Origin of the sequence: Wohlfahrtiimonas sp. G9077, from assembly GCF_002252155.1 — a bacterium.
Lineage (GTDB): Bacteria > Pseudomonadota > Gammaproteobacteria > Cardiobacteriales > Wohlfahrtiimonadaceae > Wohlfahrtiimonas.
The window spans coordinates 1-115,343 of sequence record NZ_NEFD01000001.1 but is presented as its reverse complement, the minus strand read 5'-3'; the positions used below and the strand labels follow the sequence as shown (position 1 = coordinate 115,343).

The window sequence follows — 115,343 nt, the reverse complement described above, 5'->3', positions numbered from 1 at the left end:
GCTCAATGGCATGACGAATCCACCACACTGCATAGGTAGAAAAGCGGTAATTCATCTCAGGGTCAAACTTCTCCACCGCCTGCATCAATCCCATATTGCCTTCAGCAATGAGATCGCTCAATGGAATGTCACGATTGGCATAGCGTTTTGCAATTGCGATCACAAGACGCAGATTACTTTCGATCATCTCTTGACGCGCCGCTTGATCCCCAGCTTTAATGCGATGGGCCAATGCTTTTTCTTCATCAGCCGTTAATAATGTACGACTTGAGAGATCACTGAAATACATGCTTAAGGAATCAGAAATATCAATATTACTGTGTTTATCATGATTTGTGACAATATTTGTAAACTCATCTTTATCGCGGATGAGGTCAGAACCTTCTACGGATTCTTGATCCCACTCACCGAGTAAACCTTCCTTATTCATTGACAACCCTTATTGATTGATATTTCTTTACTAAAATAGTTTGTGTAACTCATTAATTTGTCTGTATGATTTGACGCCGACAATCATATAGACAATGGCATGATTGATAAAATAAAAAACCCTTATCATCATCTTTTAAAAAGATTATAATGAAACGTTCTATCTGTATGCCTTCATTACCAATGCGATCAATTATATATTTTTGTTAGGAAATATCAACAAAATAAATGATTTTGACTGTTTTACTGACAGCTCTAATGGGTAAAATTCACTATTTATCAATGAGATTGATAAAAATTATCACCACCATTGTTAAAATAAGTAAATTTAGTCCTATATGAGAAATGTAAAGATTGCGAATGATTCACATCTAAAATTCAGTGATTTTGCGCAATATTTATTCAATACTTGGGTGAATGTAAATGGCAAAACCATCTTCATCCAACGAATGACAACGCCGCCAAGTCGGCGCATATGTTTGAATGTACTGCGCTGCTTTGTGATCCGGCGCTGTTTCATACCGCACTTTTGCTCTGCACTCAAGCTGCCAATTGACGGAAGGCGTCACGGAAATGGCACCTTCTTGCGCCACTTGATGACTCAAATACTCAGCAATGATTGTTGGCAATTCATCGGTAGATAACGTCACCACCGCATGTTCGCCACTGCCGGGGAATTTGCCTGCATAAGCGCGATATTGATTGGTGATGAGGAAAAACTCATCATTATCTTTGATCGGTGCACCCTGATGCGTCAAGTCCACAATGCGCTGCGCGGCATCATTCACCAAGCGACATTCTCCATTGTATCGACGAGGCTGCTGCACATCGACGGTGTATTCAATGCCTTTGATCACATCGCGATTGTATCCACGGTGCTTTGACCAGTTGATCAGCGGCTGCGCGGTGCCATGCAGTTGATCATCAATGGCAAAATAGATGCTGTTTGCGCATTCGAGCCATTCACGCAGATCACGCCCATTGATGCGCAAAATGGCCAGCTGATTGTTAAAAGGATATAAATCCGCCACATTTTTAAAAGTTAAAATGCCAGGCTCAATCCATGTGAAATCATGTGGGGCATTTTTACGTCCGCCCACTTTAAATGCCGGCACAGCACTCAATAAAGGGCGCGGTTCGACATCAAGCGATGCCAACAATTTTTCCCCGTACCAAAATTGCGCGCGGGCAACCAGCTCTATGCACGCATCATCTTTAACCAAGCTCATTGCACTTGAAAATTGCGTCACATTATGGCCAATCGGATCATTCATGCGCGCCAGCGTTAATTTGTGTTCACGTGCCACCAATGGAAAGAGCGAATGAGTCTCATCCCCTTGCCCATCATTATCTATCATATCAGGTGCAATATGATCCACATGCCAACCACTCTCATCATGAGAAAGCGCCACATTAAAACATCCCAAATATTGCCCAAAAGCCCCTGGCATCACCACAGGCACTGCACGGCTGCCAATTGTTTCAGCCATCACGCCATGAGCATGCCCTGCCACAATGGCATCCACGCCCTCAATCTCTGCAATGTAAGCGGCACTGTTTTCTGCCCCCGTTTGATAAGGACGTTCACTGATGCCAGAATGGGACAATGCAATGATCAAATCTGCGCCTTTGGCTTTCATCTCTGTCACATAATGGGCAATGGCAGCTGTGATGTCTTTGACCACTAAACGCTCATGCGGATCTTCTGACAAGACTTTATGATTCCACAGCATCACTTGAGGCGGCAGAGCACCAATGACACCAATGGTGATCGGTTGCGACTCACCATTGTCTAGGATGATTGATCGATTTAATAATAAATAGGGTGCAAGCCAAGGCGTGCCCGCTGCTGTTTCAATGTTCGCACTCGTGACAGGATGGTGCCAATCTTCAATCGCTTTATGAAGATACGCCAAACCAAAATCGAATTCGTGATTGCCAAGGGTGGCGCCATCATATTGAAGGGCGTTCATCAACGTGACCATCGGATGCTGATGCGCCATGGCATCATCGCGAAGATAATTACCAATGGGATTGCCCTGCAGGCAATCCCCATTGTCTAATAACAGTGTATTTGGCTCTGTGCGGCGGATTTCGCCGATCACATCCGCAAGCCCCATCAACCCAACATCAAGAAGCGACTGATCACGATAATAATCATAATTCGTGACATGTGCATGTAAATCCGTGGTGGCTAAAATGCAAAGTTTCGCTCGCTGAAGGGTCATGTCACTGTCGTTATCCTTGCTCACTCAATGAAGAGAGCATGTCCGCTTGATGCTCTTGAATGAGTGGATTGATCACTTGATCTAAATCGCCGCCCATGATGTCCTCTAATTTATAAAGGGTCAAGTTAATGCGATGATCGGTAATGCGACCTTGCGGATAGTTATATGTGCGAATGCGCTCTGAGCGATCACCTGAACCCACAAGACTTCTGCGATTTTCACTCATGGCTTTTTGCTCTTTCTCACGCTCTGCTTCCAATAAACGTGAGGCCAATAAGCTCATGGCACGCGCACGGTTTTTGTGCTGAGAACGCTCATCTTGACACTCCACAACAGTACCTGTCGGTAAATGCGTAATACGGATGGCAGAATCCGTTTTATTCACGTGCTGACCACCGGCGCCCGATGCACGGAACGTATCCACTTTTAAATCAGCAGGATTGATGTTCACCACTTCTGTTTCTGGCACTTCTGGCAAAATGGCCACAGTGGCCGCCGATGTATGCACGCGACCTTGTGATTCTGTCTCTGGCACACGTTGTACACGGTGCGCACCGGATTCAAACTTCAAGCGCGAATACGCGCCATGACCAATCACACGCGCAATGATCTCTTTAAAGCCACCATGTTCACCGCGGTTTTCAGAGACAATTTCCACCTGCCAGCGCAATGTTTCTGCATAACGTGCATACATATTGAATAAGTCACCGGCAAAAATCGCCGCTTCATCGCCGCCCGTTCCGGCACGAATCTCTAAGAAGATGTTGCTGTCATCGTTTGGATCTTTCGGTAAGAGCAGAATTTGTAATTTCTTTTCTAACGCTGCTTGCTGCTCTTGCAAAATGGGCAATTCTTCTTTTGCCATCTCTTTGAGCTCGGCATCATTGCTCTCTAGCATCTCTTTCGCTTCAGTGAGGTTAAACTCATTGGTTTTCCATGCAGTGAATTCTTCCACAACAGGCGTCAATTGAGCATACTCTTGCGAGAGCTCACGGAATTTATTTTGATCGGTGATGATTTCAGGTTCAGAGAGTAAGACACCCACTTCTTGATGACGCTCAATCAACTGATCTAACTTACGGATAATCGATGGATTCATAAAATTTTACTATATTCTTCTAGAAGAGATAAAATAGCCATTATCGCAGAATATTTACAATTCGTGTACCCGATAGGACAAAATTTATGAAATGGCTTCACGCTCTCATCGCCTTTTTGGCAGGCTTGGTTTTTTATTTAAGTTACAATTTGTGGTTTCAAGAGGATCAAGGTTATGCCTCGCTAGAAAAACTGGCCGCACAGATCGAAACCGTCAATCAACAAAATAAACTGCTTGAAGCGCGCAACACAGCCCTTGAAGTCAAGATCAAAAGCCTAAAAACAGATGTCCAAGCCCAAGAAGAGCTCGCTCGCCATAAACTTGGCCTCATTCAAGAGGATGAAACTTTCTATCAAATCCTGCCAAGTGAAGAGGAGCATCGCCATTATGACTAAACTCAATCAATCGATCATTGTGGGCATTGCCTGCTGCTTTGTGGTGGCTGTGGGCGCTCATATTTTGGGCGTCCGATTCCCACTCATTGGCGGGGCGGTGTTTGGGATTACCCTTGGCATCATTCTCAATGCATTATTTGCCAAAACCTCTGAAAAAATCAGCAAAGGCAGCAGCTTTGCCGGCAAAAAAATGCTCCATTACGCGATCATTCTCTTGGGCTTTGAGATGAGCATTCAAGAAGTCTTGAATGTGGGATTAAATTCATTGTGGATCATGCTCTTTACCTTAGCGGCCACCTTCATCACCGCCATCATTGTAGCCAAAATGCTGAAAATTGATTTTGTCACCGGCACATTAATTGGCGTTGGCACCAGCATTTGTGGTGGATCTGCCATTGCGGCCACAGCGCCTGTGGTGCGCGCAGATAGCCAACAGATCGCCTATGCCATTGCCACCATCTTTTTATTCAACATCGCCGCTGTTTTTATCTTCCCTGCCCTCGGCCATCTTTTTCATATGAATGATGAAGCCTTTGGTTTATGGGCCGGCACTGCCATCAATGATACATCCTCTGTCTTAGCCGCCGCTTATTCCTACAGTGATGCATCCGGCAGCCTTGCCACCATTGTTAAACTAACGCGCACATTAATGATCGTTCCCATCACATTTTTTCTCTCTTTATATATGGCCAAAGCAAAAAGTGCCGGCGATGATTATGAATTTAAACTCACCAAAGCGGTGCCTTACTTCATCACAGGCTTTATCATCACCACCTTGATCAATTCTCTGAACATCATCCCGCATGAGATCACCCATGGTTTGGCACAATTTGGTAAATTTTTAATCATTGTGGCGCTTGTGGGCATTGGGCTCAACACAGATTTAATGAAATTGCTGAAAAATGGGCTTCGTCCCATTATAATGGGCGCCATTTGTTGGGCGGTGCTCTCTGTCACGGCACTCATCGTACTCTACAGCATGGGGCATTTAGCCTAACCCGACGCAGCAATAAAGGACACAATTAACATTATGGCGACTCAGCTCAAGCGCGGATTGACGCCGCGCCACGTTTTATTCATTGGCTTAGGTTCTGCCGTGGGCACCGGTCTATTTTATGGTTCAGCAAATGCCATTGAATTGGCAGGACCTGCCGTTCTCATCGCCTATTTTTTATCTGGCATCGCCGTCTTTATGGTGATGCGCGCTTTAGGCGAGATGATCATGCATCATCCAATGCCGGGCGCTTTTGGGGCATATGCCACCAAATATTTAGGCCCCCTTGCAGGCTTCATCACAGGTTGGACCTATGTGTTTGAAATGGCGCTTGTGTGCATCGCAGATGTCACCGCCTTTGCCATCTACATGGGTTTATGGTATCCCGATGTGGCGCCATGGATTTGGGCATTGGCCATCACTTTAATTTTATGTGGCATTAACCTATGCGCGGTTAAAATGTTTGGCGAGCTTGGTTTTTGGCTCTCTTTGATCAAAGTCATCTCCATCATCGCCATGATCATTGCAGGTGGTTACATCCTCATGAGCCACATGCACTTAAATGTGCCCCTTGAATTCACCCCAAGCCTCAGCAATCTTTGGAGCCACGATGGCTTTGCCCCTTTTGGTATTACAGGCATCATCATTTCACTCTCAGTGGTGGTGTTCTCCTTTGGTGGCGTTGAAACGTTGGGGCTGACAGCATTAGAAGCAGAAAACCCTGAAAAAACCATTCCGATGTCCATCAATGTAGTGCCAGTGCAAATTTTACTCTTTTACTTTTTAGCCCTCCTTGTGCTCATGGCGCTTTTCCCGTGGAATCACATTGGCTTAGGTGCCAGCCCATTTGTCACCATTTTTAAAAGCCTTGGCATTGATTATGCTGCAAATTTACTCAATATTGTGGTGATCACGGCGGCGATCTCTGCCATCAACAGTGACATCTTTGGTGCCGGCCGCATGATGCACGGGCTCAGTGAGCAAGGTCAAGCCCCCAAAGCATTGAGCACACTCTCTAAAAGTGGCGTCCCCATTGTGGCGATCGCCATCATGTTTATGGTGATGATCATCGGCGTTGTGCTCAACTACTTTTTCCATGATGGGCTCTTTTTGGTGATTGCCGCAATGGCCACCTTTGCCACCGTTTGGGTGTGGCTGACTGTCCTCATCTCCCAAGTGGGCATGCGTCGACAATTGAGTAAAACCCAAATTGCCAACCTTAAATTCCCTGTGCCCTTTTGGCCGATTGGGCCTGCCCTTGCCATTGCCTTTATGCTCTTTGTGGTGGGTGTGCTGGGTTATTATGCCCCCGTTCGCAATGCCTTATATGCCGGCATCATTTGGCTTGTGGTGTTAACTGTTTGTTACTATGTATGGATCAAGCCCAATGCAAAAAATCGCCTTTAATGACCTTCAGGAACAGCCTTGGAAAAATGGCCTTGGAACCACTCGCGAGGTGATGATTCATCCACCACATGCATCTATGGACGACTTCATATGGCGCTTGAGTATGGCATCGGTTGAACACACAGGGCCTTTTTCTCATTTCCCGCATCGCCAGCGCAGTTTAGCGTTGGTGACCGGTCAATCGATCGAGCTCTCTATTAATGGCGCATTGCACACGTTAACGCCCACGGGGCAACCCATCACATTTAGTGGTGACAGCAACACCATCATGACCCATTGCACAATGCCCGCTTTAGATTGTGGCATCATTACCGATACACGCTTGGCCGCGCATTCCATGGTGCGCATGGATTTTACTGATCAAGAATATCAGCGATCTTCTTTGACCACTTGCATCATTGCACTGGCGGCCTGCTCAATCAATGGACAAGTGCTTGAACCCTTGGATACACTATTTTTCTCAGATCATGATGCCATGCACTTAATATTTAAGGCTCAATTTTCAATGGCTTCCTGCCTGATTGTCGAGATTGACCTCAAATAGCCCTTGACACTTTTTATCTGAAATGGTTTGATACTTTTCAGTTCAACAATGTTACTAAAGTAAACTTAAACATGACCCACCCATCCGCGTTAATGATGATGCTTTAGAGAGTTACTCACTTGAGTGGCTCTCGAACCTTACTGTAGAGTCACTCTAACGCTCATCTTTACCCGAAAATTGATCAACCAGAGTGACGACACTCTGGTTTTTTTATGGATGAAATAAAAGGAGAACAACCATGCCCGTGATTATTCCGGAAAATTTACCCGCTTCACAAATTCTCAAAGATCATGGCATCTTTGTGATGAATCCAGAACGCGCCAATACGCAGGACATTCGCCCTGTGCGCATCTGTATTTTGAACTTAATGCCTGACAAAATCACTGCAGAAACTCAATTGCTGAGTAAACTCAGTAACGGTATTTTACAAGTGGACATCACACTGCTTGCCATCGAAAACCACACTTCAAAAAACACCAAGCAAGTGCATTTAGATGAGTTTTACCGATTTTTCAGCGACATTGAAGATGAATATTTCGATGGCATGATCATCACAGGCGCTCCCATTGAGCTCTTAGATTTTAAAGAAGTGACGTATTGGGATGAATTGACCAAGATCTTTGAATGGAGTAAAACCCATGTCTTTGCTTCCCTCTTTATCTGTTGGGGCAGCCAAGCGGCTTTGAAGTATTTTTATGACATTGAGAAAAACATCTTTAAAGAAAAATTAACGGGTGTCTTTGAACACATCAAAGAAAAGCCGGACTCAAAACTGCTCATCGGCATCGATGATCTATTTTATGTGCCTCAATCACGCAATACAGAGAGCGACCCGATTGCCACGCGCAATCATCCTGAATTGGAAGTGATTGCCAGCTCTGAAGTCTCTGGCATTCATTTAGTGGCCTCAAAAAATGGGCGCCAAGTCTTTATGAGTGGTCATCCTGAATATGGTAAAGAGACGCTCTTAAAAGAGTATCAACGTGACTCTGCCCTAGGCATGATGACCATTCCGAGCAACTACTTTAAAAACGATGATCCGAATGAGGCCATTCAAACCCGTTGGATGAGTGCATCAAGCATTTTCTTCCAAAATTGGCTCAATTATTTTGTCTATCAAGAGACAGATTATGACTTTACGTCAAAAAAATCGTAAATCATCCTGATTAAATGTATAAATTATGGATCAGAAATCATTTTCTGATCTATAATCATTCATCCCTTTTGAGACAATGCAGAATGAATGATTATGAATAAGATTTTTTCGGTTGCCCTGGTATCCCTTTTAACGGTGGGTTGCGCAAGTACACAGACACAAAAAAGCGCCCCAATTGTTGCTCAAGCAAGCGTTGCCACAAGCGCTCAACCTAAAGCAAAACCTGTCGCGAGAACAAATGTGACGGTCAGCGCCGCACCCGCAGCCTTAAGAGACAGCCACGTTGTCACCACGGCACTGCAAAATCAATTAAAACAATGGAAAGGCACGCCCTATAAATTAGGCGGTAACTCTTTAAATGGCATCGATTGCTCTGCCTTTGTGCAGCGCACCTTTACAGATAAATTTGCCATCGCCATTCCACGCACCACAGTGGCACAAAAAAATGTTGGCATCCAGATTGCTAAAGAGGATTTAAAACCGGGCGATTTGATTTTCTTTAAAACCAATTGGGGACAAAATCGCACAGGATTGCATGTGGGCATCTACAACGGCAACAATCAATTCATCCATGCATCGACGTCAAAAGGCGTGATGACTTCTTCGTTGAATGACAAATATTGGAAGCAGCGCTTTTATCAAGCCCGCCGCGTGCAACAAAGCAAAAGCACGCAAGTGGCACTCAATACATAGTCACAATAAAAAAGCAGCAAACGCTGCTTTTTTTAATGCTTAAAAACTGATGTGCTCTTCAATGTGCACATTAATGAGCTGATAATCATAATCAAAACTCAAAATGGCACGATTGCGCCATAAAAGCTCTAAATCGTCGGTATAGAGCTCAATTTTATCTGAATGCATCACAATTGCATCGAGGGAGACAAAGTCAAAAAACTCCTCGAGCGTGTATTCTGCTTCCCCTTCGCTGAGCCAATCGCGATTTTTTAAGGTCAATAATGCCTCTAAACCTTCAATAAATGCATCTTCAAAGGCATCACTTTCTAAAAATGCCAATAAGCGATCGCCCAAAGCTTCTACGGCTAACGCATCGCCCACTAAATTGATTTTAAGGGGCATGTCTGACAATTCAATGCTGCCGGCATAACCTTGTAAAGCCGCTTCATAAGTCAATTCACCCAATACAGGATGTATCAATGTTGTTTGTTCCATCATTATCTTTCTCTTTCAGGGTGATGACCCCAGTTTAATTTTGCACGTAAAATTTCAAAATAGTTGTAGTTTTCAGGATGCACCAAAGTGATTTTTGAGGCATTGCTGATGAGTTCAAGCTCATCGCCTTTATCAAAATCAAACACCACTTGCCCATCGCAACTGACGCTCACCGCATGACGCACGCTCTCTTTGAGTGCCACTTTAATTTTTAAATTCGTGGGCAATACAATCGGGCGATGACTAAAAGTATGTGGGGAGATCGGCACCACAAGCACCGCAGACAAAGATGGATAGACCAAAGGACCGCCTGATGACAACGCATATGCCGTTGAGCCTGTGGGCGTTGCAAAAATCACACCATCGGCCCAATAGCTGGTTAAATATTTATCATCCACAAACACATCTAGTTCAATCATGCGTGAGATGCTGCGCTGATGAATCACCACATCATTTAAGGCAAACGAGTCAAATTTCCCGGGGATTTTCACGCGAATGAGCTCACGATCCTCCGTTTTATATTCACCTTTTAAGATGTGAATGAGGCTCTCTTCCAATTCTGTTTCACGGATATCCGTCAAAAAGCCCAAGCGCCCCAAGTTAATGCCTAAAAATGGAATGTCTAAATGACAAGCCTTGCGGGCAATGCCTAAAAATGTGCCATCGCCGCCAAAGATGATGATCAAATCACAATCTTTGACGCTCTCTTCTAGCAATTGCTTAGATTCAGCGCTATCATTCGGGGGCAAGGCCAAAGTGACCGTTGCACAACCATTGCGCTCAAAGATGGCTTCAGCCGTTTTCATCACTTTAGCAAACGATGGATTGCTCACGTTGTTTCGGCTCACCAAAGCAATTTTGTTAAAATTGTTCATATCGGCTTCGTATATCGGTGGTTAAAGTGCTAAACTTTAACCTATTCTTATGGGATTGAAAAGGTAATGTCTGAGATAAAATTAACACAGTATAGCCACGGCGCCGGATGAGGCTGTAAATTAGATCCCAAGGTTCTTGGGGAGATATTGACAGGCAGTGGCATACAAACCTCTGATCCGAATTTATGGGTGGGCAACCAGTCACGCGATGATGCTGCGGTTTATGGCATCGATGCAACGACGGGGATTATCTCAACCACGGACTTTTTCATGCCCATTGTGGACGATCCCTTTGATTTTGGGCGCATTGCCGCCACCAATGCCATCAGCGATGTGTATGCCATGGGTGGTAAACCCATCATGGCGATTGCGATTTTAGGCTGGCCTTCTCAAAAACTCCCACCAGAAGTGGCTCGTACGGTGATAGCAGGCGGCCGCGCCACATGTGAAGCAGCGGGCATCATTTTAGCTGGCGGCCATTCGATTGATGCGCCTGAGCCCATTTTTGGCTTAGCCGTCACTGGCATTGTGGATAAAGCCCATTTACAACGCAATGACACCGCACAAGTGGGCGATGCCATCTTCTTAACCAAACCCATTGGCATTGGCATCTTAACCACCGCAGAAAAACGTGGTTTACTGCGCAGTGAAGATCAATTCACTGCCCGTGACATTATGGTACAACTCAATCAAGCCGGTGCACGCTTTGCCCTTGAGCCGTATGTGCATGCCATGACGGATGTCACAGGTTTTGGATTGATTGGCCATCTCTCTGAAATGACAGAAGGTAGCAATGTCAGCATTGAGCTCAATTGTGCAAACATTCCGCTCATTGATTCTGTGCGCCATTATGAGGCTTTAGGATCAATGCCAGGCGGTACCTTTAAAAACTTGGCAAGTTACGAACATTTAGTGACACACAATGAGCAATTTGATGCCTATAAACATCTTCTGGGTGATCCGCAAACAAGTGGCGGTTTATTAGTGTCTGTGGGCAAGGATCATATTGATGATTTCACATCATTGTGCAAAGAGGAAGGACTTGGCCATTTAGAGCCCATTGGCCACATCATTGCCCCACAAGCCCATAAAATCATCCTAAAATAATGGTGGTGCCATAGTCTCTGATAAAGCGATGGCTTATACTACATGCCTAAACAAAAAAGATAACAAGGCACACCATGACAAAGGATAGGATACATTTAGTATTGCATCGCATCATCATTTATCTCACGCTCATTTGGCTCTTTGGTTCGTTTGCAGGGATCGATCTCAATCCTTGGATTGATGATTATTACAATGAATGGCGCATGGGTGAGATCATTTTATTACTGTTCAGTGCCGTCGGGCTCATCCTGTTACCGAGTACTGAACTGCGTCACCATCGCCATGCCCTAAAAATCGCCGCGCTGATCAATGGTTGTTATGTGCTGTTGCTGATCTTTGGCATTCATAATGTGACGGCATATTTAACCTTAAGCCTCAATATTCTATTGGTGATGGCGTTTCTCTACTTTGCAATGGCATTCAAAAAAGATCAAGTTTGGTTCAATCATGCCCTTGCAGTCATTGCATTCACGCCCATTCCCAGCATTGTCTATCTCATCACTAGCGTTATGATTCAAATCACAGATCCAAATTATACAAGCGTTGGGCACAATACCTTTGGCAACATTCGTTATTTTAATGATGCACTGTTGCCGTTACTCATGATTTTATGGTTGCGCCCGGGCTTTCTCGCCAATCAACGCTTCACACCATGGATTTTTATTTTAAGCACCTTATACCTCTTCGTGTTTTTCTATGATGGTGCTCGCGCCGTTTTACTGTCCCTCACCATCGGAATACTCCTCATTATGGTCTTAGGACAAAATAAACGCGCTACGTTAACATTGCCCTTAATGACAGTCATTTGCGCATTCACTTTATATGTGGTCTTTAATGTTTTGATGCTGCAAAATGCACAAATGCATGGTTTAGCCCGCACAAGCTCATCGGGTCGGATGGATTTATATCTTTTCTCCTTACAAACCTTCATGGACAATGTGTACATTGGCATGGGTGCAGGTCATTTCATCTTCGAAGATGGCAATCAATTGGCTCACCCCCATAGTTTCATGCTCTATTGGCTGGCTGAGATGGGCTTAATGGGGCTGATGCTCAATTTATTGTGCCTCTATTTATTGGTGCGCTTGCTGTCATATGCTGATCAACTGCCGGCCTGGCTTTGGGTCAGTGTCTTTGTATTGATGAGCAATGGTGCATTGTCTGGCTCCTTAATTTACCCCATCAGTCAATGGCTGACTTTAATGTTGATGGCATATGCTTATGCGGCACTGCCGAGCACATCAACCACTCAGCCTCTTGCCCCTATTATTTATGTTTATGGCCATAAAGGCTTGGCCGTCATTGCCAGTATTCTCATCATGCTCAGCACATATAATGCATGGCCATACATCCGCCATGAAATGCTCTCACGAGAAACTGATGCCACAGATCAAGACACACTGCTTATTGATCGAGCTTATGGTCCGTCGATTTGGCAGCATAATCCCATCATTGATTGGCCAAGTGCATCAAAATAGCACATAAAAAAGCCGATACAATTGTATCGGCTTTTTTATTTTTTGTTACACTACTCTTGCTCTGCTTGATTTTTCTCCTCTTCAAGCATTTTAACTTTGGCTTTTTTCTCATTGAGCGCTGGCCTTGGTTGCTGAGTAAAATAAGCAGCAATGTCTAATGCTTCTTGATCCGTTAAAATGTGTCCTTGCCCCCAAGCCCCTTCTTTACGTGCTGCAATTGGCATATTGTATTTAATAAAACTGGAAGCTTTACTGATATGATGCATTCCTGCGCCAGCATTGAAAGAATTAGGCCCCCATAATGGTGGGAAAATGATATCGCCCCGAGCATCTTTCATACCTTGACCATCATCACCATGACACGTTGCACAATGTAAACCAAATAGCACTTTTCCATTGATAGGATCAGGTATCAAGCTTGTGTCTAATGGCTGCAAATTAACCACTTGCACGATGGCATCTTTTGGCTGACCTTTTGCTAAAAAGGTCATATATGCCACCATTGCACGCATGGGCTCTGAATCTGGATCAAGCGGCACACCATTCATAGATCGTTCGAAACAACCATTAATACGCTCTTCGATATCTATGACTTTTTTCGCGCGCTTAGAATACTCAGGAAATTCATGAATAATCGCAATATAAGGCGAGCTAAATTGTACTTTCCCCTCTGCAATGTGACAACTACTACAATTCATTTCAGCCCCTACATGATCTGGTAAAAGGCGCTTAGTATCATTGAGGATCAATTTACCACGCATGATCTCTTTCGCATTAGGCTCTTTTAAGATTTCCGCATCTGAAGGCACCGTATAACGCCCAATATAATCACCCTCTTTATTGAGCATCGGAAAACTCATTGGATTCTGACTCTGTAATATTTGTCCTTGAGCAAACGCAACACTCAATAACATTATTGATGTCCACAACAACTTTTTCATATGGCTCTCCTTAATTTGCCATCACATTCGGACTTCTAGACTGAATGTGCTCCCGCATTTTCTTAACATCTGACTGATCAATCAATTTCCCCTGATTATTCCAGCTATTGCGCACAAAATTAATGATTTCAGCGATATGCTCATCACTTAAATAACTAAACGCTGGCATTGTAAATGTCATTCGATCATAAGATGTTAAAGGCGTTGTTCCACCAGATAATACGAGTTGGATCACAGACTCTGCATTATCACCTGTCACTGCATTATTTAAATTCAAAGATGGGAAAATACGCGGCACCCCCTCACCATCTCGACGATGACAAATCGTACAATGCTCTACATATAAAACAGCTCCGAGATCATCATAATCCCCTGCCAGCAAACGATCCGTGGTTGTGTCCACTTTTTCAGGCAGCGTTAATGCTTGTTCTTTCACTGGGGATAATGTTTTTAGATAGGCCGCTACCGCATTAACATCTTCCTGTGTCCAATATTGCGAGCTATTTTGCACTTCATCCGCCATCGGGCCATAAGCGGCTGAATGATTGGTGCGTCCTGTTTTTAAAAAGAGTGCCACATCAGCGGCAGACCATGTTTTTAAACCGCCAAGCTCACCACGTAAACTCTTTGCATGCCAGCCATCAATCATGCCACCTGATAAATAGCGGTCAGAATCATCCTTCATGGCTTCTTCTTGGTATGCAAAACCGCGTGGCGTATGACATGCACCGCAATGCCCCGGACCTTCAATAATATAAGCGCCGCGATTCTCTTGTGCTGTCAAAGATGATGAGGGTTCAAATGTACGAACAGGCGAAAATAACCATTGCCAATAGGCCACTGGCCAACGCATGCTCATGAACCATGGAAACGTCGTGGGCTGATTATGCTGCACAACCGGTTCAATGCTCATAAAGTATGCATACAATGCCGTCATATCTTCATCATTGATGATGGTAAATGAAGGATATGGCATCGCGGGATACAATGCAGAATTGTCTTGGCGGATGCCGCGCTGAACCGCATTTTTAAAATCACTCAGTGAATAGTTCCCTATGCCTGTTGTCACATCCGGTGTAATATTCATGGAGTAAATCGTACCAAATGGAGAATCAATCGCTAAGCCACCAGCATAATTTTGTCCTCCAGGCACGGTGTGGCAAGCTGCACAATCTGCCAGTTTTGCAATATATTCCCCGCGTTCAATCAATGCTTTTGTATCGTGAATTTGCGTACTCGTCGGTGCTTCCTTACGCGATTGAATGATCCCATAGCCAATGCCATATGCAATGACAAAACCTAAGATCACAACCGCAATCAGCCATGTTAATATTTTTTTCATATAACACTCCCAAGATTTTGATCAATTTTTATATTTTTTATTCAATTACTTATCACTCAGTAATTATGATTAATCTAGCATGTTTATTATTTTATTAATAAATATTATTTTTAATATTAAAAATATCGCCCTATAAAAAAGCCGATACAATTGTATCGGCTTGATCACATATTAACATTAACCCTTAAAGCGATGGCCAATGTCTGTGCGATAGAATGTACCCTCAGTTTCGATGGTTTTCATCAAAGCATATGCATGTGCTTTGGCCTCGGCAAATGTTGCACCTAACCCTGTGGCCACTAAAATTCGGCCACCATTTGACACCAATTGCCCTGCTTTTTCCGCAACGCCGGCATTAAAAATCATACTAATGGATTCATCCACTGCCGCAGTTTTCAATGGATAACCTGTTTCAGGCTGCTCAGGATAACCTTTTGAGGCAAGCACAACGCCCACACAATAACCGGATTTCCATTGCACATTTGGCATTTGATCATCTTTTAACATCGTTAGGATCACATCCACCAAATCACTGTCTAAGAGCGGTAAAATCACTTCTGCTTCAGGATCGCCAAAGCGCGCATTGAACTCGATGGTTTTAAAGCCCTCTTTCGTTAAAATCAAGCCGCCATACAAAAATCCTGTAAATGGCATGCCTTCCTTCACTAAGCCATCGGCCACCGGCTGCATGATGGTTTTGACAGCAATCGTGGTCTCTTCGCTCTCTGCTGTAAAGCATGGCGCATACGCCCCCATTCCACCTGTGTTCGGACCTTCATCATTGTCATATGCACGTTTGTGATCTTGCGCCATCATCATTGGCACCACTTTATTGCCATGCACAAAGCACATGAGGGAATATTCATTGCCCTCTAAGAACTCTTCAATCACGATGCGCGCGCCGGCGTCCCCAAAGCGATTGTCTTCTAACATGTCAATAACGCACGCTTTGGCCTCATCCATCGTTTGTGGTAATACAACGCCTTTACCAGCGGCTAAACCATCGGCTTTGATCACAATGGGCACGCCCACTTTTTCAAGGTACGAAAGCGCCTCATCCACTTGTGTGAAGGTTTGATGCGCCGCCGTTGGCACGCCATAACGATTCATGATCACTTTGGCAAAATCTTTACTGCCTTCAATTTGTGCGGCTGCCTGCGTTGGCCCCCAGACTTTGATGCCACGGGCTTGCATTTGATCGGCCACACCCGCCACTAAACTCGATTCAGGACCAATGATCACCAAATCAATCGCATTCGCTTCTGCCCAGTTTGCAAGCTCATCGCTTGCTGTTTCATTGATGTTCACAAGGTGCGCCACATTTTTCATACCCACATTGCCAGGCGCCACATACACTTCTGATACTTGAGCGCTTTGTTTCACTTTCCATGCCAATGCGTGCTCACGCCCGCCTTTACCCACGATTAAAATTTTCATCATTCACTACTCACTGTCAAAAAAGTCAATATCAATTGTTTTTACTACGTATGCTTGCTGATCGCTGACACCTATGTTGTACTCAATCATCAATTTCGTTAAAAGTTCCCCATCTACAAGCACCACTTTTGCACCATTTTTTGGGAAGAACTTTTGCGCATTTTTAGAAAACTTACCGGTGGTGATGAACACACCTTTATTTGCACCGTGATAGCCTGTCAATGCACCCACAAAATCACGAATGGCCGGTTCACCCACTGTGCCTTGCCAACGTTTGGCTTGCACATAAATATTATCAAGCCCCAAACGATCGGCTTTGATGATGCCATCAATCCCACCATCGCCCGTTTGACCAATCACTTCCCCAGCATCCTCCATCGAACCGCCGTAACCCATGGCCAATAGCAGCTCAATCATCAGTTTTTCAAAAAATGCAGGCGATGCGGAAAGAATCTTCTCTTTTAAGCTTAAAGCCAATTGCGTATTGATTTCATGATGCGCGGCCTCTAAGCGCTCTAAACTTGTACGATCCACCTCTTTTTCTTTTGGAATTTGTGGCGCACGTGACGCTTGCATAAAGGCGGCAAAGGATGGAAATTGCATCAAAAACTGGTTATTGATGGCATCGATGTCTGAATTTTTCACAATGCGTTGCCCCGCTTTGGTGATACTCAACATGCCACGGACTTTGGATTCTAATAAGCCACTTTTTCTTAAATAAATCGATGCCCAGCTGATGCGATTGGTGAGGACAAGTTGCCCATTTTTTAATTTTTGTTGACGGGCTTTTTCAGGAATATTCAGTTGTTCGACAAGTACATCGCTGAGCGCGCGCGTACTGATGGATGTGTGCTGAGCGACGCATTGCAAGATTGGTAACATTAAATCTTGATAACTCGGCAGCATGCCTTAAATGCCCCCATTCATCACAGGGTCATCGAATACAAGAGAATTCGGCGGTTGCGGCATATTCATCCTATTGACAACAATCAGGTTCATCAAAGGTGAACATCATACCATTTATTTGATGAATAATTACGTGATGACGTAAAAAAAGGCAACCTCATCAGAGATTGCCTATCTTAATCGCTTGAAGGATTAGTTCAAGTCGTTATATTGATAATCTTTCACACGCATTGGTGTGACATCTTTCGCTGTGATGCCTTTATCGATGCCGTTGAAGTTTGAACGTACATAGTTCACAACGTTTGCGATTTGTTCATCATCTAAAATGCCACCTAATGCTGGCATGCCATGCAAGCCGTACAATACAACAATGCTTGGGTAAGCAGGTTGTTGTAATTTAGGGTTGTTCACAAGGCTTGGGTAGAAACCTGCGCCGACTGCACCTTTACCATCTGGCATGTGGCAACCTGCACAAGAAACAGCATAGATTTCTGCGCCATCGCGTTTTGTGATCACAGTTTTATCGTTCACACCGCCTGCACCATCAGCAAATACAAGACTGCTCATTAAGCTGAATAAAGCCGTGCCTAAAAGAAGTTTTTTCATTTCATCGTCCTCAGATTATTTTGATGCTCTTGCGTGTAATTGGCCAATGGCTTCAAGTGCAGATAAAATCGCACCTTCTTGCCATGCAGGGATGTAAGAAACATGCTCACCTGCCAATACTACGCGGTTGTCCATCGTGGAGACATTTTTGAAATGCTTAGCACGTGTATCTTCTGTCCATAAACCATAACAACCTAATGTTGATGGCTGACGATGCCATGCCACAGAAATACCATTGTCAAACTCTTTAACCGCTTGAGGATGGATTTTTTGGAAGTTTTCCATCACTTTTTTCATGCGCTCTTCAGGTGTTTTTGCAGAGAATTCAAAAGAGTTGATGCCGAACAAGTAAGAACCTAACACCACACCTTTACCTTTTGAGAGGTAATCTGTGCTTGGGTAAGAGATCTGACCAATCGGTAAATCAGTGAATGTCACGCCACCATAGATTTGCTCATCTTCTTCCCAGAAGCGACGCTTAAATTGGATACCCGCTTTAAAGCTTGTGGCATAATGCACCGCTGCAATACCGCTTTTCACTGGCGCGCTTAAGTTGTTTGGAATCTGCGCTAAAATTGAGAATGGAATGGTACACACACAGTAATCTGCTGTTTCCACCATCTCTTTATCACCATTGGCACGATCTAAGTACGTAACAGTTACGCCTTTATCGTCTTGGATCAATTTAGTCACTTTAGAGTTCAAACGAATGTTGGACATCAAACCTTTAGCAATCGCTTTAGGTAATTGATCCATACCGCCTTTTGGTTGGAAGATTGTGGATGCATATTCATAATCGAAATGCATGTTCAATGCTGACCATAAACGTGAAGACAATACGTCATTGAAATCTAATGGTGTGGATGGAATGTTGTCATGTGTTGCGTTCGCATCTTGTGCCCAACCACGGAATGGTGAACCGCTTGGTCCTGTGTAGCGATAGTTTTTATCTAAACCGCCCCACTCTTTAATGGACTCTAACAACATCTCTTTGTTTTCTTTAGTGACCACTTCATCCAATTGATTTTGGTTGATGGATTTGGCCAATAATTCATTGGTGTAACCACGGAAATCAGAGAAGATTTCACGGTATCTTTGTGGTTTACCACCGAAGGCTTGAGAGTTGTGTAAGTATGCATTTTGGTTCACTTGTTGGAACGGTTGCATTTCTACGCCAAACTCACGTGCATAATGTAAATAACCTTGGTGATGGTAAGGAACGCGCCAAGGACCAGGATTTAAGTATAAACCTTCGTCAAATTCACATTTTTGTGTATGACCACCTAACTCAGTGTAAACGTCGCCACCACGTAAAGACCATGCACGACCACCGACTCGGTCATTAAAGTCTAAGATCTTAACATTGTAACCCGCTTTTTTAAGCTCATAAGCAGACACTAAACCTGCAAGGCCTGCCCCTAATACGAGGACAGTTGCGCCTTTAGGTGCATTGCTTAAATCTGGTGTGCCTTTGAAATCACTGTTGTTCATGAATCCAAACGCCATCATGGAATTGTAAAGTGCAAATCCACCGGCCGTCGCACCGATCATTTTTAAAAGGTCGCGACGCTTCATTTCTGTAGCCTGTTCAGCCATAATTTTCCTCACTACTCTGACATTTGCTTGACATTTATCACTAAAAACAGTTCATTTTCATGACAAGCATCAAAACAATAAATTCTAACTGTGCCACCAAGAGCACAGGCAGCGGATCATAGCACAGTGATTTTGAAAGACCTGCTAAATTTTTATGCGCATTTTATCATTACTTTTCAAATACTTAAAAACTTGACTTTAAAATAGTTGATAAAAAACAGTAGTTTTTTGACTTATATCATTGACTAAATCTAAATTCTTCAGATCAAAAAAATCTTTAATTAAACAAAGAATAATTGTCATATTTCTAGCATTTTTTTATTAAACAGCAATCATTATTGTTTGATAATTAGTCAGCAAAATCGCACATAAAGCGCACAAAATTTATAAAAAATCATTATTTTTCAATTAACTATCTTGTAACAACAATGTAATAAAGAACTTTTACCCATGGCTTTTAATGTTTCAATAATTGATTGATTCCATAAAATACTGAATGCATCAATAAATTGGCCATTGCCCCATAAAAATGGCAGTCTGTATAGATTTTAACCACATTTTCGCTATATATATCTTTATATGACAAGGATTTGGCGCGAATAACAAGCGCAATAAAGCTTGTCTATGAGCCTCATAAAGAGAAATGATCATATAAAAATAGTGGAAGATGATGCTAAAGAGGGATGATACAATCGGCGTTCGGCAGCATTGCACTGCCAACCGAGGATGATGGCGCCTTTGCTTGAGGGAATTGCCATCATCCTCGGTGACCGTTTTAACTCATATTAGTGTTTAAAGTGACGCTTTTTCGTAAAGACCATGGCAATGCCGTATTGATTGGCCACATCAATCGAATCTTGATCCTTAATGGAACCGCCCGGTTGAATGATGGCTTTAATGCCTGCTTTGGCCGCGATCTCTAATGTGTCTGCCATTGGGAAGAAGGCATCCGATGCCAATACATTGCCTTCGGCTTCACTGCCTGCTTGCTCTAAAGCGATTTTAGCAGCGCCCACACGATTCATTTGACCGGCGCCAATGCCCAAGGTTTGCCCCGCTTTAGCGACGACAATGGCGTTTGATTTCACATGTTTCACCACTTTCCAAGCAAAGAGCAAAGCTTCTTTCTCTTCATTCGTTGGCACACGTTCTGTGACAATTTCAAAGTCATCAAAGTTAATGGCGCCACGATCTTTCGTTTGCACCAATAAACCGCCATTGACCGCCGTTGTGGTGTATTCACCATCCAGCTCAGAGACCATCGCAGGATTTTCCAATAAACGAATGTTTTTCTTCGCTTCTAAAATCTCACGCGCTTCGGATGTGAATGCAGGCGCAATGATGATTTCTAAGAAAATCTTGCTCATTTCTGTCGCTGTTTGTGCATCAATCACCTGATTCGTGGCAATGATGCCACCGAAAATGGAGGTAGAATCGGCTTCAAAAGCTTTTGTCCATGCTTCAAACAAAGTTGACCCCGTGCCAACACCGCATGGATTCATGTGTTTGACAGCAACCACCACAGGCTCTTTATATTCAAGCATGATGTTCACAGCCGCATTGCCATCTTGGATGTTGTTATAAGAGAGCTCTTTACCATGCAATTGTTTGGCATATGCAAGGGCATTGCTTTCTGCTAAGGGCGTGCGATAAAACGCCGCAGCTTGATGTGGGTTTTCCCCATAACGAAGCGCTTGCTGTTTTTCAAACGTCAATGTCAATTTTTCAGGGAATGCATCGCCTAATGTGCGCGCAAAGTAATCGGCAATCAAGGCATCATATGCTGCTGTGGTTTGAAACACTTTGAGGGCTAAACGCTGACGGGTTTCAAAAGTGGTGTCACCGCTTGCTTTGATCTCTTCGATCACCACTGCATAATCGGCAGGATCTGTCACCACTGTCACAAATGCATGGTTTTTAGCCGCAGAGCGCAACATAGAAGGGCCGCCAATGTCGATGTTTTCAATCGCGTCTTGATACGTCACGCCCGGTTTAGAAATGGTCTCTTTAAAAGGATACAAATTCACACACACCAAATCGATGTACTCAATGCCATTGTCTGCCATCGCTTTTGTATGGTCTGCATTGCCGCGAATGGACAATAAACCACCGTGCACTTTTGGGTGTAAGGTTTTCACACGGCCATCCATCATTTCAGGGAATTCTGTGATCTCTGAAATGTCTTTGACGGCAATGCCTGCATCAAAAATGGCTTTTTTTGTCCCACCTGTTGAGATGAGTTCATAGCCCAAATTCGCCAACGATTGAGCAAATTCAACAATACCAGCTTTATCACTGACGCTTAATAATGCACGCTTTATAGACACAACGACTTCTCCTTTGTAAACAACATTTCTAAAGTGGCGGGATACAATCCATGCTCGACGGCATGGATCATGTACGCCACTTCCTCAAGTGACTCATTTCCTGTTAATTCAATGGCTTTTTGGGCAATGATTTCGCCGGTGTCCATGCCTTCATCCACATAATGAATGGTGACACCGATCTTTGTTTCCTTTGCACGGTACGCTTGACCAATGGCATCTTTGCCTTTATAGGCTGGCAATAATGAAGGATGGATATTGATGATATGGTGTGGATAAGCATTTAATAAAGTCTCCCCCACCAAACGCATAAAACCTGCAAGCACCACCCATTGAACGCCAAGCAAGCGCATTTTTTCAACCAATACAGCTTCATATTCAGCTTTAGAGGCATAATCTTTTGCGCTAAAAACAAAAGTTTCTAACCCTTCACGTTCAGCTTTTTCAATGATGCCCGCACCTTTTTGATCACACACCACCAAAACAACTTCAGCTTGTAATTTGCCATTGTTGATCCATTTCATAATGGCATCAAAGTTGGTTCCGCTGCCTGAACCAAACACTGCAATTTTCGTCATGATTCATCCATTTAAATGAAAACCCCAAATACAGAGGATTTGGGGTGATTGAATTATTGGAAGGTGATTTGCCCGGAATCTGTCACTTTACCGATGATTTTCGCATCTGCATTGTGGGCAAGAATGCGTTCCGCATCCTCTTTTGCCACCATTAACATAAAGCCCACACCCATGTTAAAGACGCTGTACATCTCTTCTTCAGGGATGTTGGCTGTCTCTTGTAAAAATGGGAAAATGGCTGGCATGTCCCATGAGCCTTTGACAAACTCAGCACCCATGCCTTCAGGCAATGCACGCGGTACGTTTTCATAAAAACCACCACCGGTGATGTGCACCATTGCGTGGACTTTAGCTGCTTTCAATAACTCTAAAACAGGACGCACATACAACATCGTTGGGGTCAATAACACTTCCCCAAGTGGTCGATCAAAGCCTGGATACGTTTCATGCAAAGATAAACCATGATTTTTAATGATGTGGCGCACCAATGAGAAGCCATTGCTGTGCACGCCGCTTGATGGCAAGCCAATGATCACATCACCCAGTTTTACGTTCTCTTTTGTGATGCGCTCATCTTTTTCAACCGCGCCCACTGCAAAGCCTGCAATGTCATATTCGCCATCTTGGTAAAAACCTGGCATCTCTGCAGTTTCACCGCCCAGCAATGTGGCATTTGATTGTCGGCAACCTTCTGCCACGCCAGCAACAATCGCTTCAATTTGTGCCGGATTGTTTGCGCCGCACGCAATGTAATCTAAAAAGAATAGAGGCTCCGCGCCTTGCGTTAAGATGTCATTCACACACATTGCAACAGCATCAATGCCGATGGTGTCATGAATGTTCATCTCAAAGGCCAATTTTAATTTGGTGCCAACCCCATCGGTGCCTGAGACTAATACTGGCTTTTGATATCCCAATTCAGATAAGTCAAACGCCCCACCAAAATCGCCAAAGAGATTCATCGCGCCAAAACGCATGGTGCTCATCACATGTTTTTTGATGCGCTCAACAGACTCATAGCCTGCTTCTAAGTTTACGCCTGCTTCTTTATATGCTTGACTCATTTATGCCTCATTAAACTGAATATTCGTGGGATAATGGTTGGTGAAACAACCCATGCACAAACCGCAATTTTCACCGCGATCCGCAGAGTGCCCTGTGGCTTTGATTAAACCTTCAGGACTTAAAAATGCCAAGGAATCCACATCAATGTAACGGCGCATATCTTCCACCGTTTTTTGATGCTGCGCCAATAACTCACGCGGATTTGTGGCATCAACGCCGTAATAACATGGATATTTAAAAATCGGAGAAGACACACGCATGTGAATCTCTTTTGCGCCCGCCGTGCGAAGTAAAGATGCGATGCGTTTACTTGTCGTACCACGCACAATTGAGTCATCGATCAAAATGACGCGCTTATCCTTCACAATGCTGCTGATGGCAGAGATCTTCATGCGAACGCCGCGCTCACGCAACTCTTGGGTTGGCTGAATGAAGGTGCGCCCAATGTAACGATTCTTAATGAGCCCCATTTCATTGGGTAAGCCAGAAGCTTCTGCATAGCCGATGGCAGCAGAGATGCTTGAATCCGGCACACCAATGACAATGTCTGCATCAATGTGCGCCTCTTTAAAGAGCTCAATGCCACTGCGTTTACGCACAGCGTGCACATTTTTACCCTCTAAATCACTGTCAGGACGAGAGAAATAGACATATTCCATCATGCAAAGAGCATGTGTGCGCTCTGTTTCTAAAAAGCTTGAGATCACTTTTCCATCTTCAATGGTGATCACTTCACCGGGCTCAACATCACGCACAAACGCTGCGCCGACAATGTCAAACGCACAGGTTTCTGAGGCAAACACATAACCACCGCTTGGCATTTTCCCCATTGATAAGGGACGAATGCCGTGTGGATCACGCGCCACATATAAGCCGCTGTCATGCAATACGGTGTAGCTATACGCGCCTTCGATCTGCAATAAGCTCTGCTTTAAACGCTCTAAAAATGTGCCCGTACAACGGCGCAACAAATGGCCTAAGAGCTCTGTTTCACCGGAGGAATGGAACACGCTGCCCTCTTTTTCTAAACGCACTTTTAACTCATCTGAGTTCGTCAATGCGCCATTAAAGGCAATGGCGATGGTTTCATCTGTGGTGCTCAACACAATCGGATGCGCATTGATCACACCGCGTGAGCTGTTTGTTGGGTAACGCACGTGCCCAATGGATGTTGAACCCACCAAACTTTGTAATTTTTTTGGATCTGCAAAGACTTCAGTTAATAAACCTTCACCTTTGACACAGATGATTTTGCCATCATCTGTCAATGTTGCGATCCCTGCACTCTCTTGCCCGCGATGCTGCAATGCGTGCAAGCCATAATATGTCAGCGTTGCCGCTTCAGGATTGCCTGAAACTGCAAAAACGCCGCACTCTTCATTCAGTTGTTTCATGCTCATTCGGAGCGTTCCTCTAAACGACGATGGATTTCTTGATACGCTTCGATCACGCCGCCCATATCTTGGCGGAAACGATCTTTATCCAATTTCTCATGGGTTTTGCTGTCCCATAAGCGACAAGTATCTGGGCTGATCTCATCGGCCAAGACGATGGTGCCATCCTTCATGCGGCCAAATTCGATTTTAAAGTCCACCAAATCAATGCCCACTTCTAACCACAATGCTTTTAAAAACTCATTGATTTTGAGCATTTCGCTGCGCATGTGATCAAGTTCTGCTTTCGTGGCCAAACCAAGCGCAATGGCGTGATCATCGTTAATCAATGGATCATTGAATGCATCATTTTTATAACAGAACTCTAAAATAGGGGGATTGAGCTTTTCGCCTTCCGTCAAGCCAATACGTTTAACAAGAGAACCTGCCGCAATGTTACGCACAATCGCTTCCAATAAAATGATGTCCACTTTATGGCACAACTGCTCACGCTCATTGACGGCTTTGATGAGATGCGTTTTGATGCCATCTTTCATCAATTGAGCAAAAATCATGCGAGAAATCTCAGAATTCAAGCGTCCTTTATCCTCAAACTGCGCCTTTTTCGCGCCATTGCCCGCGGTGGCATCATCTTTATAATAGATGATCACTTCATCTGGGTTGTTCGTTGAATAGATTTGTTTTGCTTTTCCTTCGTACAACAATGCGTTTTTCATTACTCCTCCTGATGAGTAAAAACAGCGTGAGAAAATTCCTGCGTCTGTTGATCGCACGTAAAGGTCACATGACCAACTTTGCGATTAAATTTGTTCTCTTTTTTACCGTACAAATGGACGTGACCATGGCGCGATAAATGGGGTAAATAGGTCATCAAGGGTTCGATATGCTGGCCAAGCAAGTTATACATGATCGTGGTTTGACGAAGTGTGGTGCAGCCTAAAGGTAAGCCACACACAGCACGGATTGCTTGCTCAAACTGGCTTGTCGTGCAGCCTTCAATGGTGTAATGCCCTGAGTTGTGTGGACGCGGTGCGAGCTCATTGACGTAAATTTCATCGCCCTTGACGAACACTTCCATCGCTAAAATGCCCACCACATTGTATTTTTCCATGAGGTTTTTAAGCATTGTGTGTAAGCGTTCGGTTAAATCAGGGGATTCATCCATTGAGGCGATTGAACAATGTAAGATGTTATTGATGTGTTCATTGCGCGCCACAGGGAATGTGACAAACTCGCCATCTTGCCCGCGCACACCGATGATGGAAGCCTCAAAATCATAATCCACAAAGGCTTCAGCAATTACGGATGAATCCATCAAGGCAAAAAGTTTATTGGGTAGATCTTCTCTAGATCGCACCACTGCTTGCCCTTTGCCATCATAACCGCCTTCTGAGGTTTTGACCACAAACGGGAAGCCTAACTTCTCGGGCAGCCCAAGCCATTCATCACCTAAACTATCCACCATTACAATCGGTGGCACCGGTAAACCTGCATTGACGATGTGCTCTTTTTCACGCATGCGATTTTGCGTCATCCAGAGGGGAAAATGCCCCTGGGGAATGTTGTTGTATTGTTCATTAAGGCGTTTGACGAGGTCGGCATTGATGTTTTCAAACTCGTACGTCACCACATCGCACTTAGCCACAAACTGACTCAAGGCTTCATAGTCATCAAAATGGCCAATGGTGTATTGATGGGCGATGGAAAACGCTGGTGCATGCAATGATGGATCATAAACAGCCGTGAGGTAACCCATTCGGTTAGCTGCTGCTGCAAGCATCTTACCTAACTGACCGCCTCCTATAATGCCGATTGTTTGATTAGGTAAAATGCATCTCATCATCTATTCTCCAATATTAATTTTTTGTTGGAGTACAGAATCACGCTGATCATTTCTGTACTTCTGTAAACGATCTCGCAATGTCGGATCAGCGATCGCTAACATTTGTGCGGCCAATAAGCCCGCGTTTTTAGCGCCTGCCGTGCCAATGGCTACGGTCGCCACAGGTACGCCGCCAGGCATTTGTACGATGGATAATAAGGAGTCCATCCCTTTGAGGGCTTTACTCTCAACTGGGACACCAATCACAGGTAGTGTTGTCAATGCCGCCACCATGCCCGGTAAATGTGCAGCACCGCCCGCGCCCGCAATGATCACAGAAAAACCTCGATCAACCGCAGAGGTGGCAAATTCAAACATTAACTCAGGGGTACGATGTGCGGATACTACTTGCACGTGGTGAGGGATATCAAACTCGACTAATATGTCGATCGCAAACTGCATGGTTGGCAAGTCGCTTTGACTGCCCATAATTACTGCAACTTTTGGATTTTTCATCTCACAAACTTTAAATAATGCAAGTCTATCGGAAGCGCTAGATTATAGGGGTTCGACTGAAAAATGTAAATACAAATTTGTCTTTATTTGTAAAATAAAATAATTTAATTATCTTTACAGACAGCTACTCAAAAGCCCATTTCACTGACGATAAAATGGGCATTTGATCATTTTATGATAACAATTTCAGTCACATAATAACTCAATGGCAAGCCTGTGGCGTGCTGGGGATAAGCACGGGCTAAGGTTTGCAGCTGTGCTTTACCCATCAAACCTTTATGTGTGCGGTCAATGGCGGTCGCGCCAATGCCTTGTAAACTTTTTAAGAGCGGAAAAATGCCAGAAAATGTCAAAATTTCACAATAATGATGACATCGGACAGCGCGGCCTAAACCCTCTGCTGCCGATTCAATATTGGCTACGGGCAAAAAATCCACCACATGCTGCGCATCATCCACCGCTTGCCATGCTTGTTTCAGTTCATGCAATGTCGGATCTGCCAATGTTGCCACATACAATCGGCCGCCCGGCTTTAACACACGCACCAACTCAGAGAGCGCACGTGGTAAATCATGGCACCACTGCACTGCTAAACTGCTGATGACCGCATCAAATGCATCACTTGGCAAAGGGAGAGATTCAATGTCCCCTTGCACATAGTCGTGAGCAGATGCTTTGAGCATCGCTTGCGTGAGCATGGCATCAGACAGATCAAGCGCCGTCACATGTGCTGCGCCCCGATTTTTCAAGGCATGACTGATGTAACCGGTGCCGCAGCCAGCATCTAACACACACGCTTGATCAAGCGGCACTTGCGCAGTTAATTGTGCCATTAAGGCATCCGCCACGGTTTTTTGTACAGTTGCCGCCGTGTCATAAGAGTGTGCAGCGCGCCCAAATGCGGTGGCCACTTGGGATTTATCGGCTAAGCGCATGGTGCATGGCCTCAATGAGTTGATCGACTTGTTCAAAGCTGTGCGCAGCATTTAAAGTAATGCGAATGCGGGCGCTGTTTGGCGGTACAGTGGGCGGACGAATGGCCGTTGCCCAAATGTTGCGACTTTTCAAGGCATCTGATACACGCAAACTTGCCTCGTTGCTGCCAATGATCACCGGCTGAATGGGGCTGTTGGACGCATTTTCAATGCCAAGCGCTGCCATCTCTTTTTTAAAGTGGGCAATCAAGGCTTGTAAATGGGCGCGTTCTGCATCCATTTTACGGATCAAATCCACCGCTTTGGATAACGCATGCGCATGCGCCGGTGAAATGGCGGTGCTATAAATCAATGGACGAGACACTTGCGTAAAATACTCCGCCATTGCATCTGAGCACAACAATGCTGCACCGTTTAAACCAAACGCTTTCCCAAAGGTTACGATCAATAGATCAGGTTTCACGCCTTGAGCATCACACGTGCCGCGCCCTTCTCGTCCATTGACGCCAATGCCGTGAGCATCATCCACCATCCATAAACAATCTGGCGTCACTTCAGCCACAGTTGCCATATCTTTAAGCGGCGCCTCATCGCCATCCATACTAAAGACACCTTCAGTCACCACAAGACTGACCGCTTCGTGCTCATGGGCTTTATCCAAATGTTGAACCAAAGCGGTAATATCATTGTGGGCAAAACGTTTTAAGGTGCCTTTTGCAAGCATGGCCGCTTCCAATAAAGAAGCATGACTCAATTTATCTGCAATGATCCAATCTTCTTTATCAATCAGTGCTTTGATCACAGCCTGATTGACGGAAAATCCAGAAGGATAAACAATCGCGCGCGCATAACCCAGCCAATCGGCAAGCTTTGCTTCCAATGCCTCAAGCGGCGCTTGATAACCGGTCACTAAACCTGAACCGCCGCTGCCCACGCCATAAAGCGCCGCACCTTCTTGCCAAGCCGTGATCAATGGCAATGAATGACTCAAGCCTAAGTAATCATTTGAGGCAAAATTCAAGTAGCGACGCCCATCCACCACCACTTGATTATTTGGCAAGCTCTGCATACTGCGGCGACGACGATATGCATCGGCTGCCGCACGCTCCGCAAGAGTTTGCTCAATTCGTGTTGACCATCTGTTCATAAAATTGCTTTTCAAGGCTCAAAGAACGGCTATCATAGGTCAATTGGCATTGTGATGTAAACCCATATATAATTTTCAAGTTCACAAAAAGAGAGTTGATTATGCATTTAACAGACTGTGATTCACCCATTTTATTGCTCCATGGCATTTTAGGCGATGGCCGCACCTTTGCCCCACTGCAAGATGCTCATCCGCAATTGCCATTGATTCCCTATACGTTGTCAGGTTCGGGGGCAGATGGCGAAAGCATTGCAGCACAAGCATTCAATACCGAGATCCACAGTGATCAACTGATTGCCCACTGCACGCAACATTACGCAACGCCTGTGTCGCTTGTGGCATGGTCTTACAGCTGCCATGTTGCACTCCTTGCCGCCTTTAAAGCGCCACATTTATTCAATGCACTCTATTTATATGATTGCATCGTGCCAAGTTATGGCTTAGAAGAAGATCCCGCTGCCCTCAAAGCATTCAGCCGCGATCTTCATCAAATGATGTCGCCGGTGATTAAGGCCCTTAGAAATGGCTCGCCCGATGTGGCCGTCGATGCATTTGTCAGAGCATGCAGCGCCAAAAACATAGGATTAATGGATCAATCGCCCCGCATTCAAGCCATTAAATTAGACAATGCCCACACTGTATCACGTTTATTGACACAAAAAGAGCCTGAACCTTTAACCAAATCAGCCTTAAATGCATATCCTGTGCCAGTTCGCATCTGTTGGGGAGAAGATTCTCGACTCATTTTCCAATTGGCCTCAAAAGCATTATTAGAGCATTTACCCAAAGATCGTCGCTTAGCAGGTTCTGGCCCATTGCCGAACTGTGATCATCTATTGCCTGAGGAAGATCCTGAGCGGTTTATGCAATATATTTTGCAAGGAGCATAAAAAATTGCCCATAAATAGGTTAAAATAGAGGCGTACTAAGTTTAAAGTATAATAGTCTAAACAAAGGATAAAATATGGCTTATGATATCGGTAAATGTAATGAAATGATCAAAGCGAGCTTTCCAGACCGCCGCTTACACATCAGCATTGGTCGTTCAGTACGCTTTTATAGCTTGGTCTGTTTAGTGGCCTTGATGCTTGGCATCATCGGCATTTTCATGTTCAGCGGTGCCATTGCGGTGCGCTTTGTGGCGCTCTCTGTGTTGGCCGTGGCATTTTTAATTGTCTTTGCGCTGTTTAACCTTAAAAAACTCAAATATCTTTACTCCATTAAAGATAAAAAAGTCGTGCCTGTTTTGGTGCCCATTGAAAACATCTACTCAGGCAAAAGCTTACGTGGCAGCGTGATGACGAAAGTCAGTTATCGTTGGCCGGTTGGCACAACGCAAGTGATCAATGCAGAATTCCCGGGTGAAACAGGTCCCCTCATCGTTAAAACTGATGATCCAACGCGTCAATACGCACTGGCTTTATGTGTGGATAAAAAAGACAAAGGTCCACTCAAACCTTATTTGATGGACAAACGCTTATCGCGCTGTTTACTCTCTAAACCAGAGCGCTTAGCGATTTTACGCACCATTCGCGCCATCAACAAGGCGGCGCAATAACTCAAGAGGCTTGAAGATGATCGCACTATCCTTAACAACCTTGTTCAGTTTAGTCGCCATCATCTTCTTCCCCTTCAGCTTCACAGCACTGCTCATTACTCTTCTTTGCATCACTATTGTTTTAGCCATCCTTGCTGTATTTCTTGCCAAATATCGCCTCACGTTAGGATTCATCATCATTGGCTTACTCCTTGCAAGTGGCCTTGCCATTCCTAAACTTCTGCATTATCAATCGGCCTTTAACACGCTCCCCCATCAAGATACCTATCAGTTTGAAGTCACAGCATACTATCCACAAAGCCATGCCTTAGAAGCGCGCATCATTGCACCCGCCGCCTTTAAAAATCTCTCATTTCGTTTATACAATGTGCCAACCGCACAACCCATTGCGCTGTCCGCCATTTATGAAGCTCAACTGACGCTTCAGCCCAATCGCGCCAAAGCTACATTTCACACAATGCCGCAGCGCCTGCAACATTTAGCAAAACAGCGCATTGCCACAGCAACTTTACCCCACAATGCTCAACTGATAGAAATTCAGCCCAGCGATGCCATCACTGAGCTTCGCACACAGATTTTTGATCGCCTCACACAACCTGATCGTCAAAATGGCGATTTGATGGCGGCCCTCAGCGTTGGGATGACACAAAAAATACCACAAGAGACGTGGTCACTCCTTCGGCAAACAGGCACCATTCATTTGGTATCCATTTCAGGCTTACATCTGACTTTTGTGGCGCTTTGGTGTTTTGTGATGTTAAGAACCTCCTTTGGGTTTTGCATGATCACGCGCCCCGCGCCTTATCAAATCGCCGCAGCCTTAAGCATTGTGATTGCCCTCAGTTATGCGCTGTTAGCCGGCATGAGTTTACCGACAGAACGCGCACTCATTATGTTCACGATCTTTATGCTCACGCTGCTTTGGCGCTATCCGATCTTTAACCTCTCAAGTTTGGCAACGGCACTACTGATTGTATTAATCATTGCACCCTTTTCAGTGCTGACAGTGGGGCTTTGGCTCTCATTTACCGCCGTTTTAATTTTAATGCTGCTCAACCGTTTTCAATGGCCATTCATTGTGATGTTGTGTGTGACACAATTAATCATTAGCTTACTGGCGATGCCGATTGTGGCAAGCTTTTTTAATGAGGTTTCCCTCATCAGCCCCATTACCAATTTATTGGCAATTCCATGGACAACGCTGTGTATTTTGCCCCCCTTATTGATTGGCATTGTGCTCTTACCCATTTTTCCAAGCGTTGCCAACTTTTTCTTACATTTGAGCGATTGGGGGCTGACCCATTTATTGCAATTTTTAAAAGTGATGAATGCGCTACCATATAGTCACATTACAGTACCACACATTCCCATCGTGTTAGCCATATTGATGACCGTGTGCGCCTTAATGCTGCTCACCCGTTATGGATGGCCCATCAAACTCATGGCCAGCATACTCGCATTGAGTGTTTTCAGCATTCTTGGCATGCCCACACATCACAATCGGCTCTATATTTTTCCAGTGGGCGAAGGCTTATCCGTGTTATTAGAGAGTGATGAACAAACCCTCCTTTATGATACAGGTCCTTATTTTAGGGGTTTTGAAGCCGCAAAAAGCACGATTTTGCCAACACTCAATGCCCTTGGTATCGAGCATTTAAATGGCATCATTTTAAGCCAACACAATCAGCAGCACATTGGCGGCACCAAAACCATTCGTCGGCAATTTCCCGATGCCCCCATCATTGCCCATCAAAGTTTAATGCCACTGATCAATGAGGCCACAGCCTGTCAGGATTATCATTATAACGGTCAAAACCTCACCATTGCGCCTTTGCCTGTTCACACAAGTTGTGCCTTTGAAGTCACTCTCGATGATCAGCGCATTTGGCTGTTAGCCAACATCACGCCGCGCGAATGGCAAGCCTTAACAAAACTGCCCGCGCCGGATATTTTATTGATGCCCAATAAGGGACGCTCCGGTCAATTGCGCATCCCCAAAGATTGGCAAACAACGCTGATTGCCTCCACAAAAACCGTGCACCCGAATCATTCACATTTCAATATCCACAATGCCTATGATGGCGCAATCATGATCAACATTAAAAAAGGCCGCCATCATGTCAAGACGGCAGCCTCCAATCATTATTGGTGGATGACTAAATCACAGCCTTAGCGCGCTCAATGGCCGCCTTCACTTGATTTGGTGCCGTGCCACCAAAGTGATTGCGCGCATTGACAGAGCCTTCAAGGGTTAAGCACTCAAACACATCCGCATCGATTAAGTCAGAAAAACCACGCAACTCATCTAAACTCATTTCAGAGAGATCACGCGCCGTATCGACGCCTAATTTAACGGCTTTACCCACCACTTCATGCGCATCTCTAAAGGGCATGCCTTTACGCACTAAATAGTCGGCCAAATCGGTTGCGGTTGAAAAACCGAGTTTTGTACGCAAATACATGTTCTCTTTTTTCGCGATGATGGCAGGCACCATGTCCGCAAATGCACGCACAGAGCCAAGCACTGTATCGGCAATGTCAAAAATCGGCTCTTTATCCTCTTGATTGTCTTTGTTGTACGCAAGTGGCTGACTTTTCATCAATGTGAGCAAACCCATCAAATGGCCAAAGACGCGGCCAGATTTACCACGCACCAATTCTGGCACATCCGGGTTTTTCTTTTGCGGCATGATTGATGAACCTGTGCAGAAGCGATCCGGTAAATCAATGAAATCAAAGGCCGGCGTTGACCAAAGCACCAACTCTTCAGAAAAACGGGATAAATGCATCATCATGATGCTCGCACTGCTCGCAAACTCAATGGCAAAGTCACGATCAGACACAGAATCCAATGAGTTTTCTGTCGGTGCAGCAAAACCCAATAATTCGGCTGAAATGTGGCGATCAATCGGATATGTCGTGCCTGCCAATGCCGCAGCGCCAAGCGGTGAATAGTTCATGCGTGCACGGCAATCGGCAAAGCGCGAACGGTCACGCTTGATCATTTCAAACCACGCCATCAAATGATGACCAAAAGTGATTGGTTGCGCCACTTGTAAATGGGTAAAGCCTGGCATGATGGTGTCATATTCACGTGCGGCTAAATCCACAATGCCAAGCTGCAAACGCTTTAACTCAGCATCGATTAAATCTAATGTGTTACGAAGCCATAAACGAATGTCTGTGGCCACCTGATCATTGCGCGAACGCCCTGTATGTAAACGTTTACCAGCAATGCCAATTTTACTCGTCAATGCTGATTCAATGTTCATGTGCACATCTTCAAGGGCAACTGACCATTCAAATGTACCTGCTTCAATCGCAGCTTGCACTTCATTTAGGCCTTTGATGATCAGATCAAAATCCTCTTTTGATAAAATGCTTTGGCGATGCAACATCTCTGCATGGGCTTTTGAGCCGGCAATGTCTTCTTTATACATGCGTTGATCAAATTGTACCGATGCCGTAAATGCTTGCACAAATGCATCTGTGCTTTCTGAAAAACGACCGCCCCACTGTTGATTGACTTTTTGTTCAGACATCCTAAATCCTTTTTGACTATTTCACTATTTTCGGCAGCTGAATCACAACTTCAGCCCCCATCATTTTACCTTCTGAATAGATGGCGATCTTACCATGATGCTCTTCAATGATCTTTTTGACAATGGCAAGCCCCAATCCTGTTCCTTTTGATTTTGTGGTGACATATGGCTCAAAAATCTTCGCCATCTGATCCTGATCAAAACCAATGCCGGTATCTTTAATTTTCAGCACCACCCAATCATCATCACTCGTTAAGGAGACATCAATCTCCCCCGTTTGATCCGGGCAGGCTTCAATGGCATTTTTCACTAAGTTATGCAATAACTGACGCAAACGCAAGCTGTCGCCAAGAATATAGGCAGGTGTATCTGCCAGCATCGTGCGGATCTCAAGCGCCGCCGGATAATCTTGATAAAGATACATCACCTCTTTGACGAGCTTTTTCAGATCCAATTCCACCAATTGCTGCTGCGAGCTTTTTGCATATTGACTGAAATCATCCACCATGGTTTTGAGCGCTTTTACTTGCGCGATGATGGTTTCAGTGGATTTATCAATGATCTCTTTATCTTTATCCACCATTTTTTCAGAAAAACGCAGTTTCATGCGTTCGGCGGAAAGCTGAATGGGCGTCAATGGATTTTTAATCTCATGGGCTAAGCGGCGCGCCACTTCGCTCCATGCCGATTCACGCTCACCGCTGATGAGTTGAGTGATGTCATCAAACACCACAATTTTCCCACCTTTTAAACCAATCTGATCATTCTCTTCTGAGCCGCGCACCGATAAAATCTGCTGCGAACCATTGTGATAGCGACTGATCTCTGTGCGCCACTCTTTTTCTGTGGTGTTTTTTAAATGGTCAAATAATGGCGCAATGAAGCTTCTTAATGCTTCTGGCGCATCTTTTAATGATGCCAGCGTTAAGTGATCTAAATCATCTTCTGTCACGCCCAAAATGGTCAATGCGGCATTGTTAAAAACGCGTACTTTACCAAGCTCATCAATCACCAAAACGCCGCTGGAGAGTTTTTCTAACAAAGATGCCAAATGTGCCCGCTCAGCCTCTAATAAACCTTGGGATTTTTGAGCCACTTCATGGGCATGTTTAAGTTTTTGCGTCATCTCGTTAAAAGACGAGGTTAAAAAGCCAATTTCATCACGGGATTTGACTTTGATTTTGCGCTCTAAATCCCCTTCGGCCACCGCTTTTGTGGCAATGGAGAGATCACGAATCGGATTAACCAAACGACGAGAGGCAAAGAAAGAGCCACCAAGTGCCAATAATATGGACAAAAGTGCCACAAGCCCCAAAATCACCAACAGATTCATTTTCAAAGGTGCCCTTAAGGATTTAAACTGTTTATAGTACTCCACGGAGTTTTTCGTAGAGTTTGCAAGCTCTGTGTATTTATCAGGGATTTCATAAAAGGCTTGCAAAATATAGGGTAAATTTTCAGCAATTTTGGTCACCACGCGCACACGCAATTGCGAGTCAGAAACCTGCTCAAGCACCACATATTCCATGCCTTGGGCCACACTCATGAGAATCACATCATTCGGTCGCTCTGGCATCACTTTATCAAAGTCACTGGAAGCAAAGGCTACAACATTGCCATGACCATCAAAGACAGACAACTCCATCGCGTTGATGTTTTCGCGCACATTTTCAATGTAAAAACTCAAATCCGTAAATGGCAATGTCATTAAGCGCTCACCGGTGGATTGCGTCAAATTTAAAGCATCCACGCGGCGAATGTCTAACGAAGAGCGGGACAACGCCAAAGCATCCTCAAAGCCCTTGTCTAAAGAGGCATCAAACCAGCTGTCAATGCCCTTATACACCATCGTAATGGAGAAATAGAGCAAAATCGCCAAGGGCAACAACGAAATCCCAGAAAAAAACAGCATCATGCGCACATTTAAGCGCGAACCGATGTAACCTTTGCGATAAATGCGCACAAGTTTCACCAAATAGTGCCCCACAAAGAAAATGAGCAGCAAAAAGCAGATGCCGCCCGCGGCCAATAGCCAAATAAAGTTATCTGAGTACTTTGACACAGATTCTAACGATTGGCTCATCATCCCTAAGATGATCACCAACAACATCGATAAGATGAATAGAGGGATGATGCTCTCTTTTTTTGTTCTTCTTACCATTTAGCAAACTCCCAATACTTCCAACCTGTATCTAAATTCCAATCACTCGACAAATATGCCGGGATGCGTAGCGGCGTTGGCAACTCATCAATGTTGAGTTTTAAGCGCACGCCACCACGATAAATCTTGTCTGCCTTTCGATGGGCAATTTTAATGCGAAAATTTTTGGGCTCAGCAATGTATGCGAGCGCTAATGTTAATGTGGGGAAATTCTCATATTTTTTACTCTGCTCTGCATGCACCACATATTGCCGCGTTAAGGCATTATATGCGATGACAAAGCTGTAATTTTTTGGCGGATTGTCCCCTTCTAACCAAACCAGCCCCACTTTTTCCTCCACCACAAATGTGTAGGTAAAGGTGAGGGGAATGCCATTTTCCAGCATCTGTATTTGATCTTTACTCATTTCGATGGTGGCATCGATGGCGATTTTATAACTGTTCTCCTCGCGCCCATTTTTCACGAACACAGAAGAAATCATAAACTCATTGGCAAAGCTCATGGAAAACCATGAGCTTAACAATACAATCAACCATCCAATGCGTTTAACCATCAATCTTTTCGATTAAACAGTAATAGAAGCCATCCATTTTTTCCGCTTGCTCAGAGAACACAGGCAAAATTTGGTGGCCATACGCTTGACGCTCTGCAAATTCTAATGGCAACTCACACTCTTTTGCATCGCTGTGGGCAGCAAAAAAGGCTTGCATCTGCCCTTCGTTCTCTTCTTTTAAAATCGAACAGGTGGAATACAATAAACGGCCGCCCACTTTGAGCATCGACCAAGCATGTGCCAATAAATCCGCTTGTGTTTGCGCAAGCACGGCAATGTCAGTGGGTTGACGAAGGCGTTTAATGTCCGGATGGCGGTGAATGATGCCCGTTGCTGAACATGGCACATCCAATAAAATGGCATCCACGGCTTCCTCAGCTGTGAAGTTTTCAAAATGGTTCGCGGATAAAATCACTTTATCTGCCAACTCATTCTGAAAGACACGCGTCACGTTCTCTTGCACACGTTTTAAACGGTTGCTCACGCTGTCAATGGCGTAAATTTTCATCAACTGAGGATTGCGCTCAAGCATCGCCACGGTTTTACCACCAGGCGCCGCACACGCATCGACAATCACATCCTCATTTTGTGGATTAATCAATACCGCAGCCAATTGTGCACTCGCATCTTGCACAGAGCTCATGCCTTCATCAAAATGTGGCAAAACGGAGACCGGCACCGCTTCTGTCAATACAATGGCAGAATCAGAATGGGCATGCATTTGATGGTCAACGCCTGCATCATTTAACAAAGCTGAATAGGCATCTCGCGTTGTTTGCAGCGGATTGACACGAATGGTCATAGGCGGATGCTGCATGAATTGTTCTGCAATCGCACAGGCTTTCTCAACACCCCAATGGCTGATCAATTTTTCCGACAACCATTTTGGCAACGAAACTTTTGCGGTGTTCTTCGGCAATGGCTGCAAACCTTCACGCAACACTTTACGCAAAATGCCATTGGTTAAGCCCACTGCCCACTCTTTGTTCATGGCACGAATCAATGCCACCCAATTGTTCACCGCAGCATATTCAGCGGTATTCATCTCAGTGATTTCATACATCGCCAGCAATAATGCTAAATACACTTGGCGCTCTGTGGATTTAATGGGCTTTTGTAAATAATGGGTCAATTGAAAGCTCAACACATCAAAATGGCGCAAAGCACCATACACCAAATGCTGAACAAAACGTTGATTACTGTCATTGAGCTCACGCATTTCTGTGGCAAGCAATTCAGACAATGACTGCCCTTTTTCCACTTTGTGCAAAATATCAATGGCACAATAACGTGGATCTTTGAGCAAATGGCTCATTGGGCTGTAATTTTTATCAGGCGTTGCCGTTTGCGTGCGCGATTTATGCGTGCGTGATGGACGCGAAGGCTTAGATTGCCCCTTGCCATAATGCACACGTTTTTGGCCATCGCGAGAAAAATCACGGCTCTTTTTCGGTTCAGCTTTTTTCTCTGATTTTGGCTTGTAGCTAACTTTTACGCCATTTAGAGTGGTATCGGTTGTCATTTAAATTAGTTCCTCTAAATGAAGTGACGTGCCTTTAATAAAGTCACGTGCAAGCATTGCTTTTTTGCCCGCAAGTTGTAGTTCAATGATTTCTAGTTGTGTGCTGCCGGTGTGAACAAATAAGTCGCCATGGCGCTCTTCTAATGTTCCAGGTGCACGGGTGCTCGGTTGATCCGTGATGCGCGTTTGCCAAATTTTTAACAACTGACCTTGCCATGATGTATGGGCAGAAGGCACAGGATTGAAGGCACGCACTTTGCGGTCAATGATTTCAGAAGGCTCTGACCAAATGATTTTCGCCTCCTCTTTAGTGAGTTTTTCTGCATATGTGATGCCCACATCACTTTGCGCCACAGGCTGTGATTCACCGGCCAAAATTGTCGGCAACGTTTCAATCAAAAGATTCGCCCCCACAGTTTTTAACGCATCGTGCAATTGGCCTGCAGTCATGGTTTGTGTGATGGCAACTTTGGCTTCACGCCAAACGGCGCCGGTATCTAAACCTTTATCCATTTGCATGATGGCAATGCCGGTTTCAGAATCTCCAGCTTCAATACAGCGCTGAATGGGCGCAGCACCACGCCATCTTGGCAATAACGAAGCATGAATGTTGATGCAGCCTTTCTTAGGCGCCCTCAATACAGCTTCAGGCAAGATCAAACCATACGCCACCACGATCATCACATCGGCATTTAGGGCAGCAAGTTCAGCTTGCGCCGCTTCTTGACGAAGGCTCAACGGTTGATACACAGGAATATGATGACTTTCTGCCAATTCTTTCACTGGGCTTTTGGCCAACTTTTTCCCACGACCTTTGGGGCGATCTGGCTGTGTGTATACAGCAACCACATCGTAACCTGCCTCAATCAAAGCCTCTAATGTGCCTGTTGAAAATTCAGGCGTGCCCGCAAAGATCACTCTTGTTGCGTTCGGTGCTGTCATGATCACTTTTTCCCCATCTCTTTGAGATATTTTTCCAATTTTTTCAAAGCGCGTTCACGTTTTAAGCGAGATAAATAGTCAATGAATAAGATGCCATTTAAGTGATCTAATTCATGCTGCATGCAGCGAGCCAATAAGTCTTCTGCTTCACGCTCAAAGTAATCGCCATGAATGTCTTGTGCACGGATTTTTACAGCAAATGGGCGCTCAATCGGGCCACTGTAAATGCTTGGCAAAGATAAACAGCCCTCTTCTGATTCTGCCACATCCTCAGATTCCCAAATGATCTCAGGATTGATGTAGATCATAGGATCGTTCTTTTCTTCTGTACAGTCAGTGACAAAAATGCGACGCAGATCGTTGACCTGATTGGCCGCTAAGCCGATGCCATTATTCTCATACATGGTTTCTAACATTCCGTTAGCTAACTCATATAAATCCTTATCAAAAGTGGTAACAACGCTTGCTGTTTGACGAAGCGTCTCATGTGGCACATAAATTACATCAAGTTTAGACATTGATTAAAAACTACCCATTCATATCAAAAAATAAAAAAACCGCTGATTTGAAGCGCTCAACGCACGCCTTAAATTTGGTCAGGTGGCTTGCTAAACGCTCAAAAAATTCAGATAATCTTATCAAATTTTTGTTTGCATTAATATTAATAAGGATAATTTATGAATATAAAGCGCCTGCTCATTGCAACTGGCTTGTTGTGCGCATCCCTTTCTATGGCGGCAACGCTCAAACCAGATGCGCCTCAACACTATGTGGTGCAGCCTGGGGATTCCTTATGGAGCATTGCGAAAAAGTACACGGATGATCCGTGGGAATGGCGTCAATTGTGGAAAAGCAATCCACAAGTGAAGAACCCAAACCGCATTTATCCTGGCGATGAATTGAGCATCAAAAATGGCAAGATTGTCTATAAACGCAACTTCAAAGGCGGCAATGCCAAACAGCAAGGCGGCCTTAAAACTGTTAAGCTCTCCCCTGAAATGCGCGAAGTACCAATTGACTTAGGTTTACCGGTGATCTCTTATGATTATCTTCGTGGTAAGTTTGTGGACATGGAAATTGTCGATGCCAATCAACTCAAATCCTTACCGTATGTGGTGGCATTTGAAGACAATCGTTTAACTGGTCATGTGAATCTGAAAGCCTTCATTAAAGGTGATTTACAACCCGGACAAACCTACAATGTTTATGAGCGCGGCATCACACATAAAGGCTTAAAGCTCGATGACATCAGCAAAGGTAAAAAGAAAAAAGATGTGGACATCGGAACTGAGTTGATCAAAACTGGTGAGATTGTGGTTGAAAATGTCAAAGATGGTATTTCAACGGTCTACATTAAAAATACCGTCAACCGCGGCATTTCGCCGGGGCAATATGTGGTGCCAAAACCGCAAACGAGCAACATCGGCAACCTTTATTTTGAACCCAAATCTGCCCCACAAAAAACCGAAGCACAAGTGGTCAATACCCCAGGCATGCTCAAAAGCGTTGCGGCAGGTGGGAATGTGGTGTTAGACAAAGGATTAGATGCAGGTTTATCCCCAGGTGATTTACTTTTGGTGCAACAACCTGACATTTATAAAAATGATCCCATTGATCCAAGTAAGCGTTTACGCATTCCAGGACAAGCGGCCGGCATGGTGATGGTGTATAAAGTGTTTGATCGCATGAGCTTAGCGATTGTCATTGAAGCGGCCAAACCCATTCAGCAAGACATGATGGCCGTTACGCCTTATTCAGATTACAACAGCCAGTAATCACTGATGCTTAACTCCAAAGCCCCAATTCAATTGGGGCTTTTTTATAGTTATAAAAAAAGATCCCACAAAGTGGGATCAATCTAGGTACGACTCAATGAAACAACTTACAATTGACCAATGGAAAGGTATTTGGTTTCTAAATAAGGCTCAATGCCTTCAATGCCACCTTCTCGGCCAAGCCCGCTCTCTTTAAAGCCACCAAAAGGCACTTGAGCTGCACTTGGCAAACCATCATTCCAACCCACAATGCCAAAATCCAATTGATCTTGTAGATAAATGCCGCGCTTATAATTGTCCGTAAAGAAATAGGCCGCTAAACCAAATGGCGTGCCATTGGCAATGGCGATCGCATCTTCTAAGTTCTCATAAGCAATGATGGGCGCAACAGGGCCAAATGTCTCTTCACTCATGATGTTCATCTCAAGCGTCACATTGCCAAGAACCGTTGGTTCTACAAAATACGTGCCCTTTTCGTGATCCGCAAAGCTATTGCCGCCCGCTAAAACTGTGGCGCCTTTGGCTTTGGCATCTTCAATTTGAAAAACCACTTTATCAAAGCCTTTTTGATTGATGAGCGGACCAATGTCTGTAGCTTCATCCATCCCATTACCCATTTTAAGGGCGCGGGCAGCTTTAGCAAACTTCTCACTGAACTCTGCAAGCACGGATTGATGCACGATAAAACGGTTCGCACAGACGCACGTTTGCCCTGCATTTCTGAACTTTGAAGCCATCGCTTGCTCAACCACATAATCAATATCCGCATCTTCACAGATGATGAACGGCGCATGTCCACCTAATTCCATCGACATGTGCTTAACAGTCGCCGCACTTTCGCTGATGAGGCGTTTGCCCACTGGCGTTGAGCCCGTGAAAGTGATTTTGCGCACATATGAGCTTGCGGTCAATACGGGACCCACCTCATGACCATAACCAATCACGCATTGCAACACATCTTTCGGGATGCCTGCTTCGTGCGCCAATTCCACTAAGCGAATCATGGTCAATGGCGTATCTTCTGCAGGTTTGACGATAAACGTACAGCCAGCTGCCAATGCAGGCCCTGCTTTACGCGTCATCATCGCTGCCGGAAAGTTCCAAGGCGTAATCGCTGCCACTAAACCCAAACCTTGACGCGTGACAATGAGGCGTTTATTCGTTGAGCTTGCCGGAATGGTGCGGCCATAAATACGTTTGGCTTCCTCTGCATACCACGTTAAGTAACTCACAGCGTAATCCACTTCACCGAGGGATTCTTTCAATGGCTTACCGTTCTCTTCCGTCATGATTTTTGCAATCTCAGCTTTATTGGCCACAATGAGCGCTGCCCACTTGGTCAATAAGGCTGAGCGCTCATAGGCTGAAGTTTTGCGCCACGCCGTTAAGGCATCATGCCCTGCTTTGAGTTTTGTTTCAATCAGCTCCGTGCTGTCCATTGTCAATTGCGCCAATAGATCGCCCGTTGCGGGATTGTAAACCTTTAATTCATTCATTGAAATTTGTCCTTCTACTGTTTGCTCGCTTCCACAAATGCATCTTTGAGAATCGCTAAACCCTTAGCCAATTCTTCATCAGTGATGGTCAAAGGTGACAAGAAGCGAATGACATTGCCGTGTAAGCCCGCTGATAATAACAATAATCCATTGTCGTTCGCATATTTTGTGATGATGCCGGTTCGTTTTGAGTCGGCCAAACCTGTGGCAGGATCTGTTAATTCTGCAGCAACCATCGCACCTAAGCGGCGAATGTCTCCAATGAATGGATAATCTTTTTGCATCTCTACCAAGAAGGCTTCAAGTTTTGCCCCTAAGGCTTCTGATTTTTCATTCAATGACTCTTCTTGCACAATGTCCATCACCGCAAGGGCAGCGGCACAGGCAATTGGGTTGCCGGCAAAGGTGCCGCCTAATTGACCCGCTGTCGGTTCATTGATGATTTCAGCGCGCCCAACCACAGCACTCAATGGCATGCCGGCAGCTAACGATTTTGATGTGGTCATTAAATCAGGCACAATGCCAAAATGTTCCATGGCAAAGAGTTTACCTGTGCGGCAAAAACCGGCTTGAATTTCATCGGCCACAAATACAATGCCGTGCTCTTGACAGAAGTGATACACAAATTCCACAAAGCGTTTAGGTGGAATGATAAAGCCGCCTTCGCCTTGAACCGGCTCCATCACAACGCAGGCAATCATGCTTGGGCAAACAGTGCCTTTAAAGAACTCTTTAAAGCGCGCGATCACTTCATCCACATATTCATCTTCTGTCATGCTGCTTGGGCGTTCATACACAAATGGGAACGGCGCTTGGAAAACATCTGAGTTAAATGGGCCAAAGCCTTCTTTATAGGGTTTCACTTTACTCGTCATACCCATCGTTAAGTTTGTGCGGCCATGGAATGCACGATTAAACACCACAACGCCACTTCTACCGGTGTATTTACGGGAGATTTTAACGGCATTTTCAACCGCTTCAGCGCCTGAGTTCAATAACAATGCTTTTTTCTTGTGATCCCCTGCTGTGATTTCACACAAACGGCGGCACACTTCCACATAACCTTCATACATGATCACGTTAAAACCAGGATGCGTAAAATGCTCCACTTGTGCTTTGATCGCTTCGATCACTTTAGGATGGCTGTGACCCACATTCATCACGCCAATGGCGCCGGCAAAATCGATGAAGGTTTTGCCATCTTGTGTGATGATGGTTGAATTTTTGGCGCTTTTGGCCACGTTTAAGTTACCAGTGCTGACACCGCGAGCCACATATTCTTCGCGCAATTCAGGTAAAGTACTCATTTGAAACTCCTTAGATTTAAATCAATTCAATAAAATGGTTGTCGTGTCGATCGTTATTATTTTGGGATGAACACATTAAGGCTCACGAGCATCTCTTCCACCGGTGTTGGCAAAAGATTGATGTTATAGAGCAAATCACTGACTGCATATAACGCAGCAAAGGTATAAAGTGCGACGATTACGCCTTGCACAGGCATGCTGGTGATCAAGCGATTGCACTGCCAATCGGGCTGAATGTCGCCATTTTTACGGGAATTTTTCAGCATAATGATGGGTAAAATCGCTAAAATCACACCGCCAACGGCGCCGGCAAACTCAAGGGCTCGACCAAATGAGACCATTTCGCGGTATGCCAAAATAAAAGGTGGCACACAGATCACGGCAAGCACGGTTAAACGGCGAAGTTTATGGGTTTCTGAGCCCAATTTAAATTGATCAAAAATATTGGTAAAGTAGCTGCCAGCCAATCCCCAATACGAAGTGAGCATGGCACACAACGCAAAGAAATTGGCAATCAATGCTGCCCATGTACCTAAATATTTGCCCCAAGTGATGGTGGCAATTTCATCCACACCTTCAATGCCAGCCAGTGAAATCACAGACAATGCCACAGTTGTTAATAAGATGAATGTACACGCCATGCCGATCATGATGGCTTTTGGCAAAGCTTTTGGACGATGTGCCAGGCCGCGGGCAATCTCTGGCACAATGTATTGAGCAGAATAACTGAACACCACTAAATAGATGATGGGAATCATGTAAGACCAGCGCCCTTCCATCAGATGTTCAACTTTGGTATTGACATTAAAAATGGTGGAAAATGAGAGCACCAAAATAAGCACCACCATCGTAATACTGATGTATTTCTCGCCTTTACCAATGGCTTTGAGCCCTGCATATAAAATACCAACTGCCGGAATGGCAAACAAAATGCTGCCCAATTGATTCGGAATGCCAAACAACACATTCATTAATCGGCCACTGCCCGCCATATAAGCAATCAATGCGCCCGTTGTATTGGCAAAAATTGAGATAAAAATGAGCCATGAACCCACTTTACCCACATATTTACGCGCAAGCCCACTCAATTGATGGTGCGCTTTGGTGCGAAGCGAAGATTCTGCCACATAAAGCATCGTGATCGTGGTGATGATGCCAATGATGATGAGCCACAAAAAGAGTGGCAAAAAGCCTGAATTGCGCGATGCATAAGGGATGGCCAATACACCTGCGCCGATGTTCGTGCCCACAATCATGGCCACGCCTTCTAGCAATGTTAATTTTTTGGTGACTAATGTCTCCGTCTCCTGTCCTTCAACGCTGTCTGCGCTGATCTCTCGGTTTGAAGGCGTTGCTAATCCTTCCATACTCACAGTCCTCATATTTTCTCCTCGTTCCCCAATCACTTTGATGAGCTTCTTGATTCTTATTTGCCATTTGTAGCTATTCTGAAGTCTCACAATACATTTATGAATAAAAAATTTCACATATTTTCAAATCACTATAGCCATTTCATCCTTTCAAAACTCAGTTCTCATCACTGATTCGATAGTATTGTGTTCTTCATTTCATAACAATTAGATAAAAATAATGAAATGTATGATAAATTCATACGATCGTATGATTCATTTTAAAGGCGTAACATGCAACTCACCATTCGTGATTTAATCGACAGACCAGAGCTTAAGATCGTATTAATGGGCGGTCACAAGGGTACACATCGTAAAATTGTTTGGGCGCACACCTCAGAATTAGAAAACCCCAGCGAATGGGTATTGCCCAACCACTTAATCATGACCACCGGTCTTGGTATCCCCAAAAATGGTTTAAAACAAAAAGACTACATCATGCGGTTAATCAACGCAGATTTAGCGGGCTTGATGATCTCCACCCACATGAGTGCACCAAAAGATCTCAAAATGCTGATTGAAGTGGCAAATGACCATGATTTTCCGGTGTTATTCATTGATTATCATGTGCCCTTTATTGAGATCGCTAAAATCATCATCGATGCCAATAAAGACAAAAAAGAGGTGATCAACAATCAGTTGGTCAAATTATTATATGAGCACTCCAAAGAATTGATTCGTGAGCACAATGTGCAAGAACTCACCGCGCGCGTCACTGCCCTTTTAAACATGCCGATTGATTTGGTCAATAGCATCAATCCGAAAGAGACGCTGTTTAGCTTTGCGCCTTTAAGCGAGGCACGCTTACAACTGCTGTCCACCATTGATCTACAGATTGATGTGCCCCAAAAGATTTACCAAAAAACCGCCCCCACCCTCAACATCATTCCCCTCAAATCTCATGGCATCAGCCTTGTGATCGAAGACAGCAACATCAGCAGCGAACTGTTACAAAGCTTAACGCTGCTCTTTAGCCTATACATTGAGATGCGTAAAGAGAGCTCTTATCAACGCAGCGTGCTTTCCAGTGAGTTTTTAGACGATATTTTAAATGAACGCATCAGTGATGCTTACATCGAAAAAAAGCTGCCAAATTACAATGTCAGCATTGATAATTGCATCGCCATCATTGCCCAATGTAAGCCTGACATCAATTATCAAAAAGTCTTTTTCAAATTCGCCATTCGCGGTTTGTGCCTGTTTCAAAAGCAGCGCGTGTATTTATTGACAGAGGCACACAATGTTGAAAAGCTCAGCAATCTTTTTGAGTACATGGGCATCAGCGATCCCATTAAACAGATCAAACGCATCAATGATGCTTTTTCTGAAGCAAAACTTGCGTACAAAAACACCACAGATGCTGTGCCTGTGCAGCATTATGCAAAACAAAATTACAGCCGTTACACCTTGCCAAAGAACTTACAAGATGCCGAGCGTATTTTTGAGCTCAATTTAGGTGCCCTGCATCAACAAGATCAGCTGAAAAATACCCGTTATGTGCATACATTAAAGGTGTTTTTAGAAAATGATCGCGCTTGGGAGAAAACTGCCAAGCAGTTGCATATCCATAAACAAACCTTAGTGTACCGCATGCAGAAAATTCAAGAGATGACAACACGCGCCATCAATTCAACGGCGGACATTGTGGAATTGTGGGTGGCCATTAAAGCGGGTGAGATTTTAGGCCATATTGAAGAGAGTCATTAAACTTAGCATACAAAAACGGCGCCCACAGAACGTCAGCGCCGCTTCGCTTGATTTATTAATTATTGTAAAGGATACAACGTAATCTCTACGCGGCGATTTTGCGCGCGCCCTTCTGGCGTTGCATTCGAGGCAATCGGATCACTGGGGCCTGCGCCATATGTGGTCAAGCGAGTGGCGCTGATGCCTTGCAATACCAATGCATTGGCAACGCTTTGTGCGCGTTCATTCGATAAACGTTGGTTAATCGCCATCGTGCCGGTGGAATCGGTATAACCCACAATGCGCGCACCCGTTTTGTTGTACTCTTTTAAGACAGCCGCCACGCTTTTTAAGGTCTGTACGCCAAAGGGCTTGAGCACAGAGCTGCTGGTGTCAAAGGTTAAGCTGTTTGGCATATTCAATACAATGCGATCTGGATAACGCGTCACGCTCACACCTGTGCCCTCTAAACTTTGGCGCAATTTTGCTTCCTGCTGATCCAAATAATAACCGATGCCACCGCCCACAGCAGCACCGCCGGCTGCGCCAATCAAAGCACCGCGCCCAGGTTTGCCTTTATCCGATAAAGCGCCAATGCCTGCGCCCACAATTGCACCAATGGCTGCGCCAACCCCCGTGTCTGCGGCTTGTTCTTGTCCTGTGTAAGGATTCGTTGTGCAACCTGCCAAGCCAATGGCCAATACTGAGAGTATCATCACCTGTTTTTTCATATCATTCCTATCTATTTTTATGATTCATCAATTAATGGTCGCGCTGCGTGGCCACTGCGCCCGTTGTTGCACCGGCTGCCGCGCCAATACCGGCACCAATTGCGGCATTGCGCCCACGATGTTTTTTACTTGATAATGCACCAACGCCCGCACCCACAGCTGTCCCGATCAATGCGCCAGAAACCACATTTTCACGGGTGCCACGATCACGATAAGGATCATTCGATGCACACGCAGCCACAAGGCTCATCACCCCTAAAGAAATTAACACTTTTTTGATATGGTTCATGATTCTGTCTCCTTGATCAATTTTACATTTTTTATGGATAAGCCCTTAAACAATCTACACAATTTTTACAAAATTGTTCGAAAATACGACAAAATAAAAGTTTTTTTATAGAAAGCCTCCCCCTATTCTATAAAAATATCCTATAATGTTGGCCCTCCCCCACTGTAAATTAAAGGTTCAAAAATGGAACTAGATCCAACCGTACTGGCACGGATACAATTTGCCATTAATATTACATTTCACATCATCTTCCCAAGCATTAACATCGCTTTGGCATGGATGCTTTTATTTTTTAAACTACGTTATCAGAAAACGCAAGATCAGTCTTGGTTAAATGCGTATAACTTCTGGGTTAAAATCTTTGCATTGAGCTTCGCCATTGGCGTTGTGACAGGCGTTACCATGAGCTTCCAATTTGGTACAAACTGGCCGGGCTTTATGGAAACCGTGGGTAATATTGCAGGGCCGTTATTGGGCTATGAAGTATTGACTGCGTTCTTCTTAGAGGCCACCTTCTTAGGTGTGATGCTCTTTGGTCAAAATCGCGTCTCTGATCGTACGCACAACATTGCAACGATTTTAGTGGCGGTGGGTACATCGTTCTCTGCCTTCTGGATCATTGCCTTGAACTCTTGGATGCAAACCCCTGCAGGCTATGAAATGATCGATGGCGTTGCCCATGTCACCAGCTGGTGGGAAGTGATCTTCAACCCAAGCTTCTTGACTCGCTTAGCGCACATGTTATTGGCCTCTGGCTTAACGGCTGCCTTCATCGTTGCAGGTATCTCCGCATATCGCATGCTCAAAGGTGACCGCGCGGCAGGTACGCGTCATGCCATGCATTTAGGTGTGGTGGTTGCTGCCATTTTAATCCCTGTACAAATCTTTGTCGGTGACATGTCAGGTTTATTGGTGTTAAAACATCAACCAGACAAATTGGCCGCCATTGAAGCCATCTGGGAAACAGAAGCACCTGCTGCATTAAACCTCATTGCATTCCCTGATGAAGCAACCCGTTCAAATAAATTTGACATCGCTGTGCCACACTTAGGCAGCTTGATTTTGACTCATACATGGGATGGCGAAATTCGTGGTTTAAATACATTTGCAGAACATCCTCCTGTGGCCAAAGTTTTCTGGAGCTTTAGAATCATGGTGGGCATTGGCTTCTTAATGCTCTTTGCTTCATGGATTGCAGCGTTCCAATTATGGCGTAAAAAAGAGGTCTCTAACTGGATGTTAAAAGGCTTAGTGGCCATGACATTCTCAGGTTGGATCGCCGTCATTGCCGGCTGGTATGTGACAGAAATCGGTCGCCAACCTTGGTTGGTCTACGGCGTGCTTAAAACAGCAGATGCTGCAGCACCACACGGCATGACAGTGATGATCTCTTCATTATTGATGTATAGCTTACTTTATGTCTTCATTTTAGTGAGTTACTTATCTGTATTGTTTTATATGACTCATAAAGCAATCAAAAATAACACTGCGAAACAAGGAGCATAATCATGGTCATGGATGCAGCAACGATTCTACCCGTCATATTTGCCTTTTTAATGGCAGCGGCGGTCTTCTTTTACATCATTTTCGATGGTTATGATTTAGGCGTGGGCTTATTGTTCCCATTTGTGAAAAATCGTGCCGATCGCGATTCTATGGTGGCCACGATCGACCCATTTTGGGATGCGAACGAAACATGGATTGTCCTTGGCATTGGCGTCATTTTCATTGCCTTTCCAAAAGCTTATGGCGACATCTTAGTCACCCTTTACATTCCAACTGTTTTAATGTTAGGTGGCTTAATTTTACGTGGTGCAGCCTTTGACTTTCGTAACACAGCAAAAGAGCACCACAAAGGCTTATGGGATGCATTGTTCTCCATTGGTTCATACATCGCCACTTTATCACAAGGTGTGATGGTGGGTTTATATGCCACAGGTTTAGACACCTCTTTATATGGTTGGGCATTTGCCATTTTAGTGGGCATCTCTGTGTGCTTTGGTTATGCATTGCTTGGTTCTGCATGGTTGATCTTTAAATCTAAAGATCACATCCGCCAAATGGCCATTAAAACTGTTAAAAACAGCATTTTCTTAGCCTTCTTAGCGATCGTGTTGATCTCTGCAGCAACGCCACTTGTGAGCACAACTGTATACAATAAATGGTTCACATTCCCGAACATCATTTATTTAGCGCCTGTACCATTGGCATGTGTGATTTTAGCCTTCATCATCTTCCGTATGTTGCCTAAAATCGCTGTGGACACGACTTACCAATATGATTGGGTGCCTTACTTATGTGCGGTATTGATTGTATTGTGTGCCTTCATTGGTTTCTCATACAGCATCTTCCCTGACATCATCTTAGGTCAATTGACCATCTGGGAAGCAAGTGCAGCACCTGCCTCATTAGAATTCACTTTGTGGGGTGTGGCCATTGTATTGCCAATGATCCTTGCATACACATTCTATGTGCATCGCATCTTTAAAGGTAAAATCGAGCATGATCATCACGTGGGTTACTAATTGACTCACTTTGATGAACAAAATCCCGCCTTGTGCGGGATTTTTTATGCCATTATTATTTAGAACGCATAGCGCTTCGCGTGGACCATAAACAGATGATGGAGCCTAAACACACCCATACAACACCCATCCAAAAGGACAACGATAATGGCGCATTTAACACAATCGCCGCCAATACAGCTGACAACACAGGCACAAAATAAGAGGCGGTGGCAAGTAAAGTGACATTGCCATGCAAAATCCCCACATTCCACGCAGCATAACCAAAACCCATTGCTGCACCTGCTAACAATAGATAAACAGCGCCCATCCAATGCCACTCAAAGCTTGCTTGCTCTGTCAATCCGTATTGCAGCCACAGCGTCATCGCCACCAATATAAAAAAGAGCGTGATGCCATTTTGCCCCTTCGCAAGTCGTGCAGTCACGATGCAATAAGCCGCCCAAATCAATGCACCCACAAAGGCAAGACCATAACTTAAAGGATTGTCATTGATATTGTCCAGCATCTGCGAGAGGCTAATGCCCGCATCGCCCCCTAAAATCCACACAATGCCAGCGCAAGAGATGATGAATCCTGGAATGATCCAAAGGTTGCTTTTTTGATGATTGAATAAAATCGCCGCCACAATCGTAAAAGTTGGCCATAGATAATTGACCATGCCCACTTCAATGGCTTGTTCTGCGGTGTTGGCATAACCAATGGCAAGTGAGAAACAGACTTCATACGCCACAAACAATACGCTGCCCCAAATGAGATACGTTTTACTAAAGGCTTTGATGCTTGGGCGCGCAAGTGTGATGAGCAAAAAAATGCTCGCCACTGAATACGTTAACGCAGCACCGCCCACTGCCCCAAAATTCACCGCCACTTGGCGAAGCAATCCCACATTTGCACTCCAAAGCACAATGGCACTGATGCCAATCAAGGTTGCTGTTTGTCGATTCATAAATCCTCCTTTAGGCATCAATATAAGCCACAAAATGACAAGACACAAAAAAGCCTCCCGAAGGAGGCTTTTTATCATCTCAAAAATGAGTGCTTAGAATGGTGCATCAATGTCCACGATGTCCACTAATTTTTGGTTCACGAACTCTTTTAAGCCTAAATCGATCAATTCACGACCAAAGCCTGAGCGACGTACACCGCCAAATGGTAAGTCTGCTTTCACCATGGTTGGGTGATTCACAAATACCATACCTGTTGAGATTTGGAGTGCCACTTTACGACCACGTTCATTATCAGATGTAAAGACTGAGCCACCTAAACCGAAAGGTGAATCGTTGGCAATGCGAATGGCATCGGCTTCATCTTTCGCTTTAAAGATCATGGACACAGGACCAAAGAACTCTTGATAGTACGCAGGGTTATCTGGCGTCACATTTGTTAAAATAGTGGGTTGAACAAAGCAACCTTGAGCTGGAACTTTTTCGCCCACTTCAATGGCTGTTGCGCCGTGTTTAACGGCTTCTTCGATCTGTTTTAACAAACCATCTTTCGCGCGTTGTGAAGATAATGGTGCCAATTGTGTGGCAGGATCCATCGGATCACCCGCTTTCAATGCCGCCACGCCTGCTGTGTATTTTTCTAAATATTCATCATACACTTTAGCATCCACAATCATGCGTTTAGAAGATACACACACTTGACCACCATTCCAATGACGGCCAAACACGCCCCATTTGGCCGTTTTTTCAATGTCCGCATCGTCTAATACCACAAATGCATCCGCACCGCCTAATTCCATGATAGATTTTTTAAGGTGTTTACCCGCAACTTGTGCAACGGCAGAACCTGCAAATTCAGAACCTGTCAATGCAACGCCACACACGCGTGGATCTTGTAAAATGGTTTCCACATGATGATGCTCAGCAAATAAGTTGATGAACACGCCTTCAGGCAAGCCCACTTCTAACATCATTTTTTCAAACGCCGCAGCACATTGTGGTACGTTTGAAGCATGTTTTAAAATCAATGTGTTACCCGCTGACAATTGTGGTGCCAAAATACGCGCCACTTGATAATACGGGAAGTTCCAAGGTTCGATGGCAAGCAATACGCCTAAAGGCTCGTACACTAAAGAGGCTTCGCCTTCCGCAGGATCCATCACAGGAAGTTTACGCGGTTGTAATTGTTCTTCTGCGTGTTTTACGTAGTATTCTAAAATTTGTGCAGACAATTCCACTTCTGCTTTAGACTCAGCAAACACTTTACCCATTTCTAAAGTGATGAGTTTGGCATGCTCATCGATGTTGTCACGCAAATGTTTAGCCGCTTTGCCTAAAATGCTCACACGTTCTGCAACGGGTAAGTTTTTCCAGCTTTGGAATGCTGCATCCGCTTTGTCGATGGCAGAAACAATCTCTGCTTCTGTCGCGCTTGGGAATTCTTTAACGAGTTCATTGGTGTAAGGATTAACTGTTGCGAATGCCATGATTGACTCCTATCAATAGAAAAGATACTTGACTATACTTCTTTACCGAATGATTTAAAAAGTTAATCTTTAAATCAGCCTGAGAAATAAATTAAATCTTCAAATTAAGACCCCCCTCCATTTTATTGAAGCTTTCTTCATAAAACGTTGCGGGGAAATCGGCTAAATTACCGACCCCCTACAAGAGAGTCATGTCATTATAGCGCCACAAGTTACCCGATGTATACCAATTATTCAGTTAATTAATATAAATCAATTATTTATTGTATAAATTTTGCCATGATTTTTTTAAATAATTCAAAGACCTTTTGCCCTTTTCAATGATTCATCCCCTTTATTTAAGGATCTGTGTTACCGTTAGGTAACCCTTTGCGTGAGTCAAAATTACCCATGATCCGTCTATTACTGCTTGCCGCTGGCCACAGTCGCCGTTTTAAAGCTCAGCACAATGGGCATAAATTATGCCATTTATCGCCACAATTTGAGCGCCCCATTTTAGCCACAACCCATCAAGCAGCATTAAAAGCGTTCAACGCTGATGAGATTTTGATTGTGGTCAATCAAGAAGAAGCGGATGTCATTGCATTGGTACAAACATTGGGCAGCCCCATTAAAATCATCGAAAGCGATGGCATGGGCGAGAGCATCCGCCAAGGCATTCAAGCCCTGCCTAGCAATACAACAGGCATCCTGATTTTACCAGCGGATTTACCCTACATTCAGCCCATCACCATTGAGCGCGTCAAATGTGCCCTTGCCACATCGCCCATCGTCCGCCCCATTTATAATGGACAAATGGGGCATCCCGTTGGGTTTGATCACAGTTTATTTCCTGAATTAAAACAACTGACAGGCGATCAAGGGGCAAGTGCAGTGGTCAAAGCACACACTTGCCATTTAATCGAAACGGATGATTTTGGTGCCATTTATGACATCGACCACCCTAACGATCTACTTTGCTTGTAGCACGCGCTTAATCTTCTCTGCAGTGATCGGAAATTCATAAAAACGATGCCCCGTTGCATGTGCAACCGCGTTACCAATGGCCGGTAAAATCGGAATCATGCCAAGCTCAGCCATACCTTTTGGCGGAGATGTTTCTGATAAGGGCGGTAAAAACTCTGTACTTTGTTGCCAAACCGCCACATCTTTAGCGCGCGGTAAAATATACCGGTTAAAGTTCCAGGTACCATTGCCAGGCCCATCATCATACAAGGGCAATTCTTCCATCAATGCATGCCCAATGCCCATCGCTGTCCCGCCTTGAATCTGCCCAGAAACCAACTGCGGCACAATCATCTTCCCAGGACTCATGAGCATGTGATGGCGTAAAATTTCCACAGCGCCCGTCCCTTGATTGATGGCCAACGCCACTAAACAAGCAGCCGGCGTTACAGTGGTCGGATCCGCACCGCCTCGATCTGTTGGTGGGAAAAATGCCTGCTTTCGGGCAATGAAATGAAAGCCACCGGTCGTCATTTGATCGCGTAAATGCTTGGGTGCACCCTTTCCATATTGCACAGCCAATGCATCCAATGGCAAATTGCAGGCGCCCACGGTGGGAATGTCAAACTCCGCACGCGCCCATTGCCAACTGGAATAAGCATGCACCGCGACACCAGTAATGAGTCCCATCTCATGCGCTTTTTTCGCCAATACATCAAACGGAATGGGCTTCATGCCGCCACCGCCAATGCCCAGCGCTGTCACACGTAAATCCGATAAAGATAGATTCAAACTGTTCATCGCGCCACCGCCCACGCCTTGACTCCAAATGGCTTGAGCTGCGGGCCATAAACTATTTTCCAATAAGAATTTACCCGCTTGACGCGTGCCAAAGCCAATGTAATACACGCCGCTTGAGGAACTCATATCTGGAATTAAACCTGGCGTCCAATAGGGATCGTGTTTGGCCAATTCATCCTGTTTCTTTTGATCTGCCCAACTTGTGTGTAATGGCAACTCAGGAAATTCTGTCACGCCAAACTCCACCACATCCGGCGCTTTACCAAGGGCTTGCCACACCATCACTTGTTGCGCGGTGGTGCCGCCTGTACCAATCTCCTGCATGCAATGACGCATGGTAAGCTTGCCATTTTCATCAAACGATAAGGATAAAATGGTGGGTACACCACTTGAGCCATACACTTGCTGCACCTGTGCAAATCCCACGCCATATAAAAAGCCAGGATGATTGGCTTCATAACGAATTTTATCGCGCACACGGTTTTGCCACATCGGGTGCTGCTCTGCTAAATTAAGCATCTCCACATTGCGCGGATCCCCAGCAATGATACCCCCTTGCGTATTCGGATATCCTTCGAGCATCGCATTGTTTCGACGCAGCGTCATGGAATCGATCTTTAAGATCTCGGACAATTCATCCACCATCATCTCTGTGATGGCCATCGACTGCAATGAACCAAAGCCGCGCATGGATCCGGCTTCCACCGCCGGTGTTGCCATCGCTAATGCTGTGAGATCAGATTTTGGAAAATAGTAAATGGATTGTGCACCGCGCACCGCCACATGAGACACCGCCACCGATAAATTCTCTCGCCCGCCGCCATTACAGTTGTAGGTGCCTTTGAGAATCTCAAATTTTCCTGTGGTTTTATCTCCAACAATGGTGACGTCCATCTCCACTGAATGGCGCTTCATGCCCATTTGAAATTGATCATAACGGTTATTGGCCATCCGAACTGGCAATCCATCACTGTAAAAACTGGCCGCCATCGCATAAATTGGAAAGACTGAATAATCTTTAGAGCCGTAACCCACCGTAGATCCCGTCAGCAGCACAATGTTTTTCACATCCACTGCGCGATTGTGCTTCACTAAATCCGCCGCCATGTTCGCAACGCCTGCCGGTGATTGCGTGGCGGTTAAAATGTGCAATGTTTTTGTTTGTTCATCAAACCAAACATTGCAGTTATCGGGCTCTAACGCACAAGGATCAATGGATTGAGAAAAACCGTGGCGCTCTAACACAAATTTATTCGGATCATTTTTCGCAGCCTCAACCATTTGCGAAATTTCCTGTGCATGCTCCATCCCTTTATTTTGCGTTTCAGGTTTTTGATGGGCTTGTTGCAAGGCATGTAAGAAACCGCCGCCCCGATCCTTATGGAAAAAGCTTGGCACCATCGTATCATCCGGCTTTGCCTCAGGCGGCCAAATCACGGTATTGCCCTTAAACTTACCTTTAATGGCAGCATCTTGATACGGCGAAAACACTGATGGATCATACGGCGTTGCCCCACCAATGCGCACATAACGCGCCGCCCCATAGTTATTAAAAGGGCGAATGCCCGTCACTTCACCATATTCAATGACGCTGTCATCAAATTGCAATAGGCGCTCCGCAGCATTGAAGCGTGGGAAATCCTTATAAATTAAAATCGCCACAGGATGGCCTAAAATGGGCGAAGTCATGCCTTTTGGCAGTAAAATATTTTGCCCATAAAAGCCTTTACCCATACTCGTGTCTTGCGGAATGTTAAAGCCATCGCACACCAAATCCTCTTGCAGGATCAAACGATCAGGCTGAAGATCTCCTAGCACAGATAAATCCACCCCTTCAAAAGTGCGATCTGCCTTGGTGACTTTGAGCATCAATGCATAGCACTGCTGATCTGGCCAACCCTCTAAATCACGGGCACGATAATCACGCGCAAAGTTCTTTTGCCCCGTGACTTTACGAATGCCATCCCATCTGAATTTTGCTTGACCATTTTTGCCCATCCAATCGGTGGATGAGGGTCCTGAATTGACTTGTGTGGCATTTGCCGTTGGCAAGCGCCCTAGCATCAAGGTGATGCCGGCAACGGTGCCCAATTTTATGAAGCCACGCCGAGAAATATCCAAAACCATAACGCCCCTCCTAATGAATGATGTTCACTCAGTATAGAAGAGGCTTGATTGAGTTGCTAGATAATTCCGTTAATGTTGATGTTTCTCAAAGAGCATCTCAGCAATATTGTGGGCATGATCGCCAATGCGCTCAAGATTTGAGATTAAATCTGTGTACGTTAAACCGGATTTTGGCGTACATTCCCCATGATTGAGGCGGCGAATGTGTTGCTTACGCAAATAACGCTCCATATCATCAATCTCATCTTCTAATTCATAAACGCGGCGCGCCTTCGATAAATCGGTCTTATCTAACGCCGTAATGGCCAGTTCAACCGAGCGAATGGTGAGCTCAAACATCTCAAAGACCTCATTTTTCGCATCGTCACTCAAAGTAATGTTGTGCTCACCCATGTAATCGATCTGTTCGATGATGTTTTCAAAGTGATCGCCAATGCGCTCGATGTCACACACTAAGTTGAGCATTGCTTGTAGATCATTTGAATCTTGCGGCGTGATCGAATGGGGGAAAATCTTCACCAAATAACGAGTGATCTCTTCATCCAAAATATTGATGTTTTTCTCTAAAATTCGCCCAAATGCCGCATCATCCATATTGTTGGTTTTTAAATATTCAAGCGAACGCTTTAAACCATCGATGCTTAAATTACCCATATGAATGAGCTCTTTTTTCGCTTGCCCAATGGCAATGCTTGGAGATTTTTCAATGATGGTTTCATCTAAGTAAAGTGCCACTTTCTCTTGTGGCTTTTCTCGCTCTGGCAATAGCTTTGTCACCAAATATGCCCAAACGCCAATGAATGGCAATTGAATCAATGTATTGACTAAGTTAAATGTCCCGTGTGCAAAGGCGATCTGCATTTTAGGTTCAAGCGCCAATTGCCCGGTGATCCACATGATAAAATGCGTGTATGGCCCCAAAAAAATGAGGAAAATCACGGCGCCAAGCACATTGAATAACACATGGATAGCTGCAGCACGCTTTGCAATCACAGTCGCGCCAATCGCTGCCAATACCGCTGTAATCGTCGTCCCAATGTTATCCCCAAAGAGCACAGGCAATGCGCCTTGCAGTGAAATCAAATTCTCAGCATACAAGCCTTGCAAAATCCCGATGGTGGCACTTGAAGATTGCACAATCAAGGTAAACACTGTGCCCACAAAAACGCTTAAAATCGGGCTGTGGCTCATCTGTAAAATGAGTTGCGTAAAGAGCGGTAATTCACGCAATGGCGCCAATCCACTACTCATCAGATCAAGCCCGATGAACAAGCCACCAAAGCCAAAGAAGATTTGCCCTAAGTTTTGCACACTCGTTTTTTTGAAGAAAAAGAGCATCACCGAACCCATCAATAAAATCGGATAGGCGTACTCACCAATGTCGATCCCGATGATAAATGCCGTCACCGTGGTACCAATGTTTGCCCCCATGATGACGCCAATCGCTTGACGCAATGTCATTAATCCTGCGCTCACAAGCCCCACTGTGATCACCGTGGTGCCAGAGCTTGATTGAATGAGTACTGTGACAAAAATACCTGCCAAAATCCCCATAAATGGGTTTGTGGTAAAGCGATCTAAAATGGTGCGAAGGCGGTTACCCGCTGACTTTTGAAGCCCATCGCCCATAAATTTGATTGCAAAAAGAAACAGGCCCAGTCCACCTAGAAATTGGAAGAGTATTTGTTGCCAATCCATGCATTACCTCAAAAATGAATGCTTAAGTACAATAGAAAGTCCGCTATTCTAAGCTATTATGCAAAAATTGCGTACATATTCCGTATACTTCAATCAAATATTATGCAGATCAGGACAAAATATTGACTTTTATGTCAAGCGCTTTGGCATAGTATGGCGCTGTAGTCACCAAGCCATCCACCCCTGTTTGCGCGTAAGCTTCAGTGTTGCTTAAGTTAATGCCACCTGCGCCTAATAATGTCAATTGAGGATGGTGCGCGCGCATGTACATGACGGCTGCACTCAATTGCTCTGGTGTTAATTTATCAAACTGAATGGCATCGATGGGCATCATTGCAAAGCGCCTTGCTTCTTCTAAAGAATCGGCTTCCATCACAATTTTTTTCTCACAGGTTAAATGGCGAATCTGCAACAATTGTTCAGTCAACGCTGCATCATCTTTAAAAAACTGTCGATGCTGTTTAAAAATTAAAATGGTTTCAGATAAACCTAAACGATGCGGCATCGCACCCCCTGCCACAATGCCATGGATGGCGAGGGCTTTTGTCCCGGGAATGCTTTTACGCGTGGTCAATAGTGCCACTTTTTGAGGCGCTTTCTGACAAATGTCCACCATTTTGCGAGTCGCACTGGCAACGCCTGAGGTGTAATCTAAAATGTTTTGCCCCACTTTCCAAAGGATGTGAATGGCATCTCCCCGCCCTTTGGCTGTCAATAACACATCGCATGCATGAATGCGGGCGCCCGAAGGCTTCATGTTCACGACTTCAATGCCTAAACGCTCACACAATTTTGCCACAATCTCTGTGCCGGCCACCACACCGCCACTTCGAGTCACGTACTGAATTTCTGTGGCAGTTGCCTCAATGCCCAACAGTGTTGAGGTTAAATCAATGTAAGGAACATCTTCACGGATGAAGCGTTCCATCTCTTCGGTGGTCATAAACATCATCACTCCTTTTTTAAGTCAATTGCTCAAATAATCGTGCCTCGCCGTCTGCTTTTAAGGCATCGGTGAGGGGATAAAAATGGATCAAACGCCCTTTTTTCATCACGCCAATGTGTGTGGCCAACGCCAGCGCCTCGCTGATGTCATGGGTGACATGCACAATGATGGGCATTGATGTGCGATGAATGTTGTGCAACACGCGGCGCATTTCATGGCGCGTGACGTAATCAAGGGCACTTGTGGGTTCATCTAGCAACAATAAATCCGGCGCAAAAATGAGGGCTCGCGCCAAGGCAACGCGCTGACGCTCACCACCACTTAAATGTGTGATGGCTGAATCTAACAAATAGGCAATGCCCAATAAATTGGCCATTTTCAACGTGCGCTGATGTTGAATCTCCATGGGCACTTGACGCATTTTTAAGGGAAAAGCGATGTTCTCTCGCACATTTAAATGGCCAAAAAGCTCAAAATGCTGATACACAAAGCCAATGTTACGATCTTCAATGCGTTGATGAGACAACGATTGCCCATTGAGCAACATCGACCCCCTAACATTTTGATAACGCCCTGCGATCGATTCAAGCAGCAATGTTTTACCAGAACCGGTGCGCCCCAAAATCACACAATAATCTCCAGGCTTTAATGTGAGCGAGATCTCATCTAAGGCAAATGCGCCCACCGTCAAACTGAGTTTATCGAGCTGCAGCATCTGTCCGCCTAAAGATATATTCAAAAATCAAAGAACACGTTAAAGAGATCAGCATTAAAATCACGGCTATCGCCATTGCTAAATCAAGCTCCCCGGTGGATAAATTGAGCATAATCGATGTGGGTAAAATCTCTGTTTTCATGCGCGTTGCACCCGCCACCATCATCACCGCACCAAACTCACCCAGTGCCCGTGACCATGTCAAAATAATGGTGGCGATCAACGTACTTTTTAAAAGTGGCAGCGTGACATGATAAAAGCATTGCCATTGTGAGGCGCCCAATGTGCGCGCCACAAAAATTTGTCGCCCATTGAGCCGTTCAAGCCCCACCACTAAAAGCTGAATGGCAAACGGTAAATTGACAAAGACTTGCGCAAGAATGATGCCTTGCTGCGTGAACACAAAAGAGAGATTAAAATGGCGCTCTAAAAATCCACCAATGCCCAAATGGCCAAAAAAAAGGAGCAAAGCCACACCTGAAACAATGTGTGGCAATGCCAATGGCAAATAGAGAAAGGGCATCACATAATATTTAATGGAACTGTGATGCAAAAATTGTGCAATCGGTGCGGCCAACAGCAAACAAATGATCGTTGAGATGACAGCGGATTTAAGGCTCAGCGCAATGGCAAATTGCACTTCAGTGGATTCAATTGCCGTTGGCAATTGTGCCATGCCCTCTTTCATCAACATCAAAAGTGGCGCCACAATAAACAGCAGCGCAACGATGACAACCATATAAAAGAGGGGACGAATCATTCCGCGACAGGGGCAAAACCGTGACGGGCAAAGATTTGACGTCCTTCCGGTGAGTCGGCCAAATCCATAAAGGCTTTAGACAATTCAGGAGATTGCGTTGAGCTGACAATGCCACCTGTGACAATTTGGTCAATGTTTTGCTCAGCGGGAATCTCAATGATCTCAACTTTTGGGTTATTGTAAACGGCATCAATGGTGGCAATCATGGCATCTGCCGTGCCAAGCGTGAGTTGTACAGCCATTTCATTGACTGTATTTGCCGTTGAAACCACATTGTCATTGATCTTTTCTAAATGATTTTTCTTTAAAATCGCTTGTGCCGTTTTCCCAATGGCATTGGCTTTTGGCTCACCTAAAATCACTTTTACGCCATCGCGGCTTAAATCTTCTAAACTTTGAATGTTTTTAGGATTGCCCTTGAGCACCACAATCGCTGGCGTGTGATGCGCAATGCCATATGCTTTGCCAACCAATCCCTTTTTCTCAGCGGCTTGATAAGAGACTTCTGAGCCCACAATGAACAGATCACCTTTGCCCGTTGTGGCCAATTGTGCGAGCAACTGCCCGGAACCTGCAAAATTAAATTCAATGGTGGCATCTTGATGCTGCTGTTGAAAGATCGCTGCAATCTCTTCCATGGGCTTTTTAAGGCCAGCACCGGAATAGACAAAGAGCGCATCGGCAAATGCCGCACTTAACGTCGTGGCCAATAATGCCGTGCATGCTAAAGTTTTACGAAAACGCTGCATCTTACTCTCCATGGATCATCAACAAAGATCGAAGTATATCATAATGCATAACGTTTATCCGCCAATTAAGTGCTATACTCCAATCATGTTTTGACTGAGATCATAAAGACCCACCATGACCACCAATACAACGCACGCAACGGGCCTAGAAACCTTTAAAACAATTGCCCGAAAAATCCTCTATCTCTTTGCCATCTTTGCATCGATTGTGTTGATCATCGACATCACGCTTGTGGACATTCCAAACATCCAAAACAACTCATTGGTGCGCAACAATCATTTACAATTTTGGATCTGCATCTACTTTTTATTAGACTTATTATCTGGCTTTTTTCTCTCTGATCATCGCTTAGAGTATTTTCGCCGTTATCTTTTTTTGATTTTAGTCTCCATTCCTTACATCAATGTTTTAAACTATTTTCATTTAGAGCTGTCCACACAAGCCTTTTATTTACTAAAATTTTTACCGATTTTTCGCGGCGTCATTGCCCTCTTTTTATTGGTCAAACTCCTCATCAGTGACCGTATCACCGGGCTATTTGTCTCCTATTTAACCCTATTTTTCTCCATCGCTTATCTGCAAACATTGCTCTTTTATCTCTTTGAAATCTCGGTCAATCCGCAGGTGAAAAACTATGGCGATGTGATTTGGTGGGCATCGATGACGGCAACCACTTTAGGGTCAAACATCATTCCCGTCACCACCGCGGGTAAAATCAGCACCGCCATTTTAGCAGTGGCCGGCATCACCATCTTCCCCATTTTTACAGTTTACATCACCACCATGATTCAAAACTTAAGCAAAAAACACAGCGACCCATCGTCTAAATGATGACCATTTTCATGGATTGCCTTGAAATTCAAAAATCCATCCTCATTTTGAATGGACGTCAATGAAACATGAACAAGGAGTTCAAATGGAACAATATCGTGGTACCACGATCTGCGCAGTTAGACGTGGCAATGAAGTTGTCATCGGTGGCGATGGCCAAGTCTCGTTAGGCAATACTGTCATGAAAGGCAATGCCAGAAAAGTGCGTCGTTTATACAATGGAAAAGTGATTGCCGGATTTGCAGGTGGTACAGCCGATGCCTTTACTTTGTTTGAACGCTTTGAAGCAAAGCTTGAGCAACACAATGGACAATTAACACGCGCTGCGGTGGAATTGGCCAAAGATTGGCGAACAGATCAACAACTTCGTCGCCTAGAAGCGCTCTTAATTGTGGCCGATGAAACAGCCATTTTAGTGATCTCCGGCAATGGTGATGTGATCGAGCCTGAACACAACATGGCCACCATCGGCTCTGGCGGTGCCTTTGCACAAAGTGCAGCCCTTGCCCTTTTAGACAATACAGATTTAGATGCAGAATCCATCGTTCGCAAAAGCTTAAGCATTGCCGCGGACATCTGTATCTACACCAATCACAATCAAACGATTGAAAAGTTAACATTTTAGGAAGACATCATGAGTGAAATGACACCAAGAGAGATCGTTCAAGAACTCGATCGCTACATTGTGGGCCAAAACGATGCAAAACGCGCCGTTGCCATTGCTTTACGTAATCGTTGGAGACGCCAACAAGTCACCGGCGACATGCGTAAAGAAATCACCCCAAAAAACATCTTAATGATCGGGCCAACAGGTGTGGGCAAAACTGAAATCGCTCGCCGCTTGGCCAATTTAGCAAACGCGCCATTCATTAAAGTGGAAGCCACGAAGTTTACAGAAGTGGGTTATGTGGGCCGCGAAGTGGATTCCATCATTCGTGATTTAGTGGAAGCTGCCATCACTAAAGCGCGTGAAGATGCCGTGAAATTAGCGCACCCTAAAGCTGAAGATGCCGCCATTGAACGCATTTTAGATGTGCTCATTCCTCGCCCTAAATCTGTGGGCTTTGACAATGAACCAAGTGCGCCTAGCACTGACAACTCTAGCACGCGTCAAAAATTCCGTGAAAAAATCATTCGTGGTGAATTAGATGACAAAGAGATTGAAATTGAATTGACGCAACAACATGCATCAAGCATGAACATCATGACGCCTCCTGGCATGGAAGAGATGGCAGAGCAATTGCAATCCCTATTCAGTCAAACGGGCAACACACCAAAACATAAGCAAAAGATGAAAATCAAAGATGCTTTAAAAGCGGCACAAGATGAAGAAGCCCGCCGTTTAGTGAATGAAGAAGATGTAAAAAAACAAGCCATTGCAGCTGCTGAAAACACCGGCATTGTCTTTATTGATGAGATCGATAAAGTGTGTCGCCGCGGTGAAAGCTCTGGCACAGATGTGTCCCGTGAAGGTGTGCAACGTGATTTATTGCCCATCATTGAAGGCAGCACAGTCTCCACGAAATATGGCCCTGTGAAAACCGATCACATTTTGTTCATCGCATCGGGTGCATTCCATGTTGCTCGCCCTTCTGACTTGATTCCTGAGTTGCAAGGCCGTTTACCGATTCGCGTTGAGCTCAATGCATTGACGGCAGCAGATTTTGAACGCATCTTAAAAGAGCCATCTTCTGCCCTCATCAAGCAATACACAGCCTTATTGAAAACCGAAGAAGTGGAACTGGCCTTTACCGATAGTGCGATTGCTGAGATTGCTAAAATCGCTTACAACGTCAATGAGAAGACAGAAAACATTGGTGCACGTCGTTTGCATACGATTTTAGAGCATTTGTTGGAAGAGATTTCATTCACAGCATCTGATCGCAGTGGTGAAACGGTCACCATCGATGAAGCGATGGTGAAAAACTCACTCGGTGAATTGTCTGACAATGAAGATTTAAGCCGCTTCATTCTCTAACACAACACATGAAAAAAGCCCTCACATTGTGAGGGCTTTTTTTGATCTAAAATCCGCGCGTGTTGCTTAAATATTTTGGCGTATAGCCAGGAATGCTCTCTTCCCAGAAAGAATCGGTGCTTTGTCCCACATTGCCTAAGCCTTTAAACTCAAATTGCAAATAGGCTTTCCAACGCTTCTTAAAGCGCTGATTATCATCTAAAATATTGGTGCGATAATAACGGGCGGCAACACGCGTTGCCACACAGCAATCGCTGTACTCAAAGCCCACATAAGAATCATCCATACGGCGTTCTTCTAAAGAATAGTTATAGCGCCCCACCAAAGCCCAATTGTTATTGACTTCCCAAAAAGAGGTGATGTCAATTTGATCTGTCACACTGTCTTTAGATCCTGCTTGAATCACTCGGTCATAACGCTGTGCAATATTAATGATTTTGCGAGGTTCTGGCTGATAACGCAGATCATACGATAAACGCGTGGTTCGTTTGACATCTGGCGACCATTGCCAAATCACCCGCGAGCTAAAGTCATCAGAAAAGACAATATGATTTTCCACAAACCATTCAGAATGACGGCCACTCTGACATTTAATTGCCGCATATCCCTGCTTAGGATTATTTTCATAGCCCTTCAAGCACTCATTTTTCGGTAATAAATCACGCCCCATGGTAATACGTGGCTGCTGAAAATAGTAAATTTGTCCCAATGATAATCTAAAATGCTCCACGCCTGTTTCATCATTAATAAAACGCGTGGTCAGCGCTGTGGTCAGCTGATTGGCATTGCTTTGACGATCAGCACCGGTAAATTGATTGGTGGCAAATAAATTGTCATAGCTTGGTGTGACGTTACCGGTGTCAAAAATCGGAATGTCCGATTGACGGCGATATGGCACATTTAAATAAAACAGACGAGGCTCTAAAGTCTGAATGAACTGACCACCGCCAAATAAATGGCTAAAACTCACATCACGCTCTAACGCAATTCCGGTATCAATGCTGAAAATGGAAGTGCCACGATGCAAGTTATGCGGTTTATTCGGCGCAACACCATTAATGTCTTGATAATCCAAATCATAATGGGTGTAACGATAGGCCAGTTTTGGCTCAAAAAAGCCCCAAGAATTTTCTAAACGAAAGCCCACATATGGCAATAAATCTAAACGAGTGGCAGATTTAGGGCGAGCTTTGTTACGATCATTCGGTTTAATATGCGTTCTAAACTGAACCGCTTCCACATTTGCGCCATAAATGATGCCATTTTGCACCCATTCGCCACTCAATACCCATTGCGGCATGCGTGCATACGGCGCTTCAGGAATGATCACTTTATCCAGCACTTGATAATGCTGTACACGCAATGTGCTTTGCCAATTGCGATCCGAATAAGTGAGCTCTGCGACGCGCTCTAAGTTTGTTTCGGTCAATAGGCCCACAGCATCTTGAATGTCTTCCACATAACGATGATCAGAAACCTGTTGAAACAAGATGCGCCCACGCAATTTAGGCATCAAATTGAGCTGCTGATTGAAAAACACAGACCAGCGCGTTGAGTGATATTTTTTGCTGTAAGGATCTTTCGGATCATTCGCAGCAATGCGCGCACGCTCTTGATTTTTAAAGCGGCGATCATCCGGTAAAAAATCAAAACGAAACACCGAATTTTGCCATGTATTGAGATAACGTGCCTCTGCCCCTAAGATCAAACCACGGCGTGTATAAAACCCTGGATTTAACGTCACATCATAATTCGGCGCTAAGTTTAGATAATAAGGTGCACGCACCGCTAAACCACCATCGCGATCATAAGAGATGGTTGGGAATAAAAAACCGGTTTGTCTGCGATCATCAATGGGGAATGAAAAATATGGCGTATATAAAATCGGCACACCAAAGAGTGCAAATTTGGCATGCTTAGCAATGCCGCGCCCTGTATTTTCATCCAGATGAAGATCGGCCGCTGACAATTGCCAAACCTCTTCATCCGTTGGGCATGTTGAATACGTCACTTCCTGAAAATCTGCCGTTTTTGCAATTTGTCGACTGATGGCATATTTCGCGCGCCCCTGCGCTTCTGCTTGATGTAAGTAATACGTGACATCATCGCCTTCGTACTCTTTATCATTTAAACGCGATGTAAAACTTTTGGACTCAAGCACAACAGAATCAGACGCATAGCGAATGTTTTGATCATGCCCTGAGAGAATATTATTGGTACGATCTAACGTGATGCGACTGGCATCGACACGGCTGTTGCCATAATACGCCACAATATCGCCCTCAACATTCGCATAACGCTCATCGCTGTCGGCAGAATTCCCTGAAAGATAGACCGTGCCATCCTCAATCACTTGATTCGTGGGCTGTAAATATTGCTTTAATGGGCTGATTCGGCACACACCTAAAGCACCTGTTTGCGGTGTTTGAGCCATCACAGGCGCTTGCATTAACCCGATGACGAGGGCAATGTATAATTTATTTCGCTGACGTATTGTTTTCAAGGGCGTAACCTAAATCTTCTTCAATCAATTGGCCAAAATCTGACTAAAACTCCATCAAAGTCAAAGTATCATAATGCTTGATCTTCTCGCGACCGTTGAGATCCGTCAGTTCCACTAAAAATGCACAACCCACCACAATGCCACCAAGTTTTTCAACCAACTCAATCACGGCAGCAATCGTGCCACCTGTGGCCAATAAATCATCACAGATCAACACCTTTTCACCGGGTTGAATGGCATCTTTATGAAGCTCAATGAGGGCAGATCCGTATTCTAACGCATATTCAACGCATTCCGTTTCACGGGGTAACTTGCCTTTTTTACGCGCAGGCACAAAACCCACATCCATGGCATATGCCACAGGGCAACCCACAATGAAACCACGCGCTTCTGGCCCCACAATCTTTTGCACGCCTTTTGCTTTGGCATACTCAACGATTTGATCAGTGGCATAACGGTAAGCTTCACCATTGCCTAAAAGTGGTGAGATGTCACGGAAAATAATTCCCGGCAATGGATGATCCGGGATACTGATGATATAATCTTTTAAATTCATACTCTTGCCATTAACCTGGAGGCCAGTTCAAACGACGGCCTGCTAAAATGTGCATGTGAATGTGATGCACTGTTTGACCGCCATCTTCATTGCAGTTCATCACTAAACGGTAACCATTATCGGCAAAGCCAAGCTCTTTTGCGATCTTTTTCGCCGCTAAAAACAGTTGACCCACTAAAGCGGCATCCGCTTCTTCAATGTCATTGACCGTTGGAATCTCTTTTTTGGGAATCACCAAAATGTGTTCTGGCGCCTTTGGATCAATGTCACGAAAAGCGAGCACCTGTTCATCTTCATAGATGATGGTGGCCGGAATCTCTTTATTGATGATTTTGGTAAAAATTGTACTCATCATTCACCTCCTTAAAATCTTTGTCTTGCTCTGAACGCATGGGAAAGGGTGCCACTGTCTAAATATTCAAGCTCACCGCCCATGGGCACGCCATGTGCAATGCGGGTGACAGTCACATGATACGGCTTGGCCATTTCATCAATATAAAATGCCGTCGCTTCCCCTTCAACTGTTGGATTGGTGGCTAAAATGAGCTCTTTAATCGTCCCTTCACGCAAGCGTGCTTCAAGAAGATCAAGTCCCACTTCTTCAGGACCAATGCCATCTAACGGTGATAAATTGCCCATGAGCACAAAGTAACGCCCTTTATAATCCACCGATTGGGACAATGCGAACACATCCATCGGGTTTTCCACCACACACAATAAGGATTCATCACGCTTTGGATCTTGGCAGATCGAACACACTGTTTCATCCGATAGATTGCGGCAAATACTGCATTTTTGTATGTGATTTAATGCCCCCGTAATGGCATCGCTCAGTTGCAAAGCACCTGTTCGATTGCGCTCAAGCAAATGTAGCGCCATTCTCAGCGCTGACTTTTGCCCCACACCGGGCAAAACCCTTAAAGCATCCACCAACACTTTAAGGGCTTTCGGATAAAGTGTATTGCTCATTAAAAACCAGGCAATTTCATGCCCGCTGGCAATTCAAATCCACCTGTCACAGATTTCATTTTTTCTTGAGAAGCCACTTCCACTTTCGACAATGCATCATTAAATGCTGCGCCAATTAAATCTTCAAGCATCTCTTTATCGTCTGACAACAATGAATCATCAATTTCAATTTTACGCACAACGTGGCGGCAAGACATTTCGATTTTCACTAAACCTGCGCCTGATTCGCCAGTCACAGAGATGTCCGCCAATTCTTCTTGTGCTTTCACCATATCTTCTTGCATTTTCTGGGCTTTTTTCATCATCCCAGCAATTCCGCCTTTCATCATCATAATCGTTTTCCTTGATTAAAAAATTGTATTATACACTATTCGTGTTTGAGCTTAAGGGTTGAATCTAACACTTCTGCATCACACGTATTGACTAAAAATTGTACAACAGGATCGGCATGAATCTCAGAAAGCACCTGCACTTTACGTGCGGCCAACTCTTTCTCTGCCCGATGATTAAAATCATCTTCTTCAATCACTTGTTCTGTGGCCACAATTGAGCAGCGAATCTGACGCCCCAACAATTCACTGACGGCTTCAGCAATGTTCGCCTCTGCGGCCGGAATGTTAAAAGCATGATCTTCTGTCGAACGCTTTAACACCAACCAATCATCAGAAAAACGCTCAAGCACTAAGTTACGCACGATGCCCTGTGTTAACCCAGAAATGGAGAGATTGCGCACAATCTCAAGCCAATCTTCATTGTTATTTAAAGGATAATTGACTTCAGATGGTTGAACGATCGGTTCAGCGGGCGCAGATGCCACAGGTGCGATCACTTCTGGCTCAACGGATGGTGCAGACTCAACAGCTGTGATGGATTCATACGCTTCCGCATCAATCCACGGTGGCACATCGTCATAGATTGGTGCATCATCGATGGGCATTGACTCTGTCACAATTTCAGGGGGTGCAACCGGTAAGGCAGGCGCCTCTTTTGTAGGCTCAACATCAACAGGTGCAGGCTGCGGGGCCACATCATCTAATAAAGCGGTCAATGACGCCACAGATTCTGCATCGGTATGCGCTTTTGGCGCATGAACAATGGGTTCTGCTTGTGGCGTTTTAGCTGATGGCGCTGCGGCCTTTTTCGGTGCGTCTTTTGGCGTAAAAAGCAGCATGCGAAGCAAAGTCATCTCCAGCCCAATCAACGGTTCAGGATGCATCTCTAAATCTTTACGGCCATGCAACGCAATTTGATAATACAGCTGTAAATCTTCTGCACTCATGGCTTGAGCAAGCGCTAGCCATGATTCTTGATGGGTGTCATCTAAATCAATAAAACTTGTATCAATTTGTAACAGTGTCAATTGATGGAAAGCCTCAATCAAAGCCTCTAACAATGCATATGGATCAGCGCCAGAATCCATCACCTGTTTAGAGGCGGCAAGCAATGCAGATTGATTCAGCGTTGCCAATGCACGCAAAATCATCAATGCATATTGATCATCAATGAGGCCAAGCATGGTTTGAATGGGCTCAAATGATACATGGCCATTGGTGTAGGCAATGCCTTGATCTAATAGGGATAAGCTGTCGCGCATGCTCCCTGCCCCTGCTTTGGCAATCAATTCTAACGCCTTTGGTTGATAATCGATGCCTTCAGCATCCATGATGTGCGTTAAGTAACCTGTGATTTCAGGGGATGGGATTTTCTTTAAATGAAAACGCAAACAGCGCGATAACACCGTGACCGGTAATTTCTGTGGATCGGTGGTGGCTAAAATGAATTTAACATGCTCAGGTGGCTCCTCTAATGTCTTTAATAAGGCATTAAAGCTGCTGTTAGAGAGCATGTGCACTTCATCGATGAGATAAACCTTATAACGACCGCGCGTTGGTGCATATTGGACATTGTCTAAAATTTCACGCGTGTCCTCGACTTTTGTGCGCGATGCGGCATCAATTTCGATCAAATCCACAAAGCGACCTTGATCCACTTCCTGACAAATGCTGCAAACGCCACAAGGATGAGAGCTGACGCCTTGTTCACAGTTTAAGGATTTCGCTAAAATGCGCGCAAGCGTTGTTTTACCAACACCGCGTGTACCGGTGAGTAAAAATGCATGATGAAGACGATTATTATCGAGACCGTTTGTTAAGGCAGTGACAACGTGCTTTTGACCAACAACTTCGTGAAAGTTTTTCGGGCGCCATTTACGCGCTAAGGCTTGAGTTGCCATGGGGATGAACTCCTAATGTTTTTCTGCCCAAAATGGAGATGACCCACACCAGCTCACCCTCTGCACGCAAACCTAATACGTGTGCTGCTTCCTTCCGGACCTGACACGGTGCGTAATAATTCACTGCGAGGAAACCAATGTGGGTCACCATAATATTTTTTGGAGGCTGAAGCCAGAATCGAACTGGCGTACACGGTTTTGCAAACCGGTGCATTACCCCTATGCTATTCAGCCATTTTTTGGAGCGGGAAACGAGACTCGAACTCGCGACCCCAACCTTGGCAAGGTTGTGCTCTACCAACTGAGCTATTCCCGCACTGCAAATCAGAAGCGTATTATAAGCGATTAAAATGATTAATCAAGATGAATTATTATACAATTCTTGTTTTGCTCACTTTATATGCAAAACCGCTTAAACACTGACCTTATTAATATAGCACATCAAATCAAAACTGCAATGGATTGGTTTTGGTGAAATGTTGCCCAGAATCCATCAGATGGATAAAAATAGTTAAAGTTAGTCTATACCTTACGCCTCATTACCTTTATAATGAAGCGAATTTTTTAGAATGACTTTATCATAAAGAGGTACTTGTTATGGGTTCATTTAGCATTTGGCACTGGATCATTGTATTAATCGTTGTATTGGCAATTTTTGGTACCAAAAAACTGCGCAACATGGGTGGTGATTTGGGCACAGCGTTAAAAGGCTTCAAAGACGCCATGAAAGAAGATGAGAAAAAAGAGGGTGACAAAGACGGAAAAGTTGAATCCGTTGAGCACAAATCTACTGAAGCTGCACCTAAAGTAGATGCTTCTGAAACGAAAAAAGACAACGTACAGTAAAGTCCATCAATGTTTGGTATTAGTTTTAGCGAATTTCTGATTGTCTTTATTGTCGCATTGATCGTCATTGGCCCACAAAAGTTGCCAGAGACCATTCGTGCGGTGGGCAGTATCGTCAATAAAATCCGTTCTTTTGCAGATCAAGTGAAAAATGAAGTCTCAAAAGAGTTTGAAACCGATGAGCTCAAGCGCTCGATTGAGGAGACAAAGCAGAGCTTTACAAAGCAAATCAATGACACCACTCAATTAGATGAGGTGAAAAAGTCATTGCGTGAAGCGCGCCACTCCACCGAAGATACCCTTCGTAACTCTCGCGCTGCCATCGACCAAACATTAAAATCCGATTCAACGAGCGCTGTGAGTGCAACGCCAGAGCTTGAACATTTTTATGATGATTATCATTATGAAGATGCACCTCTAATCACAGCGCCTCCAAAAGGTTACAATGCGCTGACGGATGATCTCGACGCTGCACATCCTGAAGATGCTTTTGTCCACAGATGCCGTGCGCGCCAACTTGAGTTATTCTTAGCAGACGAAACAGCGCCCCACCTTACTTATCGATTAAAGTATGCCAAAACGCGCTCATTAGAGCCGCTACCTGTTTTGGTGGATCGCTACCATGACACTTTAGTTGAACTCAATCAATCATGATGCCTGTCGATACCATTTTCTCTGAGAAACGTAAAAAAGCTGACTTTGTCTTCAATGAAGAAGTGGTCAATGTTTTCTCAGACATGATCAAACGCTCAGCGCCGGGTTACCCGATGATCGTTGAGCAAATTGGCCGCTTTGCGCCGCTCTTTGCAGAAGATAACGCCACCATTTATGACCTAGGCTGTTCTCTTGGTGCTGTCTCAAATGCCCTTCGCCATTCGATCCGCACAGAGAATACCAAAATCATCGCGGTGGACAACTCAGCGCCCATGATTGAAAAGGCTACACAATTTTTTAAATTACAGAATCAAGTGCACGATGGCCTCATTCCCATTGAACTCAAGCAAGCGGACATTCGTCACATTGAGTTTGATCCAGCGGCCATCATCGTGCTCAATTTAACCCTACAATTTATAGAACCTTCCGAGCGTTTAGCGCTGCTTACCAAAATTCGTCAGGCATTATTGCCAACGGGCGCCCTCTTTTTATCAGAAAAAATCTATTTTGATGATGCCGAAGAGCAATCGGTGCTCGATGACATGCATTTAGCCTTTAAGCGCGCGAATGGCTACTCAGAACTTGAGATCGCGCAAAAACGTGAAGCCATTGAAAATGTGATGCGCATTGACTCTTTTGCCATCCATAAAGCACGCTTACACGAAGCTGGCTTTACACGCGTTTATCAATGGTTTCAATGCCTGAATTTCATCTCCATTGTTGCTTTACCTTAAAGACATTATTTCCAAAATCCTATGATTGATTACGCAGCTATTGCCGAGTTTTATCGCCCCACAGGCTTGCGTCAATGGACGCAAAATCTTCAAACGTGGTTACCTCAATACATTGATGAGCACATTCATGGCAATTTTGATGAATGGCAAGCGGTATTAGATCAATTACCGCCGATTGATGATTGCACCCTTGATTTAGTGAATGGCGCAATCTTACAAGGCTCAACAGATCAAGCACAACTAGAAACATCATTGCGTCAATTGATGCCATGGCGCAAAGGCCCTTGGCAATTTTGCGACACGCACATTGACACAGAATGGCATTCAGATTGGAAGTGGAATCGCGTGGCGCCACACATTGATCTTCATCAAAAAAATGTGCTCGATGTTGGCTGCGGCAATGGTTATTATGGCATGCGCATGCTTGGCGCTGGCGCAAAATCTGTCATTGGCATTGATCCAAACTGGCTATTTTTGGCACAATTTAAAGCCTTTAAGCACTATGCGCCCGATTTACCCATTTGGCAGTTACCAATTGGACTGGAAGCCATCACAGATGAATTGGCGTGGTTTGATACGGTATTTTCCATGGGCGTGCTCTATCATCGTCGCTCCCCGATTGATCATTTAACGAATCTAAAACGCTTATTAAATAAAAAAGGGACATTGGTGCTCGAAACCATGGTGATTGAAGGCGATGAACACGCGTGCTTGATCCCTCATGATCGCTATGCACAAATGCGCAATGTATGGTTCATTCCATCGGTAAAAATGTTGGAGATCTTCTTAAAACGCGTCGGCTTTAAACACGTTAGATGCGTGGATCTAAATCAAACCAGCATTGAAGAGCAACGCAAAACAGATTGGATGACTTATCTCTCCCTTGAGGATTTCTTAGATCCAAATGATCACAACAAAACCATTGAGGGCTATCCTGCCCCGCTGCGTGCCGTGATCATTGCTGAACAATAACCACTCATTTTATGAAAGCCTGAACAATCAGGCTTTTTTATTGCGCTTTTGTCCAGACAATAAAAAAACCTCATCATTGATGAGGTTCTAATAATTTGGAGCGGGAAACGAGACTCGAACTCGCGACCCCAACCTTGGCAAGGTTGTGCTCTACCAACTGAGCTATTCCCGCAGAAAGTGAAGTAATTATAGCGTCTAATTTTTTTAGGTCAAGCATAGAATTTAGTCATTTTAGTTTTTTATGAGATAATTGCCCATTCGTGACTCATTAACTCAGAAAGGTGCTGTTTTGAAACATCTCTCTATTAAACAAATCGCTGCCTTTGTGTGGCTGATGCTTGCTTTAATTACCTTTAGTAATCAAAGTGTTGCCCAAAGTTTCTCTCAGTCATTATTGACCCCAAAAAAAGATGGGCAAACGCTACCGGCCGCTGCCCGCCAAGATTTCTTACCGCCAGAACAGGTGTTTAAACCTGAGATTTTTAAAGCTTCTGACTCAGCAATCAATCTGATTTGGGAGATCAATCCTGACTATTATTTATACAAAGATAAAATTCACATCACGCCGCTCAATCAAAATGTCGAGATTGCTGAAATCATTTGGCCAGAAGCGGTGATGCATGATGATGAATTCTTTGGTCGCCAACCCATTTATAACCACACAATGGAGATGACGCTTCGCTTTAAGCAACCTTTAACCGATGTCCATACGCTTCATTTAGAGATTGAAGCACAAGGCTGTGCAAAGGCTGGCTTATGCTTTCCGCCACATCAATGGGAGCGCACTGTGGTGATGAATCCTGAGGTGACCACAAAAGATCAATTGAAAACTGAAACTGCGACGCCCCTTTTAAATGAGCATGATCGCTTGGCCTCATTTTTATTAGAAAAACAATATCTCGCGTTGCCGCTCTTTTTCTTGCTGGGCATTTTATTGACCTTTACGCCGTGCGTTTTACCAATGCTGCCAATTTTATCGGGCATTTTAACGGGTGAAAAAAACCTCACTAAACGCCGTGGTTTTATGATTTCCTTTTCCTACGTGATCGCAATGGCGCTTGTATACACCACCATCGGCATTGTCGCCGCGATGCTCGGCAGTGGTTTAGCGGCTGCTTTTCAAAATAAATATGTGTTGATGGGCTTTGCAGCGCTCTTTGTTCTGCTCTCTTTGAGCATGTTTGGTGTTTATCAGATTCAAACGCCCGTTTTCATCCAAAATTATCTCAATCGTTTTGCCAACCAATCAAAAAGTGGCACTTACATTGGCGCGATGATCATGGGCGCACTCTCTGCCCTCATCGTGGGCCCTTGTGTGACGGCGCCACTCATCGGCATCATCACCTTAATTGCCCAAACTCAAGATTATGTCTTGGGCGGCTTTGCCCTTTTTGCCATGAGTTTAGGCATGGGCGTGCCTTTAATGATCCTTGGGGTTTCATCAGGTTATCTCTTACCAAAAGCCGGTGCATGGATGAATGCCATCAAAGAGTTCTTTGGCTTTATTCTGTTGGCCGTAGCCGCCTATTTCCTTGGGCGCATTTTGCCACTCTTTTGGGAAAACATGCTCTATGCTGTGATTGCGCTCTCCCTTGCCATTTGGTTTGTGATCAAAATCTTTAAAATGCAGCAATTGCCGAAATTCTTTGTGCTGCCGGTCCTTTTATCTCTCGCATTTTCTGGCTACTTTGTGTATGAAAGCCTAAAAACGCATGAGAGCTTAGCGGCAACGCCCATTGTGGGTTTAAAAGGCCTCAATGAAGCGCTGCAAAACAATCACGGCAAAATCACGCTCCTTGAGTTCAATGCCAATTGGTGTGTGGCGTGTAAAGAGATGGAAAAATATGTGTTCAGTGATCCCGAAGTTAAAACCCGTTTAGCACAGCTTAACTTCATCACAGCTGATGTGACCGAAAACAACAAAGTGGATCAGCAGTTGCAAAAGCACTTTAATCTCTTTGGCCCGCCTGCGATGCTCTTTTTTGATGCATCCGGCAATGAGATGCCACAATACCGCGTGATGGGTGCTGTGCCTGCAGATCAATTCATTGAACACCTTGATTATCTTTTAAAAAATAATTAAGCACCGACTATGGCCTCTCCCCTAAAGCTCATCTATAATGATGAGCTTTATCTCTTCCTAGTTAAAGTTCTTTAACTTCGCATGAATCGATCACTCACAAACATCTACCGTTTCTTCTTCAGCTATGATTTCACAATAGGTTTGTACAAAGGCATCGGGGTGTTTCTCCCGGTCTTCATTGTCTATTTATTGGGTGGAGAGACGAAAAATCTCATTACGGTGGGCTACGCCAGTTTAACCATTGGCATTGCTGACCAAATTGGCTCATTCAAACACAAACGCAATGAGCTGCTCATTACGCTTGTGGGCACCTTACTCATCACCATCTATTTTGCGCAATTTATGGGCACAATGCCCTTTTTGTTCATCATTTCCCTCTCCATTGTGGTGTTTTTCAGTAATTTCATGAGCTGCTTTGGTCCAAAAGCAGGCACCATTGGCTTTACCTTCATCTTCATTGCCATGATTACGGGGCGCAATACTTATAATGTCACCGAATACATCATTGATTTCTCCATTGGGGCAATTTTCTATGTGATCTATGCCCTGCTGTTTTCTAAAGTCTTTGCCAACTACATCATTCGCCAAACGCTCTCTTCTTGTTATGTGCATTTAGCACGCTATTTGCAAGCAATTTCAGAGTGTTATCGTCAAAACAGTGATTTAGAGAAATCCTTTGCCAATTTAATTGAAACCCAAACCACATTGATTGCAGAATTTCAGCAAACCCGCGATCTTTTATATCGCACCACCAATCAATCGGACCCAAAGATTCAAAAGATGGCGGGCGAATTGACATTACTGACCGATGTGTATGACCGCATGGTGGCACCTTTCCAAGACTTTACCACCATTCGTCACGCCTATGAAAATTCAGACATTCAGATCTTCCTGCGTGATCTTTATCGCAAAGCGGCCAATAACTTAGAAGAGATGAGCCTACACACATTAGGCGGCGGCGAGATGATTCGCCGCTTAGGCTTTAAAGCGGAGCTCAGAGCCCTTGAATTTGAATTAGAGATTTTAAAAAACACCGAATTAGATGAAGCGGCCACTGAAGCATATGGTGTTCTTGCTGCCCATTACCGCAAAGCGTGGGTGATGAATCGGCAATTGGATAAAGTGCGTGAATTGCTCCTAGGACAAACCGACATTCCCACCCTTGGCGATCACTTTAAAAAGCACATCTCCCACAGTCATTGGTCATGGAACATTGTCAAAGAGAATTTAACGCTTTCTTCTGATTTTATGCGCTTTTCCATTCGCACGGCAGTGGCGATGTTCGCAACCCTCTCTTTTATCAGCTTGGTGCTCGATCAAAAGCAGATTTTAGCCCACAGTTTCTGGATTGCCTTTACCTTAGTCACGTTAATGCGCCCGGGATTTAGCATCACCCGAGAACGCAGCCAAGCGCGCATCATCGGCACGGTGCTTGGCTGCATTCTCGTTGGCATCATTGTCTCTTTTGAGCCAAGCCTCTCTTACATTGTGCTATACATTATGGTGTCCATCATCCTCAGCAATGCTTTAGTCAACCTTGACTATAAATTGTGCGTGATGTTTGTGACGATCTATGTATTGCTGACATTGAACATGACCGATGATCTATCCGGTGCTTCCATTGCCATTGAGCGGGTGATTGATACTGCCGTGGCCGCCGTCATTGCCATTTTCTTCACCATCTACTTTTTGCCTTCTTGGGAAAAACGTGAAGCGCCGCGCTTAGCTGAGCGCATTCGCTATCACATGTATGATGTGCTCGAAACTCTGGAAGCCGTTTGGATCAAAAAGAGCGCCGAGCCTTCTGAGTTTTACATTAAGCTCAAAGATACGCAATCTCTGGTGATTCAGCTCTCAAATTCATTGACGCGCATGCAAAAAGAGCCACAAAAATTCCATGGGGATTTTCACTATTACAATGAATTTATGATCCGCCAGCAATCGGTGCTCTCGCAATTGGCAATTTTAGGCTACTCTCTTGAGCAGCTCCATAAAGATCCCACGAGCATTCCGGAATTCAGCGAACTCATTATGCTCACTAAATTGCGTTTAGATCCCACCATTCCAAGCAGTGAAAAAACCAAACCCTTCACTGGCCAAGAGCTCAAACCGCTCATTTGGATGGTGGAGGCGAATACCTAAAGCTGATCCACATCAACAATTGTGTGATTGATGCCAAATATTTTTAATATCTGATGCATAAAAAAAGAGGCCAATGGCCTCTTTTTTTGATCAATTGAGGACAAAGCCCCATTTTGTTAGTTTAATGTAGCGCCCACTGAGAACAATACCGCAGCAATGCGTACAGAGGATTGGATCGCTTGTGTGGTCACGCCGTGGTCACGCAAGTTTTTCTCATGTGAATCTAAGCACATGCCACAACCATTGACGGCTGATACCGCCATAGAAGCCAATTCAAATGTCACTTTATCAATACCTGGGTTTGCCATGCTGTTCATGCGTAAACGCGCAGGAATCGTGGCATACTCTTGGTTGCTTGTTAAGTGCACAAAACGGTAGTAAATGTTGTTCATACTCATGATACTGAACGCAATTTTTGCACCATTTAGCTCTTCTTCCGTTAAAATTGGGGCTGCAAACGCTTCAATGTTTTCAATCAAAGTTTTTGAACGTGTGCTCAAAGAGACCGCAACGGCAATCGCAGCGATTTGCTTTTCAGTCAAACCTTCTGCGCCCGCTTCACTCAAAACGTTGCTTAAATTCAAACGCATATCTTTTGCGTACGCAGGTAACATATCTTTTAATGCATCAATTGACATCTCAATCTCCTTAAAATTGTTGTAAAAATCGTGTGTGTTTCCACTTGATGGAACCATTATTCATAATTTTTATCGGCTTGTCATATTAATAATCTTGATCAGGTTGATAAATAACTTCAAATATCAACATTACCTCAAATAGGATTGTATTAGCCCAAGGTTCACCTATAATAAACCAAGATTATTGAGTCTTGAAAAAATTACTTTTTGGCAACATATTAAAGTTGGCATCCGTAATCTTTCCAAGATAAAGATTTTAGGTTAGTCATTCATACGAACTATAAGGAGTGGAGCATGAGTCATATCGACAGTTTGAAGTCTAAAGCAACGCTAAAAGTTGGGGATAAAGAGTATCTCTATCACTCAATCGCGCAAGCGGCAGAAACATTAGGGGATGTTTCTCAATTACCAAAATCCATGAAGGTTTTATTGGAAAACCTTTTACGTTACGAAGATAACAAAACAGTGAATCTTCAAGACATTGAAGCGATCCGCGATTGGTTGAAAGATCGTAAATCTGACCGCGAAATCCAATACCGTCCTGCACGTGTATTGATGCAAGACTTCACAGGCGTTCCTGCTGTTGTTGACTTAGCTGCAATGCGTGATGCGATGGTTAAAGCGGGGGAAAACCCAGAAAACATCAATCCATTGTCGCCTGTTGACTTAGTGATCGACCACTCTGTGATGATCGACCATTTTGGTACCAACAATGCATTTACTGAAAACGTTGACATGGAAATGGAACGCAACGGTGAACGTTATGCCTTCTTACGTTGGGGTCAAAAAGCATTTGATAACTTCAGCGTTGTGCCTCCTGGTACAGGTATTTGTCACCAAGTGAACTTAGAATTCTTGGCCAAAACTGCTTGGGTTTCTAAAGTAGACGGCGAAGAATGGGTCATTCCTGACACTTGCGTCGGCACAGACTCACACACACCAATGGTAAACGGTTTATCTGTATTGGGCTGGGGCGTTGGCGGTATTGAAGCGGAAGCTGCGATCTTAGGTCAACCAATTTCAATGCTCATTCCTGAAGTTGTGGGCTTTAAATTAACGGGTAAATTACGCAGCCACGTAACTGCCACAGACTTAGTGTTAACAATTGTACAAATGCTTCGTAAAAAAGGCGTTGTGGGTAAATTCGTTGAATACTTTGGTGATGGCTTAGCTGAATTACCATTGGCAGACCGCGCCACAATCTCTAACATGGCACCTGAATACGGCGCAACAGTTGGTTTCTTCCCTGTGGATGAAATCACATTGGATTACATGCGCTTAACAGGCCGCTCTGATGATACCGTTAAACGTGTTGAAGCATACGCAAAAGCACAAGGTTTATGGCGCAATGCTGGTGATGAGCCTGTCTTTACAGATGTATTAGAATTAGATTTAAGCACTGTTGAAACAAGTATTGCTGGTCCAAGCCGTCCACAAGATCGCGTTGTATTAGGTGATTTACCTGCAACCAGCAAAAAATTCATTGCAGACAGCGTTGAAAATCCTGATTTGGCCGTAGACATCAACATCGATGGCAAAGCAGAAAAATTGCACCATGGTGATGTTGTGTTTGCAGCCATCACATCTTGTACCAATACATCTAACCCAAGCGTGATGATGGCGGCAGGTTTAGTGGCGAAAAAAGCCGCTGCACTTGGCTTAACACGTAAACCATGGGTGAAAACATCCTTAGCGCCTGGCTCTAAAGTGGCCAGCGAATACTTAGAAAAAGCCGGTCTTATGAAATATTTAGAAGACATCGGTTTTTACTTAACAGGTTATGGTTGTACAGCATGTATCGGTAACTCAGGTCCATTGATTCCTGCCGTTGCCAAAGCCATTGATGAAAACAACATGACTGTGTCTGGCGTATTGTCTGGTAACCGTAACTTTGAAGGCCGCATCCATCCACAAATCCGCGGCAGCTGGTTGGCTTCTCCACCATTGGTTGTGGCGTACGCAATTGCCGGTTCAACGAACATTGATTTGACCAAAGATCCAATCGCTAAAGATGCCAATGGCAATGATGTGTTCTTAAAAGACATCTGGCCTTCAAACGAAGAGATCGCCAAAGAAGTCTTAATGATCACAAGCAACATGTTTGCCAAAGGTTATGAAGGCGTGTTTGATGGTGATGAACAATGGCAATCCATAGCTGTCACTGACAGTGAAACATACGAATGGGATCCAAACTCTACATACGTTCAACATCCACCTTACTTTGAACACATCGATCAACCGATTGAAGCATTAAAAGCGATTGATAAAGCACGTGTATTGGCTGTGTTTGGTGACTCCATCACAACAGATCACATTTCTCCTGCCGGTTCAATCAAGAAAGATTCCCCAGCGGGTCGTTACTTGATGGAACATGGTGTGAAACCTGAAGACTTCAACTCATACGGTTCTCGTCGTGGTAACCACGAAGTAATGATGCGCGGTACATTCGCAAACATCCGTATCCGTAACAAAATGATCCCTGGCATTGAAGGTGGTTTGACGAAATACTTACCTTCTGGCGAAGTGATGGCGATCTATGATGCTGCGATGAAGTATAAAGAAGATCAAACACCATTGATCATCTTAGCGGGTAAAGAGTACGGTTCTGGTTCAAGCCGTGACTGGGCAGCAAAAGGCCCTAACTTGTTGGGTGTAAAAGCTGTGATTGCAGAGAGCTATGAGCGTATTCACCGTTCTAACTTGATCGGCATGGGCATTTTAGCGCTTCAATACAAAAATGGCGACAATGCTGAATCTTTAGGTTTAGACGGCACTGAAAGCTTCCACATCGAATTTAATGATGACATCAAACCGCATCAAGACATCGTTGTGACAGCCACTCATCCTGAAACAGGTAAAGAGACACAATTTACCGTATTGTGCCGCATCGATACATTAAACGAAGTGGATTACTTCAAAGCCGGCGGTATCTTACATTACGTATTGCGTGACTTGATCGCAAAACAAAAAGCGGCTAAATAATCATATTTTTCCCGTGATCTAAAAAAGCCCAACAAATGTTGGGCTTTTTTTATGGCAATCGTTGCACTTATAAATATTTTTTCGGCGAAATGCCCGTCATGTTCTTAAAGAACGTTGAGAAAGCGCTGTAACTACCAAAGCCTAAAGATAATGCAATCTCCATCATCGGTTGATGCTCACTTAATAACTCAATGGCTTTCAGTAAACGCCACTGCTGGCGCCACGATTGATAGTTCATGCCCGTCTCTTTTTGAAAAATGCGCGTAATCGTGCGTTCACTTGCGCCAACGTGCAAGGCTAATTCTGACAAAGGCGGCGCTTGTGCCAATAAGTCATATTTTTGCAGGCGATAATCCTCAGGATAATCCAAATACATGTGCTCACGTTTTGCGCTGACCAACTCATCCCACAGCACCAATAACCAATGATACCCACGCGATGGCAATTGCCAATCGGTGTCCCACGGCGCAGAAGCGATGGTTTCTAACACCGCGCGCATCAAATTGGTGGCCACCCAAATCATCGGATGATCTGGCAAACGCATGCTCTCACGCTCATCTAAATAGATGGAGCGATAACCCACCACTTCTGTAAAAAAGACGCGATGAGGCATATGTGCAGGTATCCACAATAAACGTTGAGGCGGCACGACATACAACTGTCGATTCATCATCACGCGCATACTGCCCTTTTGAGCAAACAGAAATTGTCCCTTTTGATGCACATGCTCACCCGAATCGTGTCTGACCAATTCTGATGCAATGCCAATGATGGCTTGATCCATCGCATCTGGGTTAAATTCTGTTTTTGCATCTATCCATGCCACTTGTTCACCTTTTCATCCTATTGCTCAACAAACATGAGCAAAAACAAACATTAATAATAATCATTTGCATTTAATAACAATATACAGCAAGATACCTCCCATTCGTTAGATAGGAGGATCTTCATTGATGCAAGTTCATAGAACCGTTGTTCGTGTTGCTCGTAAAGAGTTCATCACCCCAAATTTTCTACGCGTTATTCTAAAGTGTGATGACGCTGAGCGCTACAAAGATGTGCCAATTGGCGTAAATAATAAGCTATTTATCCCCCCAATCGGGCAATCTACGGTACAAATGCCTACTTTTAATGCACAATTGCAGCAATGGGAAGTCGTCGATGAAGCATTGCGCCCAACGGTGCGCACTTATACACATCGTGCTTTTGATTTAGATGCCAAAGAATTGTGTGTCGATTTTGCAGTGCATGAAGGAGAATCTGTCGCTTGCCAATGGGCGCTCAATGCCAAAATTGGTGATGAAGTGGGCTATGCCATGAAACTGGGCAATAAAGCCCTTGTGCCCACCGTCAAAGATTATCTATTTGTGACAGACATGACGGGCATTCCTGCCGTTGCGGCCATTGTTTCAACATTGCCAGAAGATGCCCATGCCACCATCATCACAGAAGTATTGGGCGAAGTGGACATCTATCCTGAACATTATCAAAGTGCGGCAACACTGACGCTTCATTGGCACACCAATTTTTATCCATACAATGGCAGTGATCTCTTTGAACATGCAAAATCTTTGATTAACACACTTGATGCTGACCATTTTGTGCATGTCACGGCGGAATTTAACACCGTCAAACAATTTAGAGATCATCTACGCAACACATTGAGCTACACCAAAGATGAATTTTATGGCTGCGCTTATTGGCAAATTGGTAAAAAAGAGCATGAAGCGCGCACCAAGCGTTTAGAATAATTCCATCCTTGAAAGATTGACTGATTTTATAATAAATCAGTCATATTTTATAAAACATCACATTCGACTTTTCATTATCCTAGCGGTTTTCCTTGAGAACCGAAGATCATGACACAAAGTACACGCCTTTTATTGATGGCTTTACTGATGTTCCCCCAAATTGTGGAAACCTTATACAGCCCGATTTTACCGGCTTTGAGCTCGGCATTTACTGTCTCTGAAGCGGCAGCCGGGCAAACCTTATCCCTCTATTTTATGGCATTTGCCTTTGGTATTGTCTTATGGGGCCATTTATGTGATCGACTCGGGCGGCGCATCACCTTCATTTTTGCACTGTCAGTCTATGCGGTGGGTGCAGTAACGGCGTTATGGGTGACGGACTTTTCTGCCCTTTTAATCTGCCGCATGTTGATGGCGCTAGGTGCTGCGATTGGCTCAATTGGCACACAAACCGTAATGCGTGATGCTTATTCCGGCGAAGCACTTCGCAAAACCTTTGCCATTGTGGGCATTTTAATGGCCATCAGCCCCATGTTGGGCATTTTTATGGGCACCCTCCTCGAGATGCATTTGGGTTATCGTGCCATTTTTATGGCATTGGTGCTCTTTGCCCTCATGTTACTGCTGTGGACGATTCTGAGCCTACCAGAAACACGACCACACAACATGCAGCGAGTGGCATTACTACCAATTGCCCGCGCGATGCTTAAAGATGGTGTTTTACTGCGTCACATGGTGATGATTGCGGGCTTTAATCTGATGCTCTTTAGTTATTATCAATTGGCACCCTTTTGGCTCACCGATTTAGGTTATCCGATGACACTCTTCAGCTACACAGGATTATTATTGGGGGCAGGCTCATTGCTTGGTGCCCTCATTAATCGCCGCTGTACTCAAGCACACGTGCCGGCACGCACATTAATTAGAATCGCCACCATGGTTCTGCTCATCAGCGCTTTGATGGCTTTTAGCTTACGTCATTCCCTGTGGTTACTATTGCCAATGGGCATCATGACCTTCTGCTATGGCATCGCCATCCCAAATATTCTGGCACATGTGCTCGATGATTATCACAACGCACGGGGCACTGCCGGCGCATTATTGGGTTTAGGGTACTATTTGCTCTTAGGGCTTGGGTTGATGCTGAGCGCCATCAGTGGACATCTTGCAGGCACGTTATTGGTCACCGCCCTTTTCATGCTGTGCATAAATCTTTCTGAATGATTTTGCACTAAGGATTATAATGGGGCACGATTATTTTTTATTATAGATTAAGGTCAAATGTCTCATTCTCCATTTACACCCAAAGTTGGACACATCAATCGCTTAACCATCGAACAACAAACCTCCCGCGGCTTAATGCTTGCGGGCAATGTCTTTTTGCCCAACCGCGCCATTCCTGAAGATTTAGTGGTCACAATTGGTGAACCGCTCGAAGTCTTTGTGTATGTGGACAACCAAGAAGAGTTGATCGCCACCACAGATAAACCTTACACAGAAGTGGGTAAATTTGCGGATCTACAAGTGGTGGAAGTGGCGAGTTTTGGTTACTTCTTAGATTGGGGCTTGCCAAAGGATCTCTTATTGCCTTTTCGTGAGTCATTAGTTGATTTAGAAGTGGATGATTTTGTCATCGTGTACACCTACATTGATCCTGTGACCCATAAAATCACTGCCACCACGAAATATGAGCGCCATGTACAAGCCACTGCGCCCCACTATAAAACAGGCGATAAAGTCTCTGTCTTAGTGGAAAGCAAAACACCGCTTGGTTTAAAAGTGATTGTGGATCATGCCTATTGGGGCGTTGTCTATCAAAGTGACATCGTGGGTGAGATTCACATTGGCGATGAGTTCACAGGCTACATTAAACCGGTACGTGAAGATGGTAAGCTCGATGTTTCCATGATTCCCATCATCAAAACCAATGAAGCGCGCCACGGCTTAGAAGGCGCCATTTTAAAGGCACTTAAAGCGAATAAAGAGGGTCGTTTACCCGTGAGCGATAAAAGTGATCCGGATGTGATCATGTCCCATTTTGGCGTCAGTAAAGCGGCGTTTAAACGTGCCATTGGCGCCCTTTATAAAAACAAAAAAATCATCATCCATAAAGATGCCATTGAGTTACAAAAATAATCCATGAGCACCGAAGCGCGCGGCCATTTACTGGCGCTCTTGACGATTGTGCTGTGGGGGACAACCTTTGTCTCCACCAAAATTTTATTACAGCACGATCTCTCACCTTTAGAGATTCTTGGGGCGCGTTTTTTATTGGGTGCTTGCTTTTTGATGCTCTTGTATCCAAAGCGTTTAAAAGGCACCACATGGTGCGAAGAGCTCTGTTTCGCCCTTGCTGGCTTATGTGGTACCACCTTCTATTTTTGGTTTGAGAATCATGCATTGCTCTATACGCTTGCGGCAAATGCGGCCCTCATCTCCTCCACTTCCCCATTTTTTACGGTGCTACTTGCCCGTTTCTTTTTAAAAGAAGAACACATCCATCCCATATTTTATGTGGGCATGTTGCTCTCATTTGTGGGCGTGGGACTTATGAGTTTCAGTGGCTTACAATCCTTTGAATTGAGCTTAAAAGGTGATGCATTGGCACTTGGTGCCGCCTTCATTTGGTCGATTTATGCCATTGTCTCCAAAAAAATGGGCAGCTTTGGTTACAATACCATTCAAACCACGCGCCGTACATTTTGGTACGGCTTACTCTTTATGTTGCCCATGATCTCTTGGCAAAACGTAGATTTCTCTTATGATGCTCTCTTAAACTATGTGCATCAATATGCATCGCCTGTGGTGATGTTCAACCTTCTATTTTTAGGCTTAGGGGCATCCGCCCTCTGCTTTGTGACATGGAATCTGGCCGTTAAAATTCTTGGCGCCATTAAAACAAGCCTCTACATCAACGCTGTACCCATGGTGACGGTGATCTTCTCAACCCTCATTCTCCATGAGCACATTACCTTATTGTCTGCCCTTGGCATTCTATTGGTGCTGATGGGTTTAGGCATCTCTCAATATCAACGAAAACCGTCCACACTATAAAAATTATAAAATATTTATATAATAAATTAGATTAATATTGCTTTAACTGATATAGATATTATATTAATAAAAGCATCAATATCTCAATGATGTTGATCCTACTTCATGATGGCATCCAAGATTATAGAGAGATTATTATGAAAACGATTAACTTACAACGGCGTCGCCTCATTGGTGTTGGCGGTCTTCTCCTATCCGCTGCACTCTTCCCCCCAATGGGGCGTTTCGCCTTTGCTGCAGTCAAACCCACCGAATCACAACTGACTCAGTTCATCAGCATTTCTCAAGCGCTGACGGGCTACCAAGATTTAAATCCCATTTTAGCAGAGCGTTATCTGACGGCAATGCTTAATCTTTACCCGGACTTTTCGACGCACTTATCTGCCCTTGGCGATGGCGAAACTGTCATGAGCCGCATTGCTCACAATAAAAGCAACACTGAATGGGCGATGCGCATCACTCATGCATGGTATACAGGCACAGTGGGTCCTAATCAGGACGATGCCGTAGAAGTCATTGCTTATAAAGATGCCTTGATGTATCGCCCAACGGCGGATGGTTTACCCGTGCCCACCTACTGTTTTAGAGGTGAATTATGGTTCAGTGCATTGCCACCTGGCATCACGCGTGAACCCACTGTACCTGCAACATTTTAGGGAGCAATCATGAATCAAGCAAAACAATTGGCCAATGGAGATTGGCAAGCAGACGTTGTCATTGTCGGCAGCGGCATTGTGGGCGCCATGATGGCGACAGAAATTTCAGCCAAAGGTTACAGCGTCTTAATGTTAGATGCCGGCTTGCGTGTTGAACGCGGGCAAATTGTGGAAAATTCTCGCAATATGCCTGAAAAAAATCGTGCAGGCATCGATTATCAAAGCCTGTATCCTCAATCGCCCTTAGCACCCTTCCCACTCTACTTCCCCAACAATGGTTATTTAGGTCTATCGGGCCCAAATGCCGCCGCCTATGCACAAGACTATTTGAAAACTGTGGGCGGCACCACATGGCACTGGGCAGCCTCTTCATGGCGCCATGCACCGAATGATTTTAAAATGCACACACTATACGGCGTTGGGCGCGATTGGCCGATCACGTATGATGAGATGGAACCATATTATACGCGCGCAGAATATGCCATTGGCGTGGCAGGCCCAAGGGATAAAAGCATGCAATCGCCCCCTGAACGCAGCAAGCCTTATCCGATGGATATGGTGCCGTGGTCGTACTTTGAGCGCACCGTCTATGACACCACCAAAGATTTTGGCTGCCACTTAGTGCCGATTCCACAAGGACGCAGCACACGCGTTTGGGAAAATCGCCCCATTTGTTGTGGCAATAACAACTGTATGCCCATTTGCCCAATTGGCGCGATGTACAATGGCATCCATCATGTGGAAAAAGCAGAACGCAATGGCACGATTGTTGTGTCTGAAGCGGTGGTTTATAAAGTGGACACCGATGAGAAAAACAATCTCTCTGCCATCCATTTTTATGACAAAGAACGCAAATCCCATAAAGTGACGGCACAAAAATTTGTCTTTGCCTGCAATGGCATCGAAACGCCGCGTTTACTCTTGATGGCGGCCAATGAACAAAACCCGCGCGGGATCGCTAATAACACCTCTGATTGCGTTGGGCGCAACATGATGGATCACTCAGGCATTCACTGTTCATTCACGTCGAAAAAACCGATGTGGGTTGGTCGTGGCCCTGCACAAAGTGCAGCCATGGTGGGCTATCGTGATGGTTCTTTTAGAAAAGATCACGCAGCATTCCTCATCATCATGAATAACTTAAATCGAAACCTCGCCCAAACTCAAAAAGTGTTGGCAGATGGCACGATGGGTGAACATTTACCGCATGCTGTGCGCGAAAGCACCATTCACTCAGTCTATTGGGACATCATGCTTGAAGTCTTGCCTGAAGAGAGCAACCGCCTCACTTTGAGCAAAACCCGTAAAGATGCTTTAGGGCTTCCATGCCCGGATGTTTATTATGATGTGGGTGATTATGTGCGCCGTGGCCGCACCGCAGCACAAGAAAAACTGCGTGAGATTGCCCATCTCTTTGGCGGTACGGATGTGGATGTCACCTCTGAATTTGTGCCCAATAACCACATCATGGGCGGCTGCATCATGGGTGATGATCCAAAAAACAGTGTCGTTAACAGTTATTGCCGCGCCCATGATCATGAAAACTTATGGTTGCCAGGTGGCGGTGCAATTCCCTCTTCAAGTGTTGTCAATTCCACATTAACCATGGCTGCCCTTGGCCTACGTGCAGCCGATGACGTGTTAAGGAGCTTAGCGAAATGAAAATCATTCGAACCCTCTTAACAGCGGCGCTCCTCAGTACACCAATGATGAGTGCAGCACTTGCCGATGATGGCAATGCGGCGCGCGGTGAAACGCTCGCCATTTTAGGCGATTGCCAAGCGTGCCATACATACAAAGCTGGCGATGGCCAACCTTTTGCGGGCGGTTATCCCATCAGCTCACCGATGGGCGACATTTACTCATCAAACATTACGCCATCTAAAACATACGGGATTGGCAGCTATTCCCTTGAGGATTTTACCCGTGCACTGCGCGATGGGATTCGTAAAGATGGTGCGCATCTCTATCCTGCGATGCCTTATCCATCGTACGCTAAACTCACCGATGCGGACATTAAAGATCTCTATGCGTATTTCATGACATCTGTTCAACCTGTCGATGAGCCGCCTAAGCACACCACAGAACTGCCATTCCCTTTCGATATGCGCTCTGTGATGGCAGTTTGGAATGCATTATATTTAGACAATACACCTTTTAAAGCAGATCCCAATCAAAGCGATGAATGGAATCGCGGCGCGTATATTGTCGAAGCCCTTGCCCACTGTAGCACGTGCCACACACCGCGTAACTTTATGATGGCAGAAGAGAAAGACCATTATTTAGGTGGCAGTAGCTTAGGGCCTTGGTTTGCGCCAAACATCACCTCAAGCATCAATGGCGGGATTGGTTCATGGCAAAATGCTGATTTGATTACTTATCTACAAAAAGGTCACCTCAAAGGTAAAGCACAAGCCGCTGGCCCAATGGGTGAAGCCGTTGTGGACAGCTTCCAACATGTGGATGCCAAAGATCTTGAAGCGATCGCCACCTACATTCGCTCTGTACCTGCTTTAGACAATCCTGCTCAAAGTGCGCCACGCGATACATATGGCGAGCCGTTTGATGTGGATCTGTTATTAAGGGGCGCCGCACCTGTGGATGCGTATCAAAATCTGAAAAGTGGCGAAGCACTGTACAGTGCTTACTGTTCAAGTTGCCATCAAAATACGGGTTCAGGCACTGAAGATCAATTTTACCCCTCACTCTTTCACAACACCGCAACGGGCGATGTCAATCCCAGCAATGCCATTGCCGCAGTTTTATATGGCGTCAATAAGAAAGTGGATGGCACAGAGATTTACATGCCAAGCTTTGGCCCACAATCGGCCACACAAGCCTTATCCGATGAGCAGATTGCCCAAATTGTGCAATTTGTTTATCAACAATATGGTAATCCAACGGTGGGCGTCACGGCGGATATGGTCAAAGAGATTCGTCAAGGCGGCGCAGCACCTGCATTGATGAAACTGCAGCCTTATCTATTACCCGGCATGATTTTCTTGATTGCCGTTGTGCTCGGTGGCATCATCGCTGTGGTCAGCCGTAAAAAACGAGGAGGCAAAGATGATCACTAAACAGACGCAATTGTGCATGTCACTTGCCGGTCGCCCCGGTAACTTTGGGACGCTTTTTCACAACTATTTGTATGATCAGCTTAAGCTCGATTACATTTATAAAGCGTTCACCACATCTGATCTACCCGCGGCAATTGGCGGTGTGCGTGCCCTTGGCATACGGGGCTGCGCCATCTCGATGCCCTTTAAAGAAGCGGTGATTGAATTTGTGGATGAATTAGATCAATCAGCTGCCGCGATTGAATCTGTCAATACCATCGTCAACAATGATGGCCATTTAACGGCCTACAATACAGATTACATCGCTGTGGCAAATTTATTGCAAGATTATGCCATTGATCCTGCCACACCTTTTTTACTCAAAGGCAGCGGCGGCATGGCCAAAGCGGTGGCAGGTGCTTTATATGATCAAGGTTTTAAGCATGGCACCATCATTGCACGTAATGCTGTTAAAGGCAAAGCGCTCGCAGATTTGTATGGCTATGAATGGATGAATGATGAAGAGGTCATTGCCTCCACAGAAGGCATGATGCTCATCAATGTGACACCGCTCGGCATGCAGGGTGGCAAAGAAGCCGATGCCCTTGCCTTTAGCCCGATGCACATTGAAACCGCCGAAACGATTTTTGATGTGGTGGCACTGCCGGTGGAAACGCCCATGATTCAATTGGCGCGCACCCTCAATAAAACCATCATCAGCGGTGCGGATGTAGCAGTGATTCAAGCCCTTGAACAATTTGTGCTTTATACGGGCGTTCGTCCATCGATCGATTTGATTAAAGAGGCATCAAGCTTTGCAAGAAGCCATGCTTAAATTTTAAATCGTCCCATTAAAGATCATGCCCGAGTGATCGGGCATTTTTTATGGGGTTGGCATAAAATCCAAACCAATGTCCAATGATCGTACGCTGTGCGTCAATGCACCGATGGCAATGAAATTCACACCGGTTTTTGCAATGCTCAACACATTTTCCTGCGTAATGCCGCCCGATGCTTCGGTTTGACATCGCCCTTCACATAAGCGCACCGCTTGCCTTAATGTGTTGATGTCCATATTATCGAGCAACACAAGGTTCACGCCCACAGCTAATGCCTCTTCTAGCTGCGCTAACGTATCGACCTCAACTTCAATGGGAATCAGATGTCCTGCGTAGGCTTTGGCATCCATCACAGCTTTTGTGACACTGCCTGCGATCGCAATGTGATTGTCTTTGATCAAAATTGCATCATCCAAGCCCATGCGATGATTGCGCCCGCCCCCAACGCGCACAGCATATTTTTGTAACACTCGTAAACCGGGCAAAGTCTTTCGGGTGCAAGTGATTTGCACATTCTCGCCTTTGACTGTTTGCACAATCTGGTGCACTTGTGTGGCAATGCCGCTCAAATGCGTCATGAAGTTCAGCGCTGTACGCTCTGCTGCTAAAAGTGCACGCGCCGGACCCGTAACCTTGGCCAAACACAGATTGGGTACGACTGCATCCCCATCTTTAACATGTGGCTCATAGACAATATCGCCATCTAAACGATGCCATGCTAAACGCGCTAAATCCATTCCTGCAACAATTCCTGCCGCCCTTGCAATGATATGCAATGTGGCATGTTGATCTTCACCGATGGTGGCTAAACTTGTGACATCACCGCGGCGACCTAAATCCTCAGCCAATGCGGCATTCACATAAGGCTCTAACAATACATCTGGCAATGGGGCAACCATTTTTCCTCCTTAGGTTACATATACTCATTTTGAGTATATATTTTTAATCATGCCGCTACAATAAAACAAATCAGATAAAAAGTCATTGAAAAGGTGAAATAAAAAAGTTATGCTCAAAATGAGTATAATAAAACCCACAGAGGATAGGAGTGATTGTGATTGAGAGAATCAAGGCGCAATTGGCCGCACATGATGCTGTGCTGATTGCCCATTACTACACTGACCCTGCCATTCAGGCACTGGCAGAAGCAACAGGCGGCTGCGTGGCAGATTCATTAGAGATGGCGCGCTTTGGTCGTGATGCCAAAGCACAAACCCTCATCGTCGCTGGCGTGCGCTTTATGGGGGAGACAGCAAAAATCTTAAGCCCACATAAACGCGTCTTAATGGCAGATTTAGCGGCAACATGCTCGTTAGATTTAAGCTGCCCGATTGATGAATTTTCTAACTTTTGTGATCAACATCCGGATCGCACCGTTGTGGTGTATGCCAACACCAGCGCTGCCGTCAAGGCGCGCGCCGATTACGTGGTCACTTCCGCCATTGGCGTTGAGATGGTGCGCATGCTCCATCAACAAGGCCATGCCATCATTTGGGGGCCAGATCGCCATTTAGGCGCATACATCCAAGCACAAACGGGCGCAGATATGCTGCTCTGGCAAGGCCATTGCATTGTGCATGATGAATTTAAAGCCTTTGAATTACAGCAACTGAAACTCAAACATCCAAATGCCAAAGTGCTTGTGCACCCCGAAGCCTGTGAAGCAGTGATCCAAGAAGCAGACTTTGTGGGTTCCACCGCTCAGATCATTAAGGCCGCCAAACACATGGATGCATCAACGCTCATTGTCGCCACAGATCAAGGCATTTTTTATAAACTGGCACAAGCCGTGCCAGATAAAACTCTCATCATTGCTCCCACCGCCGGCAACAGCGCCACATGTAAGAGCTGTGCCCTTTGTCCATGGATGGCGATGAACACTTTGGAAAAGATTGAAGCTGTCCTCACCACATTTGCGCATGAAATCACAGTGGATGCCGCCATTGCAACACAGGCGAAACGCAGCATCGATCGCATGCTTCAATTTGCAGAGGAGCGCAAAGTGAATCTACAGGCACAAAGCAATCCGCAACAATACGCCGCACTGTTTCAAAATATTGGGCCTGCGTGATTAACGGGCAATTGGTAATTTACTGCCGGATAAAGAGCGCTCAAGCAGCACATCATCACGAAATTGATACAAACGCGCCGGGCGCCCTTGCCCATGATGATCAAGGGTGCCGGTCTCTTCAATCAGGGCTTGTTGCAAAATAAAACGGCGAAAATTCTGTTTATGCAGGACAATGCCGCCCAGGGCTTCAATGCTTTGTTGCAATTGCAACAGCGTAAATGTGGGCGGTAAAAGCTCAAAAATTACGGGGCGATATTTGATTTTAGCCCGCAGGCGCGCCATCGCTGATGCCAACACACGACGATGATCATGATGCATCGGTTGACCTGAATATTGGGGTGGCAATGGGGCATCAGAGGCGGTGGATTCAGGAATCATACCCACTTCATACATCAACTCGTAACGTTGGAGCACATACTCTTCATTCCATGTAAAAGGGGCAATGCCCCAACACAATTTGACATGCTCCTCACGAAAGCGCTGCTCAGAGACGCTATTGCCACCATTGATCCAATGGCGAAACAGCGGCAACAGGTGCTGATCAATAAAATCTGGGCGCCCATTTCGGTGATCTTCCCAAGGAAAATAATCATACCAATTGCGCCAAATGGCCCCCGTTTCTAAATGATTTTTCTCTTCTCGCACCAAACCTAAATAGCTGATATAAATTAGATAATGGCCGGTGGATGTTTTGCGCTGTGTGTCCACAAATGTGTACAGCTGCTCAACGTATCCAAGCGGCTGATGGGTTTGGGTTTCCACCCATTGACGCACGCCGGCTTGCAAAGAGCGATGAATGGGCGACAAAGGGCCACATGGCAATGAACAACCCTCTGCCACCGTCAGCACTTTTGCTTGTGACTCTGTGACGGCAATCAGAACGGCTGCCAGTTCTGTTGTTCCCTCTTCGTGCGTATTGATGGCCGTTTGCATAATGTCCTAGTGATGATTAAAGCGGCATTATAGAGGAAAGATCACTCTGTGCTCAACAAATAGAGGCGCAGCATCTCTTCAAGTTCCGCTTGTAAGCCTTCAGGTGAGAGAATTTTGACATTCGGAATCCAATAACGCACCAATGCCAGAATCTCTTGTGCGCTGACATGTTCACTCATCACCACCAAATCACCATTGAGTTTCTCCTCAATGATCGATTGATTGGGCAATAATTTACGGCGCTTAAAGTAAATGGCCACATCCCCCTTGACCAATACTGTGACCGCTTTGATCTGATTGCCATAATAGACGCTGTCAATGTTTTTGATGTCCTCCAAAATGGCTTGATCCAGTGTGAAATGCTCATTTTGTACGCTAAGCCCCTCAATGCGCGAAAAACAAAACGTTTTGATCTGCCCTTGATCATCGGCCATCAAATACCAAATGCCGGAACGATTGATCAAAATATAGGGCGCCACACGATAACTTTTGTGGCTTTTTGATTGATTTTTGTAATAGCTAAAACAGATCAACTTTTGTGACTCAATCGCCGCTTTAATGAGGTCAAAGTCCCCTTTTTTATGGGAAATGTCCTCATAATTATAGCCTTTGACACATACGCTTTGCGTCAGTTTTTGTTGAAAGAACTCGCGATCAAGCTTCGGAAACAAGTTTTGAATGCTTGCAAAATGTGCAAAACGATCCACATCCTCAGGATACAGCTGCCCTAATGATGATTTAGAGAGGCTGTAATACTTTGGCCCCTGCTCTTCCCAGTCCAAAAACACGAGGCGCTCTTTGAGATCACGAATGATGGTGCGCTCTGTGACATTAAACTCTTCGGCCAGCATTGCCACTTCTAAACGACTGCCAAGATTCAGTTTGGCCAAAATCTCCCCAAGGCGATGTGCCAACTGTGTATTTTTTGTTTTCATCGATTACCCTTTCAATGTCCAATCACAAGCGCCACATTTTGGGCATTTAGACGGCAAGCTCAAATGATCACCTTTGATTTTAAAGCGAAAATGGCAATGTTTACATTCAAAAATGAGTTTGGTGTTAAATGGAATTGGCATTATCTAATCCTTATCATTATTAGGTTTATTTTCAAGATATTATATAACCAATGAACAAAAATAAAAAACCCTAATCTTCATTAGATTAGGGTTCATCAATTCCAATATATCCACCTTATTATTTTAGTATATTTATTCATTAATTACATTATGAATAGATAATAACCGTTATATTTGCACGGTTGTGTCATTAAGTAAACAACGATTCAATATTTTGATAATTTTTATACAATTTATCATAAATATTTCCATAATGATGCTTCCAATCGCCATGACTTGTGATCAATGCGCTGCAATCAATGTTGGCAATTTTAGGGTGATTTGTTTCAATCGGCACATAACCGATCGGATCGCTCAACCATGCCATCGACGTTCGATAGGAATATTTCAGCACATCATCGTGCCTTGAATGACAATTATAAATCCGCCCATCCACCACAGATGCAGCCCTTTCCCAATCCTTGCGTTGATTGCCCACCGCGCCCCCTAACAAAATCACATCTTCAACAGGCTGCGATGAGGCACACAATGCATAATAGATGACGCGGCAACCTAAAGAGTGCCCCACCAATGTCACGGGCAAGGTCATCTGAGACAAGGCATCACTGAGCGCTTGCCCCGCCGATTCGGCATTTTGCATTGCAGCGTGCCACGGATTTGCCAACAATGCCCGCCATCTGCGGTGCATCAGTGAGTGCATCATCTGTGTGATGTCTGCCATTGATTTAGAAGGCCACTGAACGCCATACACATTAGAAGTGGCATCTAACGCAGATTCACTGGCCAGCCAATCGGTGAAATCTGCATATGCTTCATTTAAAAAGCCATTGACAAACAGAATATTGCGCGCAGCAGGTAATGTTGCTGTGTGAATGGGCGTGATGGAGAAATTTTTCATGATTGCCCTTTGATCATCTCATCGTAATCTGCATCTAGCGAGCGACGCACAGCCACATTCAGTGCCACGGAATGTGTCACATGCTGAGAATAAAGCTTTATTAATGGCAGATTGTTCTGCAATGTCAGTAGTGATGGGTTTCATAATGTATCCTTAATGATTATTTTTTCGTGATTATGCGATCATTATAGCCATTGTGTGTGCAAGTGGTGTCAAAATCATAAAAGCCTTGATTTTTCATCCTTGATGCAATGTTTGCATCCACCAAAAAAGTTATATTCGCAATAATGCAAAATATCAGTTGACGATCACAACTTAAAAGTCTACTATTCACCCATCGAACAAAAATGTTCTACTGAGAATATAGCAAAATAATGAAAAAGACACTGAAAGAAATCGCCAATCTAAGCCTCGGCTATCCTTTTCGCGGAAAGGTCGAAGAGGTGAATCCCGACTCTGACAATGCCATCCCTGTTATTCAATTGCGAAACTGCTCAATCGAGCACGGCATTGAATACACGCAATGTACGTTTGTTAACGTGCCAAGCAAAATGAGCCATCATCTACAAGATCAAGACATTCTTTTTGCCGCGCGCAGCAGCCAAAATTATGCCGTGTTATTTGAAAAAGATCAGGCGCAAAAGCACGATTATATCGCATCACTCAATTTTTTCATCATTCGCATCACCGATGAAAGCATTCTACCTGATTTTCTTGTTTGGCAGTTAAACCAAGTCATTTGCCAACAATATTTTGAGAAAAACAGCGAGGGCACTGCTGCAAAAAACATTCGCCGCCCCATCATAGAGGCGCTCCCCATCGCCATTCCGGACATTACAACACAACAAACCATCGTTGAGTTAGCCCGCGCACAATCCAAACAACATTTACTGTTTTCTAAACTCATGCATAACAATGAACGCATGATGACCGCTATTGCACAAAAAATTAATCATTAAGGATACATTATGAAACCCATCACTACTGACATTGCAGAACAATCTGCCATTAATAAAGCTTTATTCTCAGCATGTGACACATTCCGTGGCACCGTAAGTGCAGACACCTATAAAGATTATGTGTTAACCATGCTCTTTTTAAAATACGTTTCCGATGTATGGCAGGATCACTATGAAAAATATCAACAAGCCTATGGCGATGAACCAGAACTCATCGCTGAGATGATGAAAACAGAGCGTTTTGTGCTCCCTAGCGGCGCCAGTTTTTATGACATTTATGCGCGTCGCAATGAGCCCGGTAATGGTGAACGCATTGACCAAGCACTGCATGCCATCGAAGAAGCCAACGGCACCAAGCTGCGTGATGCAGGTAAAAGCGTCTTCCAAGACATCTCATTTAACAGCGATAAACTGGGCGAAGAGAAACAAAAAAACAGCATCTTGCGCCTTTTATTAGAAGATTTTGCAAAGCCCGTGCTGAATCTTAAACCCAGCCGCATTGGTAATTTAGATGTCATTGGCAACTCATTTGAGTTCCTCATTAAACATTTTGCAGCCAGCGGCGGACAAAAAGCAGGCGAGTTCTATACACCACCTGAAGTGTCCGACTTAATTGCCCGTTTATTAAATCCGCAAGTGGGTGATTTAATTTGTGATCCTACATGTGGTTCAGGCTCTTTATTAATGAAATGCGGACGCCGTATTTTCGAGAAATTTAATAGCAAAAACTACGCGCTCTACGGCCAAGAAGCCATTGGTTCCACTTGGTCATTGGCAAAGATGAACATGTTTTTACATGGCGAAGATAACCATAAAATCGAATGGGGCGATACAATCCGCAACCCTAAATTATTGGATCAAAATGCCAACTTAATCTTGTTTAATGTCATTGCTGCCAATCCGCCATTTTCATTAGACAAATGGGGCGAGGAAGAGGCTAAGAAAGATGTGCATAAACGTTTTCATCGTGGTTTGCCACCAAAATCTAAAGGTGATTATGCATTCATCACACACATCATTGAAACTTTGAACCCGAAAGATGGTCGTGCGGGCGTTGTTGTGCCACATGGCGTGCTGTTCCGCGCTTCTTCTGAAGGGAAAATCCGTGAACAATTGATCAATGAAAACTTGTTAGATGCGGTGATTGGCCTGCCTGAAAAGCTCTTTTATGGCACGGGCATTCCCGCTGCACTATTGATCTTTAAAAAGAATAAAACCTCAAAGGATGTCTTATTCATTGATGCGAGCCGTGAATTTGACGCAGGTAAAAACCAAAATGCATTGAGTGATGAAAATATCGAGAAAATCGTGGCAACGTATGAAGCTCGTCAAAATGTTGATAAATATGCTTACGTAGCATCATTCGATGAGATCAAAGAGAACGATTACAACCTTAACATTCCCCGCTATGTGGACACATTCGAAGAAGAGGAAGAAATCGATTTAGAAGCCGTGCGCAAAGAACGCATTGCCCTAAAAGCTGAATTAGAAGCCCTAGAAACAGAAATGGCTAAATACTTAAAGGAGTTGGGTTATGGTGCCTAATGATTGGGAAATTAAAAGGCTAGATGAAATTGCCCGTGTTACATCAGGTGGAACACCTAGTCGTTCTAAAGTTGAATATTGGCAAAATGGAACAATTCCTTGGGTTACAACTTCTGAAGTACAATTCAACACTATCACCAAATCAGCAGAATTCATTACTTTAGAAGGATTAAATAATTCATCAGCTAAATTATTTGAGCCAAATACGCTTTTAATTGCAATGTATGGTCAAGGAAAAACACGAGGTCAAGTAGCAAAGCTTGGAATACAAGCATGCACTAACCAAGCTTGTGCTGCAATAATATTGAATGATAATAACAATTCAGACTATTTTTTTTATTATCTATCTAATTTATATGAAGCTCTCAGAGATTTATCTAACGATGGAAGCCAAAAAAATCTAAGCTCTGGAATTATTAAATCATTGTTTGTGCATATTCCCCCTATCAAAGAACAACAAAAAATTGCCGAAATTCTTTCTACATGGGACAAGGCAATTACAAGCACAGAAAAGTTGATTGTGAATAGCGAACAGCAGAAGAAGGCTTTGATGCAACAGCTTTTAACAGGAAAAAAACGTTTGCTGGATGAGAATGGTGTTAGGTTTAGTGGGGAGTGGAAACGAACGCAACTAAAAACATTTTTAACAGAATCTACATTGAGAAATAAAAACTCAAATATTAAACGAGTATTGAGTATTACTAATCATAGTGGATTTATATTACCTGAAGAACAATTTTCAAAACGTGTCGCTAGTAATAATGTAGAAAATTATAAAGTTGTGAAAAATGGTCAGTTTGGATATAACCCATCACGACTAAATGTAGGCTCATTTGGTCGCCTAGACCAATATAAAGACGGTATTCTAAGCCCGATGTATGTGATTTTTAATGTTGATGCATCAAAAGTACATAGTGATTATTTTTTATTCTGGATGGGATCAGGAGAAGCTAATCAGCGCATTAAAAATAGTACACAAGGTTCTGTTCGAGAGTCGGTTGGATTCGATGCATTATGTGCTATTCCATTTAACCTACCAAGCACCTTTGAACAAGAAAAAATAGCTGAAGTTCTGTCAAATGCTGATCGTGAGATTGAGCTATTGAAGGCAAAACTTGAGCATTTAAAACAAGAGAAAAAAGCACTGATGCAACAGTTATTGACTGGAAAGCGTCGAGTTGTGATTAATTAAAATAATGATCCAAGGGAGGTTATACAATGAAAATAGGTTTCTTTTTTGGTGCAGGTGCAGAAGTTGGGTATGGTTTACCTAGCGGTGGAAAATTTGCTATAGATCTATTTAGGCAAGATCCTACTTCTCATAAAACTCAATTACGAAAACTTTTAACAGATCATATTGATCCAATGACTCCATATGCAACTAATTGGTTACCTGATAATTATAAAACACGTAGTATTTATGCATTTGGAAAAAATGAATTTACTTCTATTATTGAATCTTCGATTGAATACAAAAGAAGTGAAATTATTAAAAGACTAAATAAGTTTGATGAAGAATTTGATTATGCTTTAAAGCAACTATCAATCGATAGACAACATCTAGAGGACAAATTTCTAGAAATTACCAATACTTCTATTGGTGATCGAGTATATACCCATACGATCAAACTCAATGAGCTTTTAGCAAAAGATGTAGCATTATTCAGCTCTGAGTATTATTCAGCTCTATTGGATATAGTTAAGTTAAATAATAATTGCGATGATCTCAAACGCTATGTTACAGCTTTTCTACAATTATTAATTGGTGCTCACGGGCAAGAATTGGTACAAAAACTCAATCAAGAATTATTTGAATCTGCCCCAGATGATTTACCAATTTTTGATGATATTGTTGGAATGTTTAGATTAGAGTTTAATCGCGTAGGAGCAATGGCATTAGAATTGCTATTAGATGAAAAAAGAGAGTTTAATACAGACCCAAAAACAGCAACATTAGAAGAACTAATGTCTGCTATTGCGCAACAAATTATGGAAAATCTATTCACAACTGTTTTAGATTATCAGAAGCTAATAGATGATCATTTTCGATATTTATTTAACCCATCCACTGAGTGGGCAAAATTTACAAAAATGGTAATATTTCTGAATATTGCAAGAGAATATATCCATCAACAAGCACCAAAAGAAGAGGATTTACCCTCAACAGGATATTACCATGATCTAAATACTTTATTTTCAGAGAAAAAAGCGAGTGTGATAGGAACATCGAATTATAACAATCTTATCAGTGGAATTTTTAAAGATACAGAAATAACACTACCAAAAGTTATACATTTAAATGGATCTATACATGATTATTATAATCCATATAAAAATTCTGTTATTACAACCGAGGATAGTAGTAAACTTGATCAATCACAAATTCACGTACCTTTCATTCTTACACAAAGCGGCTTGAAACCTCTTACTTCTGTAGAAATGTCTCGTCGATATGTAGAATTATTTGATTTATACAAAGATTCAGATGCTATTGTAATCGTAGGTTTTGGATTCCAAAAGGATGATAGTCATATAAATGGCTTATTTAGAGAATTACTAGAAACACATAGCAAAAAACTGTTCTTAGTAACCTTAGATAATGGTCAATCTCCTGATTCAGAAGTTAGATCATTGACGACAAAATTGCGAATATCTAAAAGTGCCTCTAAAAATATATCGGTAGTTTTGGTAGATAAAGATAGTAGAAATACAAGCGAAGGAGTTTCATGGGTTCAACATATTCAAGATCAGCTCTCAGTATCTATAACAGGTGATAACAATGAGCAATAACGAACTCATAATATTTTCATCTGAATCAGGTGATACGCGTGTTGAATGTCGATTTGAGGGAGCCACTTTATGGCTTTCTCAAGCACAAATTGCTGAGCTATATGGCAAAGATGTTCGTACCATTAACGAGCATCTTTCTAATATTTATGATGAAGCTGAATTGCATAAAGATTCAACTATCCGGAAATTCCGGATAGTTCGAATGGAAGGTAATCGCGAGGTTTCAAGAGAAATTGATCATTATAATTTAGAAGCAATTATTGCGGTTGGTTACCGCGTGCGTTCAACGCGTGGTACGCAGTTCCGTAAATGGGCAACGAGCACATTGCAAGAATACCTTATAAAAGGCTTTGTGATGGATGACGAACGCCTGAAGAATCCAGTTGTGGCACATTCTGTACCTTCTGATCATTTTGATGAATTACTCGAGCGCATTCGTGATATTCGTGCGAGTGAGCGTCGAGTTTATTTACGTGTGCGTGAAATATTCGCAATGGCAGCAGATTATGAGCCAAGCTTACCTGAAACTACGAGATTCTTTCAGTTCATCCAAAATAAATTGCATTATGCTGCCACAGGCATGACAGCGGCTGAGATCATTGCTGCGCGTGCAAATGCTGAAGCACCTAATATGGGGCTAACAAGCTTCAAAGGCGAAGAAGTTTTAAAAGGTGATGTAACTGTTGCGAAAAATTACTTAACAGAAGAAGAAATTCATTCCTTGAATCGTATTGTGAATATGTGGTTGGATTTTGCAGAAGATCAGGCTAAAAGAAGAAAACAAGTCTTTCTGAAAGATTGGACGGATAAATTAGATCAGTTTTTAGAATTTAATGATCGCGCAGTGTTGAACGGTGCAGGCTCTATAACAAAGAAACAAGCAGATGAAAAAGCTAAACTAGAATATGATGCCTTTGCAGAAGGGCGCAGAAAGCTCAAAGAATTAAAAGGGGAAAATAGTGACTTTTATACCCTTGAGAATATATTAAAGGATACAAAACGTGAAAAATAATGCACCTAAATTCCAAGAAGAATACAGCGCCAAGATCCCTGCCCTAACCCTCTTAGCCAATCTAGGTTGGACTTTTATTTCCTCTAAAGCGTCCTTAGAATTGCGTGAACAAAAAACAGATCAGGTGATTTTAAAATCTATTTTAAAAACGGAATTAAAAAAACGAACCTTTACATATGGCGCCAAACAATATCCTTTATCGGATCAATCCATTGATTTTTTATTAAATCAAATTTGCCAGCCGGGCTTAAATGAAGGATTAATGAAGGCCAATGAGCGCATTTATAATCATTTGCTCTATGGGATCGCTGTGACTGAGTTCATTGATGGCAAAAAAATCTCCCCAACCATTGCGATCATTGATTGGCAGAACATCTCTAACAATAGTTTTCTTTATACAGAAGAGTTTACGGTCTCTAGAATGGGGGCAGAGTCGCGCCGGCCTGACATTGTGTGTTTTGTCAACGGCATTCCATTGGTGATCATTGAGGCAAAACGCCCCGACAATCAAGGGAAAAAATCCCCAACCATTGATGAAGGCATTTCCCAGAGCTTACGCAACCAACGACACAATGAAATTCCCCTGCTGTTCACTTATAGCCAGCTGTTACTCTCGATTAATGGCTCTGATGGCCGTTATGGGACTTGTGGCACGCCTAAAAAGTTTTGGGCCAGTTGGGATGAAGAGGATATTTCTGAGATTGAAATGTCGCGCATTAAAAATTCACCTGTCGATCCCCAAACCCTCGATGCAATTTTTCAAGATCGCCGTGCCATTGACCGCCAATGGTTTAATGGCTGGTCCTCTGGCACATTACAGATCACTTCACAAGATAAACTCATCATCAGCTTATTATCCCCGAACCGTTTGTTAGAATTTATACGGTTTTTTATCATCTTTGACCAACGCCATGGGAAAATCGCCGCACGTTATCAACAATTTTTTGGCATTAAACGATTGTTAGAACGCATTGAAAAAAAACGCCCCGATGGCGGGCGTGAAGGTGGCGTGATTTGGCATACAACAGGATCGGGCAAATCACTGACCATGGTATTTTTGAGCAAGGCGCTGATTTTATATGATGGTTTAAAGCAATGCCGAATCATCGTGGTGACGGATCGCACAGATTTAGAAAGACAACTGAGCCTCACCTTTGCACAAAGTGGCGCTTTAGAGAACAAACAAGACCAAATGAATGCCATGGCCACATCCGGCAAGCGCTTAGCTGAACAAATTGGCCATGGCAATGAACGGATTATTTTTTCTTTAATCCAAAAATTTAATAGCGCCACGAAACAAGCTGAATGCCATAATGACAGCGCCGACATCATTGTCTTAATTGATGAAGGCCACCGCAGTCAAGGTGGTGAAAATCATATCCGAATGAAACAAGCATTACCGAATGCATCGTTCATTGCATTTACTGGCACGCCACTATTAAAAGATGATAAAACCACCAATAAATTTGGCCCCATTTTGCATGCTTATACCATGCAGCGAGCCACGGATGATAAAACAGTCACGCCACTTTTATATGAAGAACGCGTGCCTGATTTGGATGTGAATGAACGTGCCATTGATACATGGTTTGATCGAATCACCGCAAATTTAACGGAAGCTCAAAAACAAGACTTAAAGAAAAAGTACTCTCGAAAAGGGGCTTTATATGCCACAGAAAATCGCATTGAACTAATTGCACTCGACATTGCAAGCCACTTTGATGACAATATTGCTGATGGATTAAAAGGACAACTGGCCTGTGATAGCAAGCTTTCCGCCATTCTTTATAAAAAATATTTAGATGAAGTGGGACTGTTTGAATCGGCAGTGATCATGAGCCCGCCCGATACTCGTGAAGGCAATATTGGCATTGATGATCATGAAATGCCCATTGTCGCGAAATGGTGGCTAGATCATGTTGGCAATATGGATGAAATCCAATATACCGATATGATGGTCAAGCGCTTTGCCGATGCGAATGATCCTTTGAAGATGCTGATTGTGGTGGATAAATTATTAACAGGGTTTGATGAACCTAAAAATGCCGTCTTGTACATTGATAAGCCACTGAAAGAACATAATTTAATTCAGGCCATTGCCCGCGTCAATCGCTTGCATGATCAAAAAGAGTTTGGATTACTCATTGATTATCGAGGTATTTTGGCTGAATTAGATACCACCATTGCTAAATATCAAGATTTAGCATCACGTACGCAAGGTGGATACGACATTGATGACCTAGATGGTTTATATCGCCAAATGAGTTCTGAATACAAACGATTGCCGATGTTGTATCAAGAATTATGGGCCATTTTCAAAGATGTGGAGAACCCTCAAGACATTGAACAATTGCGCCAAGTATTGGTGCCAAAAATGATGCTGCATCATGGTGAATATATTGATATCCATCAGCAAGTGCGCGATGATTTTTATGATGCGCTCTCTGAGTTTGCCAGTTGCTTAAAAGTGGCGTTACAATCTGCCACATTTTTTGAAGATCACAGTTTTTCTGATGAAGATCGTCGACACTACAAAGAGACCGTCAAACAATTTACAAGCCTAAGACAATTGGCACAACAAGATGCAGGCGAACGCATAGATTATGATGAATATGCCGAACAGGTTAAAAAACTGCTCAATAAACATGTAGTGGGCGTAGAGATTCAAAATGCATCCGGCACGTATGAAGTCAATAAAATGGGACAACCCACATCGAGCAATCCTGACGATTGGAGCGATGACAAAACACGCAATGAAACGGACATTATTAAAACCCGAATCACCCGCATGATTGAACAAGAGCTTGTCGATGATCCTTATGCACAAGAGACTTTTTCTCAATTGTTGCGCCATGCGATTGAAGAGGCGAAAAATTTATTTGACCATCCTCTCAAACAATATATGCTCTTTCATGAATTTGAACAAAAAGTTGCAAAACGTCAACTCAATGAAGTTCCCAATGTATTTAATGGCAATCAACATGCGCAAGCTTATTATGGACTGTTTAGAAAAACCTTCCCTGCTCTCTTTAATCATCAAAATCACAATGATCAAAAATGGATTGATCTCTCTTTGTGGATGGATCAAGAAGTGGACTCGTCGGTCGCAGAAAACTCCATTAATCCACCAGAGATTGAATCATCCATTAGAAAACGACTGTTGCCTAAGTTGTTTACAGAGTGTAAAAGTCACGGCTATGGCATGGATCAAGCTCGAAACATCATCGAGCAAGTTGTACAAATTGTGCGTGTAGGATTAGCGAGGTAACCATGCAACAAGACGCTGTACGCCCATTATCGATACAGTATAGCCATCACCTCATAACATTTAAGCGCGTGGCCAAACAATCACCTTCTCGAACAATCATCATTAAAGTGACACCGAATCAAGAGGTGATTGTTTGTGCGCCAAGCGATGCCAGTGATCAATCTGTATGTGCATCTGTTCAGCAGCGCGCCAGATGGATTTTTAAACAACTCAGATCTTTTCAGGCTCAGCAAGAGTTTGTCACACCTCGTCAATACATCAGTGGTGAAAGCCATTATTACCTTGGCCGGCAATATATGCTCAAAATCATTGAAGATCCCATACAACGATCATCTGTTAAGTTATTGCGTGGTCAATTGATGATCACTGTGCGACAAAAAAACCCAGAAATCATACAAAAGCTTCTGAATGAATGGTATCGAGCACGAGCGCACCTTATTTTTCATGAGCGACTCAATGCAATGTTGGCAAAAACATTATGGGTCGATGCCTTACCTCATCTTAAATTATTGGCCATGCAAACCCAGTGGGGAAACTGCTCCATCAAAGGTCATTTAACTTTGAATCCCAATCTGATCAAAGCCCCGAAAGAGTGCATTGATTATGTAATATTGCATGAACTGTGTCACATTGCTGAGCATAACCACAGTGAGCAGTTTTATCGTCTGATGCATCAAGTGATGCCACAATGGGAAGCTGTGAAAACAAGATTGGATAAAATGGCTGATTATATTTTGTAAGGGCTCTATATCCTCTCCTGTCAGCTAGAATCCTCACAAAATTCAATTCTTCATTAAAAAACACCCCAAAGTTGATGAACTTTGGGGTGTTTTGCTCTCAATCATCTTAGAATTGGTATTTAAAACCAACGTTAAAGTTATAGTTTTTATGCTTGTGCTTGCCTTGACGATAGTTTGCTTCAGCGTTGATCGTAAAGTGATCACTCATCTTCGCCTGTACGCCGAGTTTTGCTTCATAGAACAAACCAGGTTTGCCGGAGGATAAGCTTCTGTCATCGTAGCTCACTTTAGAGGAGACATCGTCATACCACAAATTCATGGCAGCATAAGGTTTCACATCGCCTGTTTTTGGGTAAATGTACGCCCCAACCCTTGAAATGACATGGCCATTTTGCTTTTCAGTAATTTGCGTGCCATTAAAATCACGATAACTGTCCACTTTATAATCGATATAGCTGATTTGTGCTTGTGGCTCGATCACTAAGTTTTCACCAACTGCCATCGGATAACCGCCCTGCACGCTCACTGTCCATAATCTTGAATCATACGCACTTGAAGCATTGTTGAGGGTTTTCACCGTATTGTCATATCGACCATAGGAAATCGTGTAATCAATGAATGGGCTTAAAGCATCATCTGCATTCTTAAACCAGCTGCCATACACGCCAAATGCATGTCCCTTAATGGAACCTGTGCTGCGAGATTCGTTGATGCGATTCCAACCTTTAGAGTCCATCGAGCTTGTTGAGATCATGCCACCTATGATCACCAAGCCATTACCGGTTCTAAAGCCAGTATCTGCACCTAATACAGAGGCAAACCCTTTATAACTGTAATGGATCTGATTGCCGGCGATATCGCCTTCATCATGAGTGCCAGTTTCATTGAACCAAACAGAGCCGAGATATTGTCCATCTGCCGTCATGTTGCGATTTAAAGCGCGCAAACCGCCTGAGCCTGCAGCCAACGCACCTGAAGTGTGTGCACCATAACCGGGCAATTGCGCACGCATTGTGCCCATGCTATTGGCCATTGCACTGCCCACATCAGGACGATACAACTCTCGATAAGATGTTAAATACCAATCTTGATCATTCTCATTTTGTTTCAATTCATACTCATAAATGCCTTTGATGACAGCATTTTGCAGTGCAAAGGCCTGTGCATCTGAGGTGCCCGTTTCGATAATTTTGACCCCTAAAGGCGATGTCATGCCGCCGGCAACATTGCCAAGATCCGTGATGTGTAATTGAGTTTTACCCGAGGCATCACCCGAGACAATCAATTGATCCACCACGCTTGTTGAGCTGTTGCCAAGGTCTGTATTCATATACAACACCGCATTTTCACCGGCTATATAGTTGCCATTAATGATCAACTGATTGCCAGCTGCTGTGTGATGACTGCCGATATAAATTTTGTTGTTGTTATAAACATCCTGATTAATGGTGAGTTTGGCATTGCCACCTGCACTCGCTCTCCCTTGTCTCACACCATTTAAATTGACATCAATGGTGCCATCGTTATACACGCGTTGATTGATGGTGCCGCTGCCGGCCAATGTCGCATCTTTTGCAATGTGAACACTGCCCACACTTTGGGCACCGCCCAAAACGGCACCTTTTTCTAAGAATAATGTGCCTTCATGAATCTGCGTTTGCCCCGTGTGCAGCAATTCATTTGTCACACTTAAGGTACCATGGCCAGATTTAATGAAATCACCTGTGCCCGTCATGGTATTCACCAATTGGCCATCCACCAACAAGCGAATGTCCAAAGCGCCATGATTCACAATTGAGGCCGTGCCAAGCTGTTTCTCGGAAGTGACGGATAAAGTTTTATCATTAATGTTAAATACACCTGCAAAACTTGAATTATCACCTGTCAATGTGACATCTGCTTTTGTATTAACAGTGCCCTTGCCAGCTAATTGATTACTAAATGTGGTGCTCGAATTTAAATTTAAATCACCTTCAAGCGCTATTTGGCTTGTGCCTAATGTGCCCGCGCCTGACAAGGAAATTGCAGCGCCAGAATTGATTGCCACATCTGCAGTTAAGGCATCATTTTTGCCCTCAATTGATAAATTCCCGGCTGTCACCGTCACTTTACCTGCGCCTAACAAACCATTATCAGAAGTAGATTGGCCGCCATTCATTAAAGTAAGAGATCCACCCGCGAGATCCACAGAGCCAGCATTCGTTAAACTACCAACGGTTTGTGTTTTACCGTTTAAATCAACCGTTGTTGTGGTGGATAGATTTAAGCTGGATGTGTGACCGAATGCATTGTCGCTGCCAGCGGTTACCAAACCTGCGGTCACATTTGTTGCACCTGTATACGCATTTTTCTCATTGGTTAGAGTTAAACCTTTATCATTACTGGTTAACGTTAAATCACCGCTGCCCGTGATGGCTGCCGTCATATTTTTATTGGTTGCATTCGTTGCATCTAAAGCGAGCGTTTGGCCATCTGCAATCTCCAAGGCGCTGAGGCCATAATTCACACCTAAACCGCCGGTTTTATTGAGCGCATAATTGTAAGTACCTTTCGCAACGGTTTGGCCATTTTGGTCAATGCTTCTAATCGTACCTGCACCAATATCACTGCCATCTAATTTCTGTAACGTCAGATCAGAGATCTTGAGGCCGCTATTATCTTTAGCTGTAATGAGTTGAGTATGCTGGCCTTTGTTTTGATCCAATAGATTTGCGGCTGAGCCATCTGTTGGCGCAATGGCATTTAGATCAACTTTAATGATGCTTGCGCCATTGTTTGCCAAGGTATCTGTGCTAATCGAGCCTTTACCATTAAAGACCGTTTGCCCACCTTGTAAGGTCAAATTGCCGATTGTTTGATCCGCAGTATCAACGGTTGTGATATTGCCATTGCCAACCACCAATGTTGCGTTGGTTAATGCGCTTGTATTATTACCCTTTAAATCAAAGATGCTGTTTTCTAGGTTCACCGTGCCGGCAAATTCTTTGCCAACAGCGTTGCCAAAGTTAAAGCTGTTACCATCTGCCTTAACATCCAATAATCCTGTGCCTGTGAGATGATTATTCAAGCTAAAATCATCTTTTGAATTCACGGTAATTCTGTCGCCTTTAGCGGCAATATTCACTTTTGCAGCATCATTCAACTGACCTGTTTCAACCAATGTTAAGCTCGAAGCATTCGTGAGATTAATTGAACCTCTCAAATCCTTCAGTTTCACATTACCGGTATTTAAGGATAAATCTGTGCCCGCTAAATTTAAGTTACCGGCGCCACTGATGGCGTTGGTTAATTCACTTGTAATATTGTTTAAGTGCACTACGCCATCTTGTGCCACTTGAACAGAACCTTTGCCAAGTTGATTAAAGTTAGTCGCTGTTAATTGGCTTGTGCCATCGATTGCAAATGTGCCGGTAAAACCTTGATTATCAGCACTAAAATCAATGGCAGATTTTTCAGAAATATTAATAATACCCGCGCCTCTTAACACATTTTGAACGGCTGAAGTAATGCCATTTAAGTTCAATTGTGATGACTTGGCTGCAAAACTCACTTGCCCAGAACCCAATGCCGCTTGGTTGGCAACGGTGACAGATGCGTTATTACCAATGTTTTGTGTACCGGTAAAACCTGAATTATCACCTGTTAATGTGACATCTGCTTTGGTATTCACTGAGCCATTACCAGCTAGATTGTTACCCAAAGAAGTATCCGCATTTAAATTTAAGTCACCTTCAAGGGCAATTTTGCTTGAGCCTAATGTGCCCGCGCCTGACAAGGAAATTGCAGCGCCAGAATTGACTGCCACATCTGCGGTTAAGGCATCATTTTTGCCCTCAATTGATAAATTTCCGGCCGTTACCGTTACTTTGCCTGCGCCTAACAAACCATTATCAGAAGTAGATTGGCCGCCATTCATTAAAGTGAGCGATCCACCCGCGAGATCCATAGAGCCGGCATTCGTTAAACTACCAACGGTTTGTGCTTTACCGTTTAAATTCACGGTTGTTTTTGCTGCGAGATTTAGGCTGGATGTGTGACCGAATGCATTGTCGCTGCCCGCAGTTACCAAACCTGCTGTAATAGTCGTTGCGCCCGTGTAAGCATTTTTATCATTTGTTAGAGTTAAGCCTTTATCATCACTGGTTAAGGTCAAATCACCGCTGCCCGTGATGGCAGCCATCATCTCTTTATTAGTTGCATTGGTTACATCTAAAACAAGCGTTTGGCCATCTGCAATCTCCAAGGCGCTGAGGCCATAATTCACACCCAAACCATCTGTATTATTAAGTGCGTAATTGTAAGTGCCTTTCGCAACAGTTTGGCCATTTTGGTTAACGTCTCTGATTGTACCTATACCGATCTCACTGCCATCTAATTTCTGTAACGTCAGATCAGAGATCTTGAGGCCACCATTATCTTTAGCTGTAATGAGTTGAGTATGCTGGCCTTTGTTTTGATCCAATAAGTTAGCAGCATTATCGCTGGTTGGCGCAATGGCATTTAGATCAACTTTAATGATGCTTGCGCCATTGTTTGCCAAGATATTGGTATTGATCGAACCTTTACCATTAAAGACCGTTTGCCCACCTTGCAAGGTCAAATTACCGATTGTTTGATCCGCAGTATCAACGGTTGTGATATTGCCATTGCCAACCACCAATGTTGCGTTGGTTAATGCATCGGTGTTACTGCCGCCGAGAGTAAAGATGCTGTTTTCTAGGTTCACCGTACCGGCAAATGCATTGCCAACAGCGTTGCCAAAGTTAAAGCTGTTACCATCTGCCTTAACATCCAATAATCCTGTGCCTATGAGATGATTATTCAAGCTAAAATCATCTTTTGAATTCACGGTAATTCTGTCGCCTTTAGCGGCAATATTCACTTTTGCAGCATCATTCAACTGACCTGTTTCAACCAATGTTAAGCTCGAAGCATTCGTGAGATTAATTGAACCTGTCAAATCCTTCAGTTTTACATTACCGGTATTTAAGGATAAATCTGTGCCCGCTAAATTTAAGTTACCGGCACCGCTGATGGCATTGGTTAATTCACTTGTAATATTGTTTAAGTGCACTGCGCCATCTTGTGCCACTTGAACAGAACCTTTGCCAAGTTGATTAAAGTTAGTCGCTGTTAATTGGCTTGTGCCATCGATTGCAAATGTGCCGGTAAAGCCAGCATTATTGCCACTGAAATTAACTGCAGCATTATTGCCGATATTCACACTACCCGCACCATGCAACACATTTTTAACCGCTGAAGTGACGCCATTTAAATTTAATTTGGATGACTCGGCTACAAAATTCACTTTTCCAAGGCCCAATGCCGCTTGATTGGCAACGGTGACAGATGCGTTATTACCAATGTTTTGTGTACCGGTAAAACCTGCATTATCACCTGTTAATGTGACATCTGCTTTGGTATTCACTGAGCCATTACCAGCTAATTGATTACTAAATGTGGTGCTCGAATTTAAATTTAAATCACCTTCAAGCGCTATTTGGCTTGAGCCTAATGTGCCCGCGCCTGACAAGGAAATTGCAGCGCCAGAATTGATTGCAACTTCTGCTGCTAAATCATTATTTACAGATGTGATGCTTAAATCACCCGCAGAAATAATTAAACTACCGGTACCAAGCAACTCACCTGATGACGTTGATGCAGCACCATTGGCATTTGTAATGGTTAATGTACCACCAGCAAAATCAACTTTACCCTCATTCGTTAGAATGCCAATAATCTGAGTTTTACTGTTTAAATCAACGGTTGTACCGGCTGCTAAATTTAACTGGGAAGTTTGACCAAAAGCATTATTACTGCCTGCCGTAACTAAGCCAGCTGTTACATTTGTGGCACCTGTATAAGCATTCTTTTCATTGGTTAAAGTTAGCCCCTTATCATCACTGATTAATACCAAGTTACCTGCGCCAGTCAGGGTTGCTGTCATATTTTTATTGGCGGCACTTGTTGCATCTAGCGTCAATGTTTGACCATCCACAATATTCAAAGCACTCAAACCATAACTGATACCCAAACCATCGGTTTTATTCAGCGCATAATTGTAGGTACCTTCAGCAACTTTTTGATCATTTTGATCAATATTTCTAATGGTGCCAGTGCCCACAGTGCTACCATTGAGTTCTTGTAGCATTAAATCAGAGAGTTTCAGGCCATCATTATTTTTTGCTGTAATTAATTGTTTGCTTTGGCCACTGTTTTGATCCAATAAGTTAGCAGCATTATCGCTGGTTGGCGTAATGGCATTTAGATCAACTTTAATGATGCTTGCGCCATTGTTTGCCAAGGTATCTGTGCTAATCGAGCCTTTACCATTAAAGACCGTTTGCCCGCCCTCTAATGTCAAATTTCCAATGGCTTGATTCTCTGTATCAACTGTGGTTGTATTGCCTTGGCCAATGACTAATGTTGCATTTTTTAATGCTGTAGTATTATCGCTACTTAGGTTAAACGCGCTGTTTGATAAATTCACAGTGCCTGCGAAGTCACTGCCTACATCTTTGCCAAAGTTAAAGCTGTTGCCGGCTATTTGAACATTTAATAAGCCTGATCCCACTAAATTATTATTAAAGCTAAAATCACTGTTTGAATTCACTGTGACACTGTCACCAACCGCGGTAATGTTAACTTTAGCAGCATCATTTAACTGACCATTTTCAGCTAGTGTTAAATTCGAGTTTTTGGTGATATTAATTGCACCTGTTAAATCTTTAAGATGAATATTACCTGAATTCAATAATAAATTAGTGCCAGATAAATTTAAATTTCCATCTCCACTGATTATATTCGTGAGTTCGCCAGTAATCTTATCTAAATTAACAGCACCACCTTGCACAACGCTCACTGAACCTTTACCCAATTGGCTAAAATCTGTGGTTGTTAAGCTACTTGCGCCATCAACTACAAATGTGCCATCAAAACCTTGATTATCAGCACTAAAATCAATGGCAGATTTTTCAGAAATATTAATAATACCCGCGCCGCTCAACACATTTTGAACGGCTGAAGTAATGCCATTTAAGTTCAATTGTGATGACTTGGCTGCAAAACTCACTTGCCCAGAACCCAATGCCGCTTGGTTGGCAACGGTGACAGATGCGTTATTACCAATGTTTTGTGTACCGGTAAAACCTGCATTATTGCCTGTTAATGTGACATCTGCTTTGGTATTCACTGAGCCATTACCAGCTAGATTGTTACCCAAAGAAGTATCCGCATTTAAATTTAAGTCACCATCCAGCGTAATTTGGCTTGAGCCTAATGTGCCCGCACCCGACAATGAAATTGCAGCACCGGAATCGATTGCAATGTTTGCATTTAAATCTGTGTTCGCTTTTGTGATGCTTAAATCACCAGCAGAAATACTTAGATCACCGTTACCTTTTAAAATTCCTGTAGACGTTGAGGATGCGCCATTTGCATTGGTCACTGTTAATGATCCACCTGCCAAATCCACAGAGCCAGCATTCGTTAAACTACCAACGGTTTGTGTTTTACCGTTTAAATTAACGGTTGTTTTTGCTGCGAGATTTAGGCTGGATGTGTGACCGAATGCATTGTCGCTGCCCGCAGTTACCAAACCTGCGGTCACATTTGTTGCACCTGTATACGCATTTTTATCATTGGTTAGAATTAAGCCTGTAGCATCGCTGGTTAAGGTCAAATTACCTTTACCATTAATAATGGCTGTCATATTTTTATTGGTTGCATTCGTTGCATCTAAAGCGAGCGTTTGGCCATCTGCAATCTCCAAGGCGCTGAGGCCATAACTCACACCTAAACCACCAGTTTTATTGAGCGCGTAATTGTAAGTGCCTTTCGCAACGGTTTGGCCATTTTGGTCAATGCTTCTAATCGTACCTGCACCAATATCACTGCCATCTAATTTCTGTAACGTTAATTCATTAATTTTAAGATCGCCATTATTTTTAGCGGTGATGAGTTGAGTATGCTGGCCTTTGTTTTGATCCAATAGATTCGCAGCTGAGCCATCTGTTGGCGTAATGGCATTTAGATCAACTTTAATGATGCTTGCGCCATTGTTTGCCAAGGTATTGGTATTGATCGAACCTTTACCATTAAAGACCGTTTGCCCACCTTGCAAGGTCAAATTGCCGATTGTTTGATTCGCAGTATCAACCGTGGTGATATTGCCATTGCCAACCACCAATGTTGCATTGGTTAATGCGTTTGTATTATTACCCTTTAAATCAAAGATGCTATTTTCTAGGTTCACCGTGCCGGCAAATTCTTTGCCAACAGCGTTGCCGAAGTTAAAGCTGTTACCATCTGCCTTAACATCCAATAATCCTGTGCCTGTGAGATGATTATTCAAGCTAAAATCATCTTTTGAATTCACGGTAATTCTGTCGCCTTTAGCGGCAATATTCAC

Annotated in this window: 94 protein-coding genes, 3 tRNA genes and 1 other RNA gene (1 of these 98 running past the window's edge); 42 read left to right on the top strand and 56 right to left on the bottom strand. The window is 44.0% G+C overall.

Annotated elements, in window-relative coordinates; translation table 11 throughout:
- The 3 genes from B9T20_RS00495 to prfA form a co-directional block, all read right to left on the bottom strand.
- A protein-coding gene (locus B9T20_RS00495) for an RNA polymerase sigma factor RpoD/SigA (RefSeq protein WP_008314771.1) crosses the window boundary here: on the bottom strand, positions 1 to 430 show its beginning. The gene continues 494 nt to the left of window position 1, outside the view; the window shows 430 of its 924 coding nt (coding positions 1-430); it begins with the start codon at positions 428 to 430; the stop codon falls past the left edge of the window.
- Between the two features lie 397 nt (positions 431 to 827).
- Positions 828 to 2,657 carry a bifunctional 2',3'-cyclic-nucleotide 2'-phosphodiesterase/3'-nucleotidase gene (locus tag B9T20_RS00490; RefSeq protein ID WP_094489316.1) on the bottom strand — a complete coding sequence of 610 codons (1,830 nt, stop codon included), beginning with the start codon at positions 2,655 to 2,657 and terminating at the stop codon, positions 828 to 830.
- Between the two features lie 10 nt (positions 2,658 to 2,667).
- Positions 2,668 to 3,756 carry a peptide chain release factor 1 gene (prfA, locus tag B9T20_RS00485; protein ID WP_094489315.1) on the bottom strand — a complete coding sequence of 363 codons (1,089 nt, stop codon included), beginning with the start codon at positions 3,754 to 3,756 and terminating at the stop codon, positions 2,668 to 2,670.
- A gap of 86 nt (positions 3,757 to 3,842) precedes the next feature.
- Between prfA and B9T20_RS00480 the strand changes: the two genes are divergently transcribed.
- From B9T20_RS00480 to B9T20_RS00455, 6 genes are all read left to right on the top strand, one after another.
- Entirely contained in the window at positions 3,843 to 4,151 is a 309-nt protein-coding gene (locus tag B9T20_RS00480) for a septum formation initiator family protein (RefSeq protein ID WP_094489314.1), read from the top strand.
- Positions 4,144 to 5,148, top strand: coding sequence for a YeiH family protein (locus B9T20_RS00475; protein ID WP_094489313.1), 1,005 nt, complete (start codon positions 4,144 to 4,146; stop codon positions 5,146 to 5,148). The genes B9T20_RS00480 and B9T20_RS00475 overlap by 8 nt, the downstream gene beginning before the upstream one ends.
- Before the next feature lie 33 nt (positions 5,149 to 5,181).
- Positions 5,182 to 6,552 (top strand): amino acid permease, encoded by a 1,371-nt coding sequence (locus tag B9T20_RS00470; protein WP_094489312.1) that lies wholly within the window; start codon positions 5,182 to 5,184, stop codon positions 6,550 to 6,552.
- Complete coding sequence (locus tag B9T20_RS00465) at positions 6,533 to 7,096, top strand: HutD family protein (protein ID WP_094489311.1); 564 nt, start codon at positions 6,533 to 6,535, stop codon at positions 7,094 to 7,096. The genes B9T20_RS00470 and B9T20_RS00465 overlap by 20 nt, the downstream gene beginning before the upstream one ends.
- Before the next feature lie 238 nt (positions 7,097 to 7,334).
- The gene (metA, locus tag B9T20_RS00460) at positions 7,335 to 8,252 is read left to right on the top strand and encodes a homoserine O-succinyltransferase (RefSeq protein WP_094489310.1); all 918 of its coding nucleotides are present in this window, start codon (positions 7,335 to 7,337) and stop codon (positions 8,250 to 8,252) included.
- Between the two features lie 93 nt (positions 8,253 to 8,345).
- A complete protein-coding gene (locus B9T20_RS00455) occupies positions 8,346 to 8,945 on the top strand; it encodes an NlpC/P60 family protein (RefSeq protein WP_094489309.1) in 600 nt (199 codons plus the stop codon).
- A gap of 39 nt (positions 8,946 to 8,984) precedes the next feature.
- On the opposite strand, the gene B9T20_RS00450 is transcribed toward B9T20_RS00455, so the two are convergent.
- Together B9T20_RS00450 and B9T20_RS00445 are read right to left on the bottom strand one after the other, a co-directional pair.
- Complete coding sequence (locus tag B9T20_RS00450; protein WP_233491459.1) at positions 8,985 to 9,425, bottom strand: DUF2262 domain-containing protein; 441 nt, start codon at positions 9,423 to 9,425, stop codon at positions 8,985 to 8,987.
- Complete coding sequence (locus tag B9T20_RS00445) at positions 9,425 to 10,297, bottom strand: NAD(+)/NADH kinase (protein ID WP_094489308.1); 873 nt, start codon at positions 10,295 to 10,297, stop codon at positions 9,425 to 9,427. Before B9T20_RS00445 ends, B9T20_RS00450 begins: the two co-directional genes overlap by 1 nt.
- 66 nt (positions 10,298 to 10,363) lie before the next feature.
- Between B9T20_RS00445 and selD the strand changes: the two genes are divergently transcribed.
- Positions 10,364 to 11,404, top strand: coding sequence for a selenide, water dikinase SelD (selD, locus tag B9T20_RS00440; RefSeq protein ID WP_094489307.1), 1,041 nt, complete (start codon positions 10,364 to 10,366; stop codon positions 11,402 to 11,404).
- A 74-nt stretch (positions 11,405 to 11,478) separates the two neighbouring features.
- Positions 11,479 to 12,882, top strand: coding sequence for an O-antigen ligase family protein (locus B9T20_RS00435; protein WP_094489306.1), 1,404 nt, complete (start codon positions 11,479 to 11,481; stop codon positions 12,880 to 12,882).
- Positions 12,883 to 12,932: 50 nt separating this feature from the next.
- Here B9T20_RS00435 and B9T20_RS00430 read toward each other — a convergent pair whose 3' ends face one another.
- The 15 genes from B9T20_RS00430 to B9T20_RS00360 all read right to left on the bottom strand — a co-directional run bounded on the left by B9T20_RS00430 (position 12,933) and on the right by B9T20_RS00360 (position 29,491).
- Complete coding sequence (locus B9T20_RS00430) at positions 12,933 to 13,823, bottom strand: c-type cytochrome (RefSeq protein WP_094489305.1); 891 nt, start codon at positions 13,821 to 13,823, stop codon at positions 12,933 to 12,935.
- Between the two features lie 10 nt (positions 13,824 to 13,833).
- A complete protein-coding gene (locus B9T20_RS00425) occupies positions 13,834 to 15,165 on the bottom strand; it encodes a cytochrome c (RefSeq protein WP_094489304.1) in 1,332 nt (443 codons plus the stop codon).
- A gap of 177 nt (positions 15,166 to 15,342) precedes the next feature.
- Positions 15,343 to 16,605, bottom strand: coding sequence for a phosphoribosylamine--glycine ligase (purD, locus tag B9T20_RS00420; protein ID WP_094489303.1), 1,263 nt, complete (start codon positions 16,603 to 16,605; stop codon positions 15,343 to 15,345).
- A gap of 3 nt (positions 16,606 to 16,608) precedes the next feature.
- Positions 16,609 to 17,508, bottom strand: a complete 900-nt coding sequence (locus tag B9T20_RS00415; protein WP_094489302.1) for a restriction endonuclease — start codon at positions 17,506 to 17,508, stop codon at positions 16,609 to 16,611.
- Positions 17,509 to 17,700: 192 nt separating this feature from the next.
- Complete coding sequence (locus B9T20_RS00410; RefSeq protein ID WP_008314795.1) at positions 17,701 to 18,114, bottom strand: cytochrome c; 414 nt, start codon at positions 18,112 to 18,114, stop codon at positions 17,701 to 17,703.
- Positions 18,115 to 18,129: 15 nt separating this feature from the next.
- Positions 18,130 to 19,710 (bottom strand): flavin monoamine oxidase family protein, encoded by a 1,581-nt coding sequence (locus tag B9T20_RS00405; protein ID WP_094488518.1) that lies wholly within the window; start codon positions 19,708 to 19,710, stop codon positions 18,130 to 18,132.
- A 785-nt stretch (positions 19,711 to 20,495) separates the two neighbouring features.
- Entirely contained in the window at positions 20,496 to 22,037 is a 1,542-nt protein-coding gene (gene purH, locus B9T20_RS00400; protein ID WP_094489301.1) for a bifunctional phosphoribosylaminoimidazolecarboxamide formyltransferase/IMP cyclohydrolase, read from the bottom strand.
- Positions 22,028 to 22,612: a phosphoribosylglycinamide formyltransferase gene (gene purN, locus B9T20_RS00395; RefSeq protein WP_063503546.1), complete on the bottom strand. Its 585-nt coding sequence runs from the start codon at positions 22,610 to 22,612 to the stop codon at positions 22,028 to 22,030. Before purN ends, purH begins: the two co-directional genes overlap by 10 nt.
- Before the next feature lie 53 nt (positions 22,613 to 22,665).
- Positions 22,666 to 23,676 carry a phosphoribosylformylglycinamidine cyclo-ligase gene (purM, locus tag B9T20_RS00390; protein WP_094489300.1) on the bottom strand — a complete coding sequence of 337 codons (1,011 nt, stop codon included), beginning with the start codon at positions 23,674 to 23,676 and terminating at the stop codon, positions 22,666 to 22,668.
- Positions 23,677 to 25,077, bottom strand: coding sequence for an amidophosphoribosyltransferase (gene purF, locus B9T20_RS00385; protein ID WP_094489299.1), 1,401 nt, complete (start codon positions 25,075 to 25,077; stop codon positions 23,677 to 23,679).
- Positions 25,074 to 25,787, bottom strand: a complete 714-nt coding sequence (gene purC, locus B9T20_RS00380) for a phosphoribosylaminoimidazolesuccinocarboxamide synthase (RefSeq protein ID WP_094489298.1) — start codon at positions 25,785 to 25,787, stop codon at positions 25,074 to 25,076. Before purC ends, purF begins: the two co-directional genes overlap by 4 nt.
- Positions 25,787 to 26,914 (bottom strand): 5-(carboxyamino)imidazole ribonucleotide synthase, encoded by a 1,128-nt coding sequence (purK, locus tag B9T20_RS00375; protein WP_094489297.1) that lies wholly within the window; start codon positions 26,912 to 26,914, stop codon positions 25,787 to 25,789. The genes purC and purK overlap by 1 nt, the downstream gene beginning before the upstream one ends.
- Complete coding sequence (gene purE / locus B9T20_RS00370; protein WP_094489296.1) at positions 26,915 to 27,409, bottom strand: 5-(carboxyamino)imidazole ribonucleotide mutase; 495 nt, start codon at positions 27,407 to 27,409, stop codon at positions 26,915 to 26,917.
- Between the two features lie 167 nt (positions 27,410 to 27,576).
- On the bottom strand, positions 27,577 to 28,344 hold the full coding sequence (bioC, locus tag B9T20_RS00365) for a malonyl-ACP O-methyltransferase BioC (RefSeq protein ID WP_094489295.1): 768 nt from the start codon (positions 28,342 to 28,344) through the stop codon (positions 27,577 to 27,579).
- Positions 28,328 to 29,491, bottom strand: a complete 1,164-nt coding sequence (locus B9T20_RS00360) for an 8-amino-7-oxononanoate synthase (protein WP_094489294.1) — start codon at positions 29,489 to 29,491, stop codon at positions 28,328 to 28,330. Before B9T20_RS00360 ends, bioC begins: the two co-directional genes overlap by 17 nt.
- Before the next feature lie 101 nt (positions 29,492 to 29,592).
- Here B9T20_RS00360 and B9T20_RS00355 point away from each other — a divergent pair, with 101 nt between their 5' ends.
- The 3 genes from B9T20_RS00355 to B9T20_RS00345 all read left to right on the top strand — a co-directional run bounded on the left by B9T20_RS00355 (position 29,593) and on the right by B9T20_RS00345 (position 33,222).
- Positions 29,593 to 30,381, top strand: a complete 789-nt coding sequence (locus tag B9T20_RS00355) for an alpha/beta fold hydrolase (RefSeq protein ID WP_094489293.1) — start codon at positions 29,593 to 29,595, stop codon at positions 30,379 to 30,381.
- 74 nt (positions 30,382 to 30,455) lie between these two features.
- A complete protein-coding gene (locus tag B9T20_RS00350; RefSeq protein WP_094489292.1) occupies positions 30,456 to 31,049 on the top strand; it encodes a hypothetical protein in 594 nt (197 codons plus the stop codon).
- Between the two features lie 16 nt (positions 31,050 to 31,065).
- Positions 31,066 to 33,222 carry a DNA internalization-related competence protein ComEC/Rec2 gene (locus B9T20_RS00345; protein ID WP_094489291.1) on the top strand — a complete coding sequence of 719 codons (2,157 nt, stop codon included), beginning with the start codon at positions 31,066 to 31,068 and terminating at the stop codon, positions 33,220 to 33,222.
- Here the strand turns inward: B9T20_RS00345 and argH are convergent.
- Genes argH through def form a run of 6 tightly spaced genes read right to left on the bottom strand, consistent with a single transcriptional unit; the run spans position 33,206 to position 40,288 of the window.
- Positions 33,206 to 34,591 carry an argininosuccinate lyase gene (gene argH, locus B9T20_RS00340; protein WP_094489290.1) on the bottom strand — a complete coding sequence of 462 codons (1,386 nt, stop codon included), beginning with the start codon at positions 34,589 to 34,591 and terminating at the stop codon, positions 33,206 to 33,208. The genes B9T20_RS00345 and argH overlap by 17 nt on opposite strands.
- A gap of 16 nt (positions 34,592 to 34,607) precedes the next feature.
- On the bottom strand, positions 34,608 to 36,752 hold the full coding sequence (locus tag B9T20_RS00335; protein WP_094489289.1) for an ATP-binding protein: 2,145 nt from the start codon (positions 36,750 to 36,752) through the stop codon (positions 34,608 to 34,610).
- Positions 36,746 to 37,306, bottom strand: coding sequence for a DUF4390 domain-containing protein (locus B9T20_RS00330; protein WP_094489288.1), 561 nt, complete (start codon positions 37,304 to 37,306; stop codon positions 36,746 to 36,748). The genes B9T20_RS00335 and B9T20_RS00330 overlap by 7 nt, the downstream gene beginning before the upstream one ends.
- A complete protein-coding gene (gene rsmB / locus B9T20_RS00325) occupies positions 37,299 to 38,828 on the bottom strand; it encodes a 16S rRNA (cytosine(967)-C(5))-methyltransferase RsmB (protein ID WP_094489287.1) in 1,530 nt (509 codons plus the stop codon). The genes B9T20_RS00330 and rsmB overlap by 8 nt, the downstream gene beginning before the upstream one ends.
- Positions 38,829 to 39,770: a methionyl-tRNA formyltransferase gene (gene fmt / locus B9T20_RS00320; protein ID WP_094489793.1), complete on the bottom strand. Its 942-nt coding sequence runs from the start codon at positions 39,768 to 39,770 to the stop codon at positions 38,829 to 38,831. It abuts the gene before it with no gap.
- A 2-nt stretch (positions 39,771 to 39,772) separates the two neighbouring features.
- Entirely contained in the window at positions 39,773 to 40,288 is a 516-nt protein-coding gene (gene def, locus B9T20_RS00315) for a peptide deformylase (protein ID WP_094489286.1), read from the bottom strand.
- 159 nt (positions 40,289 to 40,447) lie between these two features.
- On the opposite strand from def, the gene B9T20_RS00310 reads away from it, so the two are divergent.
- Positions 40,448 to 41,545, top strand: a complete 1,098-nt coding sequence (locus B9T20_RS00310) for a LysM peptidoglycan-binding domain-containing protein (protein ID WP_094489285.1) — start codon at positions 40,448 to 40,450, stop codon at positions 41,543 to 41,545.
- 107 nt (positions 41,546 to 41,652) lie between these two features.
- Here the strand turns inward: B9T20_RS00310 and B9T20_RS00305 are convergent, their stop codons facing one another.
- The 3 genes from B9T20_RS00305 to B9T20_RS00295 are packed head-to-tail and all read right to left on the bottom strand — an operon-like array spanning position 41,653 to position 45,715.
- Positions 41,653 to 43,041, bottom strand: a complete 1,389-nt coding sequence (locus B9T20_RS00305; RefSeq protein ID WP_094489284.1) for an NAD-dependent succinate-semialdehyde dehydrogenase — start codon at positions 43,039 to 43,041, stop codon at positions 41,653 to 41,655.
- A gap of 14 nt (positions 43,042 to 43,055) precedes the next feature.
- Positions 43,056 to 44,348, bottom strand: coding sequence for a 4-aminobutyrate--2-oxoglutarate transaminase (gabT, locus tag B9T20_RS00300; protein ID WP_094489283.1), 1,293 nt, complete (start codon positions 44,346 to 44,348; stop codon positions 43,056 to 43,058).
- Between the two features lie 56 nt (positions 44,349 to 44,404).
- Positions 44,405 to 45,715, bottom strand: coding sequence for an amino acid permease (locus tag B9T20_RS00295; RefSeq protein WP_094489282.1), 1,311 nt, complete (start codon positions 45,713 to 45,715; stop codon positions 44,405 to 44,407).
- 276 nt (positions 45,716 to 45,991) lie between these two features.
- On the opposite strand from B9T20_RS00295, the gene B9T20_RS00290 reads away from it, so the two are divergent.
- A complete protein-coding gene (locus B9T20_RS00290) occupies positions 45,992 to 47,464 on the top strand; it encodes a PucR family transcriptional regulator (RefSeq protein WP_094489281.1) in 1,473 nt (490 codons plus the stop codon).
- Positions 47,465 to 47,523: 59 nt separating this feature from the next.
- Here the strand turns inward: B9T20_RS00290 and B9T20_RS00285 are convergent, their stop codons facing one another.
- The gene (locus B9T20_RS00285) at positions 47,524 to 48,174 is read right to left on the bottom strand and encodes an OmpA family protein (protein WP_094489280.1); all 651 of its coding nucleotides are present in this window, start codon (positions 48,172 to 48,174) and stop codon (positions 47,524 to 47,526) included.
- A gap of 31 nt (positions 48,175 to 48,205) precedes the next feature.
- Entirely contained in the window at positions 48,206 to 48,463 is a 258-nt protein-coding gene (locus tag B9T20_RS00280) for a YMGG-like glycine zipper-containing protein (protein ID WP_094489279.1), read from the bottom strand.
- Between the two features lie 183 nt (positions 48,464 to 48,646).
- Here B9T20_RS00280 and B9T20_RS00275 point away from each other — a divergent pair, with 183 nt between their 5' ends.
- On the top strand, positions 48,647 to 49,969 hold the full coding sequence (locus tag B9T20_RS00275) for a cytochrome ubiquinol oxidase subunit I (protein ID WP_094489278.1): 1,323 nt from the start codon (positions 48,647 to 48,649) through the stop codon (positions 49,967 to 49,969).
- A 2-nt stretch (positions 49,970 to 49,971) separates the two neighbouring features.
- Positions 49,972 to 50,988 carry a cytochrome d ubiquinol oxidase subunit II gene (locus B9T20_RS00270; protein WP_094489277.1) on the top strand — a complete coding sequence of 339 codons (1,017 nt, stop codon included), beginning with the start codon at positions 49,972 to 49,974 and terminating at the stop codon, positions 50,986 to 50,988.
- A gap of 55 nt (positions 50,989 to 51,043) precedes the next feature.
- Here the strand turns inward: B9T20_RS00270 and yddG are convergent, their stop codons facing one another.
- Together yddG and B9T20_RS00260 are read right to left on the bottom strand one after the other, a co-directional pair.
- Positions 51,044 to 51,937: an aromatic amino acid DMT transporter YddG gene (yddG, locus tag B9T20_RS00265; protein ID WP_094489276.1), complete on the bottom strand. Its 894-nt coding sequence runs from the start codon at positions 51,935 to 51,937 to the stop codon at positions 51,044 to 51,046.
- 93 nt (positions 51,938 to 52,030) lie between these two features.
- Positions 52,031 to 53,422 (bottom strand): NAD-dependent succinate-semialdehyde dehydrogenase, encoded by a 1,392-nt coding sequence (locus tag B9T20_RS00260; RefSeq protein ID WP_008314861.1) that lies wholly within the window; start codon positions 53,420 to 53,422, stop codon positions 52,031 to 52,033.
- A 348-nt stretch (positions 53,423 to 53,770) separates the two neighbouring features.
- Here B9T20_RS00260 and B9T20_RS00255 point away from each other — a divergent pair, with 348 nt between their 5' ends.
- Complete coding sequence (locus B9T20_RS00255; protein WP_094489275.1) at positions 53,771 to 54,388, top strand: NTP transferase domain-containing protein; 618 nt, start codon at positions 53,771 to 53,773, stop codon at positions 54,386 to 54,388.
- On the opposite strand, the gene B9T20_RS00250 is transcribed toward B9T20_RS00255, so the two are convergent.
- The 6 genes from B9T20_RS00250 to modA form a co-directional block, all read right to left on the bottom strand.
- A complete protein-coding gene (locus B9T20_RS00250; protein WP_094489274.1) occupies positions 54,374 to 57,295 on the bottom strand; it encodes a xanthine dehydrogenase family protein molybdopterin-binding subunit in 2,922 nt (973 codons plus the stop codon). The two genes, B9T20_RS00255 and B9T20_RS00250, sit on opposite strands and share 15 nt — an antisense overlap.
- A 69-nt stretch (positions 57,296 to 57,364) precedes the next feature.
- Positions 57,365 to 58,993 carry a Na/Pi cotransporter family protein gene (locus tag B9T20_RS00245; RefSeq protein ID WP_094489273.1) on the bottom strand — a complete coding sequence of 543 codons (1,629 nt, stop codon included), beginning with the start codon at positions 58,991 to 58,993 and terminating at the stop codon, positions 57,365 to 57,367.
- A gap of 109 nt (positions 58,994 to 59,102) precedes the next feature.
- The gene (gene modD, locus B9T20_RS00240) at positions 59,103 to 59,942 is read right to left on the bottom strand and encodes a ModD protein (protein WP_094489272.1); all 840 of its coding nucleotides are present in this window, start codon (positions 59,940 to 59,942) and stop codon (positions 59,103 to 59,105) included.
- A gap of 13 nt (positions 59,943 to 59,955) precedes the next feature.
- Positions 59,956 to 60,654, bottom strand: a complete 699-nt coding sequence (locus B9T20_RS00235) for an ABC transporter ATP-binding protein (RefSeq protein WP_094489271.1) — start codon at positions 60,652 to 60,654, stop codon at positions 59,956 to 59,958.
- Entirely contained in the window at positions 60,638 to 61,414 is a 777-nt protein-coding gene (locus B9T20_RS00230; protein WP_094489270.1) for an ABC transporter permease, read from the bottom strand. Before B9T20_RS00230 ends, B9T20_RS00235 begins: the two co-directional genes overlap by 17 nt.
- Positions 61,411 to 62,163 carry a molybdate ABC transporter substrate-binding protein gene (gene modA / locus B9T20_RS00225; RefSeq protein ID WP_094489269.1) on the bottom strand — a complete coding sequence of 251 codons (753 nt, stop codon included), beginning with the start codon at positions 62,161 to 62,163 and terminating at the stop codon, positions 61,411 to 61,413. Before modA ends, B9T20_RS00230 begins: the two co-directional genes overlap by 4 nt.
- A gap of 115 nt (positions 62,164 to 62,278) precedes the next feature.
- Between modA and B9T20_RS00220 the strand changes: the two genes are divergently transcribed.
- The 3 genes from B9T20_RS00220 to hslU all read left to right on the top strand — a co-directional run bounded on the left by B9T20_RS00220 (position 62,279) and on the right by hslU (position 64,973).
- Positions 62,279 to 62,995 (top strand): ion channel, encoded by a 717-nt coding sequence (locus B9T20_RS00220; RefSeq protein ID WP_094489268.1) that lies wholly within the window; start codon positions 62,279 to 62,281, stop codon positions 62,993 to 62,995.
- Between the two features lie 85 nt (positions 62,996 to 63,080).
- The gene (hslV, locus tag B9T20_RS00215) at positions 63,081 to 63,620 is read left to right on the top strand and encodes an ATP-dependent protease subunit HslV (RefSeq protein WP_063454995.1); all 540 of its coding nucleotides are present in this window, start codon (positions 63,081 to 63,083) and stop codon (positions 63,618 to 63,620) included.
- A 9-nt stretch (positions 63,621 to 63,629) separates the two neighbouring features.
- Positions 63,630 to 64,973, top strand: a complete 1,344-nt coding sequence (gene hslU / locus B9T20_RS00210) for an ATP-dependent protease ATPase subunit HslU (protein ID WP_094489267.1) — start codon at positions 63,630 to 63,632, stop codon at positions 64,971 to 64,973.
- Between the two features lie 46 nt (positions 64,974 to 65,019).
- On the opposite strand, the gene B9T20_RS00205 is transcribed toward hslU, so the two are convergent.
- From B9T20_RS00205 to B9T20_RS00165, 9 genes are all read right to left on the bottom strand, one after another.
- Positions 65,020 to 67,476, bottom strand: a complete 2,457-nt coding sequence (locus B9T20_RS00205) for an LPS-assembly protein LptD (RefSeq protein ID WP_094489266.1) — start codon at positions 67,474 to 67,476, stop codon at positions 65,020 to 65,022.
- Between the two features lie 43 nt (positions 67,477 to 67,519).
- Positions 67,520 to 68,032: an adenine phosphoribosyltransferase gene (locus B9T20_RS00200; protein ID WP_094489265.1), complete on the bottom strand. Its 513-nt coding sequence runs from the start codon at positions 68,030 to 68,032 to the stop codon at positions 67,520 to 67,522.
- A 10-nt stretch (positions 68,033 to 68,042) separates the two neighbouring features.
- Complete coding sequence (locus B9T20_RS00195) at positions 68,043 to 68,384, bottom strand: histidine triad nucleotide-binding protein (protein WP_094489792.1); 342 nt, start codon at positions 68,382 to 68,384, stop codon at positions 68,043 to 68,045.
- An 11-nt stretch (positions 68,385 to 68,395) separates the two neighbouring features.
- Complete coding sequence (gene recR, locus B9T20_RS00190) at positions 68,396 to 69,001, bottom strand: recombination mediator RecR (protein ID WP_094489264.1); 606 nt, start codon at positions 68,999 to 69,001, stop codon at positions 68,396 to 68,398.
- Positions 69,001 to 69,330, bottom strand: a complete 330-nt coding sequence (locus B9T20_RS00185) for a YbaB/EbfC family nucleoid-associated protein (protein WP_199415211.1) — start codon at positions 69,328 to 69,330, stop codon at positions 69,001 to 69,003. Before B9T20_RS00185 ends, recR begins: the two co-directional genes overlap by 1 nt.
- Positions 69,331 to 69,368: 38 nt before the next feature.
- Positions 69,369 to 71,234, bottom strand: a complete 1,866-nt coding sequence (gene dnaX / locus B9T20_RS00180) for a DNA polymerase III subunit gamma/tau (protein WP_094489262.1) — start codon at positions 71,232 to 71,234, stop codon at positions 69,369 to 69,371.
- 43 nt (positions 71,235 to 71,277) lie between these two features.
- An RNA gene (gene ffs, locus B9T20_RS00175) (signal recognition particle sRNA small type) lies at positions 71,278 to 71,374 on the bottom strand.
- 20 nt (positions 71,375 to 71,394) lie between these two features.
- Positions 71,395 to 71,468: transfer RNA gene (locus B9T20_RS00170), tRNA-Cys, on the bottom strand.
- Positions 71,469 to 71,474: 6 nt separating this feature from the next.
- Positions 71,475 to 71,550: transfer RNA gene (locus B9T20_RS00165), tRNA-Gly, on the bottom strand.
- A 281-nt stretch (positions 71,551 to 71,831) separates the two neighbouring features.
- Between B9T20_RS00165 and tatA the strand changes: the two genes are divergently transcribed.
- The 4 genes from tatA to cmoB are packed head-to-tail and all read left to right on the top strand — an operon-like array spanning position 71,832 to position 74,440.
- The gene (gene tatA, locus B9T20_RS00160) at positions 71,832 to 72,080 is read left to right on the top strand and encodes a Sec-independent protein translocase subunit TatA (RefSeq protein ID WP_008314879.1); all 249 of its coding nucleotides are present in this window, start codon (positions 71,832 to 71,834) and stop codon (positions 72,078 to 72,080) included.
- A 9-nt stretch (positions 72,081 to 72,089) separates the two neighbouring features.
- Positions 72,090 to 72,734, top strand: a complete 645-nt coding sequence (gene tatB / locus B9T20_RS00155; protein WP_094489261.1) for a Sec-independent protein translocase protein TatB — start codon at positions 72,090 to 72,092, stop codon at positions 72,732 to 72,734.
- Positions 72,731 to 73,468, top strand: coding sequence for a carboxy-S-adenosyl-L-methionine synthase CmoA (gene cmoA, locus B9T20_RS00150; protein WP_094489260.1), 738 nt, complete (start codon positions 72,731 to 72,733; stop codon positions 73,466 to 73,468). Before tatB ends, cmoA begins: the two co-directional genes overlap by 4 nt.
- Before the next feature lie 21 nt (positions 73,469 to 73,489).
- Positions 73,490 to 74,440 (top strand): tRNA 5-methoxyuridine(34)/uridine 5-oxyacetic acid(34) synthase CmoB, encoded by a 951-nt coding sequence (gene cmoB / locus B9T20_RS00145; protein WP_094489259.1) that lies wholly within the window; start codon positions 73,490 to 73,492, stop codon positions 74,438 to 74,440.
- 96 nt (positions 74,441 to 74,536) lie between these two features.
- Here the strand turns inward: cmoB and B9T20_RS00140 are convergent.
- A tRNA-Gly gene (locus tag B9T20_RS00140) sits at positions 74,537 to 74,612 on the bottom strand.
- Positions 74,613 to 74,729: 117 nt separating this feature from the next.
- Between B9T20_RS00140 and dsbD the strand changes: the two genes are divergently transcribed.
- Positions 74,730 to 76,523: a protein-disulfide reductase DsbD gene (gene dsbD / locus B9T20_RS00135; protein ID WP_094489791.1), complete on the top strand. Its 1,794-nt coding sequence runs from the start codon at positions 74,730 to 74,732 to the stop codon at positions 76,521 to 76,523.
- Between the two features lie 81 nt (positions 76,524 to 76,604).
- Positions 76,605 to 78,665, top strand: coding sequence for an FUSC family membrane protein (locus B9T20_RS00130; RefSeq protein ID WP_094489258.1), 2,061 nt, complete (start codon positions 76,605 to 76,607; stop codon positions 78,663 to 78,665).
- Between the two features lie 116 nt (positions 78,666 to 78,781).
- Here B9T20_RS00130 and B9T20_RS00125 read toward each other — a convergent pair whose 3' ends face one another.
- Positions 78,782 to 79,303: a carboxymuconolactone decarboxylase family protein gene (locus B9T20_RS00125; RefSeq protein ID WP_094489257.1), complete on the bottom strand. Its 522-nt coding sequence runs from the start codon at positions 79,301 to 79,303 to the stop codon at positions 78,782 to 78,784.
- Positions 79,304 to 79,597: 294 nt separating this feature from the next.
- On the opposite strand from B9T20_RS00125, the gene acnA reads away from it, so the two are divergent.
- Positions 79,598 to 82,285 carry an aconitate hydratase AcnA gene (gene acnA, locus B9T20_RS00120; RefSeq protein WP_094489256.1) on the top strand — a complete coding sequence of 896 codons (2,688 nt, stop codon included), beginning with the start codon at positions 79,598 to 79,600 and terminating at the stop codon, positions 82,283 to 82,285.
- A gap of 67 nt (positions 82,286 to 82,352) precedes the next feature.
- On the opposite strand, the gene B9T20_RS00115 is transcribed toward acnA, so the two are convergent.
- The gene (locus B9T20_RS00115) at positions 82,353 to 83,111 is read right to left on the bottom strand and encodes a helix-turn-helix transcriptional regulator (protein WP_094489255.1); all 759 of its coding nucleotides are present in this window, start codon (positions 83,109 to 83,111) and stop codon (positions 82,353 to 82,355) included.
- Between the two features lie 127 nt (positions 83,112 to 83,238).
- Between B9T20_RS00115 and B9T20_RS00110 the strand changes: the two genes are divergently transcribed.
- From B9T20_RS00110 to B9T20_RS00075, 8 genes are all read left to right on the top strand, one after another.
- On the top strand, positions 83,239 to 84,036 hold the full coding sequence (locus B9T20_RS00110) for a siderophore-interacting protein (RefSeq protein WP_094489254.1): 798 nt from the start codon (positions 83,239 to 83,241) through the stop codon (positions 84,034 to 84,036).
- Between the two features lie 108 nt (positions 84,037 to 84,144).
- A complete protein-coding gene (locus B9T20_RS00105) occupies positions 84,145 to 85,260 on the top strand; it encodes an MFS transporter (RefSeq protein ID WP_094489253.1) in 1,116 nt (371 codons plus the stop codon).
- Positions 85,261 to 85,317: 57 nt separating this feature from the next.
- Positions 85,318 to 86,172 carry a S1 RNA-binding domain-containing protein gene (locus B9T20_RS00100; protein WP_094489252.1) on the top strand — a complete coding sequence of 285 codons (855 nt, stop codon included), beginning with the start codon at positions 85,318 to 85,320 and terminating at the stop codon, positions 86,170 to 86,172.
- Between the two features lie 3 nt (positions 86,173 to 86,175).
- Positions 86,176 to 87,090, top strand: a complete 915-nt coding sequence (locus B9T20_RS00095) for a DMT family transporter (protein WP_094489251.1) — start codon at positions 86,176 to 86,178, stop codon at positions 87,088 to 87,090.
- A gap of 137 nt (positions 87,091 to 87,227) precedes the next feature.
- Positions 87,228 to 87,746 (top strand): sugar dehydrogenase complex small subunit, encoded by a 519-nt coding sequence (locus tag B9T20_RS00090; protein WP_094489250.1) that lies wholly within the window; start codon positions 87,228 to 87,230, stop codon positions 87,744 to 87,746.
- 9 nt (positions 87,747 to 87,755) lie between these two features.
- Entirely contained in the window at positions 87,756 to 89,408 is a 1,653-nt protein-coding gene (locus B9T20_RS00085) for a GMC family oxidoreductase (RefSeq protein ID WP_094489249.1), read from the top strand.
- Positions 89,405 to 90,823, top strand: coding sequence for a cytochrome c (locus B9T20_RS00080; protein WP_094489248.1), 1,419 nt, complete (start codon positions 89,405 to 89,407; stop codon positions 90,821 to 90,823). Before B9T20_RS00085 ends, B9T20_RS00080 begins: the two co-directional genes overlap by 4 nt.
- Complete coding sequence (locus B9T20_RS00075) at positions 90,813 to 91,637, top strand: shikimate 5-dehydrogenase (RefSeq protein ID WP_094489247.1); 825 nt, start codon at positions 90,813 to 90,815, stop codon at positions 91,635 to 91,637. Before B9T20_RS00080 ends, B9T20_RS00075 begins: the two co-directional genes overlap by 11 nt.
- Positions 91,638 to 91,685: 48 nt before the next feature.
- Here the strand turns inward: B9T20_RS00075 and nadC are convergent, their stop codons facing one another.
- Positions 91,686 to 92,540: a carboxylating nicotinate-nucleotide diphosphorylase gene (gene nadC / locus B9T20_RS00070; RefSeq protein WP_094489246.1), complete on the bottom strand. Its 855-nt coding sequence runs from the start codon at positions 92,538 to 92,540 to the stop codon at positions 91,686 to 91,688.
- Between the two features lie 149 nt (positions 92,541 to 92,689).
- On the opposite strand from nadC, the gene nadA reads away from it, so the two are divergent.
- Complete coding sequence (gene nadA / locus B9T20_RS00065) at positions 92,690 to 93,712, top strand: quinolinate synthase NadA (protein WP_094489245.1); 1,023 nt, start codon at positions 92,690 to 92,692, stop codon at positions 93,710 to 93,712.
- Here the strand turns inward: nadA and B9T20_RS00060 are convergent, their stop codons facing one another.
- The 3 genes from B9T20_RS00060 to B9T20_RS00045 all read right to left on the bottom strand — a co-directional run bounded on the left by B9T20_RS00060 (position 93,713) and on the right by B9T20_RS00045 (position 96,619).
- Entirely contained in the window at positions 93,713 to 94,645 is a 933-nt protein-coding gene (locus B9T20_RS00060; RefSeq protein ID WP_094489244.1) for a hypothetical protein, read from the bottom strand. It lies immediately after the preceding gene.
- Positions 94,646 to 94,686: 41 nt separating this feature from the next.
- Positions 94,687 to 95,580, bottom strand: a complete 894-nt coding sequence (locus B9T20_RS00055; RefSeq protein WP_094489243.1) for a YafY family protein — start codon at positions 95,578 to 95,580, stop codon at positions 94,687 to 94,689.
- A gap of 331 nt (positions 95,581 to 95,911) precedes the next feature.
- Positions 95,912 to 96,619: a DUF726 domain-containing protein gene (locus tag B9T20_RS00045; protein WP_094489241.1), complete on the bottom strand. Its 708-nt coding sequence runs from the start codon at positions 96,617 to 96,619 to the stop codon at positions 95,912 to 95,914.
- 374 nt (positions 96,620 to 96,993) lie between these two features.
- On the opposite strand from B9T20_RS00045, the gene B9T20_RS00040 reads away from it, so the two are divergent.
- The 7 genes from B9T20_RS00040 to B9T20_RS00010 are packed head-to-tail and all read left to right on the top strand — an operon-like array spanning position 96,994 to position 106,933.
- Positions 96,994 to 97,578, top strand: coding sequence for a restriction endonuclease subunit S (locus B9T20_RS00040; RefSeq protein ID WP_094489240.1), 585 nt, complete (start codon positions 96,994 to 96,996; stop codon positions 97,576 to 97,578).
- A gap of 9 nt (positions 97,579 to 97,587) precedes the next feature.
- Positions 97,588 to 99,123, top strand: a complete 1,536-nt coding sequence (locus B9T20_RS00035; protein ID WP_094489239.1) for a type I restriction-modification system subunit M — start codon at positions 97,588 to 97,590, stop codon at positions 99,121 to 99,123.
- Complete coding sequence (locus B9T20_RS00030; protein WP_094489238.1) at positions 99,113 to 100,315, top strand: restriction endonuclease subunit S; 1,203 nt, start codon at positions 99,113 to 99,115, stop codon at positions 100,313 to 100,315. The genes B9T20_RS00035 and B9T20_RS00030 overlap by 11 nt, the downstream gene beginning before the upstream one ends.
- A gap of 26 nt (positions 100,316 to 100,341) precedes the next feature.
- A complete protein-coding gene (locus B9T20_RS00025; RefSeq protein ID WP_094489237.1) occupies positions 100,342 to 101,913 on the top strand; it encodes a hypothetical protein in 1,572 nt (523 codons plus the stop codon).
- Positions 101,903 to 102,925, top strand: a complete 1,023-nt coding sequence (locus tag B9T20_RS00020; RefSeq protein ID WP_094489236.1) for a virulence RhuM family protein — start codon at positions 101,903 to 101,905, stop codon at positions 102,923 to 102,925. Before B9T20_RS00025 ends, B9T20_RS00020 begins: the two co-directional genes overlap by 11 nt.
- Positions 102,915 to 106,193, top strand: coding sequence for a type I restriction endonuclease subunit R (locus B9T20_RS00015; RefSeq protein WP_094489235.1), 3,279 nt, complete (start codon positions 102,915 to 102,917; stop codon positions 106,191 to 106,193). Before B9T20_RS00020 ends, B9T20_RS00015 begins: the two co-directional genes overlap by 11 nt.
- 2 nt (positions 106,194 to 106,195) lie before the next feature.
- Positions 106,196 to 106,933: a M48 family metallopeptidase gene (locus B9T20_RS00010; RefSeq protein ID WP_094489234.1), complete on the top strand. Its 738-nt coding sequence runs from the start codon at positions 106,196 to 106,198 to the stop codon at positions 106,931 to 106,933.
- A gap of 106 nt (positions 106,934 to 107,039) precedes the next feature.
- On the opposite strand, the gene B9T20_RS00005 is transcribed toward B9T20_RS00010, so the two are convergent.
- Positions 107,040 to 115,310, bottom strand: a complete 8,271-nt coding sequence (locus tag B9T20_RS00005) for an autotransporter outer membrane beta-barrel domain-containing protein (protein ID WP_233491453.1) — start codon at positions 115,308 to 115,310, stop codon at positions 107,040 to 107,042.
- Between the last annotated feature and the right edge of the window lie 33 nt (positions 115,311 to 115,343).

Bases quoted from the DNA above. Each gene is read 5' to 3' on its own strand.
- B9T20_RS00490 (WP_094489316.1), bottom strand. From the start codon at position 2,657: ATGACCCTTCAGCGAGCGAAACTTTGCATTTTAGCCACCACGGATTTA.
- prfA (WP_094489315.1), bottom strand. From the start codon at position 3,756: ATGAATCCATCGATTATCCGTAAGTTAGATCAGTTGATTGAGCGTCAT.
- B9T20_RS00480 (WP_094489314.1), top strand. From the start codon at position 3,843: ATGAAATGGCTTCACGCTCTCATCGCCTTTTTGGCAGGCTTGGTTTTT.
- B9T20_RS00475 (WP_094489313.1), top strand. From the start codon at position 4,144: ATGACTAAACTCAATCAATCGATCATTGTGGGCATTGCCTGCTGCTTT.
- B9T20_RS00470 (WP_094489312.1), top strand. From the start codon at position 5,182: ATGGCGACTCAGCTCAAGCGCGGATTGACGCCGCGCCACGTTTTATTC.
- B9T20_RS00465 (WP_094489311.1), top strand. From the start codon at position 6,533: ATGCAAAAAATCGCCTTTAATGACCTTCAGGAACAGCCTTGGAAAAAT.
- metA (WP_094489310.1), top strand. From the start codon at position 7,335: ATGCCCGTGATTATTCCGGAAAATTTACCCGCTTCACAAATTCTCAAA.
- B9T20_RS00455 (WP_094489309.1), top strand. From the start codon at position 8,346: ATGAATAAGATTTTTTCGGTTGCCCTGGTATCCCTTTTAACGGTGGGT.
- B9T20_RS00450 (WP_233491459.1), bottom strand. From the start codon at position 9,425: ATGATGGAACAAACAACATTGATACATCCTGTATTGGGTGAATTGACT.
- B9T20_RS00445 (WP_094489308.1), bottom strand. From the start codon at position 10,297: ATGAACAATTTTAACAAAATTGCTTTGGTGAGCCGAAACAACGTGAGC.
- B9T20_RS00435 (WP_094489306.1), top strand. From the start codon at position 11,479: ATGACAAAGGATAGGATACATTTAGTATTGCATCGCATCATCATTTAT.
- B9T20_RS00430 (WP_094489305.1), bottom strand. From the start codon at position 13,823: ATGAAAAAGTTGTTGTGGACATCAATAATGTTATTGAGTGTTGCGTTT.
- B9T20_RS00425 (WP_094489304.1), bottom strand. From the start codon at position 15,165: ATGAAAAAAATATTAACATGGCTGATTGCGGTTGTGATCTTAGGTTTT.
- purD (WP_094489303.1), bottom strand. From the start codon at position 16,605: ATGATGAAAATTTTAATCGTGGGTAAAGGCGGGCGTGAGCACGCATTG.
- B9T20_RS00415 (WP_094489302.1), bottom strand. From the start codon at position 17,508: ATGCTGCCGAGTTATCAAGATTTAATGTTACCAATCTTGCAATGCGTC.
- B9T20_RS00410 (WP_008314795.1), bottom strand. From the start codon at position 18,114: ATGAAAAAACTTCTTTTAGGCACGGCTTTATTCAGCTTAATGAGCAGT.
- B9T20_RS00405 (WP_094488518.1), bottom strand. From the start codon at position 19,710: ATGGCTGAACAGGCTACAGAAATGAAGCGTCGCGACCTTTTAAAAATG.
- purN (WP_063503546.1), bottom strand. From the start codon at position 22,612: ATGACGAAAATTGCAGTGTTTGGTTCAGGCAGCGGAACCAACTTTGAT.
- purM (WP_094489300.1), bottom strand. From the start codon at position 23,676: ATGAGTCAAGCATATAAAGAAGCAGGCGTAAACTTAGAAGCAGGCTAT.
- purF (WP_094489299.1), bottom strand. From the start codon at position 25,077: ATGAGCATGAAACAACTGAATGAAGAGTGCGGCGTTTTTGCAGTTTCA.
- purC (WP_094489298.1), bottom strand. From the start codon at position 25,787: ATGAAAAACGCATTGTTGTACGAAGGAAAAGCAAAACAAATCTATTCA.
- purK (WP_094489297.1), bottom strand. From the start codon at position 26,914: ATGATGAGATGCATTTTACCTAATCAAACAATCGGCATTATAGGAGGC.
- purE (WP_094489296.1), bottom strand. From the start codon at position 27,409: ATGAAAAATCCAAAAGTTGCAGTAATTATGGGCAGTCAAAGCGACTTG.
- bioC (WP_094489295.1), bottom strand. From the start codon at position 28,344: ATGCGCTTAGCCGATAAATCCCAAGTGGCCACCGCATTTGGGCGCGCT.
- B9T20_RS00360 (WP_094489294.1), bottom strand. From the start codon at position 29,491: ATGAACAGATGGTCAACACGAATTGAGCAAACTCTTGCGGAGCGTGCG.
- B9T20_RS00355 (WP_094489293.1), top strand. From the start codon at position 29,593: ATGCATTTAACAGACTGTGATTCACCCATTTTATTGCTCCATGGCATT.
- B9T20_RS00350 (WP_094489292.1), top strand. From the start codon at position 30,456: ATGGCTTATGATATCGGTAAATGTAATGAAATGATCAAAGCGAGCTTT.
- B9T20_RS00345 (WP_094489291.1), top strand. From the start codon at position 31,066: ATGATCGCACTATCCTTAACAACCTTGTTCAGTTTAGTCGCCATCATC.
- argH (WP_094489290.1), bottom strand. From the start codon at position 34,591: ATGTCTGAACAAAAAGTCAATCAACAGTGGGGCGGTCGTTTTTCAGAA.
- B9T20_RS00335 (WP_094489289.1), bottom strand. From the start codon at position 36,752: ATGGTAAGAAGAACAAAAAAAGAGAGCATCATCCCTCTATTCATCTTA.
- B9T20_RS00330 (WP_094489288.1), bottom strand. From the start codon at position 37,306: ATGGTTAAACGCATTGGATGGTTGATTGTATTGTTAAGCTCATGGTTT.
- rsmB (WP_094489287.1), bottom strand. From the start codon at position 38,828: ATGACAACCGATACCACTCTAAATGGCGTAAAAGTTAGCTACAAGCCA.
- fmt (WP_094489793.1), bottom strand. From the start codon at position 39,770: ATGACAGCACCGAACGCAACAAGAGTGATCTTTGCGGGCACGCCTGAA.
- def (WP_094489286.1), bottom strand. From the start codon at position 40,288: ATGTCTAAACTTGATGTAATTTATGTGCCACATGAGACGCTTCGTCAA.
- B9T20_RS00310 (WP_094489285.1), top strand. From the start codon at position 40,448: ATGAATATAAAGCGCCTGCTCATTGCAACTGGCTTGTTGTGCGCATCC.
- B9T20_RS00305 (WP_094489284.1), bottom strand. From the start codon at position 43,041: ATGAATGAATTAAAGGTTTACAATCCCGCAACGGGCGATCTATTGGCG.
- gabT (WP_094489283.1), bottom strand. From the start codon at position 44,348: ATGAGTACTTTACCTGAATTGCGCGAAGAATATGTGGCTCGCGGTGTC.
- B9T20_RS00295 (WP_094489282.1), bottom strand. From the start codon at position 45,715: ATGGAAGGATTAGCAACGCCTTCAAACCGAGAGATCAGCGCAGACAGC.
- B9T20_RS00290 (WP_094489281.1), top strand. From the start codon at position 45,992: ATGCAACTCACCATTCGTGATTTAATCGACAGACCAGAGCTTAAGATC.
- B9T20_RS00285 (WP_094489280.1), bottom strand. From the start codon at position 48,174: ATGAAAAAACAGGTGATGATACTCTCAGTATTGGCCATTGGCTTGGCA.
- B9T20_RS00280 (WP_094489279.1), bottom strand. From the start codon at position 48,463: ATGAACCATATCAAAAAAGTGTTAATTTCTTTAGGGGTGATGAGCCTT.
- B9T20_RS00275 (WP_094489278.1), top strand. From the start codon at position 48,647: ATGGAACTAGATCCAACCGTACTGGCACGGATACAATTTGCCATTAAT.
- B9T20_RS00270 (WP_094489277.1), top strand. From the start codon at position 49,972: ATGGTCATGGATGCAGCAACGATTCTACCCGTCATATTTGCCTTTTTA.
- yddG (WP_094489276.1), bottom strand. From the start codon at position 51,937: ATGAATCGACAAACAGCAACCTTGATTGGCATCAGTGCCATTGTGCTT.
- B9T20_RS00260 (WP_008314861.1), bottom strand. From the start codon at position 53,422: ATGGCATTCGCAACAGTTAATCCTTACACCAATGAACTCGTTAAAGAA.
- B9T20_RS00250 (WP_094489274.1), bottom strand. From the start codon at position 57,295: ATGGTTTTGGATATTTCTCGGCGTGGCTTCATAAAATTGGGCACCGTT.
- B9T20_RS00245 (WP_094489273.1), bottom strand. From the start codon at position 58,993: ATGGATTGGCAACAAATACTCTTCCAATTTCTAGGTGGACTGGGCCTG.
- modD (WP_094489272.1), bottom strand. From the start codon at position 59,942: ATGTTTATGACCACCGAAGAGATGGAACGCTTCATCCGTGAAGATGTT.
- B9T20_RS00235 (WP_094489271.1), bottom strand. From the start codon at position 60,654: ATGCTGCAGCTCGATAAACTCAGTTTGACGGTGGGCGCATTTGCCTTA.
- B9T20_RS00230 (WP_094489270.1), bottom strand. From the start codon at position 61,414: ATGATTCGTCCCCTCTTTTATATGGTTGTCATCGTTGCGCTGCTGTTT.
- modA (WP_094489269.1), bottom strand. From the start codon at position 62,163: ATGCAGCGTTTTCGTAAAACTTTAGCATGCACGGCATTATTGGCCACG.
- B9T20_RS00220 (WP_094489268.1), top strand. From the start codon at position 62,279: ATGACCACCAATACAACGCACGCAACGGGCCTAGAAACCTTTAAAACA.
- hslV (WP_063454995.1), top strand. From the start codon at position 63,081: ATGGAACAATATCGTGGTACCACGATCTGCGCAGTTAGACGTGGCAAT.
- hslU (WP_094489267.1), top strand. From the start codon at position 63,630: ATGAGTGAAATGACACCAAGAGAGATCGTTCAAGAACTCGATCGCTAC.
- B9T20_RS00200 (WP_094489265.1), bottom strand. From the start codon at position 68,032: ATGAATTTAAAAGATTATATCATCAGTATCCCGGATCATCCATTGCCG.
- B9T20_RS00195 (WP_094489792.1), bottom strand. From the start codon at position 68,384: ATGAGTACAATTTTTACCAAAATCATCAATAAAGAGATTCCGGCCACC.
- recR (WP_094489264.1), bottom strand. From the start codon at position 69,001: ATGAGCAATACACTTTATCCGAAAGCCCTTAAAGTGTTGGTGGATGCT.
- B9T20_RS00185 (WP_199415211.1), bottom strand. From the start codon at position 69,330: ATGATGAAAGGCGGAATTGCTGGGATGATGAAAAAAGCCCAGAAAATG.
- dnaX (WP_094489262.1), bottom strand. From the start codon at position 71,234: ATGGCAACTCAAGCCTTAGCGCGTAAATGGCGCCCGAAAAACTTTCAC.
- tatA (WP_008314879.1), top strand. From the start codon at position 71,832: ATGGGTTCATTTAGCATTTGGCACTGGATCATTGTATTAATCGTTGTA.
- tatB (WP_094489261.1), top strand. From the start codon at position 72,090: ATGTTTGGTATTAGTTTTAGCGAATTTCTGATTGTCTTTATTGTCGCA.
- cmoA (WP_094489260.1), top strand. From the start codon at position 72,731: ATGATGCCTGTCGATACCATTTTCTCTGAGAAACGTAAAAAAGCTGAC.
- cmoB (WP_094489259.1), top strand. From the start codon at position 73,490: ATGATTGATTACGCAGCTATTGCCGAGTTTTATCGCCCCACAGGCTTG.
- B9T20_RS00130 (WP_094489258.1), top strand. From the start codon at position 76,605: ATGAATCGATCACTCACAAACATCTACCGTTTCTTCTTCAGCTATGAT.
- B9T20_RS00125 (WP_094489257.1), bottom strand. From the start codon at position 79,303: ATGTCAATTGATGCATTAAAAGATATGTTACCTGCGTACGCAAAAGAT.
- acnA (WP_094489256.1), top strand. From the start codon at position 79,598: ATGAGTCATATCGACAGTTTGAAGTCTAAAGCAACGCTAAAAGTTGGG.
- B9T20_RS00110 (WP_094489254.1), top strand. From the start codon at position 83,239: ATGCAAGTTCATAGAACCGTTGTTCGTGTTGCTCGTAAAGAGTTCATC.
- B9T20_RS00105 (WP_094489253.1), top strand. From the start codon at position 84,145: ATGACACAAAGTACACGCCTTTTATTGATGGCTTTACTGATGTTCCCC.
- B9T20_RS00100 (WP_094489252.1), top strand. From the start codon at position 85,318: ATGTCTCATTCTCCATTTACACCCAAAGTTGGACACATCAATCGCTTA.
- B9T20_RS00095 (WP_094489251.1), top strand. From the start codon at position 86,176: ATGAGCACCGAAGCGCGCGGCCATTTACTGGCGCTCTTGACGATTGTG.
- B9T20_RS00090 (WP_094489250.1), top strand. From the start codon at position 87,228: ATGAAAACGATTAACTTACAACGGCGTCGCCTCATTGGTGTTGGCGGT.
- B9T20_RS00085 (WP_094489249.1), top strand. From the start codon at position 87,756: ATGAATCAAGCAAAACAATTGGCCAATGGAGATTGGCAAGCAGACGTT.
- B9T20_RS00080 (WP_094489248.1), top strand. From the start codon at position 89,405: ATGAAAATCATTCGAACCCTCTTAACAGCGGCGCTCCTCAGTACACCA.
- B9T20_RS00075 (WP_094489247.1), top strand. From the start codon at position 90,813: ATGATCACTAAACAGACGCAATTGTGCATGTCACTTGCCGGTCGCCCC.
- nadC (WP_094489246.1), bottom strand. From the start codon at position 92,540: ATGGTTGCCCCATTGCCAGATGTATTGTTAGAGCCTTATGTGAATGCC.
- B9T20_RS00060 (WP_094489244.1), bottom strand. From the start codon at position 94,645: ATGCAAACGGCCATCAATACGCACGAAGAGGGAACAACAGAACTGGCA.
- B9T20_RS00055 (WP_094489243.1), bottom strand. From the start codon at position 95,580: ATGAAAACAAAAAATACACAGTTGGCACATCGCCTTGGGGAGATTTTG.
- B9T20_RS00045 (WP_094489241.1), bottom strand. From the start codon at position 96,619: ATGAAAAATTTCTCCATCACGCCCATTCACACAGCAACATTACCTGCT.
- B9T20_RS00040 (WP_094489240.1), top strand. From the start codon at position 96,994: ATGAAAAAGACACTGAAAGAAATCGCCAATCTAAGCCTCGGCTATCCT.
- B9T20_RS00035 (WP_094489239.1), top strand. From the start codon at position 97,588: ATGAAACCCATCACTACTGACATTGCAGAACAATCTGCCATTAATAAA.
- B9T20_RS00030 (WP_094489238.1), top strand. From the start codon at position 99,113: ATGGTGCCTAATGATTGGGAAATTAAAAGGCTAGATGAAATTGCCCGT.
- B9T20_RS00025 (WP_094489237.1), top strand. From the start codon at position 100,342: ATGAAAATAGGTTTCTTTTTTGGTGCAGGTGCAGAAGTTGGGTATGGT.
- B9T20_RS00020 (WP_094489236.1), top strand. From the start codon at position 101,903: ATGAGCAATAACGAACTCATAATATTTTCATCTGAATCAGGTGATACG.
- B9T20_RS00010 (WP_094489234.1), top strand. From the start codon at position 106,196: ATGCAACAAGACGCTGTACGCCCATTATCGATACAGTATAGCCATCAC.